The sequence below is a fragment of the Ramlibacter sp. JJN2-2R genome (assembly GCF_057747835.1).
In genome coordinates, this window is record NZ_CM173226.1 from 942930 (window position 1) to 1058272 (window position 115343).

Genomic DNA, 115343 nt, shown 5'->3' on the forward strand with positions numbered 1-115343 from the left:
GTGCGGCGTCGCTGGCCGCCGCGGCCGCGCTGCTGGTCGCCGTGCTCGCCGCTCAGCGCACGTTGCTGGGCTGACCCGCCGCCGGCGCGGGCCGCCGGTACAGGACGCCCAACTCGGTCCGGGCCACGGGCGCGAAGTTCCATTCGGGCAGCTGCGCCAGCAGCGGATCGCCGCTTGCCGCCGCCTTGGGCGTGACGAAGGCCAAGGTCGGCGCGGCGCGCTGCTTCCAGTGCTCGATGGTGAGGGAGCGGTCGACGTCGGGCGCAGCCGGCGGCAGCCACACGGAGTTCGCCGCGATCGGCCGGCCCAGCAGGAGGTAGCCGCCGGGAAATCCGTCGAAGACGAGGGCCCGGTCCTGCGCCGTCACCAGGGGCTGCACGCGCTGGCGGAATTCCTCCAGCTGCCGCAGCTTCGCGGGCGTGGTCGCCAGTCCCCGGTAGGGGCCTTCGGTCACGCGCGCCGTCAGGCTCTTGCGCTGCGTGCCCTCGCCGTAATAGTCCGTGTAGTCCCCGGCGACGAAAACGGCAGCGAGCAGCGCGGGCGCCGCGACCCCGATGGCCCGCGTGACCAGCGCCGGAGCGCGGCCCGCCTCGGCTTCGCCGCGCAACAGCATCTGCAGCAGCAGCAAGCTGCAGATCACGGCGGGCAGGCTGCCGATCGATGCGTTGACCGCGCCGTTGCTGCTGGACCAGGCCGTGATCAGGCCGGCGACGATCGAGGGCCACCACACCGTGCGCATCAGCGCACGCGTTTGCTCGCTGCGCGGCTGGGCGGCGGCGAGTAGCGGGGCGATGCAGGCGACGAGGGTGACGAAGTACAGGCTTGCCGTTCCGTTCGCGAAGTCGTACTGCCTGTACAGCAGGGCCGGGAGCATCAGGCTCGCCGGCACGACGGCGATGGGCTTCGACCGACGCAACGCCAGCAGGATGACCGCGGCCAGCAGCATCGCGCCCAGGCGAGGCGTCTTCGCCACGAAGTCGGCCAGCACCACGCCCAGCTTGCCGACGCCGCCGCCCTGCGCATGGAACGACGCCATGTACCTGCGCAGGAGGCCGACGTTTTCGACGCCGACGGTGAAGACCAGCGCCACGAAAGCGGCCACCACCAGGCACGCGCCCGCGGCGAGCCAGGCGAAGGCCCGGCCCCGGCGCTCCTTGCCGAGCGCCGTCAGGTGGATGGCCAGGAAGGCCAGCACGCCCACGGCCAGCGTCTGGTAGACCAGTGCCGCCAGCGCCAGGCAGACGCCGGCCGCCAGCCAGCACGCGGCGGCCCGACGCTCCTGCAGCCAGGCCCGCAAGGCCAGGAACAGGCCGGCGGCCAGGAAGCCGCAGCCCATGGTGTTGTAGCTCAGGCCGTGGATGTTGAACGGCACGAACGTGATGCACACCGCGGCGGCCACGCAGGCTTCGGCGCGGCCGACGACCGATCGCGCACCGAAGTACACCACCGCGGCCACGCCGACCGTGTACAGCAGGTGCATGTGGCGCATGAAGAGCACGAGGCCCTCGGTGCCGCCGGTGACGGCGAGGAAGCCGCGCATCAAGGGGTAGGTGAGCAGGCCCGCGAACTGTGCGAGGTTGTGCTCGTCGCGCAGGGGCACGTCGCCCAGCGCGAACCGCAGCGGGATCGCCAGGTAGAAGGATTCGTCGGTGAAATCGACGGCCCATGCCAGGCGGGCGCGAACCAACCAGACGACGGCCGCCACGAAGGCGACGGCGAGCGCTGCCCACGCGGCATCCAGGTCGCGCTGCAAGACGCCGCCGGGGGTGGCAGGGTGGGGCGGGCGTTCGGTGGCGGCGGGGGGCATCGAGCTGGCGGACGGCAGCGGGATTATCGGACCTCCTTCACACGGGTCCGCGGCCCCGCGGGCGCACAGGACCCCCTCGGTACAATCGGCAGCTTTTCCGGGACGGTGTCCAGATGGATCGCGCACAACTCACCGCATTGATTCTCGACAAGCTCGAATCCGAGCGGGACAGCATCGTCCGGCAGTGGGCGCAGCCCGAGGGCACGCGCACGCGGCACTTCGTGGTGGACGCGGTGCTGCCCGTGCACGTCGCGCAGATGGTCTACGAAGGCTTTCCGCGCAATGGCCAGGGCTTCCATGACCGCGAGTCGTTCCGCGAGAAGAAGCGCACCTCGGCCGACCTGTCCGAGTACCCCGCCATCCTGGGCGAGATCACCCACGCCTTCCAGTCCCCGGCCGTCGTGGAGAAGGTGTCGCAGCTGACGGGCATGACGAAGCTCGAGCCCGATCCGAGCCTGTACGCCGGTGGCCTGTCGATGATGTTCCCGGGCGACTTCCTCAACCCCCACATCGACAACAGCCACGACGCCAAGCGCGAGCGGTATCGCCGGCTCAACCTGCTGTACTACGTGACGCCCGACTGGGCCCTGGAGAACGGCGGCAACTTCGAGCTGTGGGACGACGACGTCAAGACGCCCAAGACGCTGGTGTCCCACTTCAACCGCCTCGTGGTGATGGAGACGAACAAGACCTCCTGGCATTCGGTGAGCCCGGTGGTCGTCGATCGGCCGCGCTGCTGCGTCTCGAACTACTACTTCTCGACCGTGTCGCCCGACGAGACGGACTACTTCCACGTGACGTCGTTCACCGGCCGCCCCGACGAGTCGGTCAAGCGCGCCGTCGGCGTCATGGACAACGCCTTGCGCAACGTGGTGTCCAAGACGCTGGGCATCGGCCGGGGCAAGAACCTGGCCAACAAGGACTCCTGAGCGGCGCGGCGATCCGCCGCGCGGGTGCGCGGGCTGGATGCACCGTCTCTCGGGGAACGCGCACGCGACTCGCATCCGGACATGAGTGAAGCCAAGCAACACCAGGCGGATCCGGCGGCGCCGGCCGTTCTCCTGAGCGCCTTCGGCATCCACATCGGAGGCGGCCTCGTGCTGCTCCGGGCCCTCGTGCGGGCCCTGGGCCCGCATTTGAAGCGCGCCGCCATCGACGCCAGGTGGCCCGAACAGCTGGCGGGAACGGAGGTCGACCGCGTGCCTGCAAGCGTCGTCGCGCGCCTGGCCAGCCTGCGCCGCCTCACGCGAAGCGCCCGCCCGGGCGACATCCTGCTGTGCTTCAACAGCCTGCCGCCCCTTGCCGCGCCGGCCCCCGGCGTGCGGGTGGTCTGCTACGTGCACGCGCCGCACTTCGTCGGGGCGGACCGCGGGATCGACTACCGCATCCTCGTCCAGGCGCGCCACGTGCTCGACAAGCTGTGGTTCCGCCTGGGGGCGCGCCATTGCCACGAGTTCTGGGTCCAGACGCCGACCATGGCGGCGGCGCTGCAGGCCCGCCTTCCCGATGCGGTGGTCCGCGTCGAGCCCTTCGTGGACGACGACCTGTTCGCGCTCGTGCAGGCCGCGCCCGGCCCAGCGACGCCGACGGCGACGGTCCAGGACGCATCGTTCTTCTATCCGGCCGAACTGGTCGGACACAAGAACCACGGCACGCTGGTGGACGCCTGGTCGCTGCTGGCGCGGGCGGGGTGCACGCCGCGGCTGCAGCTCACGTTGCAGCCGCACGAGTGGGACCGGCTGCGGGCGCAACGGCCCCAGCTGGCGGCCATGGGTCACGTCGTCAACCTCGGGCGGATCCCGCGCGAGGAAGTCCTGCGCACGATGCGTGCCAGCTCGGCACTGCTATTCCCCTCGCGGGCGGAGACGTTCGGACTGCCGCTGCTGGAAGCCGCCGCCTGCGGCGTGCCGGTGCTGGCGGCCGAGCAGGATTTCGTGCGCGACGTCTGCGAGCCGGCCCAGGTGTTCGACCCCACCTCCGCGCGGTCGATCGCCGACGCGGTGCTGCGTTTCCTGGGGCAGGGCGGGGACCGGCGGGTGCACGTGCACTCCGCGGAGCAGCTGGTCCAGCGCCTGCTCGCATGAAGATCCTGATCCTCAGCCAGCATTTCTGGCCGGAGTCGTTCCGTATCAACCAGGTCGCGCAGGATCTCGTGGCGGCGGGCTGCGAAGTCACCGTCCTGACCGGCCAGCCCAACTACCCCGAAGGGGCCGTCTACCAGGGGTATGTGGCAGGCAGCGTGCGGGTGGACGACTACCAGGGCATCCGCGTGCATCGTGTGCCGCTGGTCCCGCGGGGCCGGGGCGGCGCCGTGGGGCTGGCCGCCAACTACCTGTCGTTCCTCGCTTGCGCCTCGCTGCTGGGGCCGTGGGTGCTGCGCGGCCAGCAGTTCGACGTGGTCTTCGTCTACGGCACCTCGCCCATCCTGCAGGCCATCGCGGGCGTGGTCCTGAAGTGGATCAAGCGCGCGCGGCTGGCGGTCTGGGTGCAGGACCTGTGGCCCGAGAGCCTCGAGGTCACGGGCTTCGTGCGCAACAAGCGGGTGCTGGGCCTGGTCGCCCTGGTGGTGCGCTGGATCTACCGCCGCTGCGACCTGCTGCTGGTGCAGTCGCATGCGTTCGAGTCCCCCGTGCGGGCCATGGCGGGCCGCACGCCCGTGGAATACCACCCCAACCCGGGCGAGCCGGCGGAGTCTTCGGCCGCCGACGCACCCGTCGTGCCGCTGGACGAGGGCGCCTTCAACGTGGTGTTCGCCGGCAACCTGGGCACCGTGCAGGCACTCGACACCGTGCTGGCGGCGGCCGAGCGATTGCAGGCCCAGCCGGACATCCGGCTGGTCCTCGTCGGCGCGGGCAGCCGCGCGGCCTGGCTGCAGGACGAGGTGGCGCGCCGCGGGCTCGCCAACGTGCAGCTGCCGGGCAAGTTCCCGCCGGCCTCGATGCCGTCGTTGATGCGGCGCGCGTCCGCGTTGCTGGTGACGCTGGCCGCCCAGCCCATCCTCGCCCAGACCGTCCCGAGTAAAGTGCAGACCTACTTGGCCAGCGGGCGGCCGATCGTCGCCAGCCTGGACGGGGAGGGCGCGGCGATCGTGCGTGAGAGCGGCGCGGGCCTGGTCTGCGCCGCCGAGGATGCAGCCGCGCTGGCGCAGGCCATCGAGCGCCTGCACGCGCTGGATGCATCGGAGCGGGGACGGATGGGAGAGTCAGGGCGCCGCTACTACCTCGAGCACTTCGAGCCGGGGCTGCTGGCGCGGCGAATGGCCGAGCGATTCGCGCAACTGTCGGGTCGGCGATAATCCGAGGTTGCCTGCCTGCCCCAAGTCGGGGCACTCTGGCAAGAAGGGGGAAATCCGAATGAAGGTCTTGGTGCTGGGCGCCACCGGCATGTTGGGCAACGCCGTCCTGCGGCTGCTCAGCGCAGATGCACGTTACGAATTGTACGGCACCGTTCGCTCGGCGGCGTCGATTCGCCAGCTGCCCGAGCAGCTGGCCCCGCGCCTGATCCCTGGCGTGGACGTCGAGAACCAGGACAGCCTGGCCGCCCTGTTCGCGCGCGTGCGCCCGCAGGCCGTGATCAACTGCATCGGCCTGGTCAAGCAGCTGTCCGGCGCTTCGGACCCGCTGGCCGCCATCCCGATCAACGCCATGCTGCCGCACCGGCTGGCGCGCCTGTGCGAGCTGGTGGGCGCGCGCCTGGTGCACGTGAGCACCGATTGCGTGTTCACCGGCCGCAAGGGCATGTACCTGGAAAGCGACGCCCCCGACGCCGAGGACCTGTACGGCCGCTCCAAGCTGCTGGGCGAAGTGGACTACCCGAACGCCGTGACGCTGCGCACCTCGATCATCGGCCACGAGCTGGGCAACAGCGCGCACGGCCTGGTGGGCTGGTTCCTGGCCCAGCAAGGTACGGTCAAGGGCTTCACCCAGGCCATCTTCTCGGGCCTGCCGACGGTGGAACTGGCGGCGGTGATCCGCGACCACGTGCTGCCGGCGCCGCAGCTGCGCGGCGTGTGGCACGTCTCGGCCGCCCCCATCGACAAGTACTCGCTGCTCAAGCTGGTGGGCCAGGCCTACGGCAAGGACACCGAGATCGTCCCCGACGCCCAGCTCGTGATCGACCGCTCGCTCGATTCCACGCGCTTTCGCCAGGCCACCGGCTGGCAACCCGCCGACTGGCCCGAACTCGTGCGGCGCATGGCTGCATTTCGCTGAAGAAACACGGAACAGACATCCATGTTCAAAGACAAGACCCTCCTCATCACCGGCGGCACCGGCTCGTTCGGCAATGCCGTCCTGCACCGGTTCGTCAATTCCGACTTCGCCGAGATCCGCGTGTTCAGCCGCGACGAGAAGAAGCAGGAAGACATGCGCATCCAGCTGCGCAACGACAAGGTCAAGTTCTACATCGGCGACGTGCGCGACTACGACTCCGTGCGCGACGCGATGAAGGGCGTGGACTACGTCTTCCACGCCGCGGCGCTCAAGCAGGTGCCCTCGTGCGAGTTCTACCCGATGGAAGCGGTGCGCACCAACGTGATCGGCGCCGAGAACGTGATGCGCGCCGCCATCGAGAACGGCGTCAGCCGTTGCGTGGTGCTCAGCACCGACAAGGCCGTCTACCCGATCAACGCCATGGGCATGTCCAAGGCGATGATGGAAAAGGTGATGGTCGCCAAGTCGCGCTTGTGCGACCCCACCAAGACCGTGCTGTGCGCCACCCGCTACGGCAACGTCATGGCCTCGCGCGGTTCGGTCATTCCCCTGTTCCTGGAGCAGCTGCGCGCCGGCAAGGAGCTGACCGTCACCGATCCCACCATGACGCGCTTCCTGATGTCGCTGGAAGAGTCGGTCGACCTGGTGCTCTATGCCTTCAGCCACGCGCGCCCCGGCGACATCTTCGTGCAGAAGGCGCCGGCCTCCACCGTCGGCGAGCTGGCGCAGGCGATGAAGGAACTGCTCAAGGCCCCGAACGAGATCAAGGTGATCGGCACGCGCCACGGCGAGAAGCTGTACGAGTCGCTGGTCTCGCGCGAGGAGATGGCCCGCGCCGAGGACCTGGGCGGCTACTACCGCATCCCGGCCGACTCGCGCGACCTGAACTACAACAAGTACTTCGTCGAGGGCGAGACGCAGATCTCGAACCTGGACGACTACACCTCGCACAACACCCGCCGCCTGAGCATCCCCGAGATCAAGGACACGCTCATGAAGCTGGACATCATCCGCGAGGCCGTCAATGGCTGAACGCATGCGGGTGATGACGATCGTCGGGACCCGGCCGGAGATCATCCGGCTGTCGCGCACGATCGCAAAGCTGGACCAGTACTGCGAGCACACGCTCGTGCACACCGGCCAGAACTACGACTACGAGCTCAACGAAGTCTTCTTCAGCGACCTGGGCATCCGCAAGCCGGACGCCTTCATGGAAGCGGCCGGTGCCAACGCCGCCGAGACGATCGGCAAGGTGATCATCGCCGCCGACGCGCAGCTGGAGCGGTACCAGCCCGAAGCCGTGCTGCTGCTGGGCGACACCAACAGCTGCCTGGCCGCCATCGCCGCCAAGCGCCGCAAGATCCCCATCTTCCACATGGAAGCGGGCAACCGCTGCTTCGACTTCCGCGTGCCCGAGGAGATCAACCGCCGCATCGTCGACCACACCAGCGACATCAACCTGACCTACAGCGAGATCGCGCGCGACTACCTGCTGCGCGAGGGCCTGCCGCCGGAGCAGGTGATCTGCACCGGCAGCCCGATGCGCGAGGTGCTCGACCATTACCGGGCGGGCATCGACGGCTCGGACGTGCATGCGCGCCTGGGCCTGGAGCCCGGCCGCTACTTCGTCGTCAGCTCGCACCGCGAGGAGAACGTGGACGCGCCGGAGAACCTGGCGCGGCTGTTCGAGGTGCTCAACACGGTGGCGTCGACGTTCGACCTGCCGGTGGTCGTGTCGGTGCATCCGCGCACGCGCAAGCGCATGGAGGCCGCGGGCCTGCAGGCGCACGCGAACGTGCAGTTCCACAAGCCGTTCGGCTTCCTCGACTACGTGCGGCTGCAGCAGGACGCCCGCGCGGTGCTGTCCGACAGCGGCACCATCACCGAGGAATCCTCGATCCTGAACTTCCCGGCCGTGAACCTGCGCGAGGTGCACGAGCGCCCCGAAGGCTTCCAGGAAGCCGCGGTGATGTTCACCGGCCTCGATCCCAAGCGTGTGCTGCAGGCGCTGGACGTCCTGAAGGACCAGGGCCGCGGCGCGCAGCGCCAGATGCACCTGGTGCGTGACTACGCCGCCGACAACGTGTCGGACAAGGTGCTGCGCATCATCCTGAGCTACACGGACTTCGTGAAGCGGAGGGTCTGGCGCCAATGATCCTCCTGATCTGCGTCAGCGCGTTCGTCAGCGTCCTGCTGGGCCTGATGTTCATCCGCAACGGCAGGGCGCACGCGCGCCGGTATGCGGCCGACATGCCGCAGCGGTTCCACGCCGGCGACGTCCCCCGCATCGGCGGCGTGGCCGTGCTGGGTGGACTGATCGCCGGACTGGTGCTGGCGGCCGTGGGCAACATGATCGGCGACCCGCTGAACGTGAAGATCTCGGTCAAGGACGCCGCGCTGCTGCTGGTGGTGATCATCCCCGCCGCCCTGGGCGGGACGTACGAGGACGTGACGCAGGAACTGGGCGTGCGCTACCGCCTGCTGCTGACGGCCCTGAGCGGCGTGCTGGCCTGCTGGCTGCTCGACCTTCGCGTGAACCGGGTCGACCTGCCCTTCGTCGACACCTGGATCATGGCCTGGACCGTGCCGGGCATGCTGTTCGTGATCCTGGCCATCTGCGGACTGCCGCACGCGTTCAACCTGATCGACGGCTACAACGGCCTGGCCGGCACGGTGGCCGTGCTGGTGTGCCTGGCCATCGCCCACGTCGCGCTGCAGGTCGGTGACCGGCAACTGGCGGCGCTGGTCCTGTGCCTGACCGGCGCCACGGCCGGCTTCCTGCTCTGGAACTACCCGCGGGGCCTGATCTTCGCGGGCGACGGCGGCGCCTACCTGTGGGGCGTGGTCATCGCCATCGCCAGCATCTCGCTCGTGCAGCGCCACCCGCAGGTCTCGCCCTGGTTCCCGGTGCTGCTGCTGATCTACCCGATCTGGGAGGTGGTGTTCTCCATCTACCGCAAGGTGGCGCGCGGCCAGTCGCCCAGCATGGCGGACGCCCTGCACTTCCACCAGCTGATCTACCGGCGCATCGTGCGGGGCGTGTTCCACGACGACGAGACGCGGCGCATGCTGATGCGCAACAACCGCACCTCGCCCTACCTGTGGGGGTTCACGCTGCTGACGGTCATCCCGGCCATCCTGTTCTGGCAGAACTCCACGATGCTCAAGGTGTTGTGCGCCCTGTTCGCGGTGTTCTACATCCACGCCTACGTGAGCATCGTGCGCTTCAAGGTGCCGCGCTGGCTGCGCCAGCGACCGCCGCCCTCATGAGGCGCCGTAGTGGCGCTCGATCCAGTGGCGGTACTCGCCGCTGGTGACAGAGTCCACCCAGGCGCCGTTGGCCAGGTACCAGGCCACGGTGTCGCGCAGGCCCTGCTCGAAGACCACCGCCGGCTTCCAGCCCAGCTCCGACGCGATGCGGCTGTCGTCGATCGCGTAGCGGCGGTCGTGGCCCGGCCGGTCGTCCACGTGGCGGATCAGGTCGGCATACCGCCTGCCGGGCACCGGGCGGAGTTCCTCGAGCGCTTCGCAAACGGCCTGCACCACCTGCAGGTTGGTGCGCTCGGAGCGCCCGCCGATGTTGTAGCTGGCGCCTGGCCGCCCGTGCTCCAGCACCGCCCGCAGCGCCGCGCAGTGGTCGCCGACATGCAGCCAGTCGCGCACCTGCTGGCCGTCGCCGTACACGGGCAAGGGCTTGCCGGCCAGCCCGTTGTGGATCATCAGCGGGATCAGCTTCTCCGGGAACTGCCGCGGCCCGTAGTTGTTGGAGCAGTTGGTCGTGATGACCGGGAGGCCGTAGGTTTCGTGCCAGGCCCGCGCGAAGTGGTCCGCCGCCGCCTTCGATGCGGAGTAGGGGCTGTTGGGCCGGTACGGATGGTCTTCCGTGAAGGCCGCCTCCTGGGGCTGCAGCGAGCCGAAGACCTCGTCGGTGGAGACGTTGACGAAGCGGAACCGCGCACGGTCGGCCGGCGGCAGCGTGTCGAGGTGAGTGCGCGCCGACTGCAGCAGCCGCGTCGTGCCGATCACGTTGGTCTGGATGAAGGCCTCGGGGCCGCGGATCGAGCGGTCCACGTGGCTCTCGGCGGCGAAGTGGACGATGGCGCGCGGCTGGTGCTCCCGCAGCAGGCGGCCCACCAGCTCGAGATCGGCGATGTCGCCGCGCACGAAACGGTAGCCGGGGTGGGCCTCCACGTCGCGCAGGTTGCCGGGGTGGCCGGCGTAGGTGAGCAGGTCGAGGTTGAGCACCGGCTCGTCGCTGCGAGCCAGCCAGTCCAGGATGAACGCGGAGCCGATGAAGCCGCAGCCGCCGGTGACGAGAAGCATGGCCAATGCTAACCCGGCGCGTCTTTGCGGCCCTGGGCGGCGATGTGCCCCGGGGCCGCTTCAGATCACGCGGCGCAGCGGCTTGATCAGGCGCACCGCCGCCACGACGGCCAGGCAGGCGACGAACACGCCGGCGGCGACGGCGGGCGCCGAGATCCACGGGATGCCGGCACTGGGCACCCAGCCGCGCTGCTTGAACAGCGGATCGATCATGAACACGTGCAGGCCGTAGATGCCGAGCGTGGCATCGGACACCACGAGCAGCCAGCGCGGCGCGGGGCCCGCATCGCCCGCCATCACCGCGGAGAACAGGCCGAAGGCGGACAGGATCACCAGAGGCGACAGGTAGACGAAGAAGTACTCGCAGGGCCCGCCGAAGCGGCGCGACAGCCAGTAGCTGGCCGCCATCGTGCCCAATGCCCCGACGGCGAACAGCGCCCAGGAGGTGCGGCGAGGCAGCGGTTTGTCGGTCAGCCAGGCGCCCAGCACCAGGAAGCCCGCGTAGCCGGCGAAGTACTCCAGGTGATAGGTGGCGGTGAGGCCGCCCTTGGCCAGGTTGCCTTCACAGCGGACGTGCTCGAGCAGGTCCCGGGCGGTGGGCAGCAGCGAGGCCACGATCACCCACAGGCCGATGAACCAGAGGCGGTCGTCGCGCGACCCGTGCACGTAGAACTTGCGCAGCACCGGCACGGCGGCATAGACGCCCACCAGGGCATAGAAGTACCAGAGGTGAAACATCGTCGGGCCGCTGAGGATCAGCCACAGCCACGTCCAGTCCGCAGGGATGGCCCCGTTGTACCAAAGCCACCAGAGGTAGAAGACCGACCAGAACAGCAGCGGCGGAAGGATCCGCCAGGCCCGCTTGCGGAAGAAGACGCCCACCGGCTCGTCGCGCCGCAGCAGCGTCGCGCCGGCGATCATGAAGAACAGCGGCACGCACGCGCGTGTCAGCGAGTCATAGACGTTGCCGGCCCACCAGCCGGGGGCGCTCCAGCGCGCATAGAGCTCGGCGGCCACATGGAGTTGCACCACCATGAAGCACGCGAGTATCCGCAACAGGGAAATCCTGCGATCCATCCTCCGCCTCCACCCCTCTTGTCAGGCCGCATTGTGCGGCGTCATTGGCGTGGCGGCGACGTCCTGTCGTTGTCATGTCGGGCTTACCCGGCATCCCTTTTGGCTGTCATGCCGGGCTTGACCCGGCATCCAACGACCGTGCGTGTTCGGCGAGCGGGTCTGGATGGCGGGTCGAGCCCGCCATGACGTCTGCGGGGATTTCCGCCGCAGCCCCTCAGACTCAGCCCCTCAGCCTTCAGCCCCTCAGCCGCGCACTGCCGCCCCTGCGCGCAGGAAGTCCTGGTACGCCAGCGTGAGTCCCTCGGCGAACGCCACTTGCGGTCGCCACCCCAGCGAATTGAGCCGCGCGCTGTCCATCAGCTTGCGCGGCGTGCCATCGGGCTTGGATGGGTCGGTCTCGATGCGGCCCTGGTAGCCAACTGTCCGGGCCACGGCCTGCGCCAGTTCCAGGATGGTCAGGTCGTCGCCGTAGCCCACGTTGATGTGGCTCAGCATGGGCTGCGTGTGCCGCTCGTAGGTGGCCTTGTCCAGGTTCATCACGTGCACGCTGGCCGAGGCCATGTCGTCGACGTACAGGAACTCGCGCCGCGGCGTGCCGCTGCCCCAGATGGTGACGCTGGGCGCGCCGGCCTGCTTGGCCTCGTGGAAGCGGCGCAGCAGCGCGGGGATCACGTGCGAGTTCTCGGGGTGGTAGTTGTCGCCCGGCCCGTACAGGTTGGTCGGCATCACGCTGCGGTAGTCGACGCCGTGGCTGGCGCCGTACTGCCGGTTGAAGCTCTCGCACAGCTTGATGCCGGCGATCTTGGCGATGGCGTAAGGCTCGTTGGTCGATTCCAGCGTGCCGGTGAGCAGCGCATCCTCGGCCATCGGCTGCGGCGCCATCTTGGGATAGATGCAGCTGGAGCCCAGGAACAGCAGCTTCTTCACGCCGGCGCGGAACGCGGCCTCGACGATGTTGGCCTCGATCATCAGGTTGTCCCAGATGAAGTCGGCCGGGTAGGTGTTGTTGGCGTGGATGCCCCCCACGCGCGCCGCGGCCAGGTAGACCTGGTCGGGCCGTTCGGCCTGGAAGAACGCGCGCACCGCGGCCTGGTCCGTGAGGTCCAGCTCCGCGTGGGTGCGGGTGACGATGCGGTCTTGCGGCAGGCCGGCGGCAAGCAGCTGGCGCACGATGGCCGAGCCGACCATGCCGCGATGGCCGGCAACGTAGATCTTGGGACTCATGGAAAACTAATCGTTGCCGAACAGATCGCGCGTGAACACCTTCTCCTGCACGTCCGCCAGGGCTGGGGAATGGCGATTGGCAATGATAACGTCGCAGCCCCGCTTGAATGCCTCGAGGTCGCGCACCACGCGCGAACGGAAGAAGCGTTCTTCCTGCAGCGCCGGCTCGTACACCACCACCTCGATGCCCTTGGCCTTGAGCCGCTTCATCACGCCCTGCACGGAGGACGAGCGCCAGTTGTCCGAGCCGGCCTTCATCACCAGCCGGAAGATGCCCACGATCTTGGGGTCGCGCTTGAGAACACAGTTGGCGATGAAGTCCTTGCGGGTGGAATTCGAATCGACGATCGCGCGAATGAGGTTCTGGGGCACCTGGTCGTAATTGGCCAGCAGCTGCTTGGTGTCCTTCGGAAGGCAGTACCCGCCGTAGCCGAACGACGGGTTGTTGTAGTGCGCCCCGATGCGCGGGTCGAGCCCGACGCCTTCGATGATCTGCCGGGCATCCAGCCCGTGCGTCATCGCATACGTGTCGACCTCGTTGAAGTACGCGACGCGCATGGCCAAGTAGGTGTTCGAGAACAGCTTGACGGCCTCCGCCTCGTGCGAGCTGGTCAGCAGGATGGGGACGTCCTTCTTGACGGCGCCATCGCGAAGCAACTCCGCGAACACGCGTCCTCGTTCCGAGCGTTCCCCCACAACGATCCGGGAAGGGTGCAGGTTGTCATGCAGCGCCTTGCCTTCGCGCAGGAACTCCGGCGAGAAGATGACGTTGCCGCACTCCATCTCCTGCGAGATCCGGGCCGTGTACCCGACCGGGACGGTCGACTTGATGACGATCGTCGCGGCCGGATTGGCGCTCTTGACCGCCCCGACAACGGCTTCAACCGAGCGGGTGTTGAACTTGTGGGTGTCGGGGTCGTAATCCGTGGGCGTGGCGACGATGACGTAATCGGCCCCGGCATACGCCGCCTTCCAATCGGTGGTCGCCTCGAGAGGCCTGCGCGCCTCTGCGAGAAAGCGCTCCACATCCGCATCTTCGATGGGGCTGCGGCGGCGATTGATTCGCGCGACTCGCTCGGCATCGATATCGACGGCAATGACCTCGTTGTGCGGGGCAAGGAGGCAGGCATTGGACAGGCCGACGTATCCCATTCCGGCGATCGCGATTCTCATTGGTACTTCTCCCACGAGATGGGCGTGAGGCACGCCTGTGTTGGCACGTCACGGAATCGATCCTCAGATGCCCGATGGCTTGGCCATCAGCGTCATCCGGTCGACGCCTTGGAGGGTGAGGTTGCGCACGTCCGGCCCCTGCAGCACCGTGAGCGTGATGGCCGCGTCGGGTGCCGGGCGGGCCCAGAGCTTCTTGTAGAACTCCTCCAGCGTCGCGACCCGGCTGCCGTCCACGGCCAGCACCACGTCGCCCGGCCGCACGCCGCCCGCTTCGGCGGGGCTGCCGTCGGTGACGCGCACCACCTGCACGCGGCCCTGCTGTTCACTGGACACCAGCCCGATCCACGGGCGGTGGCTGGTGCGGGTGGTGCCCGTCTGCTGCAGCTCGGCCAGCACGGGCTTGAGCAGGTCCACCGGCACGAACATGTTGCCCGGCACGCGGCCGCCCTGGCCCGTGGCGTCGCCCACGAACAGGCTGCCGATGCCCAGCAACTCGCCGCGCTGGTTGAACACCGCCGCCCCGCTGTGGTTGTCGATCGGCGGGCTGGTGAACAGCGCCGACTCGATGAAGTATTCCCAGTAGCCCGAGAACGGCCGCTTGCCCACCACCTCCGTGGTGGCGATGTCGCCGTCCTCACCGCCGGTGGCGGCCAGCAGCGCATCCCCCTCGTGCACGTCCTTCAGCGAGCCCAGCGGAACCGGCGCGACACCGCGCAACGGCAGCAGGGTGCGCACCAGGCCGAAGCCGGTGGCCTGGTCGTACGCCACCGCCTTGGCAGGAAGGGTGCGGTTGTCCTGCGTGGTGACCTGGATGTTTTCGGCTTCCAGCACCAGGTAGCCGATGGTCAGCACCAGCCCGTCGCGCCCGATCACCACGCCGGAGCCGCTGCGCTGTCGGCCGAGCGTCTCGGCCGAGCGCGAGCCCTCGATGGCCGTCACCTCCACGCCGACCACGGCCGAGTGGGCACGGGTCAGGGCCTGGATGGCGGACTGCTGCTGCGAGGCTTCCTTGGCGGCCCAGGCGGAAGGCGCCAGGCACAGCAGCGCGAGGCAGACCGCGGCCACCAACCCCAGCGCCGGTCGCAGGCGCGCGAAGCGGTGAGGAACACGAAACCAGACGACGATCCGGGCGGCGGTCGGCATGGCAGATCCTGGGGGCGGCGGAATCCACAGCATGCGCGCAAGCGAAAGCCAGTGCAATGCATCGGGCGCGCGCTGCGTCGGCTGAGCTGGCCGCTGCCGCGCTCAAGCCGAACAGTCGAGCCCGGAGCGCGCGAGGAACTCGCGCACCGAGGTGCTGATGCGCTGCTTGAACACATCCTCGCCGAAGGTCCGCGCGTGGCTGCGAATGGCGATGGGCGAGTACGCGTCCTGCTCGCGCTCGAACGCCGTCACGCAGTCCAGCAGCGACTCGGCCGTCTGCTCGGAAAAGAAGCGGCCGGTGCTCGCCTGCGCCCCATCCCCGACCTTCACGGTCTCCAGCGCGCCGCCTCGGCCGAACGCGATGACAGGCACGCCGTGCGCCATGACTTCCAAGGGGATCATTCCGAAGTCTTCCTCCCCCGGGAAGATCAGTGCCTTGGCGCCCTTGATGTGCGAATGGATGTCGCTGTAGGGAAGGCTGCCCGTGAAGGTGATGTTCGACCTGGCCGAGGCCTGGAGCTTGCGCCGCTCGCTCCCCTCGCCGATGACGACGAGCCGCCGGCCGGACCGATTGAACGCATCGACGGCGATGTCGATGCGCTTGTAAGGCGTCAGGGCGCTGAACACGAGGTAGTAGTCGCGGTCCGACGACCTGGTGCGCACCAGGTTGGCTTCGTCGAACAGGTCGAGCGCGATGGGCGGGTAGATCACCTGTGCAGGACGGCGATAGAACCCCAGGATCCGCTTGCGCACGTTGTCCGAGTTGGCGACGTACTGATGGACCCCGTCGACAGTGGTCTCGTCGTAGCGGCGCAGCCGCTCGAACGCGAATTGCGCCACCGGCCGGGCGCTGCGGGGCAGGGTGCGCAGGTACTCGTCGGTGAATCCCCAGCAGTACCGCATGGGCGTGTGCACGTAGCACAGGTGCGGCACCTGCGCCGGATTGGCGATGCCCTTGATGGGCCCCGATTCCGACGACAGCACCAGGTCGTAGCCGCCCTGCAGCTTCAGCGAGGCGACGGCGGCCGGATACAGCGGAAACAGCTTCTGGTAGTTCTGCCGAAGCGGGGCGACGTCGAACCGGGACGTGTAGATGCGATGCCCCTCAAGCGCCGGGCCGCACCTGGCCTTGTCGAAAAAGAGGGTGTAGACGTCCGCCCGGGGGAAGATGTCCAGCAGGGACCGCACGACCCGCTCGCCCCCGCGCCAGGACATGAACCAGTAGTGCGGAATCGCCACCTTCAGATCGGCGAGCCGTTGCATGGGGGCACGTTCTCCTTGGCGGACCGGGGTGGTCGCGGTTGCTGCATTCTTGGAAGGTCCGCGGCCGGCAGGTGAGCCCAGGTGTAACCAGCCGGGCGACGGCGGGCCTGGATGTCGAGAAGACCCGGGTGCGAAACGTCCGCCATGCGACGCAATTCCGTCACAACCCTGCTGCGGGGCGCCCGAGACGGCCTGCTCATCCTTTTGGGTGCCGCGCGGGCTCGGAATTTGCAAGTTGATGCGTTAGCATCCTCTGTCCCCCTCCAGCAGTCCCGACAAGCACAAGAACATGGCCACCAAGATCCAGCCTGTCATCCTCTGCGGCGGCTCGGGCACTCGCCTGTGGCCCCTGTCGCGCAAGGCGTTCCCCAAGCAGTTCGTGCCGCTGATCGAGGGCAAGAGCCTGCTGGCCCTGACGCTGGAGCGCCTGGCCGCGCTGGCCGACCCCGCCACCGGTGTCATGCTGGTGGGCGCCGAGGACCACCGCTTCATGCTGCGCGACGCCCTGCATGGGGCCAAGCTCACGGGCACCATCCTGCTGGAGCCGTGCGCCCGCAACACTGCGGCCGCCATGGCGCTGGCCGCCCTGCAGGCCGCCGACCCGGCGCAGCTGATGCTGTTCTGCCCGTCGGACCACCACATCCCCGACGTCGCAGCCTTCGCCCAGATGGTGCGCGGCGCGGCGTCCTGCGCCAGGCAGGGGGCCATCGTCACCTTCGGCGTGCTGCCCACCTTCCCGAGCACGGGCTACGGCTACATCGAGAAGGGTGGCGCCCGTCCGGACGGCGGCCACCAGGTGGCCCGCTTCATCGAAAAGCCCGACCTCGAAAAGGCGCAGCAACTGCTGCTGGGCGGCCAGGTGCTGTGGAACGCCGGCATCTTCCTGTGCCAGGCCGACACGCTGCTGGCCGCGCTGGAGCGCTACGCCCCCGACATCCTGGCCCAATGCCGTGAGGCCATCGCCGGCGCTGCGCGTGACGGCGACTTCCTGCGCCCCGCCGCGCCCGCGCTGCAGGCCTGCCGGTCCGAGAGCATCGACTACGCCGTGATGGAGCGGCACGACCAGGTGGCCGTGTACCCGTTTGCCAGCCTGTGGAGCGACGTGGGCAGCTGGAACGCCGTGGCCGACATGTCGCCGCAGGACAGCGACGGCAACCGCATCGAAGGCAGCGGCGTGGTGCTGCAGGGCAAGAACAACTACATCCACGCGCCGCACCGACGCGTGGTGGTGCTGGGCGCCGAGGACCTGATCGTCGTCGACACGCCCGACGCCGTGCTGGTGACGCGTCGGGTGGCGGCCGAACAGGTAAAGGCCGTGGTCGCCGAGCTGGAAAAGCTGGGCAGCCCCGAGGCCGACAACCACCGCAAGGTGCAGCGGCCCTGGGGCTCCTACGACAGCATCGAGAGCGGCCCCCGCTTCCAGGTCAAGCGCATCGTGGTCAACCCCGGTGCGTCCCTGAGCCTGCAGAAGCATTACCACCGGGCCGAGCACTGGGTCGTGGTCAAGGGCACGGCGGAAGTCACGCGCGGCCAGGAGGTCTTCCTGGTCACCGAGAACCAGTCCACCTACATCCCCCTGGGTGAAGTGCACCGCCTGCACAACCCCGGCAAGACGCCGCTCGAGATGATCGAAGTGCAGTCGGGCAGCTATCTGGGCGAGGACGACATCGTGCGCATGGACGACCAGTACGGCCGCGTGGTGCCGATCAGCGAAGGCGCCAAGAAGCAGGCTGGCTAAAGCGGCCGTCGGCGGCCGCCAATTCCGTCACGGGCGTGGGCGGAGGCGCGACAACCGTGCCTAAAGCCCCGCAAACTGTAAAAAATTGTTAGCTGACTGGAAGCTGTTGCGCTAGCATCGCACAGCCCGGCTGAGCTCGGTTGAGCATCTTGGCGCGGTGCACAACCCGCGGGCTGTCCGGTGGGCGTGCCGAGGGCGAAAGGCAGCAAAAAGCAAGCGACGGGCGGAGAGAGCGCCTCGGAACTAGAAGTGGGACCAAGAAGATGTATCGCACAGATGCGGCGGGTGCTGGCGAATTGACGCCCAGCCCTCAAAGAGATGGCGACGAGAGTGACGTGATGGTCGGCCTGTCTCTCCGGTCCCGGGCCGTCAAGCGGGCGATCGACGTCGCCGGGGCGATGCTCTTTGGCATCTTGTTCCTGCCGGTCTTCATCGCCCTTGCCATCGGAGTGTGGCTCTCATCGCCCGGCCCGATCATCTACTCCCAGTCCCGTGCAGGCCGCGGGGGGCGCGCCTTCAGGTTCTACAAGTTCCGCTCCATGAAGATGGACTCCGACGAAGTTCTGAGTTCCTTTCTGGACAGCGACCCGGATGCCAAGCTGCGCTGGCAGCAGTACCAGAAGATCGACAACGACCCGCGCATCACCGGGTTCGGTCGGTTCATCCGGCGCACCAGCCTGGACGAACTGCCGCAGTTCTGGAACGTGCTGAAGGGCGACATGAGCCTGGTCGGTCCGCGGCCCTGCATGCTGCAGCAGAAGGAACTCTACGGCCGCCATTGGCGAGCCTATTGCGCGGTCAGGCCGGGCATCACCGGCTTGTGGCAGGTGTCTGGCCGCAACAAGCTGACTTACCGCCAGCGCGTCGCGCTTGATGCGCGGTACGTCGAGGGATGGTCCGTCTGGACCGACCTGAAGATCCTCGGACAGACCGTCGGCGTTGTGCTGCGCGCACACGGCGCCCACTGACGTCACACCGCAGCGGCCATTGGGGCTGTTGAAGCGGCCCGGTCCGGGCCACCATGAGATAAACACAACGTGAGCCAACAAAACCAGAAAGTCGCCCTGATCACGGGCGTGACCGGCCAGGACGGGTCGTACCTTGCCGAATTCCTCCTCGCCAAGGGCTACATCGTGCACGGCATCAAGCGCCGCGCCAGCCTGTTCAACACGCAGCGGGTGGACCACATCTATGAGGATCCGCACGTCAACCACCCGCACTTCGTGCTGCACTATGGCGACCTCACCGACAGCACCAACCTGATCCGCATCGTGCAGCAGACGCAGCCCGACGAGATTTACAACCTGGGTGCGCAAAGCCACGTGGCGGTGAGCTTCGAGTCGCCCGAATACACGGCCGACGTCGACGCCCTGGGCACGCTGCGCCTGCTGGAGGCGATCCGCATCCTGGGATTGGAGAAGAAGACGCGCTTCTACCAGGCCAGCACGTCCGAGCTGTATGGCCTGGTGCAGGAGACCCCGCAGAAGGAGAGCACGCCCTTCTACCCGCGCAGCCCCTACGCCGTGGCCAAGATGTACGCGTACTGGATCACGGTGAACTACCGCGAGTCGTACGGCATGTACGCCTGCAACGGCATCCTTTTCAACCACGAGAGCCCGCGCCGCGGCGAGACCTTCGTCACCCGCAAGGTGACGCGTGGGCTGGCCAACATCGCACAGGGCCTGGACGAATGCCTGTTCATGGGCAACATCGACTCGCTGCGCGACTGGGGCCACGCCAAGGACTACGTGCGCATGCAGTGGATGATGTTGCAGCAGGACCAGCCCGAGGACTTCGTCATCGCCACCGGCGTGCAGGTGAGTGTGCGGGAGTTCATCAAACGCAGCGCGCAACGCCTGGGAATTACGCTCCAGTTCCAAGGGAAGGGCGTTGACGAGATCGGCGTGGTGGCCGCGGTGATCGGCAGCGACGCGCCTGGCGTCGTGCTCGGCCAAGTGGTCGTGCGCATCGACCCGCGTTACTTCCGCCCAGCGGAAGTCGAAACCCTTCTGGGTGACCCGACCAAGGCAAAGGAAAAGCTATGTTGGACGCCGGAGATCGCGCTGGACGAAATGATCGATGAGATGGTGGCAAGCGACTTGGATGCGGCGAAGCGGCACGCGCTATTGAAGACGCACGGGTTCAAAGTGGCGGTGAGCCAAGAGTGACCTGGACGGACGTCTGCTGGGCTGGTTACCTTTTGCAGTATCGGTCTGCATTCCCCTGCGGTGATTTTGACGCACGACTCCGAGTAGTCGACGCTAAAGGTTCTTTTTCTGAAGGTCTTCGACTGCTTCCACTCGCACCCTGCGAGGTCATGAAGAGGCTTTGGCCCTGACTCACATGCACCGACAAATCTCGCTGCTGATCTACTACGCCGCCGCCCAATTCTTCCCCACCCAACCCATGCCCGGTTGGCGTATTGGCTACGTGTTGCGAAGGTTCCTTTGTGCTCAGATTTTCAAGAACTGCGGCAAGGGCATCATCGTCAAGAAACGCGCCTACTTTGGGGTGGGCGACACCATCAGCATCGGAGACCGGACGCAAATCGGTCAGAACGCGAGAATCGGCCCTGGGACTATTCTGGGCAGTGACATTCTCATGGGTCCGGACGTAGTGATCCTAACTGTGGGACATGAGTATGCCGATCCGGACATTCCAATCAATCGCCAGCCGGCTACTGCAGTCAGGCCCGTAATAGTGGGCGACGATGTTTGGATTGGCACGCGCGTGATCATCATGCCGGGGGTCCAGATCGGTAGGGGAGCCGTCATCGCCGCAGGTAGTGTCGTCACTAAGCACGTGCCGCCATACGCCGTCGTTGGAGGGGTGCCCGCGCAGTTGATTAAATGGCGACGTGCGGCCAACTGAAAATGCGACGCTGGGTGATCGGTGCCGGCGCGCAGCTCCTTAGCAGTGCGACAAACTTCTTCTTCCTTTTGTATTTGGTTCGGGTACTCGAACCTGTCCAATTCGGCTACTTCACTCTAGCTAATGCTGTTGTGCTTCTTGGAAGCGCAATTCTCACAGCAATTTTCATACTACCTCTCACAGTGCGCGGTGCGGCCAGCAGTGACCAGGCCTCATTAGGGGTCGCATACTTGAAGACCGCGCTCTGGATCATTGCTGCCGCGATGGCGCTGGCGGCAGTGGCAGATGTAGTGTTCTCGTGGTCGGACAATCACTGGCTAGGTCTGGCTACGACGTTGGGTGTTGGAGGCATGTTCATTCGGGACTTCTACATCCGGCACAGCTACAACTCGGAGCGAGGAGGAGCGGCGCTATTGGTGAACGGTGTTCTTGCGATCACTTTACTCCTTCTGATGTTTATGCTAGGCAGGCGATCTGCTTCTAGCTATTTATTTTGCTTCGGCGCGGCGCACTGTGCCGGCGCGATCGCAGGAGAGCTTCAGATTAAGTTGAGAGCGGCAAGGGCTGTTTACTCGCCGATTGATGTCTTTCGTCAAATCGGATCAAGTGGATTCTGGTCCACGCTGAATACTCTCTGCTACTTTGGAAGAGCGCACTCGTACGTCTGGATGGGGGCAATGCTATTGGGGCCTCTTGCCTTGGCTGCCATGAATGCCCATCGCGTTCTGGTCGCCCCTGCAATGATCCTTATTAGTACAAGTGGGCAGATTCTTCTTCCAAGGTTCGCCACTTTGGCGAAGACGGACAGGCCTATGCTTTTCATAAGGTCCCGCCGTTACATCATGCTCGTAACAGCACTCAGCGGCATTTACAGCCTAGGCTACCTCGTAGTACCGCAGTCTGTGCTTGGTCGTTTTATCCGAGTCGAGTATGCGCAAGAGAGTGGACTGGGGCTGATGTGGTGTGCTTATCTAATGCTGATGGCAGTTCGAAGTGGCCTTGAAATGATGGCAAGCGCGGAAGGAGATTTCCGTCGCGTGGCGTTAGCTTCTGGAGCGACAGCGGCGCTTTCACTTGGGACTGCAGCGATCGGAGCTCTAAGCGTCGGTCCAGCGGGAGCTCTAGGTGGAATGGTCCTTGCCGAAGTAATGTTCTGCCTTGCTTTAATCTACACGTCGCGGAAATGCTGAAGTTTATTTCGCTAGCCTTGTTCGCCGTACTACCTTCCCGATTTAAGATTGCATGGCTGCGGATGCGCGGACATGAGATTGGCCGAGGGGTGCGCATCGGAGTTTCTTATCTAGATGTTGATCGAATCGTACTCTCGGATCGAGTTCGAATAGGCTCATGGAATCTGTTCAGAAACCTACGTCTCCTTGAGATGGGCGAAGGCGCGCGGATCGGCGGTAAATTTAATCACTTTACAGCGTCTCCCAACAATGATGATGGTAATGCCGATTTCGGAGTTTTCAGGATTGGGCGCGGCTCAAACATCACTAGCCGGCATCTGTTCGATGTTCAGGCCTCAATAGAAATCGGTGATGGAACCATCGTCGCAGGGTCGCGGAGTGTCTTCTACACGCATACCTACACGCCATTTGAAGATAACGTCAATCGCTCAATACGTGTTGGTTCCCGATGTTATGTGGGCAGTCACGTCCTTTTTCTGCCTGGAGCACGGATCGGTGAGGGGAACTTTGTCGGTGCTGGAGCGGTCGTTGCCCGAAATTTTGATGCGGTCAACTGCCATCTCATTGCCGGAAATCCTGCACTCGCAGTGAAGGAGTACCCGCGCGATGCTGCTTATTGGACACGACAGCTCGATGGCTTCACTCCGAAGCACTAATGCCCCAGATGCGGCTCAAAGCACTCGTCCCTCTTTCAGTTGGCGCCTGGCTCCGTCCGTGTAGCGGATTGGGCGCTTTGCCCTTAGCGCTGCTCCTTGTCCTCACATCGGGCAAGTTGTTCGAGGAACGCGCTTCGTCTGAGGTGCTCTCAGGGGCAGTCAACGGCCCAATATTTATAAGGGCGGGGCTTCTCGCAATCGCTGTGGGCATCTTCGTCTCGCAGAGCCGCTTTAGCTGGCGGAATCGCCCAGTATCCATGGCGTTAGGCCTATACGCAGCACTGAGCCTACTGTCAACCTTGTGGTCATCCTCTCCTTTGGCAACCCTAGGAAAGTCAGTAGAGCTCTGCTTGGGCGTTCTCGCGCTCACACAGATCCACGCTGTATTGATTAGACGCGAGTCAGACGTCCCGGACGTTCGACTTGGAGACCTCATTTTCTTGTACGTGTACGCACAACTCGTGTTGGTGGGGGTCGGTTACGTTCTCCGCATAGACGGTTTTTTTGAACCAGGTGTAGGCGGTCTGATAGAAATACTTGGGGAGCGCGCTAAGGCGCCGTTTCTGTCTTCGAATTCAGTTGGCTACCTTTCGGCACTCCTTCTTGCATATTTGATGTTGCGAAGTCGTGCGCTATCGATCCGATACCAGTGGGGATCTATTCTATTTGCTGTGGCGATGCTGATCGTCTCGGGCAGTCGCACCGCACTTGCTCTCGTTTGCGTTCAGATTTGTCTTGTTCTGCTTCGCCCGTCAGCCGCGATTTTTCTCATTATCTGCGTCGGGTTGGCTGTAGGCCTCGTAATTCCCGATGAGGTGATTCGATTTTTTCAGGGTGGGGCGGCCGACGAGAACTTCTACTCGCTAAGTGGACGCACTGCTTTGTGGGAGGCTGCATTAGCTTGGGCGAAAGGGCATTGGCTGTTGGGTGCGGGATTCGGCGTCGGTTCGCGCACGGTATTCGCCAGTGCGGGTCTTGAAGGTTTTAGTGAATCGATCTCAACTGCTCACAACGGTTTCTTGGAGGTGCTTACCGGCTTAGGTCTTTTGGGCCTCGGTCCGTGGTTGCTCACCATAGCGTACTTGATCTTTCAATACTTCAGAGCCCTTTCGAGCGTGGAGCGTAACTCTGTGCTGATTCACTTGACTCCTCTCATCTTGGGCTTCACGGTCATGTCCGTTGGTTACGGAGGCGCGTTCAATGAAATCGCTGCTCTGGCTGTCGCCACAATAATTGCACGCAACTGGACGGTTCGACAAAAAGCCGTGGAGACGAATGGGCGGTAACGGGTTCATTCCGAAGCGATTCGCATGGCTGCTGCTGCTTCCGGCGGGGCAAAGGTGGGAAGTGATCGGCTGGCCCAGTGATGAGGCGCAACTTCTCCAAGGGATACTCCAGCGAAGCCCCTCGGCCATTCGGCCGCTCAAGTGCGGCCTTGTCAACGTCGACAGCATATCCACGGAGTTGGTCCGGGACTTTTTGGTGCGGAGTCTGGACGTCGTAGTTTTCTTTGGCGCTGCGCAAGCCATCACCCGTCACGCGAAGGGTTTGCATGACCGTGCGGCGGTTGTTCACGAATTTGGGCTCATCCCACCACGTGACCCCAGAATCGCCATCCCGCTTGCGCCGGGGGGAGCATGTATAGCGGGTGTCCGTGCTCATCGCCCGGGCGGCGTGCTTGCTCGGATCGCGCTCGCCACTGCAACGCTCGCCATTCGACTTGGCTGGCGCTTCATGTTCCGCCGCCGCCTAGTCGTATTCTCACGGAATCGACTCACATCGGCCTTTGAGGGGAGCATCGGCCACCCGGCGCAAGCCGGCGTTGGCACCTTCTACACCCTCTACTTCGGAGACGACGGAGCTGCTCCAAAGGCGACCATCATCCCGTTCGACGCCAGTGGTCGAATTCGCGAGCACGTCTTGAAAGTAGAGCGCGGTCCGGGTGGCGCGGAGAGCTTGGCACGCGAGTACCGCGCATTGCTCCATGTGTCGGGCCTTCCCAAAGCTGTCGCAGATAAGGTCCCCAGCTCGTTCAAGCTGTCTGAGGTCTCGGGCAGAGTGAGCCTCCGGCAGGAGGCGCGTCAACGCCAGTGGGCCTATCCGCGCCGAATGCGGTCGGAAGTGATCGACTTCCTTGCTCGACTGCATCAGGCGACCCGGCGGTCTGTCGATGGCCTATCGCTAAGCTACTGCCACGGGGACTTCGCACCGTGGAACTGTGCGATAGCTGACGGCCGGCTGTTCGTCTTCGATTGGGAATTTGGAGACGAAGGTTTGGCGCTTTCCGACGCGTTTTACTTCATCGTGTCAGAGCACAGGCATGTGCATACAGATATGAAGCCGCAAGTAGTCAAGGCGCGCGCTCTGGAATTCGCTGCACGCGTATTGAAGGCAGCCCAAGATACGAAGGTCGATATGCACGCGCAGTGGGAGCGTTGGATCGAACTCAAGCTCGCGACAGACAGTTTCTACGCAGGCTATCAAGAATGAATCTCCACTTATCGTCGCATGCGGAGCCCGTGACCAAGGCAAACATGTTCCAGGAATTCATCGCCCTCTTGGAGCGAAACAACATCGACTACGTGATCCTCTCGGGATACGAACATTATCCTGAGGTGATCGAGTCAGACGTGGACTTCATGGTCCAGCCCGTCGACTTTTGGCGAGTAGTTGGCCTGTTGCGAAACAGTTCACTTGGCGGTGGAAGTAGACTGATTCAAGCTATTCGGCATGAAGTGGAGGCCTGCTACTTTGTGTACTGCGCGCCCGAGAGTGTTCCGCCAACTTTCCTGCACCCAGATGCAAGTGGTATGTATGTTCGACGGGGAAGATACTTCCTCGACCCAGCTACTGTCCTGCTGGGTAAGCGGAAGTCGACGCAGGGATTCTGGGTGCCAAGCATTTGCGACGAGTTTGCCTACTATCTAATAAAAAGAGTTGATAAAAAGGACTTGCGAACCACACACGCACGCCGGATCGCCCAACTATGGGCCCGAGACCAGGGGGCATGCAGACGCGCGGCGGAGCAGCACTTTGGAACTGCCTGTGCGAGAGAGATCGAGGAAGCACTTGACAGCGGCGACTCCGATTGGCTTCGAAGAAATGTTGCACGCCTGCATCGTGCTCTGGTGTCGGCGCCGCTGAGCGTGTGGGATCGGATCACGGTCGGACTCAGAGAAGTACGGAGGGTCTTCAACCGACTCGTCAAACCGACCGGGCTTGTGATCGCAGTTCTTGGGCCCGACGGCAGTGGTAAGAGCACGGTCCTAGATTTCGTCGAGCAGAACTTCGGCCAAGCGTTCCGACGGGTTCGCAGGTTTCACCTCCGACCGAAGTTTCTGCGGGAGAACTGCTCACGCGCGCCAACTACCGACCCGCATGCGCAGCCGCCTAGAGGTGTTCCGGCTTCCGTTCTGAAAATGCTGCTGTTCATCGTTGACTATTGGATCAGCTGGCCGTTTGTGTGGTGGCAACGCAGGGCATCTACGTTGGTGCTTTTTGATCGATACTTCGATGACTTATTAGTTGATCCGCGGCGTTATAGATTGCCCTGGGTTGGAGTGCGCGCATTCGCGCTCCGAGCTCTTGTCCCTCGTCCGGATCTGGTGATTGTTCTCTGTGCTCCGGGTGCCACTCTGGTGCGCAGGAAGGGCGAACTGACACTCGAGGCCGCAGAGTTCCTGGCTCGTGGCTACGTGCAGCTCGCTGAAGGTGCGACGGCTGGCGAGCGGTTTGTTGTCATCAACAGTGACGCGGAACTCGAGATAACACTTCGCAGTGTGTCGCGCGTGCTTTGCGATGTGCTGCACGACCGGATGGTTAGTCACCTACAGGCGGCCGGATGATCGCCCCACGACGCAAGCAGCGGGTCCTGTTAAGCGCTTACGCATGCGAGCCCGCGCGGGGATCGGAGCCGGGCGTCGGCTGGAACTGGGCCATTCAGATGGCCTCGCTTGGATATGAGGTTCATGTACTCACGCGTGCGAATAATCGAGACCGCATCGATTTGTTCGAGACGCGGGAAGCAGTGGTGTTTCACTATCTTGATCTCGGGCGCCCTTGGCTTGAGTTGAAGAAGCGGGTTCCCTTCGGAGTTCATCTCTACTATTCTGCTTGGCAGCGACGGGCGCTCCGTTTCGCGCGGGACCTCCACGAAGCCATCGGTTTCGACCAAGTGCACCACTTGACGTTCGGTGTTCACCGGCAACCTTCTCACCTCTGGAAACTCGGCCCGCCCCTCACCATCGGGCCGATAGGGGGCGGCGAGCGAACTCCTACTGCACTCCGAGCGCACTTAAGTCGAGTTGAACGTCTTCTGGAATGTTTGCGGGACGTGGCTAGCGCCATCATGTTGCAGTTGCCCGCTGTGCGCGCTACGTATGCCAACGCGGCGAGAGTCTTCTGCAAGACGCCAGACACTCTTCATACTCTCCCTGCCGTGGTTCAGGCCAAAGCCAAGGTACTCTTGGAGGTCGGTCTCACCGATGCGCAGTTGGGCCCTGAGCCGCAATTGCGTCCGCAGGGCACATTGCATGTTCTCTTCGTCGGTCGGTTCGTCTACTGGAAGGGGATGAGCCTTGGCATGCGCGCGCTTAGCCAGGCGGTGCACGCTGGTCTAGATTGCCAGTTGACGCTCATCGGCGCTGGACCCGCTGAGAGGGAGTGGCAGGAGCTAAGCAAGGATCTCGGGATTGAAAGTCGGACCCATTGGATCAGATGGCTTTCGCAGGCCGAGCTTGCCGACCGATACAGGACCGCGGATGTTCTCCTCTTTCCGAGCCTCCATGATTCCAGTGGGAACGTAGTTCTCGAGGCCATGGGCCAAGGGTGCCCAATAATTTGCCTTGATACCGGAGGACCCGCGCAAATTCTTAAGTCCGGTGGTGGAATTGCGGTCAACGCTTCAGGCACGGAGGGCCAAGTAATCGACGCACTGGCGAACGCAATCGATCGAATGAGTAGCCCGCTCGAGCGGCACATGCACGCGAAGCGCGCGTATCAGGTTGCTGCTGGAATGACATGGAACGAGGTCGTGAAGAATGTTTGGCCCGCAGGGGAGGCGGCGTGAAGATCTTGCTTGTCCATAACTTTTATCAACAAGCGGGGGGGGAGGATGCCGTCTTCCGCAATGAGGTAGACCTACTGCGGGCTCATTCGCATGATGTTCATACTTACACGGTGAGTAATGATGCCATCACTGGCAGTTGGAGAAAGCTTGTTGCTGCTGTAGGGGTCGTGTTTTCGATCTCGCAATTATTCCGCACATTGCGCATCATTCGTCGAATTCGGCCGGACGTGGTGCACGTGCACAATTTTTTTCCTCTCATCTCTCCGGCGATCTTCTTCGCGTGCTTTTGGACGCGAACTCCTGTCGTTCATACGCTGCACAACTACCGCATCGTGTGCCCAACCGCGCTGCTATTCTTCGATGGTCAAGTTGAAGAGCAGAGCTTATTGCGTGGACCGTGGTGGGCAATCCGAAGACGGGTCTATCGAGGCTCATTTATTGGCACCGCCATGCTGTCACTGATGATCGTGATTCATCGGCGACTGGGTACTTGGAAGAGAGTCGACACGCTGATTCCACTGACGGCTTTCGCAGCAAACAAATTTCTTGACTGGGGAATCCCAGAGGAGAGATTGCTCATAAAGCCGAACTTCACGGAATGTCCGAGCCTCGATGGTGAGTCTGAACGCGCGGGCTTTCTCTTCGCAGGTAGGTTGAGCGCAGAGAAGGGGGTGACGACACTTGTCGAAGCCGCCCGCCTGATCGACCCTGGCGCCAGAATTTCGATCATCGGGGATGGTCCACTTAGTAGTCTTAGGGCGGCAAGTAGCGCGAACGTCCACTTCGAAGGAAGACTGAGTCAAGCTCAAACTGCCTCAGAGATGAAAAAGGTGTTGGCTGTCGTCCTCCCGAGCCTCTGGTACGAGGGGTTCCCGATGGTATTGGTTGAGGCCTACTCGACAGGGACGCCGGTCGTTGCGAGCAGGCTAGGCTCGCTTGCGGAACTGGTCGTAGACGGGGAAACTGGACTGTTGTTCGATCCAGGCGATCCACGTGACCTCGCCCGGAAGCTCGCCGCACTGGCGGAAAACCCGTCCCTCGCCTTGCAAATGGGCGCGAACGCGCGAGCGTGGTATGAAGCCATGTACAGCCCCGCCGCCAACTATGAGCGGCTGATTGCGATATACGAGCGTTCTATTGAAACGAACAAGAACCGTGTATCTATACGTTCGGTCGCAAGTCCTAACTGAGCGGGAAAGACCCATCGGTCACCACGATCGCACGCCACCCTGCGGCCGAGGCGCCGGCGAAGATGCCTTCCTCGAGCGGGGCGGCACATTTCGTACACATCTGCTTGGCTCACCGCCTCGGCGCACGCTGCTTCAAGCCAGACGCTCCCCGCGCTTAAACTTCATTCCCCCTACTGCTCACTCATAAGGGTCGTTCGAGCCGCTAGGCCTTGTCCAGTCGCGCCATCAGGGCGGCACCATGGCTTTGCGCCAAGAGAAGTCGCCAGCGTACGGCGCACTGCCGTCTCAGTCCCGAAATGAAAAGGCCCCTCGAGAGGGGCCCTTTGCCTGCGAAGCTCGAATCAAGCGCCAGTGACGGAACTCACCTTGGTCACGGTCACTGTGGTGTTGTTAATCGTGACGGTGCCAGCGGGGTCGATCACGACAATCTGGCGCACGGGCGCGGAGGTCACGCTATTCAGCGTCAGGGTGACATCCACCGTCGTCGGCGTGCCGTTGGCCTGCACGCCAGCCGTGTTCAGCGTGATGTTGCACGGGCTGATGGTGGTCTTGCTGCCCACGGCCAGCTTGCTGCCGGCGGGGAAGGTCGATGCCTTCACGGTGAAGATGCACGAGCCGAACGTCAGGTCGCCGCTGGCCGTGGCGCCGCCGGCGGCGACGGCGAACGTCGGGGCCGTGCCGGCGGTGATGGTCAGGTTGGTGGCCGTGCCGGTGGTGCCCAGGTCAGGCACGCCAGATGCGAAGGCAACCGTCTGGGCAGACACTGCCTGGATAGCCGCTGCGCCGGTCGTGGGGTTCACGCTCACCGCCGTCGCACCCGTGGCCACCACGGCCGGCGTGTCGGAACTGCCGCCGCCGCAAGATGCGACCAGAGCCGCCGCCGAAACGACCGCGGCGAATTTCCAAAGACCCTTCATGCCTCTTCCCCAGAGTGGTTGATTCAAGTGCGCGAGCGTACACGTGATGTGACTAATCGTAAATAGGAGAGAGTGCGGCGCTTGGTCAAAGTCGGCAGCGCTGTGCCATGCCGGTAACATCCGGCCCGCCATGCGCGTTGCCACCAAGAACACTTACCTCCTCGCGCTTGGCCTGACGGCCCTGCCTGCCTGGGCCGTCGACTCCACCCTGACGGCGGCCGGCTACTCCGGCCTGGGCATCACGCCCACGGCGGACATTCTCGACTGGGGGCGTCTTGCCGCCAGCTACGAGGACCAACTGGCCGGCAACCGCGCCCGCCTGGCGGGCCACAACGTCGTGGTCGGTTTCGGGCTGCTGCCGAATCTGGAAGTCGCCGGCCGGCTGGCCACCAACACCATCCACAACAGCTGCTTCACCGCCCCGGGCTGTGGCGCGCGCGACCTGTCGGCATCGGGCAAGGTGGGCATCGGGCTGGACGCCGGCAAGCGCTGGCATGTGGCCGTGGGGGCCACCGATATCGGGGGCTCCGTCACCTACTTCCGCACGTACTACGGCGTGCTCACGTACGACAACGGCCCGCTGCAGGCCAGCGCCGGGCTGGCACGGCGCAGCGGCTCGGGCGTGAACGGCTCGCGGTCGCCGCTGGATGGCGGCTTCGCCTCGCTGGCCTGGCAGCCGCTCCCGCTCGTGCGCGGGCATGTGGAATACGCGGACGGCAACGCCTGGGCGGGTGTGCGCCTGTTCGCGCCGCAATCCTGGCTGCCCGAGGGGTGGTCGCTGTCGGCGGGTGCCAACGCGCGTGTGAACAACACCCCGCTGACGCAGCGCACCTGGTGGAACGCGGCCTTGTCCATCCCGCTGTACAAGGTGCCCGCGCTGCCGGGGACCAGCCAGGCGCCGCTGCCGGCGCTGGAGCGGGGCCAATTGCCCCAGCCTTCGTACGAAGCCCGCGTTGCCGCGCCCGCCCAGGCCGCCCCTGCACCCGCGCCCGCGCAGGCCGCCCCTGCACCCGCGCCTGCGCCGGCCGCCCCTGCCACGATCCAGCCGCAGGCAAGTGCGTCGAGCGCGCCACTTCCGAAGGCTGTGACCGCGCCATCCGACCAACAGCTCCAAGGGCTGGCGGACGCCCTGGAAGTCAAGGGCCTGGAAGACATCTGGGTCGGCCGCATGCCGGACGGCACCGTGGCCGTTCGCGTCAACAACGGCAGCTACGAATGGAACGCGCTGGACGCGCTGGGCGCTGCGCTGGGTGCGGTGGCCCGCACGCTGGCCGACAACCGGGCCGGTTACCGGCTGGTCCTCACCCAGCGCCAGGTGCCCCTGGTTGCCGTGACCGGCCAAGCCGATTGCCTGCGCGAGTGGATCGAGCAGCCGGCCAACACCTGCACCGCCGGGCAGCTGTCCACGCCGGGGTCCGCGCCCCTGCGCGAATTGCAGGATGGCGCCGTGTGGGTGGTGCAGCGGCAAGAGCCCGCCTGGCAGACCGTGCGGGTCAACATCAGCCCGGTGCTGCGCACCAACATCGGCACGGAAGTCGGGGCCGTCGACTACGCCCTGGGTGCCAACATCACCACGCAGCTGCCCCTGTGGGCTGGCGCCAGCGTCGACTGGGGCGTGAACGTGCCGGTGGCCAACTCCAACGACTATGAGCGCACCGGCGTCTTCGGCAACCGGCGCATCCGCTCCGGCACCGACCGCTTGACCTTCACCCAAACCACCCGCGTGCCGCTGGAGCGCTGGCTGTCCGGCGGGCAGGGGCTGCGCTGGAGTCCTGGCGCCTTGGCCGCCCAAGTGACGGCCGGGCGCATCGGGACCTTCTATGACGGCGTGCTGGGCGAACTGCGGTGGGAGCCGGGCGAAGGCCGCCACCGCGTGTCCGCGCAGGCGGGCGTGTTCCGCAACAACGAGTACCTGGGCGGATTCGGCCCGCTCGGCGGCATCCGGCGCGCCACGCCCGTGCTGGCCAACTATCGCTACAGCGTGATGGCCACGCGCACCGACCTGGTGGCCACTGGCGGCCGGTTCATGAACAACGACGTGGGCGTGCAGTTCGGCCTGCGCCAGTGGTTCACCGATGTCTCGGTGGGCGTGTACTACAAGCGAACCACCACCAGCGGCAACCCCGCCCGGCAACTGGTTGGGGTGGAGCTGACCGTTCCGATCGGCCCGCGCCGCGACTGGCAGCCGGTGCCGCATCTGCAGGTGGGTGGCACGCCCCGGTTCGCGCATGCGGTCGAGACCTCCATCCGAGAAGGGCGGGGCAACCCGTTGCGCCTGGGGCGCGGCGTGCGACCGCCAACGCCCGACCTGGACGCGGTGTTCAATTCCGACCGCTCCGGCCTGGTGTACTTCGAGGACAACCTGCGCCGCATCCGCGACGCGGCGCGGTAGGCGCGCGCCGTGGGTCGCGGTCACGCGTGCCACGCGGGCACACGCCCGCGAATTTGTGTGCACATTGGCCGCCAGTTGCCGCTGGTTCAGCGCCCGTCCGAGGAAATCCACGGTTGGGTAGGCTAAAGTTCAGCACGTGTGAATTTGTAACAAGAACAGCTACAACAGGATCTCCGGGAATGCTCAAAGCTGCATGGCACGCCGCCAAGGGGCGCGCGGCCCTTCCGCTATTGGTGGTGACGCTGCTGCAGGGGTGCGCCGTGGTCACCGCGCCTGGCTTCGACTACGCCGACCCGAAGTCGCGCACCAGCATCACGCTGGGGCAGTACGTGCCTGGGGACGTGAACAACCCGCCTCAGGGGGTCATCACGCCGATCACGCCGGCGCTGGTGCAGGCGCAGTACCAAGCCAAGCCTCGCGAAGTGCCTCCTGCGATTCGCAGCCTGTTCGGCACACCCAAGCCTTACACGATCGGGCCCAGCGACATCATCGGGGTGATCGTCTATGACCACCCTGAACTGCTCCCCACTGCGGGCGCCGTCATCTCCCAACAAGCCGACCCGACGGGGATCGCGAGTGCTCCTGGTTTCATCGTCGGTGCAGACGGACAAATCGCCTTTCCGTTCGTGGGCCGCCTCAAGGTGGCGGGCCTGACCGAGATCGAAGCCACCGAACTCGTTCGCGACCGTATTGCCAGGTACATCAAGGATCCGCAAGTCACGGTGCGGATCTCGTCCTTCCGCAGCCGCCGGGCCTATGTGGACGGCGAAGTGAAGAACCCGGGCGCCCAGATCTTCACCGACGTGCCGATGACGCTGCCGGAGGCAATCAACCGCGCGGGCGGCATCACTGCCGCAGGCGACCGCTCGGCGGTTGCCTTGACCCGTCGCAACCAGACGACGGTGATCGACCTGCTTCAACTGCAGGACATGGGCCTGAATGCAAATGACATTTTGGTGGAGAGCGGGGATCTCGTCACCGTGCGCAGTCGCGAGGACAGCAAGGTGTTCGTGATGGGTGAAGTGACGAAACCTTCGGCCATCCCGATGCGCAACGGCCGCATGACGCTCAATGAGGCATTGGGCGAGGTTGGAGGGGCCAACCTCAACACGGCCAACACACGTCAGATCTACGTGATCCGCAACACCTCCCCGGGCGCGGCCAGCCCCGCCGTGTTCCATCTCGATGCGGGCTCGCCGACCGCACTGGCGTTGGCCGAGTCATTCAGCCTGAGGCCGCGCGACGTGGTGTACATCGATCCGGTGCCGCTGGTGAACTGGAACCGCATCGTGTCCCTGATCCTTCCGTCGGCCAACGCCGTGAACATCGGCAGCCAGGTCATGACGCGATGATCCAGATTCTGGTTCTGTGCGAAGGGAATATCTGCCGCAGTCCGATGGTCGAGGGCCTCCTGCGTGACGCATTGCCAGACATGCAGATCCGCAGCGCCGGTCTCGGCGCCCTCGTGGGCATGCCCGCCGATCGGACCGCGGTGCGCCTGATGTTGGAGCGCGGCATCGATATTGGCGGCCATCGGGCCACGCAGATCAATCGCCAGATGTGCACCGAGGCGGACGTCATTCTCGTGATGGATGCGGAGCAGCGCGATCGCGTCGGTGCTCTCTACCCCCAGGTGCGTGGCCGCACTTTCAAGGTCGGCGAGTACACCAGGCAAGACATTCCCGATCCGTACCGTCAGCCGGAAGCTGTCTTCCGCGACGCGCTGTCCCGGATCGAGCACGGCGTGGCCGAATGGCTGCAACGCATCAAGAAGCTATGAGAAGAGGAGGCACGACATGAATGCCCCGCACACGCTGCAACAACTGGCCATGAATCCGCCCGCGCCCGCGCCTCTGGAGGACGACGACGAGGTCAACCTCCTCGAGTACTGGGACATCGTCGTCGATCACCGTTGGCTGATTGCCATCGTCACCGCCGCCGCGATGACGATCGGCACGGCCTACGCGCTCCTGGCGACCCCTGTGTACGAATCGAACCTGCTGATCCAGGTGGAAGACTCGGCGAGTTCGGCGAAGAGCTTTTTGGGCGAAGCGGCCAGCCTGTTCGACGTCAAGACGCCCGCCAGTGCCGAGATGGAAATCATCCGCTCGCGGATGGTGATTGGCCGCGCCGTCGACAACTCGTTGCTCTACATCACCGCACGCCCGAAGCGCCTGCCGATCGTGGGCAATTGGCTGGCCCGCCGTGCCACTGAACTGTCGACTCCAGGATTGCTTGGAATGGGAGGCTGGGTCTCAGGGACAGAGTCGATCAAGGTGTCGGCGTTCGACGTGCCGGCTGGACTGGAGAACTCGAAGTTTCTGCTCACCGCGGCGGGCAACGGCAAGTACTTGCTCTCCCACCCGGACCTGGACAAGGCCATTAGCGGAGTCGTGGGAACTCCGATCATCACCCCCGTGGAAGGTGGGACCTTGACACTGGTCGTTACGCGCCTGGAAGGAAAGGCCGGTGCCGAGTTCGAGCTGACACGTCTTTCGCGGTTGGGGACCATCGAGGGTCTGCAAGAGAAGCTCAAGCTGTCGGAAAAGGGCCGCCAGTCGGGTGTGATCGACGCCACGCTGCAGGACAGCGACCGGACCAAGCTGACCACGATCCTGAACGCCATCGGTGAAGAGTACGTGCGCCAGAACGTCGAGCGAAAGGCGGCCGAAGCGCAGAAGACGCTCTCTTTCCTGGACGTGCAGCTGCCGCAGTTCAAGAAGCAACTGGACCAATCCGAAGAGGCCTACAACCGTTACCGCAATCTGAAGGGAACGGTGGCGCTCGACGAGGAGGCCAAGTTGATCCTGGCGCAAAGCGTGGATCTCCAGGCCAAGCTGCTCGAAGCCCAGCAAAAGCGCCGTGAGCTCGTGTCCCGCTTCACGGCCGAACATCCCGCCGTCAAGACCCTCGACGATCAGATCGCGGCCTGGAATCGTGAGATCGCTTCGCTCAATGCGCGGGTGAAGGGCCTGCCTTCCGTGCAGCAGGATGCCGTTCGCCTGGAGCGCGACGTCAAGGTGAACAACGAGCTGTACCAGCAATTGCGCAACAACGCCTTGCAGCTGCAGCTGATTCGCGAAGGCAAGATCGGCAACGTGCGGCTGATCGACCCCGCCGCGATGCCGGAGGAAGCGGTCAAGCCGAAGCGCGCACTCACAATGGCGCTGGCGACGCTGCTCGGCTTGTTGGCTGGAGTCGTCCTCGCGCTCGGCCGTGCGGCCTTCTTCCGTGGAGTGCGTAGCCCTCAGGAAGTGGAGGCGCAGACGGGCCTGAGCGTGTACAGCACCATTCCGCTTAGCGAGGCCCAGCAAGTCATGGCCCGCGACGTGTCGCAGAAGACACCCGGCGTCCACATCCTGGCTCAGTCGGTGCCCAACGATGTCGCGGTGGAGGCATTGCGCAGCCTGCGCACTGCACTTCAATTCGCCATGCTGGAGGCAACGAACAATCGCGTCCTGATCACTGGCGGAACGCCGGGGGTGGGCAAGAGCTTCGTCTCGGCCAACTTCGCGGCCGTGATGGCCAGCGCAGGCAAACGGGTTCTGCTCATCGACGCTGACCTGCGGAAGGGCCATCTGAACCAGTATTTCGGCGTCGGTCGGGACGGGGGCCTCTCCGAGTTGATCGTGGGTTCCATGGCCGAAGACAGGGCCATCCGCCGCGGCGTCGTTCCCAATCTCGACCTGATCACGACCGGCATCCTGCCGCCCAACCCTGCCGAATTGGTTGTGAGCACTGCATTCGCGAAGCTGCTGGAGCGGCTCTCGGTGCAGTACGACCTGGTGATCATCGACAGCGCACCGGTGCTGGTGGCCGCCGACACCCTCTCGATCGCCACGCATGCCGGCACGTTGCTGCTCGTTGCGCGGGCGGGCAAGACCTACATCGGTGACTTGCACGAGAGTGCGCGGCGCCTGGCTCATTCCGGCAAGGCCGCGACGGGCATCTTGTTCAATGCGCTCGACCTGAACCGCCGCCACTACGGAAAGTACGGCTACAAGTACGGCGCCTACGACTACGGCAGCTACCGCTACCGCTATCAGAACAACGACTATTCGCCCGCGGCGGGCAACAAGTGAGTTTTGGCTTGGCGGTCACTTGATCCGGTAGGCACGCGAGGAATTCGATGAAGAACGATCCCAGGACCATGGCTCGAGGCACGGTGATTGGTACGCCGATCACCGTGGGAAGTTTCGAGTCCGCCTTGCACACTGTCGCCGGTTGGGCCGCGGCACGTGAATCTCGTGCGGTGTTCTTCTGCAATGCGCACTCGGTGGCAACTGCGCGTGGGGACGAGGGATTTGCTCGCGTCCTTCGCGCGGCCGACCTTTGCCTGCCTGACGGAGCGCCGGTTGCCTTCTTGCTGAGGAAGTCCGGGTTTCGCGGGCAGCGGCGCGTCAGCGGCCCCGACGTCATGCTGGCGTACTTGACCGGCGCGAACGAGCGCGGCGAAACGATCTTCCTGTACGGCAGCACGCCTGAAACCCTGGAAAAACTGTGCCAGCGGTTGCGCACTGATTTCCCCAGGGTGACGGTCCGCTCCTACTCTCCGCCTTATCGCGATTTGACCGCCGAGGAAGATCGCGAGGTCGTGAACATGATCAATGCTTCGGGCGCGCAGACCGTCTGGGTGGCATTGGGCTGCCCGAAGCAGGAGCGATTCATCGTGGAGCACAAGGGGCAGGTGCATGCCGTGATGCTCGGCGTCGGCGCCGCCTTTGCCTTTCACGCGGGCGTCATCACGAGGGCGCCCGAGTGGGTGCGAAGCATGGGGCTCGAGTGGCTGCACCGCTTGGTCACCGATCCGAAGCGACTGTGGCGTCGCTACCTCACCACCAACACGACCTTCATCTACTACGCGTTGAAGGATGCGATGTTCAGCCGCCGCGCTCGGTCGTGACCGTGGAGGCGCAGAAGTGCGCCTGAGCTAGAAGCTGCGAACCCTTGGTGCCGGAGGCCGGAATCGAACCGGCACGGTGTTGCCACCGGCAGATTTTGAGTCTGCTGCGTCTACCGATTTCGCCACTCCGGCAGCGTTGAGAGCGCAGCCAAAAATTATGGCACAGTGGCCGCATGAAGCCACGCAAGTACCCCACCATCGAAGACGCAGTCGGCCACACGCCGCTGGTGGCGCTGCAGCGGATCGGCGCGGCCGAGAACCAGGCGCGCGGCAATGTCATCCTGGGCAAGCTGGAGGGCAACAACCCGGCGGGCTCGGTGAAGGACCGGCCGGCGCTGTCGATGATCCGGCGCGCCGAGGAGCGCGGCGAGATCAAGCCGGGTGACACGCTGATCGAGGCGACGTCGGGCAACACCGGCATCGCGCTGGCCATGGCCGCCGCCATCAAGGGCTACCGCATGGTGCTGATCATGCCGGAGGACCTGTCGATCGAGCGGGCGCAGACCATGAAGGCGTTCGGCGCCGAGCTGGTGCTCACGCCCAAGAGCGGGGGCATGGAGTACGCGCGCGACCTGGCCGAGAACATGCAGCGCGAAGGCAAGGGCCGGGTGCTCGACCAGTTCGCCAACCCGGACAACCCGCGCATCCATTACGAGACCACGGGCCCCGAGCTGTGGGAGCAGACCGGCGGGCGCATCACCCACTTCGTCAGCGCCATGGGCACCACCGGCACCATCACGGGTGTCTCGCGCTACCTGAAGGAAAAGAACCCCAAGGTGCGCATCATCGGCGCCGAGCCGAAGGAAGGCTCGCGCATCCCGGGCATCCGCAAGTGGCCGCAGGAATACCTGCCCAAGATCTACGAGCCGTCGCGCGTCGACGAACTGGTGCCGGTGAGCCAGGCCGATGCCGAGGAGATGTGCCGCCGCCTCGCGCGCGAGGAGGGCATCTTCGCGGGCATTTCGGCCGCCGGCGCGTGCTGGGTGGCGCAGCAGGTCGCTGCCAAGGTCAACAACGCCACCATCGTGTTCGTGGTGTGCGATCGGGGCGACCGGTACCTGTCGACCGGGGTGTTCCCGGCATGACGTTCAAGTTCTGCCCGGCGTGCGCCACGCCGTTGCAGCCGATGGTGCAGCAGGAGGACGGCGGGCCCAAGGAGCGTTTGCGCTGCCCGGCCTGCGCCTGGACGCACTGGAACAATCCGACGCCCGTGCTCGCGGCCATCATCGAGTACGACGGCAAGATCCTGCTGGCCCGCAACGCGGCCTGGCCGGGCAAGATGTATGCGCTGATCACCGGCTTCATGGAGGCCGGCGAGACGCCGCAGGACGGCATCGCGCGCGAGGTGAAGGAGGAGACGAACCTCGATGTCACGTCGCACCAGCTGGTGGGCGTCTACGACTTCCAGCGCATGAACCAGGTCATCATCGCCTACGCCGTGCAGGCGCAAGGCCAGGTGCGCCTGTCGCCTGAACTGGCCGACTACCGGCTGTACGAGCACGCGCAAGTCAAGTGCTGGCCGGCCGGCACCGGTTATGCGCTGGCCGACTGGCTGCGTGGCAAGGGCTACGCGCCGGAATTCATCGAGTGGGCCAAGCGCGCCGAGTAGCGCCTGCGCTTTGGGCTCCGCGGGCGAGCTCGACGGCAGGTGAGCCTGCTCCTACGCACGCATCGGAAACGGCCGAGCTACGGAAAAGGCTGAGCCTGACGTGCCTGGCTCGGCTGCAGGCGCAAAGTGCACCTGGGGTCGATCTTGGTTGCGGCCCCAGCCATGGAGGTTCTTCGCCCGGCACTCGCCGGGCGTCTTTTTTGGCGCGCCGGCATCCCTTGCCCATCGATGTTTCAGCCGACAGCGATCGTTCTGACAGTCTGAAACCGCGCCGGGCTTCAGTTTCGAAGAACCTGCAGGGTGTGGACGACCGCGAACATTCGCCTGCTCAGCTGAAAAAGTGCGTCGAGCCCGAGCCGCGCGGCGTCATGGCCAGCCCTGCGTTCTGGGCGGCGGTGATCGCCTGCCTGGCGGTGTGGATCGCCTTGGGCGTCTGGCTACTCGGTTGAATTGCTGGCGGGAAGCCGCGGGTGCAACGGCTTTCCAGGAATTCAATTCCAATTCCGACTGGCACCCATGGGGGCGGCTCAGCCCACCAGGAAATCGTCGAGTTTCTTGCCCTTGGCCAGGGCGTCGACCACCCATTGCGGCTTGCGGCCACGGCCGCCGCCCCAGGTTTCGCCATTGGGGCCGCGGTATTTCACCACGCCCTTTTGCTTCTTCGGCGTCCGGCCGGGCCCGGATGCCGAGCCCATCCGCCCACTGAACCCGAGGTCCTGGGCCGTCAGGCCGTAGGCGCGGATCTTCGACTTGATCTCCTCGATCATGTCTTCGGTTTCCTTGGCCTTGAGTTGCTCGGCCTGCGCCAATAGTTTTTCGGCCTGTTCTTTGAGTTCGAGGTAGGTTGCCATCTGTGTTCTCCTTGAGGAGCGCACATTATTGCGCAATGAGCATTGCCGCCGTGGCAATTGAGCGGCTATTTCCCGGGCGCAATTGAAATCGGCCGCACCAATTTGGCGCCAGCAGGCTCGCGTCGACGCATTGAACGGAATTCCTTTGCGCGGCCCGTGGGTCCAGTCCGGTGATTCCTGCGGGCCGTCGCCTTAGCCTGGGCTCCCCGGCTGCAAAGCAACCGCGGGCGACTTGGGAAAGGTGATGGCCACCGCCACCGCCGCCAGTCCGAGCAGCAGCGACCCGGCATACAACCACCCATACGTGCCGGTGCGGTCATACACCCAGCCGCCGAACACCGGTCCCATCGCCATGCCCACGCTGGACAGCATGGTCAGCGCGCCCAGCACGCTGCCCATGATCTGCGCCGGAAAGTGGTCGCGCACCAGCACGGCATACAGCGGCATCACACCGCCGTAGGCCATGCCGAAGATGACGGCCACGGCATAGAAGCCGGCGCGCGTGTCCACCAGGCCATAGATGCCGGCGGCCACGGCCTGGATCAGGAGGCCGGCCACCAGCACGCGCAAGGTGCCCACGCGGTCGGCCAGGCCGCCCAGCAGCACGCGCCCGCCCAGGCCGGCCAGGCCTTCGACGCTGTAGATGGTCACCGCCGTCATGGGCGGAAGGCCGCAACTGATCGCATAGCTCACGGTGTGGAAGATCGGGCCCGCATGCGTGGCGCAGCACAGGAAGAAGGTGGCGCCCAGCACGACGAACGCGGGCGAGCGCCAGTGCTGCGCCAGGCGGGGCGCAGGCTCGCTGCTCGTGGTCCCTTCGTTCGCGAGAGTCGACTGGGGCGGGCGGCGCACGAGGAAGGCCGACGGGATGACCACCGCCGCTGCGAGCAGCCCGATCACCAGCTGGGCATCGCGCCAGTCCATCCGGCTCACCAGCCACGCCGCGAAGGGCGACACCGTCAGCGGCGCCACGCCCACGCCCACGGTGACGAGCGAGATGGCCAGCGCCCGGTGCCGTTCGAACCACTGGCTCACGGCCGATATGGTCGGCGCCATGAAGCTGCCGACGGCCGCCGCCACGACCACGCCATAGGCCACCTGGAACTCCCACAGCTGCTGCGCCTGGCTGGCCCACGCCAGGCCCGCGCCGAGCAGCACCCCGCCGGCCAGCAGGCACGGCTGCGGTCCGATGCGGTCGCTCAGCGCGCCCCAGCCGAACGAGCACGGCCCCATGACCAGGAAGTTGATCGTCATGGCGGTGGAGATGCCGGTGCGCGACCAGCCGGTGGCGTCGGCGATGGGCTGCAGGAAGATCGGCAGCGAGAACGCCGCGCCCGCGCCCACGCAGGTGGCCAGCGCACCGACCGCCACGACGACCCATCCGTAGTTGAAGCGGTGGCCGAGGTTCATGGAGGCATCCTTTCGTGTTGATGGGGCGGCGTCAAGGGCGCCCTGCCTCCACGACGAACGAGCCGGGCGGAAATCGACAACTCAGGCGGCGGCCTGCGGCCGACAGGCCCGAAGGCTGCCCCCGGCTACGCGCTCGCCTCGTCGCGCCCCAGCCGGCGCGAGATCTGGGCCACGCAGCGGCCCAGCGGCTTGGCGACGGCGCCGTCCCAGGCGCTGTCGAAGGTGCCCGACGGGCCCATGACCAGCACGCCGAGCACGATGTGGCCATCGGCATCGAAGACGGGCGCGCACATCGCATCGATGCCGGGAATGGGTTGGCCGAGCGTGCGCGAGATGCCGTGCTTGCGCACCTTGGCCAGTTCCGGCTCCAGCTGCTCGATGGCGTGCGCCGACTTGTGGCCCGCCTCCCGCGACCGGGACAGTTCGTCCTGCAGCAGGCGCTCGACCACCTTCGGCGGCATGTAGGCGGCAAACAGCCGCCCCGTCGCGGTGTTCACGAGCGACATCACCGTGCCCGTGCGCAGGTTGACGTGCAGCGGCTCGACCGGCTCTTCCATCCGCACGATGGTGGGCCCCAGGTTGCCCCAGACCGCCAGCGCGACGCTTTGGCCCGTTTCCTCGGCCAGGGGCTCCAGCAGGTCGGAAGCCTCCTTGACCGGGTCCATGCGCTGCAGCTTGGTCAGGCCCAGCTGCAGTGCGAGCGGCCCCAGTTCGTAATGACCCGCTGCCGTCTGGTTGACGAACCCAACCTTCAGGAAGCTGACCATGTAGGGGTGCGCCTTGCCCGCGCTCATGCCGGCCGCCTTGGCCAGGTCCTTGAGCGCCATCGGCCGGACCTTGCGCGCCAACTCGAGCAGGAGTGCACTCCCGATCTCGATCGACTGGATGCCGCGGCGACTCTTTTCCATGGGGGCGATGGCTGGACCAAGGGGGGCCAGTGTACTCATGGGGTTTTCCCTGATATTGTTGAATCAGCTTCTGTTAGTCGCACGAATCGATAATATCAAACGCGTTGACATTAGTCAGATGATGCCTAGAATGCGCGGCATCCAAGGAGTCAAGTGCAATGACGCAGGAAAGCATCACGGTCGACGTGCTGGTGGTCGGAACCGGAGCTTCGGGAATGGCCACCGCCATCACGGCGGCTTCCAAGGGGCTGGACGTCCTGGTGGTCGAGAAGCAGCCGCAGTTCGGCGGCACCACCGCGCGCTCGGGCGGCTGGCTGTGGATTCCGGGCACGCGCCTGGCCACCGAGCAGGGCATCCACGAGCCCGCGGGCGCTGCCAAGACCTACCTGAAGCACGAGACCACGACCCACTTCGACGAGAAGCGGGTGGACGCCTTCCTGGACAACGGCCCGAAGGCGATCGACTTCTTCACCCGCAACACCTGCGTGCAGTTCGACATGCCCGCCGTGTTCCCGGACTACCACGCCGAGGCGCCCGGCGGCCTGCAGGGCGGCCGGTCGATGGTGACGCGGCCCTTCAACGGTCGTGAACTCGGCCCGCGCATCAAGCAGCTGGCACCGCCGCTGCCGGAGCTGACGGTGTTCGGGATGATGTTGGGCTCGGGGCCCGAGATCAAACACTTCATGCGGGCCTTCAAGTCGCCGGTGTCGTTCTGGTATGTCACCAAGCGCCTGACCAAGCACCTCATCGACGTCATCAGCGCCGGCCGCGGCATGACGCTGACCAACGGCAACGCGCTGGCCGGCCGGCTCGCCAAGGCCGCGATGGACCTGAAGATCCCCGTCTGGCTGTCCTCCCCCGTGAAGGAGCTGGTCGTGGAAGGCGGCGCCGTCACCGGCGCGCTGGTGCAGCACGAGGGTGCGACCGTGCGCGTGACGGCGCGCCGCGGCGTGGTGCTCGCGTGCGGGGGCTTTCCGTACGACGTCGATCGCCGCAAGCAGCTGTTCCCGCACGCGCCCAGCGGCCGCGAGCACTTCTCGCCATCGCCCTCGACCAACACCGGCGACGGGCTGCGGCTGGCCGAAGCGGTGGGCGGCCGGGTGGATCCGACGATCCCGCATGCGGCCGCGTGGGTGCCCACCTCGGTGACGACGCGCCCGGACGGCACCAGCGGTGTCATGCCGCACTTCATCGATCGCGCCAAGCCGGGCGTCATCGCCGTCACGCGCCAGGGCAAGCGCTTCACCAACGAGGGCAACTCGTACCATGACTTCGTGCAGGCCATGGTGAAGGCGTCCGCCGGCCAGGGCGAGGTTTCGGCCTGGCTGCTGTGCGACCACAAGGCCCTGCGCAGCTACGGCCTGGGCTGCGTCGCGCCCGCGCCGCTGCCCATCGGCCGCCACCTGCGCAGCGGCTATCTCAAGCGCGGCGCAACCATCGCGGAACTCGCGCGCCAGATCGGCGTCGATCCCGCGACCCTGGAAGCGACGGTACAGGAATTCAATGCGAACGCTCGCACGGGCGACGATCCGCTGTTCGGCAAGGGCAGCAAGGCCTACAACCGCTACCAGGGCGACGCGCTCGTCACCCCCAACCCGTGCGTGGCGCCGCTGGAGCACGGTCCCTTCTACGCCATCAAGCTCGTGGTCGGCGACATCGGCACCTTCGCGGGCCTGGTCACCGACGAGAAGACGCGCGTGCTCGATGCGTCCGGCGCGCCGATCGCGGGTCTGTACGCGGTGGGCAACGACGCGGCCAGCGTCATGGGCGGCAACTACCCGGGCGCCGGCATCACCCTCGGGCCGGCGCTGACCTTCGGCTACATCGCCGGCAACCAGCTGGCGCAGTCGGCCGCCGCGGACAGCGTGGCGCTGCCGCAGGAACGGCGCGAGGCGCAGACCCTGGCTCAGGCCGCCTGACGACCGGAGCCACCATGACGATGTCCTTCCCCGCGACCATTGCTCCCCAGCTGCTGCAAGGGCGGCTGGCCCTCATCACCGGTGCCGGCCAGGGCAACGGCCGCGCGCTCGCATTGGGCTTGGCCCAGGCCGGCGCGCGCGTGATTGCCACCGACATGAACGCACAGACCGTGGCCGACACCGCGCAACTGGTGCGCGACGCCGGCGGCCAGGCCTGGTCCTTCGTGCTCGACGTGACCTCGGCCGAGGATTGCGAAGCCCTCGCGCGCCGCGTGCAGGGCGAAATCGGCCGCATCGACCTGTTGGTCAACAACGCCGGCATCATCATCCGCGAGAACACCACCAGCCCCCGCGCCGCGGCCAACTGGAAGAAGACCATGGACGTGAACGTCAACGGCACGTTCAACGTGACCATGGCGTTCCTGCCGGCGATCAAGGAGACGCGCGGGGCGATCGTGAACCTGGCGTCGATTGCCGCCTATGCGGGGCAGGGCGCCAGCCTCGGCTACTCGCCCTCCAAGGGCGCGATCAAGATGTTCACCCAGTCGCTGGCGCAGGAACTCGCGCCGCTGGGCGTGCGCGTCAACGCGCTCGCGCCCGGCGTGATCGAGACGCCCATGACCGCGGCCACCCGCGAGGACCCCTCGCGGCTGCAGACGTTCATGACCCGCATTCCCATGGGGCGCGTGGGCCAGACCGAAGACCTGGTCGGGCCGGTGATCTTCCTCGCCTCGGACATGTCGCGCTACGTCACGGGCATCACGCTGCCGGTCGACGGCGGCTTCCTCGCAGTCTGACGGCAGCCCACGCGGCTCCCATTTCCCTTTCCCACACCAAGGAGACAACATGAACTTCAAACGCCTCTGCAGCCTTGCGCTGTCGGCCGTGGCCCTCGCCGCGTCCGCCGCCGCTTCGGCACAGGACATCAAGATCGGCTTCAACGGCGACCTGTCCGCCTCGCCCTCCGCGCAGAGCGGCGCCGCCGCCGTGCAGGGCATGCAGGCCGCGATCGACGACATCAACGCCGCCGGCGGGGTGCTGGGCAAGAAGCTGGTGCTCGTCACCCGCGACGACGGCTCCGCGCCGCCCAAGTCGATCCAGAACATGACCGACCTGATCGACAACGAGAAGGTCGCGGCGGTGTTCGGCCCGACCAACTCCGGCAACGCGATGGCCTGGAAGCACATCCCGAACCAGAAGAAGATCCCCGTGATCGGCAACGTGGGCTCGGGCACCGACATCACCAAGCCGATGGCCGCCGGCGCGGACAACTACATGTTCCGCGTCTCCATGGTGGACCGCCCGCAGGTCGCGGCCCTGATGGCCTACGTCAAGAAGAACCCCGCCTCCAAGACCGTGGGCCTGATGGCCGAGACCACCGGCTACGGCCAGGGCGGCCTCAAGGACATGCAGGAGATCGCCGCCAAGCAGGGCATCAAGGTCGCGGGCGTCGAGCACTTCGCCGTGGGCGACACCGACATGACCTCGCAGCTGAGCAAGCTCAAGGCCGCCGGCGTCGACACCGTGGTCGTGTGGGCGCAGGGCACGCCGATCGCACAGCTGGTGCGCAGCATGGAGAAGATCAACTACTTCCCGCTGCTGCTGACCTCCTGGGCGGCCGACAACATCACCTTCTACGACGCCGCGGGCAAGGCGCTGGCCGACAAGCCGATCTTCATGCGCACGGTGAGCGAGTCGCGCACCCCCGCGCAGGAAAAGCTGTACGGCCGCATCGGCTCCAAGCTGAAGGCACCCAGCTCCTTCTCGTTCGCGCTGCATGGCTATGACTCGGTGCAGATTTACGCCGCCGCGGTCAAGCAGGCCAACACGACCGAAGGCAATGCGGTGCGCCTGGCGCTCGAGGACCTGAAGGCGCCGGTGCAAGGGGTGCTCAAGACCTACGAGCATCCGTTCAGCAAGACGAACCACGAAGCGCTGGGCGCCAAGGACTTCGTCTGGATCCGCTGGAAGGACGGCAAGCTGATGCCCTACAGCGACAACATCGTCAACTCGCTGACGGCCGCCGACTTCAAGGACTGAGCACCCACGGCATCCGCGCGGCGCGGCCGCGCGGATGCGCCGGAGACCCACCATGGCAGAAGCCCTCCTCCAGGCCATCATCAGCGGGCTCGCCGTCGGCGGCGCCTATGCGCTCGTCGCGCTCGGCTTCAGCGTCACCTTCACGACCACCAAGACGCTGAACTTCTCGCATGGGGAGTTCGTGTCCGCCGGTGCGTTCGTCGGCATGAGCGTGCTGTTCCTCGCGCTCGGCCGGCCCATCACGGCCACGAGCTTCGGCGATGCGATCCCGGGCACCGGTGCGCAGTTGCTCGCCCTGGTCGCCGCGCTGGGGGCCATGGGCCTGCTGGGCTGGCTGCTCTACGCGATCGGCGTGCGTCCCTTCGCCGGGCGCCCCGGCATGGCCTGGGTGATGAGCACGCTGGGCTTCGGTGTCGTGCTGCAAAGCATCGGCCTCGCGATCTGGGGCCCCAAACCCGTCGTGGTGCCGGGCCCGGTGGGCGATGCCGTCATTCGCCTGTTCGGCGTCGGCGTGCGGCCGCAGGAGTTGCTCACGCTCGGCGTCGCCGTCGTGATCATGTTCGGTTTCGATCACGTCATGAACCGCACCATGCTGGGCAAGGCGATGCGCGCGGTGGCCGCCAACAAGAGCGTGGCCAGCCTCATGGGCATCAACACCGGCGCCGTCATGGTGCTCGCCTTCGCGGTCAGTTCGGCGCTCGCCGGCCTGTCCGGATTCCTGCTGGCGCCGATTGCGCAGGCGTCGCTCTTCATGGGCCTGACCATCGGGCTCAAGGGCTTTTCCGGCGCCATGATCGGCGGCCTGGACAACCCGCGCGGCTGCGTCATCGGCGGGTTCGCCCTGGGCGTCCTCGAATCGCTGGTGAACCTGTGGCAGGCGCAATGGCGCGATGTCGCGGTGTTCGTCCTGGTGATCATGGTGCTGGCGTTCCGGCCGACCGGCCTGTTCGGCCGCCGCCTGGTGGAGAAGGTATGAAGGGCCTGCCGCATTTCATCGGCGTGGCAGCCGCCACGGCCCTCGTGGCGGCCGCGGTCGCATTCCTGAGCAACGACTACTACCTGCGCATCCTCTTCATGATGGGGGTGTACTACCTGTGCGCCGCCGGCATGAACGTGCTGGTGGGCTACGCCGGGCAGAAGTCGCTGGGCCAGGCGGGCCTGTTCGCCGCCGGCGCCTACGCGGTGGCACTGCTGACGGCGCAAACCGAGATCAATCCCTGGCTGGCGCTCGTCGTGGCCGCCGTCGTGTCCGGGCTGTGCGGCGTGCTGATCGCGCTGCCTTCCCTGCGCGTGAAGGGGCCGTACCTGGCGATGGTGACGCTGGCCTTCGGCATCGTGGTCGAGAAACTGGTGAGCGAGTGGACGGCCGTCTTCGGCGGCGCGCAGGGCATCTACGGCATCCGGCCGCCGGACTGGCGCGGCCAGCCGCTCACGCTGCAGCAGTGGGTCTGGTTCACGCTGGCCCTGTGCGCGGTGACGCACCTGCTGCTTCGCAACCTGCTGCAGGGCCGCTTCGGCCGCGCGCTGCTGTCGCTGCAGGCCGACGAGATGGCCGCCTCCTCGGTCGGCGTGCGCGTCTACCGCGCCAAGGTGGTGGCCTTCGTCATCGCCGCCGTCACCTGCGGCATCGCCGGCGCGCTGGTGGCGCAGCAGAACCAGTACATCAACTCCGACTTCATCACCTTCAACCTGTCGATCTTCATCCTGCTGCTGGTGCTGCTCGGTGGGGCCGGCAACCAGTACGGACCGCTCGTGGGGGCGGTGATCCTGACCCTGGCCGACGCGTTCCTGGCCCGCTGGCCGGCCGCCCAGCACTTCATCTACGGCTTGCTGCTGCTCTTCGCGCTGTACGTGATGCCCAACGGCGTGATGGGCTTCCTGTCCAAGGCCTGGCGGCGCGCGCCCACCCCGCAGGCGACGCCGCGCGTCGCGGACGAGCCGCCGCGGGAAACCGCCGCCGGCGAAGGCGAGCTGCTCGCGGTGCGCAACGTGTCCAAGTCGTTCGGTGGCGTCAAGCCGGCCCACGACGTGTCCTTCCAGCTGCGCCGCGGCCACATCCACGCGCTGATCGGCCCGAACGGCGCCGGCAAGAGCACGATGCTCAACATGCTGACCGGCGTGATCGATCCGAGCGAGGGGGCCATCAGCTTCCTCGGCCGCGAGATCGCCGGCCAGCCGGTGCATGCGATCTGCCACCTGGGCATGGGCCGCACGTTCCAGAACCTGCGCCTGTTCGCGGACCTGTCGGTCCTGGACAACGTCATGCTGGGCCACCACACCCGCATGGCCAACGGGTTCTTCAGCTCGCTGCTCGCGCTGCCGCGGGCGCGCCGCGAGGAGGCCCGCACGCGCGACCGTGCATTGCAGTTGCTGCAACTGGTGGGCCTGCTGCACCTGGCCGACCAGCCCGCCGGCAGCCTGCCGTACGGCCTGCAGCGCCGCGTGGAGCTGGCGCGCGCGCTCGCCACCGAGCCGCAGCTGCTGCTCCTGGACGAGCCTGCCGCCGGCCTGAACCCGCAGGAGACCGCCGAGCTGGGGCAGCTGCTGCTGCGCATCGGCCGCTGCGGCATCACGATCCTGATGGTGGAGCACCACATGGACCTGGTGATGTCGATCTCCGACCACGTGATCGTGCTCGACTACGGCATGAAGATCGCCGAGGGCAAGCCGGCCGAGGTGCAGGGCAACCCCCGCGTGATCGAGGCCTATCTCGGCATCGACGAACCCGCGCCGGACGAGGCGGTCGCCGCCGCGGTCGCGGCCTGAATTCCACACCCATGCTGAAACTCGAATCGGTCCAGGTCTCCTACGGCGCCATCCAGGCCGTCAAGGGCGTGAGCCTGGAAGTGCGCGCCGGCGAGGTCGTCACCATCATCGGTGCCAACGGCGCCGGCAAGAGCACGCTGCTCAAGTGCATCGCCGGCCTCGAGCCGGTGACGGCCGGGCGCATCCTGTTGCACGGCCAGGACTGCACCCGCGTCGCGGCGCACCAGCGGGTGGGCCTGGGCGTGGCCATGTCGCCCGAGGGCCGCGGCGTGTTCGCGGACCAGACGGTGCGCGAGAACCTGCTGCTGGGCGCCTTCTCGCGCCGCAAGGACGCCGCCCTGGTCGACCGGGCGATCGAGCGCGAGTTCGACCGCTTTCCGCGCCTGCGCGAGCGGGCCGACCAGATGGCCGGAACGCTGTCGGGGGGCGAGCAGCAGATGCTCGCCATCTCGCGCGCGCTCATGAGCGAGCCGCGACTGCTGTTGCTGGACGAGCCCTCGCTGGGCCTGGCGCCCCTGGTGATCAAGGGCATCTTCGATGCCATCCGGCAGCTGCGCGACTCGGGGCTCACCATCCTGCTGGTGGAGCAGATGGCCAAGCAGGCACTGGCCGTGGCCGACCGTGCCTACGTGCTGGAGACCGGGCTGATCACGCTCGAAGGCTCCGGCACCGAACTCCTCAACGATCCCAAGGTCAGGGCCGCGTATCTCGGCGCCCACTGACCACCCGCAGTACCAAGGACAGACTCCCATGACGCCGCAGAAGACCTTCGCCAGCCAGGCCGACCTCGAAGAAAAGAATGTCACGTTCAGCCAGATCTCGGAACATGCCTGGGCCTACACGGCCGAAGGCGACCCGAACACCGGCATCGTGATCGGTGACGAGGCCGTGCTCGTGGCCGACACCCAGGCCACGCCGGCGATGGCGGCCGACGTGATCCGGCGCATCCGCGAAGTCACCGACAAGCCGATCAAGTACGTGGTCCTCACGCACTACCACGCGGTGCGCGTGTTCGGCGCCAGCGCCTATGGGCCGCAGCAGATCCTTGCCAGCCAGGACACCTACGACCTGATCGTCGAGCGCGGCGAGCAGGACAAGGCCAGCGAGATCGGGCGCTTCCCGCGCCTGTTCCGCAACGTCGAGTCGGTGCCGGCGGGGCTCACCTGGCCGACGATGACCTTCACCGGCAAGATGACCGTGTGGCTCGGCAAGCTCGAGGTGCAGCTGCTGCAGCTCGGGCGCGGGCACACCAAGGGCGACACCGTCGTGTGGCTGCCCCAGGAGCGCACGCTCTTCTCCGGCGACCTGGTGGAATTCGACGCCACGCCGTACGCGGGCGATGCCTACTTCAAGGACTGGCCCAGGACGCTGGACAACGTCGCGGCGCTCGCGCCGAAGGCGCTGGTGCCCGGTCGGGGCGCCGCGCTGACCACGCCCGACGACGTGGCCAAGGGCCTGGCCGGCACGCGCGACTTCATCGCCGACGTGTACGCCAGCGTCTCCGAGGGCGCGCGCGCCGGCAAGGACCTCAACACGGTGTACCGGGAGACGTACGCGCGCCTGAAGCCGAAGTACGGCCACTGGGTGATCTTCGACCACTGCATGCCGTTCGACGTGACGCGCTGCTACGACGAGGCGACGCAGTACCCGGATCCGCGCATCTGGACGGCCGAGCGCGATCGCCAGATGTGGCTGGCCCTGGAAGGGCAGCAGGCCTGAGCGGGGCTGGCGTTGGCCGCCCGCGATGAGACGCACGATCCGGCACGGCCTTGACGGTCGACCGCCGGCGGATGCCATGAAGTCCAAGGACGAAGCCGACGCGCACCGGCAGGCGTTGCGCGTCCAGGCGACGCTGCTGGTCGCGATGGTGATCTGGGGCCTGAACGTGCCGGCGGTGAAGGTGCTGGTCCGCTGGTTCGATCCGCTGCTGCTCGCCTCGGTGCGGATGGTCGTGGCGAGCCTCGTCCTGACCGCCATCGTGCTGTGGAAGCGCTGCAGCCTGCGCGCGATCTCCGGCCGCGCCTGGGTGGCGCTGGCGGCCTGCGGCGTGCTGATGGTCTACTTCAACCAGATCCTGTTCGCCGAGGGCCTGCTGCGCTCCACGGCGACCAACGCTTCCCTGATCATGGCGCTGAGTCCGCTGGTGTCGGCCCTGATCGCCGCGCTGGCGTTCCGCGAGGCCCTCACGGCGCAGCGGATCGGCGGCGTCCTGCTCGGCCTGGCGGGGGTGGGGGCGGTGGTCCTGAGCCACCCGGGCGCGGGCCTCTCGCGCGCCAGCCTGGGCGACCTGATGCTGGCCGGCGGGGTGGTGAGCTTCGCCGCTGGCGGCGCCATCGTGCAACGCCTGGCGCAACGCGTGCATCCGCTCGCGATCAGCTGGGCCATCTATGTGATCGGCACCGTGCTGCTCGTGCTGCACCGGGCGGGCAGCAACGCGCCGCTGAGCGTCGCCATCGTCTTCCCGGGCTGGCACCCGTGGACCCTGGTCCTGTTCTCCGGTGTGATGGCCACGGCCGTGTCCAACCTCGTGTGGAATGGCGCCATCGCCCGCATCGGCGTCGCGCGCACGGCGGTGTTCCTCTACTGGGTACCCGTGTTCGGTGTCGCGTTCGCGGGCCTGTTCCTCGGCGAGCAGTTGACCGCGTGGCACCTCGTCGGCTTCGCCGCCGTGATGGGTGGCACCTACCTGGGTACGCGCCGGCCGAAGGCGCCGGCAACGCGACCCGCCGACTGGAGCAAGGCGTGAAGCCGGCAACCCCTGTCCTGTTCCAGCCGCTGCAGTTGCGCGGACTCGAGCTGAAGAACCGCATCGTCATCTCGCCCATGTGCCAGCACGCGGCGCAAGGCGGGCAGGCGACCCCCTGGCACCTGGTGCACCTGGGCAAGTTCGCCCTCGGTGGCGCGGGCCTGATCCTCACCGAGAGCACGGCGGTCGACCCGCGCGGGCGCATCGGCAGCGCCGACCTGGGGCTGTGGAACGACAGCCACGTGCAGCCGCTCAAGGACGTGGTCGATTTCGTGCATGCCAACGGCGCGGCGATCGGCGTGCAGCTGGCCCATGCCGGCCGCAAGAGCGGCAGCCAGCCACTGTGGGAGGGCGGCGCCGCGCTGGGTGCCGCGGACATGGCCGCCGATGCGCAGCCGTGGGAGCGGCTGGGCCCGAGCGCGTTGCCCGCCGGGCCCGGGTGGAGTACGCCGGCCGTACTGGACGAGGCGGGCATCGACCGGGTGATCCAGGCGTTCGTCGCGGCGACCCGGCGCGCGGACCGCGCGGGCTTCGACGTGGTGGAACTCCACTTCGGCCACGGCTACCTTGTGGCGAGTTTCCTGTCGCCGAACTCCAACCATCGGCAGGACCGCTGGGGCGGCGATCGCGCGGGGCGCATGCGGCTGGCGCTCGAGATCGCGGAGCGCGTTCGCACCGCATGGCCCGCGCACAAGCCGCTGTTCTGCCGCCTGTCCGCCGTCGACGGCAGCGAGGGCGGATGGGACCTGGAGGACTCGGTCGTGCTCGCGCGCGAGCTGGGGCAGCGCGGTGTGGACGTGATCGACTGCTCCTCCGGCGGCCTGACCGAGGAAACGCGCGCCCTGCCGGTGCCGCGCGGACTGGGCTTCCAGGTGCCCTTCGCCGACCGCATCCGGCGCGAGGCGGGCGTCAGGACGCAGGCGGTGGGAATGATCGTGGACGCGGAGCAGGCCGAGCGGATCCTGGCCGAGGGCCGTGCCGACCTCGTCGCCCTGGGGCGCGAGGCGCTGCTTGATCCGTACTGGGCCCTGCACGCGGCCCGCGCGTTGGGCATCGATCCGGCGTTCGAGCGTTGGCCGCAGCGGCACGGCGCCTGGCTCGCGAAGCGCGAGCCCGGGCTCGCGAAAGCCCGCGCAGCCGCCAGTGCGCCCATGTCGACCGAACAGCGAAAGGAGACCCGATGAACGTGAGGATGGGGCTGATCCGCAGGAAGGCGGAGTGGAGCGACGAGGACTTCCGCGCCTACTGGCGCGACCACCACGGACCGCTGGCCGCGCGCGCCCCGGCGCTGCGGTCCTATTGGCAGAACGCGGTGACGGATCGCCTGCAGCGCGGCATCGCCTACGCCCGTGGCCCCTGGGATGTCGACGGCTTCTCGCAGCTGAGGTTCGACGATCGGACCCAGGCGGACCAGGCGTTCAACAGCGGCGAGCTCGCGGCCGCGCTCGTGGCGGACGAGAACTTCTTCCTCGGCAACCTCCATATCGTGACGGCCCGGCAGGACGTCGTGATCCCGGTGCCGGACCAACCCGAGCGAGGGCGCCTTCTCAAGCGGATGTCGATCCTCAAGCGCCGCCCCGACCTGAGCGAGGACGACTTCCGGCGCGAATGGAAGATCCACGGCGACCACGTGCGCCAGATGCCTGGCGTCGCGGGATACCGGCAGAACGTGGTGGTCGCGCGCGAGCGGGTGAAAGGACGGCCGTGCGGCTACGACGAGTTGCCGATCGACGGCATCGTGGAGCTGTGGTTCGAGAACGCCGCGATCCTCGAAGCGGCGTTCTCCTCGCCTGCAGGCGTGCGCACCATGGAGCACGCCAAGACGTTCCTGGCGGAGATCACGGTCTTCGCGGTGGCCGAGCACCAGGTGCTTTGATCACGCCCCCTCGACGTCCACCGGGGCGCCACGTGCAGCTTGGGCAACGCCTTCTTCTTAAGGTGTAACGACGCTGCGCAGTGGGCGTCGGATTGGTAGCATGCTACCCACGTTCACCTATGGTTCTCCCTCTGGCGCGGCATGCTTGGTCTTCCTCTTCCCGACGACATCGAGTCGCAATACAACCCCCGCAAGTCGGTTCCCGATGTCGCCATGTTCGCGACTCGCGCGGCTGATCTGAGCGCCGCCACGCGCCAACGCCGCACCGATGCCCGACTCGACCTGCGCTACGGGGAAGGGCGGCTGGCCACACTGGACGTCTTCCCCGCCGCGGCGGCCGATGCGCCGGTCCACGTGTTCCTGCACGGCGGCTACTGGCGCGGCCGCGACAAGAGCGACTACAGCTTCGTTGCCGACGCCCTGGCGCCGCTGGGCATCGCCACGGTGGTCATGAACTACGACCTGTGCCCCGCGGTGGAACTGCCCGCCATCGTGCAGCAGGTGCGCGAGGGCTTCCAGTGGATCCACGCCCATGCGAGTGAGTGGGGCGGCGACCCGGCCTCGATGACGGCCTCGGGCCATTCCGCTGGCGCCCATCTGATCGCAGCGGCGTTGCCCCGAGCCGGCGAAGCGCTGCCGGCCTGGGTCCCGCGCGCGGCCGTCCTGGTGAGCGGCATCTACGAACTGGCGCCGGTGCTCTCCGTCAGCGTGAACGGCGAGATCCGGCTGCGACCGGAGCAGGTGGACGACCTGAGCCCGATGCGCCATCCGCCCACCCCCGCGGTTCCGCTCGTCCTCGTCGCCGGCGGCGCCGAGCCGACGTCCTGGGTGAAGCAGTCGCACGATTTCGCCAAGGTGTGCACCGCGGCGGGCGGCAGCGCCGCCTACGTGGAACTGCCCGGAACGCACCACTACTCCGTCATGAACGCGCTCGAATCCGCCGACGGCCTGCTGGCCCGGCTGATCGCAGCGTACGCGCGCCCGCAAGCGCAGGCCTGACCCCTTTCTCCCGCAACTGGTACCACCGTGATGTCCAACAAGATCTCTTTCCGCCGGCGCGACCTGCTGGCGACCGCCTCGGCCCTGGCCGTGGGTGGTCTCGCCGCCGCGCCCGTGTTCGCCCAGGCCGGCTACCCCAACAAGCCGATCCGCCTGGTGGTTCCCTTCGCGCCGGGCGGCGTGACCGACACCGCGGGCCGCGCGATCGCCGACGCCCTGAGCAAGCGGCTGGGCCAGCAGGTGGTGCCGGACAATCGTCCGGGCGCCTCCGGCAACATCGGCAGCCAGCAGGCGGCCACCGCCGAGCCGGATGGCTACACGCTGCTGGTCGTGCTGGACGGCACCTTCGTGATCAATCCGCACCTGTACGAGAAGGTGGGTTTCGATCCGGTGCATGACTTCGCGCCGGTGGGCAAGATCGGCGACTCCACCATCATCCTGGTGGCCAACCCGGGCGTGAAGGCGCGCTCGCTGTCGGAGGTGATCGCGCTGTCGAAGTCGCAGCCGGGCGGACTGCCTTTCGGCACCTCCGGCAACGGCAGCATCACCCACATCGCAGGCGAGCTGCTCAAGCAGCGCACCGGCGCCAACCTCACCCACGTTCCCTACAAGGGCGGCGGCCCCGCGGTCGCCGACGTGCTGGCGGGCCACATCCCGCTGGCGTTCGCTTCCGCCGCCTCGATCCATGGCCACCTCAAGTCGGGCCGGCTCGTGCCCATCGGCGTGCCCAGCGCGAAACGCTCGCCCCAATATCCCGAGATCCCGACATTTGCCGAAAGCGGCGCGCCCGGTTTCGACCTCAATTCCTGGGTCGGCATCGTGGCCCCAGCCAAGACCCCCAGGCCCATCCTGGAGCGCCTGAACCGCGAACTCAACGCAGCCCTGAACGATCCGGCCGTGCGCGAGAAGCTGGCTGGCTCGGGCATCGGCGCGGCGCCGGGCACGCCGGAGAGCTTCGGCACCGTGATCCGCACGGAGCTCGCCGCTTACGGCTCGGTGGTGAAGGCCGCCGGCATCAAGCTCGAGTAAACGCCGCCCCTGACTGCGGCCGCAGTCGCGGCCTGGTCGACCCCACGAATGCTGCGCGGGCTTTGGAAGGAGCCCGCGGCGCGGCCATGCTCAGGTCAGCCGCGACTCCACGGGCGCCAGCGCCGGCGGCAGCTCGGTCTCCCCCAGCGCTTCGCGCAGGTGAATCTCGACCTCGCGGCACAGGGCATCCAGCGGCAGGTGGTTCTCGGCCAGGCCGAATGGCTCCTCGATCTCGTCGCCCAGCGCGTCCAGGCCGAAGAAGGTGTAGGCCACGATCAGCACGACGAAGGGCGTCATGTAGCCCACCGTGTCCACCAGGCCGAACGGCAGCAGGAAACAGTACAGCCACGCGGTGCGGTGCAGCAGCAGCGTGTACGGGAAGGGCAGAGGCGTGTTCTGGATGCGCTCGCAGCCGGCGGCCGCGGCGGCCAGGCCGGAGAGCGACTGGTCGAGGTCGGCGGCCACCGGCGCATCGAGCCGGCCAGTGCGCAGCAGCGCGCCGAGGGCGTCGCCATTGCGCCGCAGCAGGAAATCGATGCCGCTGCGCGCCGCCGCGAAGCCTGCGGCATCGTCGCTCGAGAGCAGCCGCAGCATGTCGGGCCGTGCATCGCTGCCGCGCAGCTGGTGGCGCAGCGCCGAGGCGAAGGCGATCGTGCGCATGATGAGGCCGTGGCGCGGATCGCCCCGGTCCGCCGGCCCGGCCGGCTCGTCGAACCGCAGCAGCGTCTGCACCTGGCGCGCGAAGCTGCGGGCGCGGAACACCACGTCGGCCCACAGCTTGCGGCCCTCCCAGTACCGGTCGTAGGCAGCGTTGTTGCGAAAGCCCAGGAAGATGGCCAGGGCCAGCCCGATCAGCGAGAACGGCACCGCCGTCAGGGTGATCTTCCACTGGTACACGAACCCGTGGGTCAGCGTCACCAGCAGGGCCACGCCGGTGCAGATGGACAGCTCCCAGGCGATGTGCGGCAGGACCGAGCCGCGCAGGATGTAGAGCAGCTAGGCCCCGTGCGGGCGGTCGCGCACGATCACGGCAGATGAACCTCCAGGATGGCGCGACGCCGGCAGGACGCCCTGGCGACGCGAGGATGAATGGGGCCGTCATCCTACGATGCGCCGAGAGCGCGCGTGCGGCGACGCGGCGAACTCGTCCAATCTGGGGTTCCGTGACGGGGCGCGGTGGCTAACCTGTTTCGCACCCCTGCTTCCCGGTGCGCGTGCCCATGCCAGCTCCGTCCCTCTTTCGCCAACAGGCGGTCGATGCCGCGTCGATCCGGGCCTACGGCCAGGTCATCCTTCGCAACCCCGTGCGGCAGGCGCTGGTGACCGGCGCGTTTGCCGCGCTCGTGCTGGCCATCCTGGCCTTCATCGCCCTGGCGGGCTTCACCCGCAAGGCCAACGTGGCGGGCGTGCTCCTTCCGGCCCAAGGCCTGATCCGCCTGATCCCTGCGCACGCGGGCGTCGTGCTTCGCCGCGACGTGCAGGAGGGCCAGGGCGTCCGCGCGGGTGACGTCCTGTTCGTCATCGGCAGCGAGCGCACCGATGCGGGCAACGCGAGCGTCGAGGGACACATTTCCGATTTGTTGCGGCGGCGGCAAGACAGCCTGGCGGCGGAGCAGCAAGCCCTGGCCCGCCAGGCCGCGCAGAAGGTGCAGGCGCTTCGCGACCGCGCCCAGGCGCTGGGCGCCGATCTCGAGCGCCTGGGCGGCCAGCAGGCGCTGCAGCAGCGGCGGGTGGCCCTGGCCGAAGGGGCGCTGCGCCGCTACGAACGGCTTGCGGCCGCGGACTTCGTCTCCGGTGCCCAGGTGCACGACAAGCAGGCCGACCTGCTCGACCAGCAGCAGCGGCTGGCGGACCTGCAGCGCCTGCGCGGCAACATGCAGCGCGACCTGCTCGCCGTGCAGGCGGACGTCCGCGACGCGCAGGCGCAGTCCCGGCGGGAGGAACAGGCCAACGTTCGCGCCCTGGCGGCCCTGCAGCAGGACCTGGTGGAAAACGAGGCGCGGCGGGAACTGGTGGTGCGCGCGCCGCAGGACGGCACCATCGCGGCCATCACCGCCGAGCCGGGGCAGACCGTCGGCGCCAACCAGTCGCTCGGCTCGCTGCTGCCCGCCGGCTCGGACCTGGAGGCGGAGCTGTACGCACCTTCGCGTGCCGCGGGCTTCGTCAAGCCCGGCATGGCCGTGCTGCTGCGCTACCAGGCCTTCGCGTACCAGAAGTTCGGCCAGGCGCACGGCACGGTGCGGGAGGTCGCGACCACCGCCGTGCGGCCCGACGAGGTGCCGCTGCCCGGCGCGGCCGGGCCCGCGGGCGGCGAGCCGTTGTACCGCGTGCGCGTGCGGCTCGAGCGCCAGGCGATGCCGGTCTATGGCGCGGAGCGGCCCCTGCGCAGCGGCGCCCTGGTCGAGGCCAGCATCCTGCTGGAGCGCCGGCGCCTGTACGAATGGCTGCTGGATCCGCTGTATTCGGCCACGGGCCGCGTCTCATGATCGCCGAGGCCGCGCTGGCGCTTCGGTTCCTCGGTGGCCGCCGGTTGCCGGCGCTGCGGCAGTCGGAGGCGGCGGAATGCGGCCTGGTCTGCCTGGCGATGGTGGCCAGCTACTGGGGCCACCGGATCGATCCGTCCACGCTGCGGCAGCGGTTCCCGGTGTCGATCAAGGGCACCACCTTGAACACGCTGCTATCCATGGCGCAGCGGCTGCAACTCCAGGCGCGGCCCCTGAAGCTGGACCTGGACGATCTGCGCCAATTGAAAGCGCCGTGCATCCTGCACTGGGACATGCAGCATTTCGTGGTGCTGAAGGAGGTGAGGGCGGGCGCCGTCGTCATCCACGACCCTGCGGCGGGCGAGCGTCGCATCCGGATGGACGAGGTCGCGCGCCGGTTCACCGGCGTGGCGCTGGAGCTCACACCGGCCACGGGGTTCGAGCGGCGCGACGAGCGCCAGCGGATCCGCTTGCGCGACCTGGTCGGCCGTGTCGTCGGCCTCAAGCGCGGCCTGGCGCAGGTGCTCGTGCTGGCCATCGCGCTGCAGCTGTGTGCGCTGCTCGGCCCGTTCTACCTGCAATGGGTGATCGACGAGGCGCTGGTGTCGGGCGACCGGGACCTGGTCACCGTGCTGGGCGTCGGCTTCCTGCTGCTGATGCTGCTGCAGGCGAGCGTGGGAGCGGTGCGCTCCTGGCTCGGCACCGTGCTGACCACGAGCTTCAACTTCCAGTGGCTCGGCAACGCGTTCGCCCACCTGATGCGGCTGCCGCTGGCGTACTTCGAGAAGCGGCATGTCGGCGACATCGTGTCGCGGTTCGGATCCATCCAGGCCATCCAGCGCAGCCTCACCACGCAGGGCGTGGAGGCCGCCCTCGATGGCCTGCTGGTGGCCAGCACGCTGACGGTGATGCTGCAGTACAGCGCGCAGCTCACGGCGGTGTCGATCGGGGTCGTGGCCGCCTACGTGGCGCTGCGTTGCGCGCTGTATGGCAGCCTGCGCGCCGGTGCGGCCGACCAGATCCTTGCATCGGCGCGGCAGCAGACGCACTTCCTCGAGTCCGTGCGGGGGGCGCAGGCCGTGCGCCTGTTCAACCGGGGCGAGATCCGGCGCGCGGGCTGGACCAACCTGCTGGCCGAGCAGTTCAACGCCGAACTGCGCGTCTCGCGCGTCACCATCTCGCACCAGACGGCCCAGGCGCTTCTCTTCGGCGCCGAGCGGGTGGTGGTCATCTGGCTGGCGGCCCTGGCCGTCCTGGATGCCCGCTTCACGGTCGGCATGCTGTTCGCATTCATCGGGTTCAAGGACCAGTTCACGCAGCGTGTTGCCGCGTTGGTCGATCGGCTCTTCGAGTTCCGGATGCTGCACCTGCACGCCGACCGGATCGCGGACCTGCTGCTCGCCGCGCCGGAAGCGCATGCCGATCACCTGCCGGTGCCTGCCGCCGCCGCACCGGCGCTGGAGCTGCGCCATGTGTCCTTCCGGTATGCCGAGGGCGAGCCGGACATCCTGCGCGATGTGTCCCTGCGCATCGAGGCCGGCGAGTGCATCGCCATCACGGGGGCTTCCGGCTGCGGCAAGACGACGCTGGTCAAGATCCTGCTGGGGCTGCTGGAGCCGACCGGGGGCGAGGTGCTCGTCGACGGCCGGCCGTTGCGGCGTGTCGGGCTCGCCAACCACCGCGAAGGCGTGGGCACCGTGATGCAGGACGACCAGCTGTTCACCGGGTCGATCGCCGACAACGTCTGCTTCTTCGATCCCACGCCCGACCAGCAGCGCATCGAGGCCTGCGCCCAGCTGGCCGCCGTCCACCGCGACATCGCGGCGATGCCCATGGCCTACGCCACGCTCGTCGGCGACAGCGGCACGGGGCTGTCGGGCGGGCAGAAGCAGCGCATCCTGCTGGCGCGCGCCCTGTACAAGCAGCCCAGGATCCTCGTGCTCGACGAGGCCACCAGCCACCTGGACATCGCGCACGAGCAGCTGGTGAACGCCGCCATCCGGCAGATCCCCCTCACCCGCATCCTCGTCGCCCATCGCCCCGACACGATCGCGATGGCCCAGCGCGTCATCGTGCTGGAGCAGGGAAGGGTGGTGCGGGATTTCGAGCAGCGCGGGCGGGGCGCGGAGGACCGCGCGGTGGACGGACGCGCTACAGACGAGTGCGCGGCGAAGCGCGCACCGTAGACGAGCGCGCAGTGGAAAGACGCGCAGCAGAGACACGCGCAGTGGAAGAACGCGCAGTGGAAGGGTCGTCATGCCGGGCTTGACCCGGCATCCAGTCAGTCTCCTCACCTTGTACCTGGCTCTCGTTCGAAGCGGGGATGCAAGACGGGTGGGCGCCAAAGACGATTGCATTGTCTGCAGCCGAGCTGCGGACTACGATGGCGAGGCTCTCGCAGAACCTCGCTGACCTGAACCTTACATTAGGAGATATTCATGAAAGAGTTGACCCAGGTTGAGTGCGGCGCAGTCAGCGGCGCGGGCGCGATCTTGGACGCCTACGAGGACATCAAGACGATCGTGATGGATCTCCCGGACCTCCAGCAGACCCTCATCGACACGATCGTCGATGTGGCCTGCACGGCGACCACCAACTGCTAAGGACCATCGCCGCGGCTCGCAGCCGCGGCGTTTTTCCATGAACCGTTCCCAACGACCTCAAGCGATCATGGCAATTTGCTTTGTGCTGATTGTCTATCTGTGTGCTAGCTTTGTGCGAGGGAGCGTGACCAAGTATGCGAGTTCTGATTGGGGAGAGCTCTCGGCGAAGGTCTGCTACTTGCTCTTCGGGCTCTTGGTTTTTATCACTTGTCCGATTCTCACGAACGACGCGCGTAAGAGTCCTATCCGAAAGGCAGACTACGCGAGGGGATTCGCATTAATTGCTTCATACGTATGCGGCAGCTGCTTCGTCCTACTATGGCAAGCAGGTCCTATACAGGCGGATCAACCTGTTCTGAGCAGTACTACCGAACACATACTCGTAAGTACTCTGATTGCGCCCGCAGGGGAAGAGTTGATGTTCACGGCTTTCCTGTACAGCGCTCTTCGCAGTCGCGTGAGTCCCGTTTTGGCGGCGGTCCTCGTTGCGATCCTCTTCACCTTGTTGCACTGGCCCTCCAATGTGATTTCGGTGCTCGCTAGGTTGTTGTTCATGCTGTCGAGTTGCGCCATCTTCGAGCGTCTCCGTAGGATTGGAATCAACATCTTTTTCCATGTACTCACGGATGCGACCCTGTTGGCAACGGTATATCTGTATGCCGGCCGCCGGGTGCCTTCGTGGTTGGTGTCCGGCGTTTCATATGTTGCCGCCACTGCAATTGCGTCTGCAGTCGTTCTTTGCATTGTTCTACTGCTCGGTTGGCGGAACGATCAGGAGGGGGCACCTGCTCGGCGGCCCTCGGGAACTGCCAGCTAAGAGCTTCGGGGGAGCCTCGGGCTTCGGCGAGCTACCGCCTCACGCAGCCAGCTGCAGCAAGTACTGTCGCCAGTGCTCCTCAGCTTCGAGGATGTGGCGGGGTGATCTCCCCTCTAAGCTCAGCCCAAGGTTTTATCGAGGAGGCTGACATGACGCAATTCGCACCTGACGAAGCTCAGGCCGTCCGCTGTGGGTGCCTCCCGCGAGCCGACAACGATGGTTTCTCCGTAGCGCCGGCCGTGCCCGCCGGGATGGAGGGCCAGAGCCAATGAGCGCCTCAGCGTTGCTCGCGCGCTGCTGGCACCGCACGCCTCCCGCACTGGGTCCCGGACTGGCCCTGCTGCTGGCCCTCGCCATCGCGTGGCTGGCCTCGACGGGGGCTTCGGCCGCCGCCGTGCGCGGCTGGGACGCCTTGGCCCTGCTCGGGCCGGACGCGATGTTCCTCGTGGCGGGCCTGCTGCTGGCGGACGCTGCCACCTTGCGCCCTGGGACGGTTCGCGCGGCCGGCGCGGCGGCGTGGGTCTGGGCCGGCGGCATCGCGCTGCTGGGCGGGGCGACGTCCGCCGCGTTCCTGCTCATGCAACCGCAGCAGCAGCTGGCCGCCGGCGCGGCGCCCGGAAGTTGGTTCCACGCCGTCCACGTGCTGCTCCTGGCGCCACTGGCCGCGCAGGTGTTCGGCGCCGGCGTGTTGTACCGGGCTTGGCGCTCCCGCTACAGCGTGCTCACTTCGGCCGCGGTGGTGGCCCTGCTGGTGGGCCTGGCCCACCACGATCGCGGACCGGTCCGGTCGGGCACGCAGGCCGTCGCGCTCATGGCGGCGTGCCTGCTGGTCGAGCGCTATCGCTCGTTGCCGCTTGCCTTCGCGCTGCAGGTGGGCGTCACGGCCGTGCCGCTGCTGGCTGCCGCGTGGTGGCCGGTCGGGTGGGCGGCGCCTTGGTCGGGCCTGCTGCCCCTGATCGCCCTGCTGTGCTGGTTGCTGGCGGCGCTGGCGATGTTCCGGCTCGCGCATGCCCCACGCTTGCAGGTGCCTGCCGCGCGCTGACCCACTTTGGAAGTCGATCGCGGTGCCGCGATCCAGGCCTGCGGAAAGCGCCTCAGTGGTCCACCGAAAACGGCGCCGGCGCCGTCTTGTCGTGGCCCGACCTGCGCTGGCGCAGGATGGGCGGCAGGGCCGAGTCGTCGTGGCGTGACGGTGCCACGCTCTGCGTGCTGGGGCCGTCGTCGTGGTCGTCGCCGGGCACGCTGGCAATCGGCGCGGCGCGCTTGGGGTTGGAGGTGATGGCGCCCACCAGGTACAGCGCGGCCAGGTCATGGGCCATCTGCACGGTGGGGATGCCGGTGCGCTCGTGCAGTTCCGCAAAGGTGCCCGGTGCCGTGGCCAGCTCGCGCAGCAGCAGCAGGTGCGAATCCTTCAGCGCGTTCTGCGGCAGCCGCGGCGGGCGGCGGAAGTACAGCATGTCGGCGTGGTACCGCCTGGGCAGCACGTCGCGCGTGGTGCGCATGGCGTACTCCCACATCAGCCGCGACAGGCTGCAACGGAAGAAGTGCCCCGGAATCTGGTCGGGCCGGCGGTGCTGCGGCGTCCACATGGCGTTGTCGAAGTCCAGGGCCGAGGCGCTGGTCAGCACGCCGATGTCGCCGCGCAGGTCCACCACGGCGATCAGCGTGCCGTCGATGCGCTCGACGCTGTAGACGCCCGAACCCAGTGCGCTCTCCTGTTCCAGGATCTGCGAGGCCAGGCAGAACTGCGCGATCGACGGCTGCAGCAGGTCCTCGAAGCGGCGCAGCACGTCGGACACGCTCTGCGGCTCGATCTCGAACACCAGTGCCGGCTCGAACTGGCGCGGCAGCGGCAGGGCGAAGGCCGCGGGCCGGTTCAGGGTCTCGGGGTCGATCTGGATCGATCGCTCGTTCGGCACGCCCGAGGCCACGCGCAGCAGGCCGTCGGGCAGCAGCTGCGTGCGGCCGCCGTTGAGCCAGAACGCGTCGGCATCTTGCAGGTGGGCGAATTCCCAGGACTGGCGCGTGGCGGTGTCCTGCTGCACCAGCTGGCGCAAGGCTTCCTGCTGGGGCAGCGAGAAGCCGACGAGGCCGATGCGGAGGGTGGGGATTTCCAGGGCCATGCGTTGCTCGGTGTCGACCCCGGTTGTGCCAGGGTGTCTGCGAGACGCACGACTGTAGCGGAGCTCCTCCGCATCGTAAAGATTTGTGTCGGCTACACCTTCACCGGCGCCGCCGCGTGTCGACCGCGCGCGACAGGACGTCCAGCAGCTCCACCGATTCGGGCCAGCCCAGGCAGGCATCGGTGATGCTCTTGCCGTACTCCAAACGTGTCGCGTCGTCCTTGCCGGGCGTGAACTTTTGTGCGCCTGGCTGCAGGTGGCTCTCCACCATCACGCCGAAGACGCTGCGCGAACCGCCGGCGATCTGCTCGCCCACGTCGCGTGCCACGGCCAGCTGCTTGTCATGCTGCTTGCTGCTGTTGGCGTGGCTGCAGTCCACCATCAGGCGCGGGGGCAGGTTGGCGGCCTCGAGCTCCTTGCAGGCGGCGGCCACGCTCGCGGCGTCGTAGTTGGGCGCCTTGCCGCCGCGCAGGATCACGTGGCAGTCCTTGTTGCCGTTGGTCTGCACGATGGCCACCTGGCCGTTCTTGTGCACGGACAGGAAGTGGTGTCCGCGCGCCGCGGCCTGGATGGCATCGGTGGCGATGCGGATGTTGCCGTCGGTGCCGTTCTTGAACCCGATCGGCGCCGACAGCCCCGAGGCCAGCTCGCGGTGCACCTGGCTCTCGGTGGTGCGCGCGCCGATGGCGCCCCAGGCGATCAGGTCGCCGATGTACTGCGGCGAGATCACGTCCAGGAACTCGCTGCCCGCGGGCAGGCCCAGCCGGTTGATCTCGATCAGCAGCTGGCGCGCGATGCGCAGGCCCTCGTCGATGCGGAAGGTCTCGTCCAGGTACGGGTCGTTGATCAGGCCCTTCCAGCCGACGGTGGTGCGGGGCTTCTCGAAGTACACGCGCATCACGATCTCGAGCGTGTCGGCGTACTTGGCACGCACGTCCTTCAGGCGGCGGGCGTACTCCAGCGCGGCGCCCGGGTCGTGGATCGAGCAGGGGCCGATCACCACCAGCAGCCGGTCATCCTGCCCGGCCATGATGTCGTGGATGCGGCGGCGCGTGTCGGTGATCAGCCGCTCCACGGCCGTGCCGCGGATGGGAAAGAACCGGATCAGGTGTTCGGGCGGGGGAAGCACGGTGATGTCCTTGATGCGTTCGTCGTCGGTCTCGCTGGTCTTGTCGAGCGGACGCGCATACCAGGCCTCGGTGGCGGTGGTGGTCGGGACAGTCATCGGTGTTCTCCGTGGTGCCAAAGTGGTTCGGGAATAAAAAAACCGCCGGGGGTTGCCCGGCGGTTCCTTGGAGTCTTGGTGCGTTTGCTTCGCGTGCGCCTATGACTCTCGACCGCCGGGGCCAGAGAACCAAAAGTAGCCGTAAAAGAAAACGCTTTGCTTGCGCATGGGTGGAATGCTAGCACAGGGATCGACGTCGCCATGCCAGGGGCGGCATCCAGGCCGCCGCTGGCAGGGGGACCGGATTGCGGGTCGAGCCCGCAATGACAACCTTCTGTCGTCATTCCGGCGCAGGCCGGAATCCAGTTCGGTGGGGCGGCAAGCAGCGGGACTGGATTGCGGTTCAAGCCCGCAATGACGGCGCCGCTGCGGCCTCAGGCCGTTCCGCCCACCGTCAGCCCGTCGATCCGCAGCGTCGGCTGGCCCACGCCCACGGGCACGCTCTGGCCTTCCTTGCCGCAGGTGCCCACGCCCGAGTCGAGCTGCATGTCGTTGCCGATCATGGAGACGCGGGTCAGCGCGTCGGGGCCGTTGCCGACGATGGTGGCGCCCTTGACGGGGTACTGGATCTTGCCGTTCTCCACCCAGTAGGCCTCGCTGGCGGAGAACACGAACTTGCCGGACGTGATGTCGACCTGGCCGCCGCCGAAGTTGGTGGCGTACAGGCCCTTCTTGATGCTGGCCACGATCTCGTCGGGGGCCTTGTCGCCGCCCAGCATGTAGGTGTTGGTCATGCGCGGCATCGGGATGTGCGCGTAGCTCTCGCGGCGGCCGTTGCCGGTGGGCGCCACGCCCATCAGGCGCGCGTTGAGCGCGTCCTGGATGTAGCCGCGCAGGATGCCGTCCTCGATCAGCACGGTGCGCTGGCTCGGGTTGCCCTCGTCGTCGACGTTGAGCGAGCCGCGCCGGTCGGCGATGGTGCCGTCGTCCAGCACCGTTACGCCCTTGGCCGCCACGCGCTGGCCCACGCGGCCGGAGAACGCGCTCGAGCCCTTGCGATTGAAGTCGCCCTCCAGGCCGTGGCCGATCGCTTCGTGCAGCAGGATGCCGGGCCAGCCGGGGCCGAGCACCACGGTCATCTCGCCGGCGGGGGCAGGGCGCGACTCCAGGTTCGTCAGCGCGGCCTTGACGGCATCGTCGACGTACTCCTCGATGCGGGCGTCGTCGAAGTAGGCCAGGCCGAAGCGGCCGCCGCCGCCGCCATTGCCCACTTCGCGCCGGCCGTTGTGCTCGGCGATCACGGTGACCGAGAGGCGCACCAGGGGCCGCACGTCGGCGGCCAGCGTGCCGTCGGCGCGCGCCACCATCACCACGTCCCACTCGCTGGCCAGCCCGGCCATGACCTGCACGATGCGCGGGTCCTTGGAGCGGGCGAGCTTCTCGGCCTTCTCCAGCAGCTGGACCTTGGCCGTGCTGTCGAGCGTGGCGATCGGGTCCAGGGCCGGATAGAGCGACCGGCTGGACGCCACCTTGCGCGGCACGACCTTGGTCTTGCCCGAGCGGGAGGCGGACGAGATCGCCCGCACGGTGCGCGCCGCGTCCAGCAGCGATGCCTCGGAGATGTCGTCGGAGTAGGCGAAGGCGGTCTTCTCGCCGCTCACGGCCCGCACGCCGACGCCCTGGTCGATGCTGAAGCTGCCGGTCTTGACGATGCCTTCTTCCAGGCTCCAGCCTTCGCTGCGCGTGTACTGGAAGTACAGGTCGGCGTCGTCCACGCGGTGCGCGGTGATCTCGGCCAGCGCGCGCGACAGGTGGGTTTCGTCGAGGCCGAAGGGTTCGAGCAGGAGCTGCTGGGCCGTCGCCAGCCGCTCGATGGTGGGTTCGCGGGAGATCATCGGAGCATTCTAGGGCGCGCCCCTTGCCCCCGCGGATGGGCCGGCTGGGCGGCTCGGCGGCTCAGCGGCCCGCAGGCGCCAGGGTCCGCAAGAGCTGCCGCTGGCCGAGCTCGGCCAGCAGGACGGCCGCGCTGGAAAAGCGCTCCTGCGGGTCCTTGGCCATCAGGTGGTCCAGCACGGGCTGCAGCGCGGCGTGCTCGGCCGGCAGGCGCGGCACCGGTGCGTTCAGGTGCAGGGCCAGCAGGGCCTCCAGCGAGTCGGCGCGGTACGGCCGCTCGCCGGTGAGCAGCTCGTACAGCAGCACGCCCAGGCTGTAGAGGTCCGAGGCCGGCGTGATGGCGTGGCCCGCGGCCTGTTCCGGGCTGAGGTAGTAGGGCGTGCCCAGGATGTCGCCGTGCTGCGTCTGCGTGAGCGCGAAGTGGCCGGCGCGCAGCAGCGACTTGGCGATGCCGAAGTCCGCCAGCGCCACGCTGCCGTCTGCGCGCCGCATGATGTTCTCCGGCTTGAGGTCGCGATGCACCACGCCCAGCGCATGGATGGCCTGCAGCGCCAGGGCGACCTGCTCCAGCACCTCGAGCACGCGCTCCTGCGGCATGCCGGCCGCCAGTTCGGCGCGCAGGTCGCCGCCGGGGAAGTACTCCATCGCGATGTACGCGTGGTCGTCGGTGAAGCCCTGGTCGTGGATGCGCACCACGTGCGGATGCTCGATCTGCGACAGCAGCGCGTATTCCTGGATGAAGCGCGTGAGGTGCTCGCCGGCGGACTTGCCGCTCGCATCCAGCACCTTCAGCACGACCTGCAGGCCATCGCCGTCGCCATGGCCGTCGCGCTCGGCCAGGTACACGTCGGTCATGCCGCCGGCGCCGATCTTGCGCGTCAGGCGATAGCCGCGCAGGCGCAGCGGCTCCTCGCCGGGGGCGAAGCGGTGCCCCTTGAACGTGGCCAGGCGCGACTGCAGCGCGCCCTTGACCGCGCGTGCCGTGATCTCGGAGTTGGCCTGCAGCGCGGCGGCCAGCGCGTCGCCACGCCCGGCCAGCGTCGCGGCGCCGGCAACGGCGGTGCCGCCTTGGAGGCCCGTGACCTCGGCGGCATCGACATAGCCGCCCGGCCGAACCTCCAGCGAGGTCATCGCGCGGGTGGCCACGCCTGGCCCGGCGAGCTGCAGCACGTCGACGCTGGCCGCCACGGTCCAGCCCAGTTCCTTGCTCGCGCCCTCCAGGCGCGCGGCGATGTTGACCGTCTCCCCGACCGCCAGGCTCTCGCCGCCCGGGGACGCGGGGCTCGCGCGGCACAGCGTGACGGCGCCGGTGTGCAGGCCGACGCCGATGGCGAACGGGGGCAGGGCCCGGTCGGGAAAGCGCTGCTGCACCCAGGCGCGCACCTCGTGCGCGGCCAGCGCCATGCCCAGCGCGGCGCCGATGGCGTGGCGGGCGCCGCTCGCCTCCGGCGGGCCGCCGGGGGCGTCCGGGAAGATCGCCATCAGCCCGTCGCCCAGGAACTTCAGCTGCGTGCCGCCATGCTGCAGCACCTGCAGGCTGATGCGCTCGAAATAGGCGGTGAGGAGTTCGGAGACTTCCCCCGCCCCCAGCTTCTCGGCCAGGCCGGTGAAGTCGCGGATGTCCGCGAACAGCACCGTCGCGTGCACGGTCGCCTCGGCCACCGCGCCGGGCGGCATGTCCAGCCCGAAGCGGCCGGCGGGCTTGCGGCCGGCCAGGCTTTCCGCGAACGCCTGGCGCAGCCCGGCCTCGTGCGCGGTCACGGCCAGCTCGATGGTCTGGGCGATCCGGTCCTTCTTCTTCAGCAGGCCGGCCAGCGCCTCGACCAGTTCCTCCCGGGTGAAGGGCTTGGCCAGGTAGTCGTCGGCGCCGGCCGTCATGCCGCGGCGCATGCTGGCGCGGTCGTCCAGCGCGGTCAGCAGCATCACGGGCGTGGCCGCCAGCGAGTCGTCGCAGCGGATCGCTTCCAGCAGGGCGAAGCCATCCATCCGCGGCATGCCGATGTCGGAGATCACGACATCGGGCCGCATCTCGCGCAAGCGCTCCAGCCCCGCCAGGCCGTCGACGGCGGGCACGACGTCGTAGCCCTCGAGCTTGAGCAGGCGCGTGATGTTGTTGCGGATGGCGTCGTCGTCCTCGACGACCAGGATGGTGCTCACGGCGCGCGGGTGAGCAGTTGCAGGAGCGCCCCGTCGTCCAGGTCCGCCAGGCCGGCGGCCGCCGCCTGCGCGAACACGTCGCGCGCCGCGGCGCCGAGCGGGCCGTGGAAGCCTGCCTGCGCAGCGGCCTCGACCGCGAGGCGGGTGTCCTTCTGCAGCAGCGTGATGTGCGCCCGGGGCTCGAAGTCGCCGGCGATGGCCCGCCGCATGCGGTCCGAGCCGATCCAGCTCTGGCCGCTGGACTGTTCGATGACGTCGAGCGTGCGCGCCGCATCCAGCCCGAGCCGCTGCGCCATCGCGATCGCCTCGGCCGCGCCCACCAGGTTGATGCCGGCCAGCAGGTTGTTCACCAGCTTCGTGCGGGCGCCGTCGCCGCAGCGGGTGCCGACGCGGAACACCTTGTCGCTGAGGGCGCGCACGAGCGGTTCGGCGCGCGTGAACGTCGCGTCCGGGCAGGCGACCATCAGGCTCATGCTGCCGTCGCGCGCGCGGGCGGGGCCGCCGGACATCGGCGCGTCCACCGGCAGCAGGCCCGCGGCCTCCAGCCGGGCCGCCAGTCGTTCGACATCGGCGGGCGCGATCGTCGGGCACAGCAGCACCGGGGCGCCGGCTGGCAGCGCCGGCGCGGCACCCTGCGGGCCGAACAGCACGGCCTCGGCCTGGGCCGCATCGACGACACAGACGATGAAGGCGCCGGCACCCTGGGCCGCCTGGGCGGGGCTGGCTGCGGCAGTGGCGCCGCGGGCCGCGAGCGCCTGCACCTTGCTGTCGACCAGGTCGTGGGCACGGACGGCCCAGCCCAGGTCCAGCAGGCGGCCGGCCATGCCGCCGCCCATGTTGCCGACACCGACGATGCCGACAAGGGCATGGCCCCCACGCTCGCCCACTTGGTGTGGTTCGCTGCCCCCCGAGGGGGCGTTCGCACCTCGGGGCGGCCCGTCGGTGCCCGGTGTCATGTCTGCACGAGCCGCTTGGCCTTGGCGATGGACATCAGGATGCCCAGGCCCATGCCCAGCGTCACCATGGCGGTGCCGCCGTAGCTGATGAAGGGAAGGGGAACGCCCACCACCGGCAGGATGCCGCTGACCATGCCCATGTTCACGAAGGCATAGGTGAAGAAGATCATCGTCACCGAGCCGGCCAGCAGGCGCGAGAACAGGGTGGGCGCCTCCAGCGCGATCGCCAGCCCGCGAAGGACCAGGAAGATGAAGCCGGCGATGAGCAGCAGGTTGCCCACCAGGCCGAATTCCTCCGAGAACGCCGCGAAGATGAAGTCGGTGGTGCGCTCGGGGATGAACTCCAGGTGCGTCTGCGTGCCCTGCATGAAGCCCTTGCCGGTCAGGCCGCCCGAGCCGATGGCGATCATCCCCTGGATGATGTGGAAGCCCTTGCCGAGGGGGTCCTTGCTCGGATCGAGCAGGGTGCAGATGCGCTGCTGCTGGTAGTCGTGCAGCACCGGCCAGCGCACGCCGGTCGCGCACAGCTGCGACTCGAAGATGATGACCAGCACCAGGCAGACCAGGCCGACCACCACCGGCGGGATGATCAATTTCCACGACAGTCCCGCGAAGAAGATCACGGCCGCTCCGGCGGCCAGCACCAGCAGCGACGTGCCCAGGTCGGGCTGTTTCATGATCAATGCGACCGGCACCAGCAGGATCAGCCCCGCCATCGCGTAGTCGACCGGGCGCAGCTGGCCCTCGCGCTTCTGGAACCACCAGGACAGCATCAGCGGCATCGCGATCTTGAGGATCTCGCTGGGCTGGATGACCACGCCGACGTTCAGCCAGCGCCTGGCGCCCTTCTTGGTGATGCCGAACACCGCCACCGCGATCAGCAGCCCCACGCCGAGCGTGTACAGCGGCACCGCCAGGCTCATGAGCCGCTGCGGCGGCACCTGGGCCACCACGAACATGATGAAGCCGGCCAGCAGCATGTTGCGGCCGTGGTCGACGAAGCGGGTGCCGTGGTCGAAACCGGACGAATACATGGTGAGCAGCCCGGCGCACGCCAGCAGGAAGACGGCAAAGGCGAGCGGGCCGTCGAACCCGTGGAGCATGGGTGCCGCGCGCTGCCACAGCGGCGGCTTCTCGAAGACTGCGGACATGGGCGCCATTATCGGGCGAGCCGTCGCGCGCCCCTGAGGAATATCACCGCTCGCCCGGGGTCGGCCAAAGGAGGGAATCGTGCGGCCCCGCCCTGCGCTTAAGATGCCAGCGCACTCCCGGGCAGCATTGATGAAGATCCTAGTCGTCGACGACCATCCCCTGTACCGCAGCGGCGTGGTCCACACGCTCCACGCGACGGTTCCCGACCTCGAAGTCGCCGAGTGCGGCAGCGTGCCGGCCGCCCTGGAGCGGCTGGACGCCGGCCTGGAGCCGCAGTTGATCATCCTGGACCTGAACATGCCGGGCTTCCAGGGGCCGGATTCGCTGCGCACCATCCGCGCGCGTCGCCCGGACATCCCGGTGCTGGTGATGTCGGCCAATGAGGATCCGCGCATCGTGCGCGAATGCGTCGACCTGGGCGCCTATGGCTTCGTTCCCAAGTCCGCCCCCAGCGAGATGCTGCCGTCGGCGCTGGAACTGGTGCTCTCGGGCGGCGTGTTCCTGCCGCCCAGCAGCCTGAGCGTCGACGTGCCCCCCAACCCCGCGCAGCAGGACGCCTGGTCCAAGCTGGGCGCGCGCCTCACCGAGCGCCAGCGCCAGGTGCTGCTGGGCATCGTGCAGGGCAAGCCGAACAAGGTGATCGCCCGCGACCTGAACCTGTCGGACGCGACGATCAAGACGCACGTGTCGCACATCTTCGACGCGCTGGTCGTCTCCAGCCGCACCGAGGCGGTCTACGCGCTCGCGCGGGCCGGCATCGGCATCCGCGACCTCGAACTGCCCGCCGCCGTCAAGGCTTGAGCCGGGGCCGCGGCTGCGCGGCCTGGCTGGCTTGCGGTTCGTCCGGCGTCCGGCCGGGCACCGGCAACTCGATGCTGCAGGCGTGCTCGGCGCCACGGCCCAGCTCCCAGACCCACAGCCGGCGGCGGTACGTCAGCTCGAAGCCCGTGGGAACCGCCCGCGCGCCGACCACGCCCAGGCCCGAGCCACGTTCCATGCCGCCGCCCTCGGGCACGTCCATGTGCAGCGTGCGGCCGCCGGCCAGCGCGATGCGCTCCTGCACGAACACCGACTCGGGTGTGCTGTTGGCGTAGAGCAGGGGCGCATACAGCGGCGGCGCCACCACGGCCGCGCCGACCAGCTGGCCGTCCAGCAGCAGGCGCACGGCGCCGCTCACGTGGTAGTCGCCCGAGAGCAGCAGGAACCGGCCCGGCACCAGGTCGACCAGCAGCTCCAGCAGTTCGCGGCGCTGGGCGTTCGCGTACTGCCAGGTGTCCAGCACGCCGGGGTTGGCCGGGTCGGCGTTGGGCCGCAGTCCGGGCAGGATCACCGAGCCGCACGCGATGACGTTGAGCGCGTGCCGCGCTTGCGGCCGTCGCAGCCAGGTCGCCAGCGGGGCGAGCTCGGGCACGATCCGCGGCGCGTTGCGCTCGCGGGCGGAGCGCGAGTCGATGACGAACAAGCGCGTGCAGCCGTGGTCGAACGCGTAGCTGGTCGCGCCCGTGGCACCCGCCGGTGACTGCAGCCGCTGGAATGTCGTGACAGCCGCGCTCGCCTGGCGGAAGGCGCGGCGTTCGGCGGTGCCGAACGGCCCGCCGCGACCGCTCCACTGCGGCCAGGGCTGTTTGGCGATCGGGGCGCCCAGCGGATAGTTGTCGATCCACTCGTGGTCGTCGGGCGTCATGTACACGGGCATGGCGGCCAGCAGGTCGCCCAGCGCGCCGCGCGCGAAGGCCTTCTCGTGCCGCTCGTAGTAGCGCTCCACCGGGCTGAGCGGGTCGATGAGGCCGGCGGTCGAATCGGCGTAGATCTGGTCGCCCAGCAGCGTGGTGAACGCCACCTGGTCGGCCCGCCCGTCGTTCAGGAACGCCTTGACGGCCGTGTCGACGCGGTCGCGGTCCATCCCGAGGCCCGGGTGCCGGCAGCTGCCGACGCCGAACGCCACGGACTGGCCCGCGGGCAGGGCCTGCCACGTCGCCGCCGGGACGCTGAACGTGGCCCGCGTGAAGTCCCAGCGGGTGTCGGCCAGCGGCGGCACCACCGGCTCGGGGCGCGGCGCACTGGCCCGGCGGATCGCGTCCGAGATGGCCGCATCGTCGGCATCCAGGCCGCCGGGCAGCGGCTCCTCGCCCCAGCACTCGCGCAGGAGCAGCAGTTGCCAGCGTTCGGCCGGCGCCTGGCCGGCCGGGATGCGGATATCGCCCCAGGCGAAACGGTACGGGCCGGCGTGCTCGTGCCAGCGGACCGGGGGGCCGTCCCAGGTCACGAACCGCCTGCCGTCCCAGTGGCGCAACCGCACGCGGCCGGGGCCCAGGTCCCAGCCGCGCCGCCGGTCGTCGACCATGAAGCTCACGCGCACGACGAGATCGCCCGCCTCCTGCCGCACCCAGCCGACGAAGGGGCCGAGGTGCGGCGGCCGCACGACCCAGCCCTCGCACCGGCCCGGCGCGGCGCGGTGGTCCGCATCCGCGTGCACGCGCTGGAAGAACTCGACGATGCGCGGGTAGACGTCGCGATGGGCCCGCTGGCCGATCAGCACGTCCAGGTGGCCATAGCGCGGCACGCGCAGGAAGTCCGTGCGCTCGCCGTCGAAGCTGCGGCAGTACCTGGCTTGCCACTGCGGATGCAGCTGGGCGAGCTTGCGGAACGTCTGCTCCGCCCCGGCGATGTCGAACAACTGGTTCTCCTGGCCGTGCAGCAACTGCACCGGGAAGGCGAGGTGGCGTTCGATGCGCTCCTGCGTCACGTAGCGGTTCAGGCCGTCCTCGTCGACGAGCAGTCCGCGCTCGACGAACCGGCGCGCGTGGCCGAACAGGCGCAGGTTCGAGTCGCCGAACAGCCGGTTCATGATGCCCAGCGTGGCGGCGTTGACGTGCTCGTGCCGGAACAGCTGCGCGTCGATGTGGCGGATGCGGCGGCAGGTCGCCGCCGCGTCGTCGTTGCCGTCGGGCCGCCGGGTCTCGGCCGCCGGCGCCGGCAGGCTGGCGAACAGTCGGTCCAGCAGCGGCAGCACGATGCCCTGCTGCGCGCCCCGCACCGCGAACGGCACGCTGCCGCCGCTCCACACCTTCTGCAGCAGCGCCGGCACCCAGGTCTTGGCCTGCGGGATGCGGCCGCCCACCACCCACGGATGCAGCTGGCTGAACATCGCGTGCGAAAGCATCGAGAGCCGCGCGCCGCTGGCCTGGGCAGGCACGTCACGGTGCGCGAGGCGGCCGGACAGCAGCGCCATCCAGAGCGACGCCGACCCGATGCAGTGGGCGAACGCCGCGATCTGCAGCTTGCGCCCGGGCGCCGCCTGCTCCCCCAGCTCGCCTTGCAGGTGCGCCAGGATGTGGCGCACGGCATGGGGAATGTCGTGCCGGGCGAGCTGGTCGACCGTCGAGGGCTGCTCGGTCAGGCCGCTGCGCGTGGACATGCGCAGGTCCAGCACCCAGACCTCGTACCCGGCGTCGTAGAAGTGCTCCGCCAGGTTCTGCGTCGTCGTGCCGAAGGTGAAGGTCAGGCCCGACTGGCCGAAGGCGTGCAGCAGCAGGACGGACCTGGCGCGGGCGACCGGCACGTCCATCCACTCGCCGGCCACGACCGCAGGCCGGCCCCGCTCCGCCGCGTCGTCCGGGCGCCGATAGCGCATCAGCGGCAGCCGCAGCGGCGCGGCCGATTCCGCGCCGGTGTCGCTGCTGGACCGGCCCCGGGCCACCCCGCGGACCCAGTGCAGTTCGGGGGTGACGCTGCCCTTGTTCGTGCGCAGCGTTGCCTCCTGCCGGTCGAGGGTGTCCCGCACCGGCCGGCCCGAATAGTTCGGCAGCCGGAAGTCGAGCATGCGCGTCTTCAGCCCGAAGCGCAGGAACAGCAGCGGGTAGCCGGCGGCGGCCAGCATGCCGGTCGTGGTGTCGCCGCGGCTGCCGAGCGTGATCGGGCCGCGCAGGCCGCCGGCCGCGCCCGCCTGGTCCCCGACGGCGATCAGGTTCTCGAAGCCCATGCGGAACGTGCCATGGCCATGCACGCGCCACCGGCCGAGCAGGCCGGTGCCCCGCAGCCGCACGTGCGCGTCCATCACCTGCTCCCAGAACGTGGCGCGGATCGGCGCGCGCTCGGTGGTGCCGTCGCTGCTGGTGCGCGTTTTGTGCACCAGCCAGCGCAGCAGCTCGAGCAGGCTGGCGCGGTGCGCCACGCGCTTGCTCGCGACGAACGCCATCTCGCCCGGCCACTGCGGGTGGGCGGCGGGATCGCGCAACACGAGGCGCAGCCGGTAGCGCATGACGCGCTTCTCGCTGGCGTGCACCATCTGCTTGAACAGCGACGCGATCCAGCGCAAGGTGTGCAGGGACAGCACGTCCGCCCCGGCGAAGTTCTCGCGCAAGTCACGCGAGCCGCGCAGCACCCACCACGTGCCGACCGAGCGCCAGAAGGGCAGCAGCGGCATCGCCGCGATGACCCCGGCGACGACCAACGCCGCCTCGGTCTTGGGCAGCCGATCGACGGTGAGCAGCAGCGGGCTGACCACGGCGCCGAGGCCGTACACGAACTGCGCCGCCGATCCCACGAACGCCGTCGCCCCGCTGCTGGTCCAGCCCGCGGGCAGGAGTTCGAACTCGCTGCCGGCGTCCACCCGGTACTCGACGGGCGCGTTGCCGGCGCCGGCGTCCACCCGGTACTCGACGGGCGCGTTGCCGGCGCCGGCATCCGCCGGCCCGATCAGCAGCCGCCCTTCGACCGGAAAGCGGTGGCGGGCCCGCGTCAGGACCTGGGGCAGGTTGGCGGCGCGGAACGTGGCTTCGAGCTTGGCCGCGATCGCCTCGCGGCCGAACGTGGCGGCGAGGTGGGGCGGGAGCACCAGGTCGCGCGAGAGCAGGGTCTCGTGCAGGCCGGCGTCCAGGTCGAGGTCGGCGGACGGGAAGGGCACGGGAACACGCTCTTGCGACCGTGCGGGTGGCTGGCCGGCCCGGGTGTCCTTGCGGGGCAGCGCGTCGAGCGCCCGCTCGGCCAGGGCGGTGATGGTCAGCAGCGGATTGCAGCCGAGCGAGGTGGGCACGATGGAGCCATCGAGCACGAACAGGCCGCGGTAGCGATGCGGGCGGTTGCCCGCGCCGCGCCGTGGCTCGCCGTCGCCGGCCGGCTCGATGGCCGCGCGCGGGATGGCCGGCGCACCGGGATCGCGCACCCACACGCGGCCGAGGTGGTCGACCACGGAGCTGTCGGGCGCGTCGCCCATGACGCAGCCGCCCAGCGGGTGGACGGTCGTGACCGAGGGGGTGGGCATCTCGCCGTGCATCAGCTCGGTCGCCGTGCGCGGCAGCGGGCGCCACAGCGGGTTGTGCACGTGCCGCTTGCCGAGCCGGTCGAAGGCGCGCTGCTGGGCCTGGTAGGTGGGCAGGGTGTCGGGCTGCGTCAGGTAGCCGGCCGTGCGGTCGCTGTCGTCCAGCCAGACCAGCCGCGCCGGCGAGCCGTCGTGGCCCATCGTGAGCAGGACCTGGGCCTGCTGCGCCATGGCCGCGCTGGCGGAGAGCGGGTCTTCGGCCGCGGCCCCGCGATGGCCGAGCTTGCGGAACCACCAGTCGTCCAGCTGCCGCAGCGTGTGGCCGGTGGCGAGCAGTTCGCGCGCCACCTGCGCGATCGCGCGCGGCACGGCGCCGTCCTCGATCAACAGGCGTTCGGTGAGCGGACGCGAGGGGTCGCGCAGGTCGACGGCGGCCGTGATGGTCGGTCCGGCGATGCGTGCCGCCGTGAACGGCTGGCCCTGCCTGGCCTTGCGCCACTCGTCGAGCCCGGCCTGGCCGCGCCCGACCGAGCCGACCGGCTGCGGTTCGTCCACCACCCAGCTGAGGCTGTCGCCGTTGCCCGAGACGCGCGTGCCGAGCGCGGCCGAGAACGAGAGGGCGCCGTCCGAGCGCGCCTGCGATCGCTGCAGCAGCTGCGTGCTGCCGAACGTGCCGGCGCACACGAACAGCAGCGGCGCGCGCAGCACGCGGTGGGTGGCCGCCGGCTCGGTTTCGGCGAACAGGTGCTGAGTCGCCAAGAACTGCTGCTGGGCGTCGGTCGAGAACGCGTGCACCTCCCAGGCGAAGTCGCCCTCACCGGCGGCGGGGGCGAAGCGGTAGACCTCGGCCTGGGTGACGATCTGCAGCAGGCCGCTGTCCAGCGCCTCCTGCAGGTAGGTGCGGCCCAGCGTCTGCTTGGCGCCCGGGACATTGCAGCCCGAGGCGCAGTCGCCGCAGCGCAGGCAGGCCTCGCCGTCGATGGTGAGTTCGAGCGAGCGGGTGCGGCCCTGCAGCCGCTGCCCGAGACGCTCCAGGGCCGCCGTCTTGCGCAGCTTGCCGCCGTCGGGCAGCCGCGAGGACCACGGGCGCGCCCGCAACTGTTCGCGCGCGCGTTCGACGTGGGGACCGAGGCCGCCGTCCAGTTCGGCGCGGATCGCCGCGGGCCACGCGTCCTGCAGGAACACATCGGGGTCCGGCTCGATGGCCACGCCGGCGTTGATCAGGCTGCCGCCGCCCAGGCCGTTGCCGGTGACGGCGACCAGGCCCTGGCCGAGGTGGAATTCCACCAGGCCGCTCGCGCGGCCGCGTGGCTGCGGCTGCGTGGGCACGTTGATCCGCAGGTACTTGGGGACCAGCGAGAAGTCGTTCGGGAATTCGCCCGGCAGGTACTCGCTGCCGCGCTCGAGCAGCAGCGTGCGATAGCCCTTGCCGACCAGCCGCAGGGCGGCCACGCTGCCGCCGTAGCCCGAGCCGATGACGATGGCATCGAAGCCGGGGCCGCCGGCCGGGCCCCAGGCGTCGGAGGCGATCCATTCGCGCCAGGTGGCCGACAGCGGGCGGCCGGCCTCGTCGGCCATCAGGCGGCTTCCACCGGGCTCGTGCCGGGCAGCAGGCGGTGCAGGTGCTGCAGCAGCGTCTCGGGCGCCACCGGCTTTTGCAGGCACGGCACGCCCAGGCCCTTGTCCTGCAGGTCCGGCTCGCCGGAGACGATGAGGGCCGGCACGTGCCCGTGCTGCGCGCGCAAGGCAGCGATGGCGTCCATGCCGTTGCCGCGCGCGAGGCGGTAGTCCGCGATGATGCAATGCAGCCGGCCGGGGTTTTGCGCCAGCGCCTGCTGCACCTGCTCGAGATCACTGCCGGTGGCGACGGTGGCGCCGGCTTCCTGCAGCCAGGCCGTGAGCGCCTCGCGTGCCAGCCGGTCGTTCTCGATCAGCGCGATCAGCCGGCCCTGCAGCGCCAGCGCCTGCACCTCCTGCGGGCGCCGCGCCGCCGGCGTGGGTTCCTCGTGGATCGGCAGCAGGATCGACGCGCAGGTGCCCTGGCCCGGCGCCGAGCGCAGCGCGAGTTCCGCCCCCATCAGGTCGGCCATGTGCCGGCAGATCGCCAGTCCCAGCCCGATGCCCTCCGCCTCGGCCAGGCTCGCCGAGCGCCCGCGCTGGAAGGCATTCCAGACCACGCCCAGGTCATCCTGGTCCATCCCGACGCCCTGGTCCTCGACCTGCACCTCCAGCCGGTTGCCGGCCGGCAGCACCCGAAGGACGATGGCGCCGCGCAGCGAGTACTTGGAAGCGTTGTCCAGGAAGTTGCGCAGCAGCCGCTCCAGCAGGACGGGGTCGGCGGTGACGGGGCCATCGGCGCCCAGCTCGAGCCGGAACTGCAACCCCTTGGCGGCGCACTTCTCGGCGAACCCGGACACCGTCGCCTGCACCAGGCGGCCGACCTGCACCGGCTGCAGGTTCGCCTTCATGGTGCCGGCGTCGATCTGCGCGAAATCGACGAGGTGGCGGAACATGTTGTCGATCGACTGGCCGGTGCGCACGATCTGCTGGGCGATGGTTTCGCGCCGGGCCGTGTCGCCCGAGCGGCGGAAGATGTCGGACAGGAACAGCAGCGCCTGCACCGGCTGGCGCAGGTCGTGGCTCGCCGCGCCCAGGAAGCGCGAGCGCGCGCGCTGGATGTCCTGCTGCCGCTCGAGCGATGCACGCAACTGCTCCACCAGCTGCGCGTTGTGGGTGCCGATCTCGACGTTCTCGCGCAGCTGCCGCCAGTAGGTCTCGACGGCGCGCTGCAGGATGGGAGCGGCCAGCACCATCGCCGTGCCGATGATGAGGTGCTCGGAGCGGTCGGCCTTCCACGCCCAGCCCATGTAGACCGTGGCGAGGCTGGTCACCATGTAGCCGGCATAGACGCGCGGGCAGACGCCGAGCACGGCGACGGCGGCGGACAGCGTGCCGAGGGTGAAGACGGTCAGCACCCCGATCGCGGCCAGCGTGAGCGAGTGGCCGAACAGCGGCACGGCCGACGACGGGAACCAGCCGGTGATGGCCGCCACGATCGCGATGCGAAGCAGGGTCTTCTCGGTGGGGCCGTCGGTCGCCACCAGCCGGCGGAAGTAGGCCTGCCGGACGGCGAGGGCGGTGACCAGCACGGCATACCAGGCGAGGTAGGCCGCCCAGCCGACCGCCGGCACCAGCAGCACGCCGTACAGCATGCACAGCAGGACCAGCGCCCTGGCGCCGGCGGGCGTCTGCCGCAGCAGGATGTCCACGCTGCGCTCAGTCACCTCCCGCGCCAGGGCGGCCTTGTCCGCCTTCGATCCCGCCTCGCTCTCCATCTTCTTGTTCCTTCGGCGCACGGGACCGCTGGGTCGGTCCCGTCCCTGGGCGCCACCCCGCAGTGTGCGGCAGGAGCGGCCACTTGCATCCGTCGCGCGAGCGGCTCGTCGCTTGGCGCCAACACAGGCCCGTCGCCGCGAGTCGCCGCTCGCCCATTTGGCCGATCTGCCGCCGCACCGTCCTGGCTTACCTTCGCGGCTCCGGAGGAGGGAGAAAGAGGGAAGCTCCAGCGACCGAGGGCAGCCGCCCACGGTTCACGGCCCGGGTGGGTCGGCACACCTGCCTGGCCGTTGCGCCCCGCTGGCATCGCCGGCGGGGCTTCTTTTTTTTCTGCCACCATCGCGCGGTGACCGCCACCACGCACCTGCTGTACCTCCACGGGTTCCGCTCCTCGCCGCAGTCGGCCAAGGCCCGCCAGGTGGCCGCCCGGGTCGCGCGCGACCACCCGGGCGTGACGTGGTGGTGCCCGCAGCTGCCGGCGTCGCCCGCGCAGGCCATGCGCGAGGTGCTGGCCGGCATCGCCGGCTGGCCGTCCGATGCGATGGCGGTGATCGGCTCCTCGCTGGGCGGCTTCTACGCCACGCACGTGGCGCAGCAAAGGGGCTGCAAGGCCGTCGTGCTCAACCCCGCCGTGCATGCCGCGCGCGACCTGGCGCGCCACATCGGCGAGCACGCGGCCTGGCACGATCCGTCGCAGCGGTTCTTCTTCGAGCCGCGCTACGTCGACGAGCTGCGCGCGCTGGAGACCGGCCCGCTGCGCGATCCTGGCCGCTTTTTCGCCGTCATCGCCAAGGGCGACGAGGTGCTCGACTGGCGCGAGATGGCCGCGCGCTACGCCGGCGCGCGCATCCGGCTGCTGGAGGGCGGTGACCACGCGTTGTCGGATTTCGACGACCACCTCGGCGAGGTGCTGGACTTCCTGCAGCTGTCGCGCTGAGGTCGCGTGGGAAAATCCCACCGATGTATGCATTGTTCGAAGAGGCCGGCAAGTTCCAGGCCGGTCGGGTGCTGGCCGACGCCGAGGCGTCGGCGCAGGTGGAGCTGGAGTCCGGCAAGCGGGTCAAGGTCAAGGCGGCCAACATCCTGTTGCGGTTCGAGAAGCCCCAGCCGGCGGAGCTGATTGCCGCCGCCCAGGCCCAGGCCCGGGAGATCGAGCTGGACCTCGCCTGGGAATTCGCGCCCGAGGAGGAATTCGGCTTCGCCGACCTGGCGCGTGACTATTTCAGCGACAAGGCGCCCCTGGAGCAGCAGGCGGCGATGCTGTTCCGCCTGTTCGAGGCGCCGCACTACTTCCGCCGCGCGGGCAAGGGCCGGTTCCGCAAGGCGCCGGCCGAGATCGTGCAACAGGCCCTGGCGGCGATCGAGAAGAAGAAGCTGGTGCAGCAGCAGATCACCGACTGGGCCGCCGAACTGGCCGCCGGCCGGTGCCCGGCGCCGATCCGCGAGCAGCTGTTCCGCATCCTGTTCAAGCCGGACAAGAACGCGCCGGAGTACAAGGCCGTCGTCGAGGCGTCGCGCCACACGCATACCGCGCCGCTGGCGCTGCTGCAGCATGCCGGCGCCATCGACTCGCCCTACCAGTTCCACTGGAAGCGGTTCCTGTTCGAGTACTTCCCCAAGGGCACCGGCTTTCCGCCGCTCACCGCGCCCGCCATCGCGGGCGACCTGCCCGTCTCGTCGGCCCAGGCCTTTTCGATCGACGACTCGCACACCACCGAGATCGACGACGCGCTGTCGGTGCAGGGGCTGGGCAGCGGCACGGTGACGCTGGGCATCCACATCGCGGCCCCGGGGCTGGCGCTGCAGCCCGGCTCGGCCGTCGACCAGGTGGCGCGCCAGCGCCTGTCGACGGTCTACATGCCCGGCCACAAGATCACGATGCTGCCGGACGACGTGGTGCAGGCCTACACGCTGCAGGAAGGGCGCGACTGCCCGGCCGTGTCGCTCTACGTGGCGCTGGACGAGGCGACGCTCGAGATCCGCGAGACCAGCACGCGGCTGGAGCGGGTGCCGATCGTGGCCAACCTGCGGCACGACCGGCTCGATGCCTTCATCACGCAGGAGTGGCTCGAGGGCGGCACCGCCGATGGCGTGCCGGAGCCCGCGGCCTCGCTGCAGGCGCCGCTGTCGTTCATCTGGCGCTTCGCGCAGAAGCTCAAGGCGCAGCGCGAGGTCGTGCGCGGCAAGCCCGAGACCTTCAACCGGCCGGACTACACGTTCCGGCTGGTCGGCCACGACGGCAGCGAGCCGGGCGGCGCCGAGCAGGTGGAGATCACCGTGCGCCGGCGCGGCGCCCCGCTCGACCTGATGGTGGCCGAGGCGATGATCCTGGCCAACAGCACCTGGGGCCAGTGGCTGGCCGAGCTGGGCGTGCCCGGCATCTACCGCAGCCAGTCGAGCCTGGCGCCCGGGGTCAAGGTGCGCATGGGGACCAAGGCGGGGCCGCACGCGGGCATCGGCGTCAAGTGCTACGCGTGGAGCACCTCGCCGCTGCGCCGCTACACCGACCTGGTGAACCAGTGGCAGATCATCGCGGCGGCCCGGCACGGCCGCACCGCCGCCCTGGCCGCGCCCTTCAAGCCCAAGGACGCCGACCTGTTCTCCGTCATCTCGAGCTTCGACTCGGCGTACACCGCCTACAACGGCTACCAGGCGGCGATGGAGCGCTTCTGGACGCTGCGCTACCTGCGCCAGCACGACGTGCAGGAACTGGTGGGCAGTGTGTTCCGCGAGGGACTGGTGCGCGCGGACAACCTGCCGCTGGTGCTGCCGGTGCTGGGGACCGAGGGACTGCCGCGCGGCAGACAGGTGCGGGTGCGGCTGGGCGAGATCGACGACATCACGCTCGAAGTGTCCGGCACGGTCGTCGAACGGCTGGATGGAACGCCCGGGGTGTCGGCGGAAGACGACACCGGCGAGGACGAAGAGCCCGTGGCGGGCCCGATCGCCATCGCCGTCGACGTCACGGAAGGCGGCGAACCCGACAATGCGGCGGATAATCCGCCGTCGTGAACCTGAAGTCCCTCAGCACCCTGCAGATCGCATTGGGCGTCTCGGTCGCGGTGCATGCCGCGCTGCTGACCGTCCGGCTGGTCGACCCCGAGGGCTTCAACCGCGTCTTCCAGGACACCCCGCTCGAAGTGGTGCTGGTCAACGCCCGCAGCACCGAGCGGCCGGACAAGGCCCAGGCCATCGCGCAGGCGTCGCTGGCCGGCGGCGGTGAGGCCGCCAAGGGGCGCGCCACCTCGCCGCTGCCGCCGTCGGCGCTGACGGCGGTGGGCGACGAAGCGGAGGACTCGCAGCGCCGGATCGAGGCGATGCAGGACCAGCAGATGCTGATGCTGGCGCAGGTGCGGCAGATGCTCGCCGCCATGCCGCCGCCCGACCCGAGCCGCCCGAGCAACAGCCCCGAGTCGCAGCAGCGCGAGCAGAAGCGCCGCCAGCTGGTGCGCCTGCTGGCCGAGATCGAGCGCCGCATCAACGAGGAGAACGCGCGCCCGAAGAAGCGCTACATCAGCCCCGCCACGCGCGAGGAGGTGTATGCGGTCTACTACGACGCGCTGCGCCGCAGGATCGAGGACCGCGGCACGCAGAATTTCCCCGAACTCGCCGGCCGCAAGCTGTACGGCGAGCTCACCATGATCGTGACCGTCAATTTCGACGGCCGCATCCTGGACACCGAAGTCGTGGAGAGCTCCGGCAACCCCACCCTGGACCGGCGGGCGCAGACGATTGCGCGCGCCTCCGGACCGTTCGGCCGCTTCAGCGACGCGATGCGCCGGCGCGCCGACCAGATCGTGGTGGTGTCCCGGTTCAAGTTCACCCGCGACGAGACGCTCGAGACCAAGCTCACCAGCCGATGACGGACGACCGCTATTGCGTCGTGGGCCACCCGGTCGAACACAGCCGGTCGCCGTGGATCCATGCCCGCTTCGCCGAACTCACGGGCCAGGCCCTGCGCTACGAGCGGCTGCTCGCGCCGCTGGACGGCTTTGCCGACGCGGTCCGCGGCTTCCGTGACGCCGGCGGGCGTGGCTGCAATGTCACGCTGCCCTTCAAGTTCGAGGCGGCATCGCTCGCCGACACGCTGAGCGAACGCGCGCGGCTGGCGGGCGCGTGCAACACGCTGCGCTTCGACGGGCCGCGGATCTTCGGCGACAACACCGACGGCGTGGGGCTGGTGCGCGACATCGAGGCCAATGCGGCGGTTGCACTGGCGGGCCGGCGCGTGCTGCTGGTCGGCGCGGGCGGCGCGGGCGCGGGCGTGCTCGGCCCGCTGCTCGAGGCGGGCGTGGCCGAGGTGGTGGTGGCCAACCGCACGCTGGACAAGGCACGCGCGCTGGTCGAGCGCCATGCCGCCACGGCGCAGGCGAATGCCGTGCGCCTGGCGCCCGTGGCGCTGGACGGCGTGCACTCGCCGTTCGATGTCGTCGTCAATGCGACGGCGGCGAGTCTCGCCGGCGGCCAGGTGCCGGTGCCCGAGAGCGCGGTGGGGCCGGGCACGCTGGCCTACGACATGATGTACGGCGCCGCGGCCGAACCGTTCCTCGCCTGGGCGGCCGCGCGCGGTGCGCAGGGGCGCGACGGGCTGGGCATGCTGGTGGAGCAGGCGGCCGAATCCTTCCGGGTCTGGCGCGGCGTGCGACCGCCCGCGGCCCGGGTGCTGGCTGAACTGAGGGCCCACCTGGCGGGAGCGGCAGCTTGAGGGCCGTGCTGCGCTGGCTGCTGCTTCTCGTGCTGGCAGGCCTGGCGCTGGAGCTGTTCTTCGTCCTTCGCATCGCCACGGCGGCGGTGGTCGATCCGCAGTCCACGAGCTTCCAGCGCTCCGAGGCGTTTCGCATCGCCACCGAGAAGGGGCGGCTGCGGTGGCGCCAGGAGTGGGTGCCCTACGACCGGATCTCGGACAACCTCAAGCGCGCGGTGATCGCCTCCGAGGACGACGACTTCGTCAACCACGACGGCATCGACTGGGAGGCGATCGAGAAGGCGTGGGAGAAGAACGCCAAGGCGCAGGAGCTGGCCGCGCGCCGCGCGCACTTCCGCCCCGATGCCCGGGCGCCCAAGATCGTGGGCGGCTCCACCATCACGCAGCAGCTGGCCAAGAACCTGCTGCTGTCGGGCGAGCGCACGCTGCTGCGCAAGGGGCAGGAGGTCGTGCTCACGTTCACGCTCGAGCGCATGCTGTCCAAGCAGCGCATCCTGGAGATCTACCTGAACAGCGTGGAGTGGGGCGAGGGCGTCTTCGGCGCCGAGGCCGCTGCGCAGCACTACTGGCGCAAGCACGCCAGCCAGCTGACGGCCTACGAGGCGGCGCGGCTGGCGGTGATGCTGCCGCGCCCACGCTACTTCGAGAAGGTGCCCAATTCCGGGTACCTGGCCCACCGGTCGCAGACCATCGTGGCGCGGATGCGCAACGCCGAACTGCCCTGATCGTTCAGCGCGGCCGCCCGAATTCCTGCGCCCAGTAGATCCCGCCTTCGCTCGTCCTGTCGACCACGAAGGCGACGCCCATCTGGGTGAAGCGCGGCTCCATGATGTTGGCGCAGTGCTCGGGGCTGGACAGCCAGTCCCGCACCACCAGGTCCGGCGACGTCTGGCCCATCGCGATGTTCTCGCCGACGCTGCGCCAGTCGTAGCCGGCCCGCGTGGCGCGCTGCGCGGGCGTGCTGCCGTCGCGCCCCTCGTGCTCCAGGTAGCTACCGCGGGCCATGGATTCGGCGTGCGTGGCCGCCGCGCGCGTGAGCCGGGCATCGAGGGTGAGCGGACCAGCGGCGGCGAACGGCCGGCCGCCGCACCGGCGCGGCTGTGCCCGGGCGCGGTTCACCAGGGCGAGCAACTGCGCCGCGACGTCCTGGGCGTCGGCCTGCGGTGGCGGATCGAACGGCGCCGCCGCGACGATCCACCAGGAGCTGCCGCTGCGATGCACGCCCGCCTCCACCAGGTCGGCGCCGCCGAGTTCGCGGCAGTGGCCGCGCACCAGCGCCTGCGTCACCTCCCGGGGCGACCGGTAGCCCGACAGGCGCCACTCGACGCCGCGCTTGGCACGGTACCCGCTCGCCTGCAGCGCCGGCGCGAGCGCCGTGCCACGCGCCAGGCGGGACGCTGCTTCGGCCAGTTGCGGATGCGGCCGCAGCGGCGGCGCCGAGGCCGCGCAATGCCGCCGGGCTTGCGCGACGGCGTCGAACGCGTCGTCGGCGGCCGCCGGGAGGGTCACCAGGGCGGCGGCGAGCGCGGCCGCCGTCGCCGGCAGTCGGAATCGGCGCATCGGCACAGCATAGGCAGCCGCCGCGTCCGCAGGGGTGGCCGCACGCATCAGCCGCAAGCAGTTGTGGCCGCCCTGGCCCAGCGGTGGCCTATCATCGCCCGCATGCTGGCCAAGGCGATGAGCCTGTTTCTGCTGGGGCTCGTGCGGGTGCTGACCGGCGCCCAGGCCCGCTGGTACGGATGCCCGCCGAAGGCGGAGCAGCGGATCTACTTCGCCAACCACCAGAGCCACGCCGACCTGGTGATGATCTGGGCGGCCCTGCCGAGCGAATTGCGCAGCATCACGCGGCCGATCGCCGCCCGGGACTACTGGACGCGTTCGCGGTTTCGCGAATGGATCACCACCGCGGTCTTCAACGCGGTGTACGTGGACCGGGCCCGTACGGGCGAGCAGGACCCGCTGGAGCCGCTGGCGCAGGCGCTGCAGAACGGCGACTCGATCATCCTGTTCCCGGAGGGCACCCGCGGCCACGCCGAGGAGCCGCAGCCGTTCAAGGCCGGCCTGTACAACCTGGCGGTGCGGTTCCCGCACGTGGTGCTGGTGCCCGCGTGGATCGACAACGTGCAGCGCGTCATGCCCAAGGGCGAAGTCGTGCCGGTGCCGATCCTCTGTTCGGTCACCTTCGGCGCGCCGATCGCCCTGCAACCGGGCGAGGACCGGCATGCCTTCCTGCAGCGCGCCCGCGAAGCGGTGATCGCGCTGCGCCATGTGTGACCGCCGGCCATGAACGAGACCCTGCGCAACCTCACGCCCACCCAGCAGGTGGCGGCGCTGTTCTTCCTGGTCTTCGGCCTGCTGGTGGTGATCAGCGTCACCGCCTTCCTGCTGACGTTCCGCACGCGTGGCCGCGCGCAGGACCCCGCGTGGCACGAGGAGCTGCGCGATTTCCGCCAGCTGCTGGGCACCTCGTGGGTGATGGTCGCGACCTTCTGGATCGCCTGGGTCGCGGGCGACACGGTGGCGACCGTGCTGTTCGCGGTGATCGCGTTCTTCGCCCTGCGCGAGTTCATCACCCTGTCGCCCACGCGCCGCGCCGACCACCGCAGCCTGGTGCTGGCGTTCTTCGTCGTGCTGCCGGTGCAGTTCTGGCTGGCCGCGACGCGGCACTTCGACCTGTTCACCGTCTTCATCCCGGTGTACGTGTTCCTGGCCCTGCCGCTGGCAAGCGCGCTGGGCGGCGACACGCAGCGGTTCCTGGAGCGCAACGCCAAGCTGCAGTGGGGCATCGTGGTGTGCATCTACGGCATGAGCCACGTGCCCGCCCTGATGCTGCTGGACTTCAGCCACCGCAACTTCACCGGCAAGAGCGCATTCCTCGTGTTCTTCCTGGTGTTCGTGGTGCAGACCTGCATGGTGGTGCAGCACGTGCTCACGCGCCGCCTGAAACGCCCGCCCAGCGTCCCCGAGGTGAGCCGCAGCTTCAACTGGTATTGCTGGTCGCTGGGCATGGCGGTGGGCAGCCTGGTGGGCGGGGCGCTGTCCTTCATCACGCCCTTCGAGCCGGAGCAGGCGGTGGCGATGGCGTTCATCGCCTGCGGCGCGGGCTCGCTGGGCCACCTGGTGATGAAGGCGCTCAAGCGCGATCGCGGCGTGCCCGCCTGGGGGCACCGGGCGTCGGTCACGGGCGCCAACGGCCTGCTCGACCGGGTCGATGCGCTGTGCTTCGCCGCACCGATCTTCTTCCACTCGGTGCGCTGGTACTTCGGCGTCTAGCGCGCCCCGGCCTCCAGGGCCTGCAGCAGGCGGGCGTGGATGCCGCCGAAGCCGCCGTTGCTCATGCAGACCACGTGGTCGCCGGGCCGCGCTGCCGCGGCCACCTGCCGCACGGCGTCGTCGATCGTGTCGGCCACCTGCGCCTTCGCGCCCAGCGGCGCCAGCGCCTCGTGCGCGTCCCAGCCCAGGCCGCCTGCGTGGCAGATGGCCAGGTCCGCCTGCTCCAGGCTCCAGGGCAGCTGTGCCTTCATCGCGCCCAGCTTCATCGTGTTGCTGCGCGGCTCGAACACCGCCAGGATGCGGCCGCCGTCCGCGCCCAGCTTGCGCCGCAGCCCGTCCAGCGTGGTGCGGATCGCGGTGGGATGGTGGGCGAAGTCGTCGTACACCTGCACGCCGCCGGCCTGGCCGCGCAGCTCCATGCGGCGCTTGACGTTCTGGAAGGACGCCAGTGCCTGGCCGGCCTGTTCGCCGCTGACGCCCAGGTGGTCGGCGGCGGCGATGGCCGCCAGCGCATTGAGCTGGTTGTGGGTGCCGCTGAGGTCCCACGCCACGCGGCCCACGTGCCGGCCGCGCAGCAGCACGTCGAACGCACCCGGGTCGCCCTCGGCCGTGTAGTCGCTCACCGCCGCGCCGAAGGAGCGCACCTCGCTCCAGCAGCCCTGGTGCAGCACCCGGGCCAGGCTTTCCTCCAGGCCGTTGACCACGACGCGGCCGGTCGACGGCACCGTGCGCACCAGGTGGTGGAACTGGCGCTCGATGGCCGCCAGGTCGTCGAAGATGTCCGCGTGGTCGAACTCGAGGTTGTTCAGCACCGCGGTGCGCGGGCGGTAATGGACGAACTTGCTGCGCTTGTCGAAGAACGCCGTGTCGTACTCGTCCGCTTCGATCACGAAGCACGAGCCCGTGCCCAGGCGGGCCGAGCGGCCGAAGTTCAGCGGCACGCCGCCCACGAGGAAGCCCGGGGCCAGGCCGGCCTGCTCCAGGATCCACGCCAGCATCGACGTGGTCGTCGTCTTGCCGTGGGTGCCCGCGACGGCCAGCACATGGCGGCCCTGCAGCACGTTCTCGGCCAGCCATTGCGGCCCGCTGGTGTAGCGGGCGCCGGCGTCCAGGATCGCTTCCATCAGCGGGTAGCGGGGCGAGCCGTCCGGCTGGCGGGCCCGCGAGACGACGTTGCCGACGACCCAGACGTCCGGCCGCAGGCCCATCTGGTCGGCGCCGTAGCCTTCCACGAGCTCGATGCCGAGGCTGCGCAGCTGGTCGCTCATCGGGGGATACACGCCGGCGTCGCAGCCGGTGACGGTATGCCCGGCTTCCCGGGCCAGGGCCGCGACACCTCCCATGAAGGTGCCGCAGATCCCCAGGATGTGGATGTGCATCGGCCGATTATCCGTGCCGGCCCCGGTGGCCAGCCGGCGCCGGCAGGGGCGGCGCGTCCGCAGGTGCACAATCGCGGCCCCATGGACAGTGCCCAGACCGAGATCGCCGCGGCGGCCGCGCGGATGGTGGTGGAGGAGGGCCTCGAGTACGGCCCGGCCAAGCGGCGCGCCGTCAAGCAGCTGGGCCTGCCGGCGCGCGCGGCCCTGCCGGACAACGAGGCGGTCGAGGCAGCCGTGCGCGAGTACATCGACCTGTTCTGCGCGGACACCCAGCCGGCCGAGCTGGCCGCGCTGCGCCGGCACGCGCTCACCTGGATGGAGCGCCTGGCCGAATTCCGGCCCCACCTGGCGGGCGCCGTCTGGCACGGCACCGCCACGCGGTTGTCCGACATCTACCTGCAGCTGTTCTGCGACGATCCGAAGTCGGCCGAGATCATGCTGATCGACAAGGGCGTGGATTACGAGCCGCGCACCGTCACCGGTTTCCAGGGCCAGCCGGTGGAGGCGCTGAGCATCTCCAGCTTCTGTCCCGGCCTGGGCGAGCAGGTGGGGGTGCACCTGCTGATCCACGACCACGACGACCTTCGTGGCGCACTCAAGCCCGATGCCCGGGGCCGCACGCCGCGCGGCGACGCCGCCGCGGTGGCGGCGCTGCTTGCGGCGCAAGCATGATCGAGAGACGATGACCGAAACGACGACAAAGGAAGCCACTTCGCGCCGGCGGCTGCTGACCCTGGGCGTGGGGGCGGCGGCGGGCCTCGCCGGCATGGGCGCCGCCTGGTGGATGCTGCGGCCGTCGGACGCCGATCCGGCGGCGTTGCGGGGGTTCTGGGACCTGCGGTTCGCTACGCCGTCGGGCACCGAGCTGGCCATGGCCAGCCTCCGCGGCAAACCGCTGCTGGTGAATTTCTGGGCCACGTGGTGTCCACCTTGCGTGGAAGAGATGCCTCTTCTGGACGCGTTCGCGCGCCAACATGCGGCCAATGGCTGGCAAGTCGTCGGCCTCGCCATCGATCAACCCAGTGCCGTGCAGCGCTTCCTGGCGCGCACCCCGGTCAGTTATCCGATCGGCCTGGCGGGCCTGGAGGGCACGGAATTGAGCAAGTCGCTCGGCAATGCCGGTGGGGGACTGCCATTCACGGTGGTCCTGCGGGCCGACGGCAGCCTGCGGGAGCGTAGAATGGGTCGGTTGACGACGGCCGACCTGCAGGGGTGGGCGTCGCCGGCCTGAGGCCGTCTCCGCAGGCTCCGCCTGCCGCGCTTCGATCGCGAATTCGAAGTAGTTGCCCGCAGAAAATTACATTTAGCGTCTTTTTGCGGTACATTCGCGAACTTTGTCACAGGACGCTGGAGCCTTCATGGACTTGCGCAAACTCAAGACGCTGATCGACCTGGTGTCGGAATCGAACGTCTCCGAACTCGAAATCACCGAAGCCGAAGGCAAGGTCCGGATCGTCAAGGGCGGCGTGCCGATGGTGCAGCAGCTGGCGCCGGCTCCGGCGACCCTGGTGGCGCCGGCCCCCGCCGCCGGCGTGCCCACCGCGGCGCCTGTCGCCGCAGCGGCGCCCGAGGCGCCGGTTGGCCACGCCGTCAAATCGCCCATGGTCGGCACGTTCTACCGCGCGTCCAGTCCTGGGGCCAAGCCGTTCGTGGAGATCGGCACCCAGGTCAAGGAAGGCGAGACGGTCTGCATCATCGAGGCGATGAAGATCCTCAACGAGATCGAGGCCGACAAGAGCGGCACGATCAGCAAGATCCTGTGCGAGAACGGCCAGGCGGTGGAGTACGGCCAACCGCTGTTCATCATCGAGTGACGATCCGGTAAGCGCTCACTCATGTTCAAGAAGATCCTGATCGCCAACCGCGGCGAGATCGCCCTCCGTGTCCAGCGCGCCTGCCGCGAGCTCGGCATCAAGGCCGTGATGGTCTATTCCGAGGCGGACCGCGAGGCCAAGTACGTCAAGCTGGCGGAGGAAGCGGTGTGCATCGGGCCCGCCCCGTCGCCGCAGAGCTACCTCAACATGCCGGCCATCATCTCGGCGGCCGAAGTGACCGACGCCGAGGCGATCCATCCCGGCTACGGCTTCCTGTCCGAGAACGCCGACTTCGCCGAGCGGGTGGAAAAGAGCGGCTTCCAGTTCATCGGCCCCACGCCCGAGTCGATCCGCATCATGGGCGACAAGGTCTCGGCCAAGCAGGCCATGATCAAGGCGGGCGTGCCGTGCGTGCCCGGCTCCGAGGGCGAGTTGCCCGACGACCCGGCGATGATCCGGCGCACCGCGCGCGCCGTCGGCTACCCGGTGATCATCAAGGCCGCCGGCGGCGGCGGCGGCCGCGGCATGCGGGTGGTGCACACCGAGGCGGCCCTGATCAATGCCGTGCAGATGACCAAGGCCGAGGCCGGCGCCGCCTTCGGCAATCCGGCGGTGTACATGGAGAAGTTCCTCCAGAACCCGCGCCACATCGAGATCCAGATCCTCGCCGACAAGCACCGCAACGCGGTCTACCTGGGCGAGCGCGACTGCTCCATGCAGCGGCGCCACCAGAAGATCATCGAGGAAGCGCCGGCGCCGGGCATTCCGCGCAAGCTGATCGAGCGCATCGGCGAGCGCTGCGCCGCCGCCTGCAAGAAGATCGGCTACCGCGGCGCCGGCACGTTCGAGTTCCTCTACGAGGACGGCGAGTTCTATTTCATCGAGATGAACACGCGCGTGCAGGTCGAGCATCCGGTCACGGAACTGGTCACCGGCATCGACATCGTCAAGACGCAAATCCTGGTGGCGGCCGGCGAGAAGCTGCCGTTCACGCAGCGCGACATCCAGCTGCGCGGCCATGCCATCGAGTGCCGGATCAACGCCGAGGACCCGTACAAGTTCGTTCCCTCGCCGGGGCGCATCACGCTGTGGCACGCGCCCGGCGGCCCGGGGGTGCGCGTGGACTCGCACGTCTACAACAACTACTTCGTGCCGCCCAACTACGACTCGATGATCGGCAAGATCATCGTGCACGGCGACACGCGCGAACAGGCGCTGGCCCGCATGCGCACCGCGCTGCTGGAGACGGTGGTCGAAGGCATCAACACCAACATCCCGCTGCACCGCGAGCTGATGGTGGACGCCAAGTTCATGGACGGCGGCACCAACATCCACTACCTCGAGCAGTGGCTGTCGCAGCACAAGCGCTGAAAACCCTGCGGCATGTTCGAGTTGCGCCTGCTGGTCGCCGAGGACCAGGTCGAAACCGTCGGTGAGGCGCTCGAAGCCCTGGACGCGCTGAGCGTGTCGGTGGAGGACGCCGACGCACAGACCGACGCCGAGCAGGCGCTCTTCGGCGAGCCCGGCCTGCCCCCGCCCAAGGAAGGCTGGCAGCGCTCGCGCGTGCTGGCGCTGTTCATGCAGCGCGAAGCGGCGGCCGAGGCCGCCACGCTGCTGCAGGCGCAGGACTTCTTCGCCGGCGGGCAGGTGCTCGGGATCGAGCAGGTGCCCGACCAGGACTGGGTGCGCCTGACGCAGTCGCAGTTCGCGCCGGTGGAGGTCACGCCCGAGTTCTGGATCGTGCCGACCTGGCACGAGCCGCCGGCGCAGGCCCGCCAGGTGATCCGGCTGGATCCCGGGCTCGCCTTCGGCACCGGCACGCACCCCACCACCCGCATGTGCCTGCGCTGGATCGCCACCCATGGCCTGGCCGGCCAGCGGGTGCTCGACTACGGATGCGGCTCCGGCATCCTGGCCATCGGTGCGGCCAAGTACGGCGCGGCCACCGTGGACGCCGTCGACATCGACGAGGCCGCCGTGCGGGCCACGCGGGACAACGCCGCCGCCAATGGCGTTGCCCTGCAAGCCGGCCTGCCGGAGCTCGCGCGGGGCGAGTACCAGACCGTGCTGGCCAACATCCTGGCGACGCCCCTGAAGGTGCTCGCCCCGCTGCTTTGCGCGCATGTCGCGTCGGGCGGCCACCTCGTGCTGGCCGGCATCCTGGAGCGCCAGGCCGCCGAGTTGCAGGAGGCCTATGCGCCGTTCGTGCGCCTGGACATCAGCGACCGCGAGGACGGCTGGATCCTGATGACGGCGACGCGCTGAGGCGCGCCTTCTACAATCCCGGGCCCATGAGCATGATCACCGGGTGCCCGGCCTGCGGCACCCTGTTCAGGGTGGTGCCCGACCAGCTGAAGATCTCCGACGGCTGGGTGCGGTGCGGCCACTGCTCGGAAGTCTTCGACGCGGCCTCGCACCTGCAAGCCGGAAACGCGCTCGATGCACCGGAGGGCGCATCCCCGCTGGCCGAGCCGCAGCCGTCCGCGGCGCCGCAGGCCGAACCGCCGCTGTCGGCGCCGCCGACCACCGTCCCCCAGGACCAGCCCGAATCCGAGCCGGACGTCGAAGCGTCGGCGCCGGGGCAGGGGGCACTGGCGGAGCCGCCGCTGTCGATGCTGCTGCGCCGCGAGGAACCCGCCTCGGTTCCCGCCCCGGCGCCGGCCGCCCCCGAGGTGGACCTGGACGACCTGCTCTCCTATCCATCCCCCGTCGATTCGGTGCGCTCGGAAGTGGCCGCCTCGCGGCCGCCCCGGTTCGACGACGACGACGATGACGACGACGACGACGACGGACCGCTGCGCCTGGACGCTCCGGAGCTGGACGATGTGACGTTCGTGCGCGAGGCGCGCCGCAAGGCGCTCTGGCGCCGGCCGCTGGTGCGCGTCGCGCTGCTGCTGCTGGTCATCGGGCTGGCCGCCCTGCTGGCCGCGCAGGTCGCGGTGCACGACCGGGACCGGCTCGCGGCACTGCACCCCGAATGGCGGCCGGCGCTGCAACGCCTGTGCGCGCCGCTCGGTTGCCAGCTCGGCGCGCCGCGCCGCATCGAGGCGATCGTCATCGACAGCAGCGGCTTCACGCGCCTGCGTCAGGACACCTACCGCCTGACGCTTACCTTGAAGAACCAGGCGCCGCAACCGGTCGCGGTGCCGGCCGTGGAGCTCACGCTCACCGACGCGCAGGACCAGCCGGTGCTGCGGCGCGTGATCCTGCCGCGCGAACTCGGCGCCACCGCCGAAACCATCCCGGCCACGAGCGACTGGTCCGCGTCACTGGCGCTGGCCGTCAATGCCGGCGCCACCCCGGGCCGCGTGGCGGGCTACCGCCTGCTGGCCTTCTATCCCTGACTTCACCCATTCCAAGACCATGGCAGCCGTCATCTGCGGATCCCTCGCGTTCGACACCATCATGAATTTCGAGGGCCGCTTCGCGCAGCAGATCCTGCCCGACCAGCTCCACATCCTGAACGTGTCGTTCCTGGTGCCGGGGCTGCGCCGCGACTTCGGCGGCTGCGCGGGCAACATCGCGTACGCGCTCAAGCTGCTGGGCGGCGAGCCGCTGCCGATGGCCACGCTGGGCACCGACGGCACCAGCTACCTGGAGCGGATGGGCAGCCTGGGCATCAGCACCGAGTTCGTCCGCCAGGTCGAGGACAGCTACACGGCGCAGGCGATGATCATGACGGACCGGGACAACAACCAGATCACCGCCTTCCATCCGGGCGCGATGATGCAGGCGCACGTCACGCGCATTGAGCCGCGCAGCGACATCAAGCTGGGGATCATCTCGCCGGACGGCCGCGACGCCATGCTGCAGCACGCCGAGCAGTTCCATGCCGCGGGCATCCCGTTCGTCTTCGATCCCGGCCAGGGCCTGCCGATGTTCGACGGCCGCGAGCTGGCCGCCTTCGTCGAGCAGTCGACCTGGGTCACGGTCAACGACTACGAGGGCAAGATGCTCACCGAGCGCACCGGCTGGTCCGCGGCCGAGATCTCGCGCAAGGTGCGTGGGCTGGTGGTCACGCTCGGTGCCGAGGGCTGCGAGGTGTGGACCGACGGCGAGAAGACGCACGTGCCCGCGGTGCAGGCCGCCGCGGTGGTCGACCCCACCGGGTGCGGCGACGCCTGGCGCGGCGCGCTGCTCCATGGCCTGGAGCAGGGGTGGCCGCTCGCCCGCTGCGCCGAGCTCGGTAACCGCGTCGGTGCCGCCAAGATCGCCAGTCGCGGTCCGCAGAACTGGACGCTCTGACCGCGGGACGACGGGTCGGATCGCGAATCCCCAGTCACGCCGCCCGATTTCATGCCCTTTCGGGGGCTGGTTTCACCATGCGGTGACACCAACGGTCGTGGTCGCAACCCAGCGTAACAGCAGCTCTGCGGTGCATGCGCCGACTGTCCAGCTAGCGCGGCGGAATCCGGTCCTGCCCGGCCATTCCTGACTCAACAACAGCTTACAGATCAGTAGCCCGATAGCTCATCGGCTACCTACCATCCGGGCCTCGACGGCTGAGCTCGATTGCAGCTCAGCCTCTCCACCCCCCCAACCCGGATCGGTATGAACAGAGCGCAACAGACATTTCTCGCAGGCCTGATGGCGATGGCCGTGACGACGCAGGCCTCGGCCTTCGACTACGGCATCAACAACCACCGCGGCAGTGCAGCCAATGCCCAGGTCGCCGGCATCATGAAGAGCCGCAACTTCAAGACCGTCCGGCTGGACATGATCTACACGGACGACCAGACCATGCTGCGCGACCAGATCAGCAAGGTCAAGGCCAACGGCGGCTATGCCGAGCTCGTGTTGCAGAACTCCTACCAGTGGGACAACTCCTGCAACCCGAACCTGTCGTTCGTGGAGACCGACGCCTACAACCAGACGCTGGCGATGGTCAACAAGATGCGTGACCTCGTCACCGACTTCGAGATCCTGAACGAAACCCAGCTGCGGCCGGAGACCCTCAGGGAAGTGCCGTTCAACAGCGCCGGCACCAGCACGACGCCGTACCAGAACAAGCCCTGCTACGCCACCCTGGCGGCGATCCTGCGCGGCATGTCGAACGCGGTGCATGCCGCCAACGGCCGCGTGATCCTGGGTGGCGTCGGCCGTGACTTCGGCTTCTTCTCCTTCATGCAGCAGCAAGGCGTGAAGTGGGACGTGACCGGCTACCACATCTACCCGAGCGTGACCAACGGCAGCCTGCTCAACGACACGTGGTACGGCACGGGTGGCCCGCTGTACCAGCTGTCCCTGTTCGGCCGTCCGCTGCACCTGAACGAGTTCAACTGCGGCGAGATGTATGCCGGCGGCTACGTCAACACGACCGGCTCGACGACGAGCGAGAACTGCCTGAAGGCGCTCACCAGGCACCTGAAGGACCTGCGCAGCCAGACGATCATCAACATGGAGACGCTGCACTTCTACGAGCTGCAGGACGAGCCCAGCAAGGCGGCGCCCGAGAACATGTTCGGCCTGATGTACGACCTGAACACGCCGAAGGTCCAGCTCTACCTCGTGACGGCGTTCACCGGCGGCACCCTGACCGCGGCCGAGCGCTACGAGATCACCAAGCGCGGCCTGCTGACCGACGCGGAGATCACGGCGATGCAGTCGCCGACGACCAGCACCAGCACCGGGACGACCAGCGGCACGACCAGTGGCACCACCTCGGGCACGACCAGCGGCACCACCAGCGGCACCACGAGCGGAACGACCACGGGAACCGGCACCACGGCCGACACCCAGGCGCCGGCCGTCACCATCACCAGCCCCGCCAACGGGTCCACGTTCGCCCGCCGCTCCACCATCACCGTGAGCGCGAGCGCCACCGACAACGTCGCCGTCAAGCAGGTGAGCTTCTACCTGAACACCAACCTGGCGTGCACGACGAACCAGGCGCCGTACCAGTGCCAGATCCAGCTGCCGGCCGGCCGCCGCTGGAGCGGCGCGGTGAACGTGCAGGCCACGGACGCGGCAGGCAATGTCGGACGCGCTTCGGTGAACGTCTCCACGCAATAAGAAGAGACAAGTGACCCGGGGGCCGGCGCGCCGGCCCCGAACTCGTCGACTCCATCCGGAGCCGCCCTCCACGCAGCGTGGAGGGCGGCTCCTGTCGCTTCTGGCGCCGCAAACGGCGCCGGCGCGCATCGCCACCGACGAGCGCACGCCTTTCCGACGTGTCCTAGGACAGCAGGCCCAGGCGATGGCTGCGGCGCGCCAGCGATCCGTGGGAGCAACCTGCTATTGCCAGCGTTGAGTCGCCAGCAAGAATGAACCCGACGAACAACAAGGCGGAAGGTTCACTCAATGCAATCCGAGGTGCACGAAGCGCGCTTCAGCATGGCGATGACGGCGGACCCACCACGGATGGCGTTGTCGCTGGCCGATCCATTCGTCGTGATCCTCAGCTATGTCGCGGTGCTCATGGCGCTGGGGCACCCGGTGCAGGAGCGCGACCTGATCGTGATCCTCGTCGTCGCGTTGCTGGCCTTCCCGGGCACCGTGCCGTTCCGCACCTTCGGCGTGGAAGTCGTGCTGCGCCTCGTGCTGCGTTGGGCGTTCATCATGACTTTCCTGGTCGCGCTCGGCACGGTGGCAGGCCGCGTGCTGTACCGCGCCGGTCCGCTGTTCGATCCGCTGGTCATCGCGATCTGGACGGTCACTGCGTTGACGGCCCTGCTGGCGGTGCATCGCCTGTCGGCCTGGGCGGCGCCACGCATCGCGCGACTGTATCGGCGGCAGGGCGCCGTGATCGTGGGCGTCAATGCCGTCGCGCTGCGCCTCGGCACGATCCTCGAATCCGCCGAGGGCGAGAAAGAGGGCCAGCAGCTGCTCGGCTATTTCGACGACCGTGCGCCCGCGCGCGGCGCCCCGCTGGCGCGCAACGTCAGGCTCCTGGGCCGCTTCTGCGACCTGGGGGAGTTCGCCAAGCGCAACCGGATCTCGGTGATCTACATCTCGCTGCCGATGTCGCCGCAGCCGCGCGTGCTGGGGCTGCTGCGCGAGCTGCAGGACACCACGGCGTCCGTCTGCTTCGTGCCCGACATCTTCCTGGCCGACGTCATCCAGGGCAGCGTCCGCCTCGTCGGCGGCGTGCCGACGCTGGCGGTGTGCGATACGCCGCTGCACGGCGTCTCCAGCTTCCTCAAGCGCTTGCTCGACGTGCTGCTGACCGCGGCCGCGCTCCCGCTGCTGCTGCCGCTGATGGTCGTGATCGCGTTGCTGATCCGCGTGAGCTCGCGCGGGCCGGCCATTTTCAAGCAGCGGCGGTTCGGCCTGGATGGCCGCGAGATCTGGGTCTGGAAGTTCCGCACGATGCGCGTCACCGAGGACGGCGACCGCAACTACCGGCAGGTCACGCGCGGCGACGACCGCGTCACCCCGCTCGGCCGGTTCCTGCGCAAGACCTCGCTGGACGAGTTGCCGCAATTCCTGAACGTGCTGGCCGGCACGATGAGCATCGTGGGTCCGCGGCCGCATCCGCTCGCGGTCAACGAGCAGTTCCGCAAGCTCATCCCCGGCTACATGGTCCGCCACAAGGTCAAGCCGGGGATCACGGGCTGGGCGCAGATCAATGGCCACCGGGGCGGCGACGACCTCGACGCCATGCGCAAGCGCACCGAGTTCGACCTCCAGTACCTGAAGTCCTGGAGCATCGCCCTGGACCTGCTGATCATCTGGAAGACGGCCGTCCTGCTGCTGATCGGTGATCGCAGGGCGTTTTGACATGGGCATGGTGCATGCCGGGGCGGTCCCCTTCCGGGCCCGCGCGGCCAGGGCAGGAGACTGAGATGCAGGTGCGATGGCTGTTGCAGGTGCTGCGGGCGCGTTGGCGTCTGGGCACCCTCGTGTGGGTCGCCGTCGTGGGCGCCATCCTGGCGGCGACCACGCTCGGTGGCTGGAAGTACAGCGCCAGCAGCACGCTGCTGGTGGACGCCAAGCCGCAGGACACCAGCGCCGGTCTGGTGGCGCAACCGCTCAATCCGCTGCCCACCGAGATCGAGGTGATCCGCAGCGAGCGGGTCGCGCGGCGCGCCATCCAGCTGCTCCGGCTGGATGAGCAGGCTGGCTGGCGCGACCTGTGGCAGCGCAAGACCAAGGGCAGCGGCGACTTCCTGGTCTGGCTCTCCGAGCAGCTCCTCGCCCAGCTGGACATCCGCTCCGCGCGGGACGCCAATGTGCTCACGCTGTCGTACACGTCGGCCTATCCGAGCACCGCCGCCGCGGTCGCGAACGCCTTCGCGCAGGCGTACCTGGACGTCTCCCTGGAGCTGCGGCAGGAACCGGCCAGGGAGTACGCCAACTCGTTCTCCGACACGGCCCGGAAGCTGCGCGCCAACCTGGAAGCGGCGCAGCAGAAGCGGGCCAGGTTCCAGCAGCAGAACAGCCTGGTGGCCAGCGGCAGCCTCGACACCGAGATGCTGCACCTGGCGGAGCTCAATTCGCAGGTGGTCGCGCTGGAGGCGATGTCGGCCTCGGCCTCGAGCCGCCAGCGGCAATCGCGCAGCGGCCAGGCCGGCATGGAGGAGGTGCTGCGGGACCCCGTCGTCGCCGCGCTCACCTCGGAGCTGTCGCGGCAGAAGACGCGGCTGGCCGAGTTGCAGACGCGCTACGGCGACCAGCATCCGTTCGTGATCGAGCTGCGTGACGGCATCGCGGAGCAGCAGTCGCGCATCGGTGCCGCCGCCGGGCGGGTCAAGGCGACGGTCGCCACCGAGGACCGCGTCGCCGGCGAACGGCTGGCGCAGGCGAAGTCGGCACTGAACCAGCAGCGCGCCCGCGTGCTGGCCATCACCTCGCTGCGCGACCAGGCCGGCGTGCTCGAGCGCGAGGTCGAGAGCGCGCAGCGCGCGTACGACGCCGTCCTCACGCGCTCGAGCCAGGCCGCGCTCGAAAGCGGCGGAACCCGCCGCAACATCTCCATCCTCAAGGCCGCGGCCAGGCCGCTGCTGCCCAGCTGGCCCAAGCTGCCGCTGATCGGCGCGGCCGCCGCAGTGATCGGCTTCGTGCTGGCCCTGTTCTCGATCTTCGTGCGGGAACGCCTGGACATGCGCCTGCGCTCCGGGCAGGACCTGACGACGCTGCTGGGCGTGGCGCCCGTCGCCGTGCTCGGCAACACACGGCTTCCCGGTCGCCGTCCCCCCCTGCTCGCGGCGCCCTGACGCCCTTTCCGGAACCCGCTCATGTACCACGACGAATACGCCACCGAAGGATCCCGCCGGGCCGCCGAGGAAGGGGGCGCGATCGGTCCCGTGCGGGCGGAGCAGTTGCCCGAGCGGCTGCGGCACAGCCTGCAGGTGCAGTCCACGATCATGGGCCGCATCGTCGCCTGCGACGAGCTCGTCGCGGCCGTCGAACCCTATGGGGAGCAGTCGGAGACGCTGCGCGAGCTGCAGAACGAGTTGCGCGAGGCCTTCCCGTCGCGCGTGATCGATCGCGCGATCACCATCGTGAGCCCGGATGCGGGCGACGGCCGCAGCTACCTGGCCGCCAACCTGGCCATCAGCTTCGCCCAGTCGGGCCGCGCCCTGCTGATCGACGCCAACCTGCGCGGCCCGCGCCTGCACACCATGTTCGGCATGGACCGCGGACCAGGCCTCGCCGAACTGCTCGCCGGGGATTTCCAGTGCGGGGCCATCCATCCGGTGGCCGAGCTGCCGGGCCTGCATGTGGTCAGCGCGGGCGCCGCGCACGCCAATCCGCTGGAGCTCCTGCACGGCCCCAATTTCGGGATCTTCCTGCAGGAAGTCGCGCGCAAGTTCGATGCGGTGATCCTGGACACGCCGGCCGATTCGCACGGGCCGGATGCACGCGTGATCGCCGCCAGGTCCGGCGCGGCACTCCTGATGGGCAGGCACGGACGCAGCCGCATCTCGGCGCTGAAGGCGCTCACGGCACGCCTGCAGCGCTCGCGGGCGACCATCGCCGGCATGGTGATCAATGCGCATTGATCCCGCGCACCCGGCGCTGCCACGGCCTGCCACGCAGCGGGCCTTGGCGCTCCCGGGTGACCGCCTGCTGCTGTGGCTGTTCGTGATCTACCTGGGGACGCTGCTGGGGGAGGGGCCCCTGCGCTACGGGCTGGCGCTCAGCGGCTTGCCCAATGCGCTGTACCTGCGCGACGCGATCCCGATCGGCACGGTGCTGTTCCTGTTCGCGCGGCGGCTGTGGATCGACGGTGCCGTGGACGCCGGCATCGCCGTTCCGCTGGGCATCCTGCTGGCGCATGCCTGCATCGGCGTCATCAACGGCCTGTCGCCGTTCGCGATCGGCTTCGGCCTGAAGATCTTCGTCGTCCTGTGGTACGGCATCGCCATGTGGCCGCTGGTGGAGCCGCGCTTGCGCGCGGCGCTCACGGTGGCGGCCTGGATGTTCTGGATCAGCGCCATCGGCATCCTGATCAACTCCATCGTCGGCCGCATGCCGTGGGAGGCGTTCGAGTACGACACGGCGTTCGGCGTGATGTCCACCACCCGGATGTGGTGGATCCCCGGTGGCATCTCGCGCCTGCCCGGCTTCACCCGGACCTCGTTCGACGCGGCGATGATCCTCGGCGTGACCGGCCTGCTGGCCATGCTGCGGCTGCGGGGCAGGTGGCCCCGTGCCTTCGTGGCCGTGGTCGCCCTGGCGGCCATCGTCGCGACGACGAGCAAGGGCATGATCATCGCGTTTCCCGTGGCCGCGGCGTGGGCCCTGGCCAGCCGCGACGGCGGCCGCCCGACGGCCGGCATGGTGCTGGTGGCGGCCCTGGGTGTCTTTGCGCTGGCCCTGCCCACCGCGATGGGCACGCTCGGCACGAATGTCTCGTCCGCCGGATTCCCGCCGCTCATCATCTCGGTCTGGGAACGCTTCGCCGAGGGCTGGCCGGGTGCCTTCGACATCCTGGCCCGCGCGCACCTTCCCCTGGTCGGCACGGGCATCGGCGGCATCGGGACGCCGCAACTGTTCGGCCGTGCCCCGCACGAGTTCAATCCCGCGGACAGCCTGGCCCTGTACCTGATCGTCAACTTCGGCGTGCTCGGCGTCCTCTACTACGTCGCGCCGCTGCTCGCGCTGGGGGGCATCCTGCGGCGGCACGAGCGCGCGGCGCAGCGCGTCTACATCGGGCTGCTCCTCATCGCCTACGGCTACGGCTTTTCGATCAACATGATCGAGGAGACGTTCTTCTCCGCCGTCATCGGGATGGTCCTGGGAATGGTCTTCGTCTCGCCTGGCACCGAGCGGCGGACGTCACCGGCCTCGGCGGCAGGGCGTCCCGCCACCCGCGCCGGCCGCATGACCGCCGCGTGACCACCATGCATGTCCTGGTCGTCAGCGATTTCGCCCACGTCAACGGCGGCGCCGCGCAGGTGGCGGTGCAAAGCGCCGCGGGACTGGCCGATGCCGGTCATTCCGTGACGCTGTTCGCCGCCGAGCCGGGTGCCGCGGTCGCGCCGCGCCGCCCACGCCTGGAGGTGGTCTGCACCGGCCAGCACGAGATCGCGGGCGACCCTTGCCGCGCCCGCGCCTTCATGCAGGGACTGTGGAACGTGCGGGCGGCCGGCACCATGCGGACGTTGCTGGCCCAGCTCGATCCGCAGGACGCCGTCGTGCACGTCCACGGCTGGACCAAGGCGCTGTCCTCCAGCGTCATCCGCGAAGCGCTGGCGGGCGGCTTCGAGGTGGTCGCCACGATGCACGACTACTTCGCGGCGTGCCCGAACGGCGCCTTCTTCAACCATCCGAAACAGGAGCGCTGCTTGCTCACGCCGCTGAGCGCGGCTTGCGTCGGCACGCAGTGCGACTCGCGCGGCTATGGCCAGAAGCTCTGGCGCGTGGGACGCCAGTACGTGCAGCAGCACGCCGGCTGGTTCCCGGGGCGGCTGCGCCACTTCATCACCATCTCCGACCTGAGCGAGCGGGTGCTGCGCCCCTTCCTGCCCGCGCAGGCCGTGTTCCACCGCGTGCGCAACCCGATCGAGGCGGCGCTCGAGCGGCCCGCCGATGTCGCCGCCGGCAGGGGATTCGTCTATGTCGGGCGCCTGTCGCCCGAGAAAGGCCCCGTGCTGCTGGCGCGTGCCATGCGCGGCGTCCCGGCGCCGTTGACCTTCGTGGGCGATGGGCCGATGGCGGCGGCAGTGCGCCAGGCGCATCCCGCCGCCGTGCTGGCCGGCTGGCAGGCGGCCGCCGCGGTGCGCGCGCACATCCGGCGCTCGCGGGCGCTGGTCCTGCCGTCGCTCTGGTACGAGACGCAGGGACTGGTCGTCAACGAGGCGGCCGCCCTGGGCGTGCCGTCGATCGTGCCCGACGAATGCGCCGCGCGCGAGTCGCTGGTCGACGGCGTCACCGGGCTGTGCTTTCGCAGCGGCGACGAGGAGGACCTGCGCAGGAAGATCGCCTTGCTGGACACGCGTCCTGACTACGCGGCGGCGCTGGGCGCCGCCGCGTACAGGAGGTTCTGGAGCGACCCGCCGACCCTGGAGCGGCACGTCGAGGGGCTCGAAGGCGTGTACGGGGCCGTGCTGGCGAAGCCGGCCATGGAGCACGCCGCATGAAGACCCTGGTGCTCAGCGAGCTGTACCACCCCCACCAGGTGGGCGGGGCCGAGAAGGTCGCGCGCATCGTGGCTGAAGGCCTGTGCGCGGCCGGTCACGAGACGGTCGTCGCGGCGACGGTCCCCGGGCCGGCCAGCGGCCGCCGGGAGTGGAATGGGGTGCGCGTCCACGACGTGGCACTGCGCAACATCTACTGGCCGTACGGCAGCGGCAAGCGCGCGCTGCTCAAGCCCGTGTGGCACTTCCTGGACAGCCACAACCCGATGATGGAACAGGCCGTGGGCCGGATCATCGACGAGGAACGGCCCGACGTCGTGAACACGCACCGGCTGACCGGCTTCTCCTCCGCTGCCTGGCGGGCGGCCAACGCCAGGGGGGTGCCGGTGGCCCATGTCCTGCACGACTACTCGCTGATGTGCCCGAAGAGCACCATGTACAGCAACGGCTGCAACTGCGAGCGCCAATGCAGGTTGTGCGCGCTCTACTCGGCGCCCAACCGCGTCAACTCGCGCCTGGTCGACTACGTGGTCGGCGTCAGCGCATTCGTCCTCCAGCGGCACCTGCAGGCGGGTTACTTCAGCCGGGCGGTCCGCAAGACCGTCATCCACAACGCGGTCGCGCCGGCAACGCCCGCCGCCGCCCAGCGGCGACCGGGCGAGCCGCTGCGGCTGGGATACGTGGGACAGTTGCTGCCGATCAAGGGGATCGAGCAGCTGGTGCGCGTGATGGCCCGTTGGCGCGCGGACGAGTGCACGCTCGTGGTGGCGGGCAAGGGGCCGGCGGATGTCGAATCGGCGCTGCGCGGCGCAGCGCCCGCCAACGTGACCTTCCTCGGCTTCGTCGATCCGGCCGAGGTGTACCGCAACATCGACGTGCTGGTGGTTCCCTCGCTCTGGCACGAGCCCTTCGGCCTGATCGTGCTGGAGGCGTACGTGCACGGCGTCCCCGTGATCGCGTCCGACCAGGGCGGCCTGCCCGAGATCGTCCAGCCCATGAAGACCGGCCTGGTCTACGCGACGCAGGACCCCGACGGCCTGTCGGCAGCGATCACCCGCTTCCTGGCCGACCCGGGCCTGGCGCGCCGCATGGCGCCGCAGGTGCTGGCCTGGGCCGAGCGGTTCGGGATCGATCGGATGCGGCGCGACTACGTGCGGCTGCTGCAGGAGGCTGCCGGCGGTCCACGCGCAGGCGACCTGTTGCGCGCCACGCTCCCTGCGGATGCCTCGCCATCGTGAAGCGGCTGCGCACGCTCCTGGACAACTGGCGGGGTCCGATGTCGCTGGTGGGCAGCCACGTCGGCCAGATCGCGCTGCAGGCGCTGCTGTTCTTCCTCCTGACGCGCGGCCTGGGTGCGCACGAGTTCGGACGGGTCGCGACGATCGTGGCCATCTCGTCGGCGCTGCTTCCCTTTTCCAGCCTGGGCCTGGGCAACGTCGCGATCATGCGGCTGGCGCGCCGAGAGGGCGTGGCGGCCACTTACGTCGGCAACGCCGTCGCCGTGACGACCGTGACGGGGCTCGGCGCCGCGGCGATCGCCACCGTCATCGCGGTCCTGTTCGTCCCCGACCCGGAGGTGCTGGCGCTCGCCTTGCTGTTCTCCTGCTCCGAGATCCTGCTGACCAAGTACGTGGATGTGCTGGCGCATGTCTTCCTCGGCCTCGACGAGCACCGCTGGCCGATCGCGTTCTATTACTGCCTGACCGGATTGCGCGTCCTGTGCGCCGCCGGGCTGGCCTGGTTCGCTGCCGCTCCGACCGCCCTGCAGTGGGCCATGCTGCACATCGCATCGGGGGCCGTCGCGGCACTGTTCGTGTTCATCGTCTGCGTTCGCCGGCTGGGCGCGCCGCGGCTGGACTGGCGGCAGGCCTGGCGCGATGCCAAGCTGGGATTGACGTTCTCGGTCTCCCTGTCCGCCCGCAGCGTGTACACCGATGGCGACAAGGCCGTGCTGGGGCGCTTCGGCGCGATGGCGGAGGTGGGGGCGTACACCGCCGCGTTCCGCGTGATGTACATGGCCTTCGCGCCCATCGTCGCGTTCCTCGTCGGCATGCAGTCCCGGATGTACCGGGCCGGCGGCGAGAGCGGGTTCCATGGCGTGCGCAGCAGGTTCCTGGGTCCCGCCGCCGCGTGCGCCGGCTACAGCACGGTGCTGGCGGTCGGACTCTACGTCGCGGCACCCATGGTCCCCCTGCTGCTGGGGCCGCAGTTCGGCCCTTCGGTGGAGGTCCTGCGCGACCTCGCCTTCCTGCCCGTGCTGCTGACGTGCCAGGCGGTCGGCTCGGAGGCGCTCGTGGCGGCCGACCGCCAGCGCACGGTCGCCGCGCTGCAGGCCGGCGCCGGTGCTGTCTCCATCGGACTGAACCTGCTGCTGGTGCCCGCCTATGGCTGGAAGGGATGCGTCATGGCGGCATACATCACGCAAGGCCTGCTGCTCGCTGCCGTGCTGGCGGCCATCCGGATCGCCGGCGCGCATGCGGCCAGGCTGGCCGAGAGCGCCCGGACGCCCAAGCTGAACGCCTTGTGAGCGCCTGGCCATGCGACTTCTGCATCTGTTGGCCCGCGCGCCAGCCGCCCCGCTGCGGTGCGGACCGTGGAGGCATGGTCCTTGTCGCATGTCATGGGCCGGCAACTGGTTGGTTCCTGCTATTGCGTGGACCCCACCGACCACAAGAATGGGTTGGACGTGCCATCCGGCCTTCCAGAACCGCAACCTCCCATGAACATGCCCACCATCGCCGACCTCAGGCCGAGCCGCGGCGTCCACCGCCGCCTGGGCTGCCTCGCTCCGTCGGCGGCCCGCCACCCATCGAGCAGGCGGCAGCGCGCATGAGGATCCTGGCCACGCTCCTTGGGGTCTGCGTCCTGGCGCTGTCGCCGGCGGCTGCGGCGGCTTTCGATCTGGGGATCAACACCCACCGCGGCGGCGCCTGGAACGCCCAGGTGGCCGACCTCATGAAGCAGCGCAACTTCAAGAGCGCCCGCATGGACCTGTTCTGGGACCAGGACCCGGCCGCGCTTCGTGACCAGGCGGTGCGCATCCGCGACCAGGGCGGCAACGTGCAGGTCTCGGTCCAGATCTCCTACCAGTGGGACAACAGCTGCAATCCGGACCTCGCCTTCGCCGAGCGGGATGCCTACGGCCAGACGGTGGCCGTGGTCAACGGCGTCAAGGACGTCGTCCAGGACTTCGAACTGCTGAACGAGACCCAGCTGCGACCGGAAATCACGAAGGAGGTGCCGTGGAACACGGCCGGCATCGCCGTCGGGCCTTACCAGGGCAAGCCCTGCGTGGCGACACTGGCGGCCGTCCTGCGCGGGATGTCGCGGGCCGTCCACGACGTCGGCACGAGCTCGGGCCTGCCGCTGCGCGTGATCCTCGGGGCGGTCGGGCGCGACTTCGGCTTCCTGACCTTCATGCAACAAAGCGGCGTGCAGTTCGACGTCGTGGGATACCACATCTATCCACGCCTGGAATCGAGGAGCCTGCTGGCGGACGCGTGGTATGGCGCGGGAGGGCCGCTCGCGCAGCTGGCCTCGTTCGGCAAGCCGGTCCACATCAACGAGTTCAACTGCGGCGAGATCTGGGACGCGGGCTACGACAACCGGGAGGGCAGCGCCACGGCCGAGGCCTGCCTCAAGAGCCTGGCCAGGCACCTCAAGGACCTGCGCCGGCAGAAGTTGGCCACGCTGGAGTCCGTCCACTTCTACGAGCTGGTCGACGAGCCGGGCAAGGCGCCTCCGGAAAACCACTTCGGCTTGATGCAGGACATCGCGACGGCGAAGCCGCACCTGGCGCTCGCCACGGCCTTTGCCGGCGGCACCCTGTCTTCGCAGGAGCGGTCGGCGATCACCAGCCGCGGCCTGCTCACCGACGAGGAGATCGCGGAACTGCGGGCCGCCCACGGTGCGGCGACCACGACGCACCTGGAAACGCGGGGGCGCCGGATCCTGGCCTGGCTGTCCTCGAAGGCCAGGCAGGTGGCCGGCCTCCAGCCGGTCGTGCCCACGAGGAACTAGCGGCGAGCCGGGCATGCCAAGCGCACTTCATCACCGATCCGTGCCGGCAGCGATGGATCACCACCTCGGCCCGCGGGCCTGCTTCAATGCTTGAAGGGAGAAAGAGACATGAGGAACTACGACTTGTCCAAGCGCGTCCTCGTCACCGGCGGGGCGGGCTTCCTGGGCAGCCATCTGTGCGACAGGCTCATCAACGATGGGCATGAAGTCGTCTGCGTCGACAACTTCTTCACCGGCACGCGCGCCAACATCGGCCACCTGCTGGGACACCCGCGCTTCGAGCTGATTCGCCACGACGTGACCTTTCCCCTCTATGTCGAGGTGGACGAGATCTACAACCTGGCCTGCCCCGCCTCGCCGGTCCACTACCAGCACGACCCCGTGCAGACGACCAAGACCAGCGTTCACGGCGCGATCAACATGCTGGGGCTGGCCAAGCGCGTGGGGGCCAGGATCCTGCAGGCGTCCACCAGCGAGGTCTACGGCGACCCCGACGTGCACCCGCAACCGGAAAGCTACTGGGGCAAGGTCAACCCGATCGGCCTGCGGTCCTGCTACGACGAAGGCAAGCGCTGCGCCGAGACCTTGTTCTTCGACTACCACCGGCAGCACCGGCTCCAGGTCAAGGTCGTGCGCATCTTCAACACCTACGGGCCCCGGATGCACCCCAACGACGGCCGGGTGGTCTCCAACTTCATCATGCAGGCCTTGCGCGGGGAGCCCCTGACCATCTACGGCGACGGGTCGCAGACACGCAGCTTCTGCTACGTGGACGACCTGATCGAGGCGATGGTCCGCACGATGGCGACCGGCGATGAATTCACCGGGCCCGTCAACATCGGCAACCCCGGCGAGTTCTCGATGCTCGAACTGGCCGAGCGGGTGATCTCCGCCACCCAGTCGGGCAGCAGGATCGTGCACCAGCCGTTGCCGGCCGATGACCCGAAGCAGAGGCGGCCCGACATCTCGCTCGCCAACGCCATGCTCGGCGGGTGGAAGCCGAAGGTGGGGCTGGCCGAAGGCCTGCTGAAGACGATCGACTATTTCCGGGCCCACTTTCCCGTGGCCGCGAGCATCCCCATGGCCGTCGCGCCCATCCCCATCGCTGCCCCGCCCGCAGCCAGAGGCAACCGCCGCGAGAGCGTGCTGGCGGCCAGCGTTCAGTAGGCCGGATGCTGGTGCCACGCCCAGGCGTGGCCCAGGATCGTCTCAAGGTCGGCATACCGCGGCGACCAACCCAGGACGGTGCGCGCCTTGCCGGCATTGGCGAACAGGGCGGCCGGGTCGCCGGGGCGCCGGTCCCGGATCCGGAACGGGACCCGGATGCCGGTCACCCGCGATGCCGCCTCGATCACCTGCAGCACCGAGAAGCCCTGGCCGTTGCCGAGATTGAATGCGGTGCATCCGTCGTGCCCGGCCAGGTGCTCGAGGCCGAGGAGATGGGCGTCGGCCAGATCGCACACATGCACGTAGTCGCGCACGCAACTGCCATCGGGCGTGTCGTAGTCGTTTCCGAAGACCGAGACCTCGGGCAATCGGCCCGCCGCCGCCGCCAGCACCAGGGGAACCAGGTGCGGCTCCGGGTCATGGGATTCGCCGATCGGCTCCGACGGATGCGCGCCCGCCGCATTGAAGTAGCGCAGCAGCACCGCGCGAAAGCCGTAGGCCGCGCAGAAGTCCGCGATCATGCGCTCGCAGAACAGCTTGCTCGCTCCGTAGGGGCTGATCGGGGCCTGGGGCGTGGTCTCGGCGACTTCCGTCGTCGGCGGCAGCCCGTACGTCGCGCAGCTGCTGGAGAAGATCAGCCGCCGGATCCCGGCGTCGTGCGCGGCCTCGAGCAGCCGCAACGTGCCGCCCACGTTGTTGCGGTAGTACGTCTGCGGATCGGCAACGGACTCGCCCACGTACGCCTTGGCGGCGAAGTGCATCAAGGCGACGGGGCGGTGGCGCCGCATCACCTCCAGCACGCGCTCGCCGTCTCCGATCTCGCCGATCTCCAGCGGACCCCACCGCACCGCTTCGGCGTGGCCGGTGCTGAGGTTGTCGTACGTCACCGGCCGATACCCGGCTGCCGCGAGCGCGCAGCAGGCATGGCTGCCGATGTAGCCGGCGCCTCCCGTCACGAGAACCGTGCGGTCTGGCGTCATGGAGCGCCGTCCTTGCGCAGCGCGCAGCGAAGCGCGCGGGCGACTCGGTTCGCGAGGACGGGGCGCCTCATTCCAGTCCGACCTGGGGCCGCAGCGACGCACCGCCTGTGCGTCGGGGAGCCGGCGGCACCTGCGGGCGGCGGCGCGCCGTCACGCGCTTCAGCAAGCCGGTGAGCTCCCTGATCGCGGTCTCGGCGTTGCCGGGCCTGGACAGGGTGTGGTCGGCATGCTGGATGGACGCCATGTGGAAATGGGGCGTGCCCCGCAGCCGCTGGCCCGATCCGCCGAAGTGGTATTCGACGTAGCCGCGGCCCTCGTCCGCATCCCCGACCAGCAGCAGGACCTCGGTGCCGTCCCGACAGAGTTTCCTGATCACGTTGCGCACGCCGTGCCGTTGGCCGGCGAGCCACGCCGAGCATTCCCTCCACCGCTCGCCGACCAGGACGGAGATCCTGTGGGCGATCCAGCCGAAGTTGAATTCGCGCCGCGCCAGGCGGCCCCAGTTGTGGCGCCTGAAGACGGCGCGCGCATAGGAGCGCAGCGAGCGCACGTGCAGCTGCGGCGCACGCTGCCAGTCGCCCACCTCGTCGGGCGAGCTCCAGTGCAGCAGGCGCGTGTTGATCAGCGCGAGGCCCTCGACGCGGCGGTCGCGCATGGCCGTCTGGAACGCGACATACGACCCCGAGCAGATGCCGCCCAGCACGAACCGGCGGCAGCCGCGCTGCGACAGCGCGTCCATGGCGGCCACCGCGTCGTGGACCGACGCCGGGTCGTAGAGTCGGGCCTGCCCGTCCACGGACGGGCTGTCGCCCATGCCGGCCAGGTCGAGCCGGACGACGGCGTACCCCTCGGCGGCCAGCGCGCGGGCGAGCCGGACGTAGATGCGGTTCGGCCCCACACGGTAGTTCTCGCCGACGTTGAACAGGAGCACCGTGGGAGCGTCCGCATCGTGCCGCGCGGTGGGTTCGGTGAGGACGCCGCAGAGCGCGCCGGGGCCGAGCTGGAGCACGGTCTCGCGCCACGGGCCCGTCGCCCAGGCGGCCGGTCGCGGCGCCGCCGCCGGTGGCGCATCGGATGGGGCAGGGCAGGCACTGGCCAGCCAGTCGGTGATCGACCGCAGCGACTGCTCGCCGAGCATGCCGGCGGTGCCCCCTCGCATCATGGCCGCATAGCCGGGCAGGACGCGCGCATCCACCTGCGCGGCGCCCAACCTGGCGGCGAGCGCGGCGCCTTGCGCAGGCAGGTCGTCCCGTTGCGCGACCAGGACGGGCAGGCCGGCGCGCAGCGTGAGCCGGCCCGCGTCCAGCGCGGCCAGCTCATGCAGCGTCTGCGCCGAGTACCGGTAGCCGAACGCGAGCAGCGAGCCGTCTTCGCCGGTGACTCCGGCGGCCTTGAGCTCGCGCGCCCAGGCCTTGCCGCTGGCCGGCGCGGCCCAGGCGAGCACGGCATCGACCGCGTGCGCCAGCCGCGCGGCAGCGTCGAGCGCCAGCACGCCGCCCAACCGCACGCCGAGCAGGCAGACCTGCCGCGCGCCCGACAGGCGGCGCGCCTCCGCGACGGCGGCATCGAGGCTTGCTTTCCACGCACCGACCTGGTCGGGTTCGTCCCCATCACCCTCCGAGTCGCCGGTGCCCTGGTAGTCGAAGCGCAGCACCGGCCAGCCCGCGTCGGCCAGGGCGCGAGCCAGCTGGACCACGGTCGGATAACTCAGGACCGCCTCGTGCCCGAGCGGAGGACAGATCACGACCGTGGCGTCGAAGCGGCGCTGCGGGGGCGCGTGGTACCACGCGAGACAGGTCCCGGCCGGCGCCGGCAAGGCCAACGGTTGCGCCGGTGCGCAGGCGGCGGCCGCGGCTGGCTCTTCGATCAACGACATGGCTTCGTCACCCGGATCCCTCCTGCCTCGCTGCGTCGGCGCGCGGCAACTCATCGCAAGGGGCCGGTCATGCATTCATTCACGTACCCCTCGAGCATTGTGAGAAGCGCCGCTGCCGCGCCGAATAGGACTCTTCTCCCAATCTCGACCTGGGCCAGGGCCAGGCCAACTGAGCTTTTCCAGTTTCCGCAAACGATGCAAGTTTCTGCAAGAACCGGTGCGGTCCGTGCTCCCCGGACTAGCATGGGTCAACCAACAACAACACTCCTTTGTGACCGACATGGACATCGTCCAGGAGAGCACGATTCGCGTTTTCGTCGCAGCGCAGCCGGTGTTCCGCTGGGGGTTGGTGCGGTTGATCGAATCCGCCGCGCCGGGGTTGCGGCTCGTGGGCGTGGGCCTGACGCTCGACGACGTGGAAGCCGCGGCGCTGTCCGTCCTGGACGTGGTGCTGATGGATGCCGACCAGGAACCCGCCCTGCGCCAGCGCGTGGCGCTGATGCGCCGGCTGCCCACCATCGCACTGACGTCCTCGGACTCGTCCGCGCTGGACTGGGCGCTGGCCTGCGGCCTGCGCGGTGTGGTGCGCAAGACCGACCAGCCCGAAACCCTGCTCAAGGCGATCCGCAAGGTGCATGAAGGCGAGATCTGGGCCGACCGGCAGGCGACGACGCGCATCCTGTCGGGCCTGTGGCGCCGCGCGGTGCTGCCCGTGAGCGACAAGGAGCGCGAACGGATCGCCACGCTCACGCGCCGGGAGATCGAGACGATCAGCGCGCTCGCGCGCGATGCGGCCGCGCCCTGCAAGGTGATCGCGGACCGCCTGAGCATCAGCGAGAACACGCTGCGCAACCACCTCACCTCGATCTACGCGAAGCTCAAGGTCCACAGCCGCGTGGACCTGTACGCGTTCGCGTCCAAGGCGGGGCTGCAGGACACGGACCAGCACCCGGACGCGGGCTGGTCGGTCAATGGCTTCGGGCCGGCCTCGCGCCGCCGCAACGGCGTGGACCGGGCGCCGTTCGGCGACCTGGACGGCTAGCTAGCCGCGGGCGTGCGTGACGCCGCCATCGACGACGATCGTCTCGCCGACCACGTAGTCGCCCGAGCGGGCGGCCAGGAAGATGGCCGCGCCGGCCATGTCCTCGTCGTTGCCGATGCGCCCGATGGGCACGCGCCGCGCCACCTCCTCCGCATGGTCGCGCGCCTGCTTGTTCATCTCGGAGGCGAACGGCCCCGGCGCGATGCCGCTGACCACGATGTTGTCCTGCGCGAGCCGCAGTGCCATGCGCCGGGTGAGGTGGATCAGGCCCGCCTTGCTCGCCGCATAGGAATACGTCTCCCACGGATTGACCGAGATGCCGTCGATCGAGGCGATGTTGATCACCTTGGCCGGTCGGCCGGCGGCGGCCGTGCGCAGCTGCGGGTACAGCGCCTGGGTGAGGAAGAAGGGCGTCTTCATGTTCAGGTCGACGACCTTGTCCCAGCCCTTCTCGGGAAAACTCTCGAACGGCTCGCCCCAGGCGGCGCCGGCGTTGTTCACGAGGATGTCGAGCGCGGGCTCCCGGCTCGCGATCTCGGCGGCCAAGGCATGCGCGCCTTCGACCGTCGAGACGTCGGCTGGCAGCGAGATGCACGTGCCCAGCGTGGCGAGCTCCGCCGCGGTGTCGTCGCAGGCCTGGGCCTTGCGCGCCGAGATGTAGACCTTGGCGCCGTGGCGCAGGAAGCCGGCGGCGATCATGCGGCCGATGCCGCGCGAGCCGCCGGTCACGAGGGCCACGCGGCCCTTGAGCGAGAAGAGATCGTCCATGGCTGTCTCCTGTGGGTGGACCGCAAGGCTAGGGCAACGCCCGCCCGCGGCCAATCACCTGGAGGACAGCCGCGGGGGTCAGGCGCGGCGCTGGCGGCGCCGGTCGCGCCAGGCGAGCAGTTCGCCGACCACACCCTTGCGGAAGGCGAGCACGCAGACGACGAAGATCACGCCGATGATCACGTTGACCCACGCCCCGACCTTGTCGGCCAGCAGGTCCTGCAGCGCGACCACCACGCCGGCGCCGAAGACCGGGCCGAAGAAGGTGCCGACGCCGCCGAGCAGGCTCATGAGGATGACCTCGCCGGACATCGACCAGTGCACGTCGGTGAGCGAGGCAAAGCCCATCACCAGGGTCTTGAGCGATCCCGCCAGCCCGGCCAGCGAGGCCGACAGCACGAAGGCCAGCAGCTTGTAGCGGTCGACCTCGTAGCCGAGCGAGACGGCGCGGGGCTCGTTCTCGCGGATCATCTTCAGCACCTGGCCGAAGGGCGACGTCACGACACGCAGGATGCCGATGAAGCAGGCGACGAAGATGGCCAGCACCACGTAGTAGGTGGTGGTGTCGGAAGCCAGCGACAGCACGCCGAACAGCTGGCCGCGGGGCACGCCCTGCATGCCGTCCTCGCCGCCGGTGAACGGCGCCTGCAGGGCGACGAAGAACACCATCTGGGCGAGCGCCAGCGTGATCATGGCGAAGTAGATGCCCTGGCGGCGGATCGCGATCAGGCCGACGAGGAGGCCGAGGAAGGCGCCCGTGGCCGCGCCGGTGAGCAGGCCCAGCTCCGGCGTCCAGCCCAGGGCCTTGATGACCCAGCCGCCCACGTAGGCCGCGCCGCCGAAGAACGCCGCGTGGCCGAACGACAGCAGGCCCGTGAAGCCCAGCAGCAGGTTGAACGCGCAGGCGAACAGGGCGAAGCACAGGAGCTTCATCACGAACACCGGGTACAGCCCGAGCAACGGCGCCGCCAGCGCCAGCGCCAGCAGCGCCAGGTAGGTGACGCGCACTCCCCGCCCCAGGTGGGTGGTGGTGCTGGCCGTCGCGTCGGCTGCGGAGGCGTCGCCGGGGGCCGTGGTCGCCGCGGTGGTGGTGGTGGAGGTGGACATGTCAGGCCTCCTTCCCGAACAGGCCGGCGGGGCGCAGCATCAGCACGATGGCCATGATGACGAAGACGACCACGTTGGAGGCTTCCGGATAGAAGACGCGCGTCAGGCCCTCGACGACGCCCAGGCCCAGGCCGGTGACGACCGAGCCGAGGATCGAGCCCATGCCGCCGATCACGACGACGGCGAACACGACGATGATGAGGTTGGACCCCATCAGCGGGGTGACCTGGATGACGGGGGCGGCCAGCACGCCGGCCAGGGCGGCGAGGGCGGCGCCGGCGCCGTAGGTGAGCATGACCATCAGCGGCACGTTGACGCCGAACGCCTGCACCAGCTTGGCGTTCTCGGTGCCGGCGCGCAGGTAGGCGCCCAGCCGCGTGCGCTCGATGAGGAACCAGGTGCCCAGGCAGACGGTGATGGAGGCGAGCACCACCCACGCGCGGTAATTGGGCAGGACCATGAAGCCCAGGTTGGTGGCGCCCGACAGGGCTTCCGGCACCTGGTAGGACTGGCCCGAGACGCCGTACTGGTCGCGGAAGATGCCTTCCAGGATCAGCGACAGGCCGAATGTGAGGAGCAGCCCGTACAGGGGATCGAGCCCGTAGAGCCGCTTGAGGAAGGCGCGTTCGATGACCACGCCGAGCGCGCCCACCATCAGGGGCGCGAGCACGAGGGCGAACCAGTAGCTCACCCCCCATTTCTCCAGCATGATCCAGGCGGCGAACGCGCCCACCATGTACAGCGCGCCGTGCGCGAAGTTCACGATGTCGAGCAGGCCGAAGATCACTGCCAGGCCCAGGCTGAGCATGGCGTAGAAGGCGCCGTTGACCAGGCCGAGCATGAGCTGGCCGAGGAACGCCTGGAGGGGGATGCCGAAGATTTCTGTCACGGGGATCGGGCAGGCCCTTGCGGGCCGCCCTTGTGGGTTGCGTTCAGCTTACTTCCAGAGCGCGCACTTGCTCTCGGCCTTGGTCGTCCAGGCTTCCTCGCCCTTGAAGACCTGCTTGACCTCGTAGTAGTCCCACGGCTCGGTGGACTTGTCCGGCGACTTGACCTGCATCAGGTACATGTCGTGGATCACGCGGCCGTCGGCGCGCACGTAGCCGCCCTTCATGAAGATGTCGTTGAACTTGGCCTTCTTCATGTGGGCCAGCACCTTCTCCGGGTCGTCGCTGTTCACGGCCTTGACCGCGGCCAGGTACTGCTGCGTGGCCGAGTAGTCGGCGGCCTGGATCGACGAGGGCATGCGCTTGACCTTGTCGAAGAACTTGCGCGACCAGGCGCGGGTCTCGGCGTTCTGGTTCCAGTACCAGCTGTCGGTCAGGTACATGCCCTGCGTGGTCTTCAGGCCCAGCGAGTGGATGTCGTTGATGAACACCAGCAGGCCGGCGAGCTTCATCGTCTTGGTGATGCCGAACTCGTTGGCGGCCTTGATCGAGTTGAT

The 115343-nt window shown here is 68.5% G+C and carries 97 protein-coding genes, 1 tRNA gene and 2 pseudogenes (2 of these 100 cut by a window edge); 71 read left to right on the forward strand and 29 right to left on the reverse strand.

Annotated elements, in window-relative coordinates; translation table 11 throughout:
- A protein-coding gene (locus AC3ANR_RS04615) for an oligosaccharide flippase family protein (RefSeq protein ID WP_488290704.1) crosses the window boundary here: on the forward strand, window positions 1-74 show its 3' portion. 1276 nt of this gene lie to the left of the window's left edge; 74 of the gene's 1350 nt are visible here — the last part of the coding sequence; its start codon lies off the left edge, out of view; it ends in the stop codon at window positions 72-74.
- On the opposite strand, the gene AC3ANR_RS04620 is transcribed toward AC3ANR_RS04615, so the two are convergent.
- Window positions 53-1753: a hypothetical protein gene (locus tag AC3ANR_RS04620; RefSeq protein WP_488290705.1), complete on the reverse strand. Its 1701-nt coding sequence runs from the start codon at window positions 1751-1753 to the stop codon at window positions 53-55. The genes AC3ANR_RS04615 and AC3ANR_RS04620 overlap by 22 nt on opposite strands.
- Before the next feature lie 167 nt (window positions 1754-1920).
- Between AC3ANR_RS04620 and AC3ANR_RS04625 the strand changes: the two genes are divergently transcribed.
- The 7 genes from AC3ANR_RS04625 to AC3ANR_RS04655 all read left to right on the forward strand — a co-directional run bounded on the left by AC3ANR_RS04625 (window position 1921) and on the right by AC3ANR_RS04655 (window position 9288).
- A complete protein-coding gene (locus AC3ANR_RS04625) occupies window positions 1921-2736 on the forward strand; it encodes a 2OG-Fe(II) oxygenase (RefSeq protein WP_488290706.1) in 816 nt (271 codons plus the stop codon).
- An 81-nt stretch (window positions 2737-2817) separates the two neighbouring features.
- Complete coding sequence (locus AC3ANR_RS04630) at window positions 2818-3891, forward strand: glycosyltransferase (RefSeq protein WP_488290707.1); 1074 nt, start codon at window positions 2818-2820, stop codon at window positions 3889-3891.
- Window positions 3888-5102 carry a glycosyltransferase family 4 protein gene (locus AC3ANR_RS04635; RefSeq protein ID WP_488290708.1) on the forward strand — a complete coding sequence of 405 codons (1215 nt, stop codon included), beginning with the start codon at window positions 3888-3890 and terminating at the stop codon, window positions 5100-5102. Before AC3ANR_RS04630 ends, AC3ANR_RS04635 begins: the two co-directional genes overlap by 4 nt.
- Before the next feature lie 58 nt (window positions 5103-5160).
- Window positions 5161-6018: a dTDP-4-dehydrorhamnose reductase family protein gene (locus AC3ANR_RS04640; RefSeq protein ID WP_488290709.1), complete on the forward strand. Its 858-nt coding sequence runs from the start codon at window positions 5161-5163 to the stop codon at window positions 6016-6018.
- Window positions 6019-6039: 21 nt separating this feature from the next.
- A complete protein-coding gene (locus AC3ANR_RS04645; RefSeq protein ID WP_488290710.1) occupies window positions 6040-7050 on the forward strand; it encodes a polysaccharide biosynthesis protein in 1011 nt (336 codons plus the stop codon).
- On the forward strand, window positions 7043-8173 hold the full coding sequence (gene wecB / locus AC3ANR_RS04650; protein ID WP_488290711.1) for a non-hydrolyzing UDP-N-acetylglucosamine 2-epimerase: 1131 nt from the start codon (window positions 7043-7045) through the stop codon (window positions 8171-8173). The genes AC3ANR_RS04645 and wecB overlap by 8 nt, the downstream gene beginning before the upstream one ends.
- Window positions 8170-9288: an MraY family glycosyltransferase gene (locus tag AC3ANR_RS04655; RefSeq protein WP_488290712.1), complete on the forward strand. Its 1119-nt coding sequence runs from the start codon at window positions 8170-8172 to the stop codon at window positions 9286-9288. The genes wecB and AC3ANR_RS04655 overlap by 4 nt, the downstream gene beginning before the upstream one ends.
- Here AC3ANR_RS04655 and rfbB read toward each other — a convergent pair.
- The 6 genes from rfbB to AC3ANR_RS04685 all read right to left on the reverse strand — a co-directional run bounded on the left by rfbB (window position 9283) and on the right by AC3ANR_RS04685 (window position 16221).
- Window positions 9283-10341: a dTDP-glucose 4,6-dehydratase gene (rfbB, locus tag AC3ANR_RS04660; RefSeq protein WP_488290713.1), complete on the reverse strand. Its 1059-nt coding sequence runs from the start codon at window positions 10339-10341 to the stop codon at window positions 9283-9285. The genes AC3ANR_RS04655 and rfbB overlap by 6 nt on opposite strands.
- A gap of 60 nt (window positions 10342-10401) precedes the next feature.
- The gene (locus tag AC3ANR_RS04665) at window positions 10402-11376 is read right to left on the reverse strand and encodes an acyltransferase (RefSeq protein WP_488290714.1); all 975 of its coding nucleotides are present in this window, start codon (window positions 11374-11376) and stop codon (window positions 10402-10404) included.
- A 285-nt stretch (window positions 11377-11661) separates the two neighbouring features.
- Window positions 11662-12642, reverse strand: a complete 981-nt coding sequence (gene fcl / locus AC3ANR_RS04670) for a GDP-L-fucose synthase (RefSeq protein ID WP_488290715.1) — start codon at window positions 12640-12642, stop codon at window positions 11662-11664.
- 6 nt (window positions 12643-12648) lie between these two features.
- Window positions 12649-13815, reverse strand: a complete 1167-nt coding sequence (locus AC3ANR_RS04675) for a nucleotide sugar dehydrogenase (RefSeq protein ID WP_488290716.1) — start codon at window positions 13813-13815, stop codon at window positions 12649-12651.
- Window positions 13816-13878: 63 nt separating this feature from the next.
- Entirely contained in the window at window positions 13879-14958 is a 1080-nt protein-coding gene (locus AC3ANR_RS04680; protein WP_488290717.1) for a S1C family serine protease, read from the reverse strand.
- A gap of 102 nt (window positions 14959-15060) precedes the next feature.
- A complete protein-coding gene (locus AC3ANR_RS04685; RefSeq protein ID WP_488290718.1) occupies window positions 15061-16221 on the reverse strand; it encodes a glycosyltransferase in 1161 nt (386 codons plus the stop codon).
- Between the two features lie 289 nt (window positions 16222-16510).
- Between AC3ANR_RS04685 and AC3ANR_RS04690 the strand changes: the two genes are divergently transcribed.
- From AC3ANR_RS04690 to AC3ANR_RS04745, 12 genes and pseudogenes are all read left to right on the forward strand, one after another.
- Window positions 16511-17959, forward strand: coding sequence for a mannose-1-phosphate guanylyltransferase/mannose-6-phosphate isomerase (locus AC3ANR_RS04690; protein WP_488290719.1), 1449 nt, complete (start codon window positions 16511-16513; stop codon window positions 17957-17959).
- 338 nt (window positions 17960-18297) lie between these two features.
- Window positions 18298-18927, forward strand: a complete 630-nt coding sequence (locus AC3ANR_RS04695; protein ID WP_488291750.1) for a sugar transferase — start codon at window positions 18298-18300, stop codon at window positions 18925-18927.
- 69 nt (window positions 18928-18996) lie between these two features.
- The gene (gmd, locus tag AC3ANR_RS04700) at window positions 18997-20127 is read left to right on the forward strand and encodes a GDP-mannose 4,6-dehydratase (RefSeq protein WP_488290720.1); all 1131 of its coding nucleotides are present in this window, start codon (window positions 18997-18999) and stop codon (window positions 20125-20127) included.
- Window positions 20128-20365: 238 nt separating this feature from the next.
- Window positions 20366-20527, forward strand: a pseudogene (locus AC3ANR_RS04705) (hypothetical protein); the annotation flags it as partial.
- Window positions 20528-20656: 129 nt separating this feature from the next.
- Window positions 20657-20830, forward strand: a pseudogene (locus AC3ANR_RS04710) (DapH/DapD/GlmU-related protein); the annotation flags it as partial.
- Window positions 20831-21060: 230 nt separating this feature from the next.
- On the forward strand, window positions 21061-22020 hold the full coding sequence (locus tag AC3ANR_RS04715; RefSeq protein WP_488290721.1) for a polysaccharide biosynthesis protein: 960 nt from the start codon (window positions 21061-21063) through the stop codon (window positions 22018-22020).
- Window positions 22014-22676 (forward strand): acyltransferase, encoded by a 663-nt coding sequence (locus AC3ANR_RS04720; protein WP_488290722.1) that lies wholly within the window; start codon window positions 22014-22016, stop codon window positions 22674-22676. The genes AC3ANR_RS04715 and AC3ANR_RS04720 overlap by 7 nt, the downstream gene beginning before the upstream one ends.
- Window positions 22677-23122: 446 nt before the next feature.
- On the forward strand, window positions 23123-23962 hold the full coding sequence (locus tag AC3ANR_RS04725) for an O-antigen ligase family protein (protein ID WP_488290723.1): 840 nt from the start codon (window positions 23123-23125) through the stop codon (window positions 23960-23962).
- Window positions 23952-25166 (forward strand): phosphotransferase, encoded by a 1215-nt coding sequence (locus tag AC3ANR_RS04730; protein WP_488290724.1) that lies wholly within the window; start codon window positions 23952-23954, stop codon window positions 25164-25166. Before AC3ANR_RS04725 ends, AC3ANR_RS04730 begins: the two co-directional genes overlap by 11 nt.
- A 44-nt stretch (window positions 25167-25210) precedes the next feature.
- The gene (locus AC3ANR_RS04735; protein ID WP_488290725.1) at window positions 25211-26521 is read left to right on the forward strand and encodes a hypothetical protein; all 1311 of its coding nucleotides are present in this window, start codon (window positions 25211-25213) and stop codon (window positions 26519-26521) included.
- Window positions 26518-27744, forward strand: a complete 1227-nt coding sequence (locus tag AC3ANR_RS04740; RefSeq protein WP_488290726.1) for a glycosyltransferase family 4 protein — start codon at window positions 26518-26520, stop codon at window positions 27742-27744. The genes AC3ANR_RS04735 and AC3ANR_RS04740 overlap by 4 nt, the downstream gene beginning before the upstream one ends.
- Window positions 27741-28934, forward strand: a complete 1194-nt coding sequence (locus AC3ANR_RS04745; protein WP_488290727.1) for a glycosyltransferase family 4 protein — start codon at window positions 27741-27743, stop codon at window positions 28932-28934. The genes AC3ANR_RS04740 and AC3ANR_RS04745 overlap by 4 nt, the downstream gene beginning before the upstream one ends.
- Window positions 28935-29275: 341 nt before the next feature.
- On the opposite strand, the gene AC3ANR_RS04750 is transcribed toward AC3ANR_RS04745, so the two are convergent.
- Window positions 29276-29878, reverse strand: a complete 603-nt coding sequence (locus AC3ANR_RS04750; RefSeq protein ID WP_488290728.1) for a hypothetical protein — start codon at window positions 29876-29878, stop codon at window positions 29276-29278.
- Window positions 29879-29981: 103 nt separating this feature from the next.
- Here AC3ANR_RS04750 and AC3ANR_RS04755 point away from each other — a divergent pair, with 103 nt between their 5' ends.
- The 5 genes from AC3ANR_RS04755 (at window position 29982) to AC3ANR_RS04775 (ending at window position 37146) form a co-directional block, all read left to right on the forward strand.
- Window positions 29982-32243, forward strand: coding sequence for a YjbH domain-containing protein (locus AC3ANR_RS04755; RefSeq protein WP_488290729.1), 2262 nt, complete (start codon window positions 29982-29984; stop codon window positions 32241-32243).
- Between the two features lie 179 nt (window positions 32244-32422).
- Window positions 32423-33595, forward strand: a complete 1173-nt coding sequence (locus AC3ANR_RS04760; protein WP_488290730.1) for a polysaccharide biosynthesis/export family protein — start codon at window positions 32423-32425, stop codon at window positions 33593-33595.
- Window positions 33592-34023: a low molecular weight protein-tyrosine-phosphatase gene (locus AC3ANR_RS04765; protein ID WP_488290731.1), complete on the forward strand. Its 432-nt coding sequence runs from the start codon at window positions 33592-33594 to the stop codon at window positions 34021-34023. The genes AC3ANR_RS04760 and AC3ANR_RS04765 overlap by 4 nt, the downstream gene beginning before the upstream one ends.
- 16 nt (window positions 34024-34039) lie before the next feature.
- Window positions 34040-36325: a polysaccharide biosynthesis tyrosine autokinase gene (locus AC3ANR_RS04770; RefSeq protein ID WP_488290732.1), complete on the forward strand. Its 2286-nt coding sequence runs from the start codon at window positions 34040-34042 to the stop codon at window positions 36323-36325.
- A 47-nt stretch (window positions 36326-36372) separates the two neighbouring features.
- Window positions 36373-37146 (forward strand): WecB/TagA/CpsF family glycosyltransferase, encoded by a 774-nt coding sequence (locus AC3ANR_RS04775; RefSeq protein WP_488290733.1) that lies wholly within the window; start codon window positions 36373-36375, stop codon window positions 37144-37146.
- Window positions 37147-37191: 45 nt separating this feature from the next.
- On the opposite strand, the gene AC3ANR_RS04780 is transcribed toward AC3ANR_RS04775, so the two are convergent.
- Window positions 37192-37278: transfer RNA gene (locus AC3ANR_RS04780), tRNA-Leu, on the reverse strand.
- Between the two features lie 41 nt (window positions 37279-37319).
- Here AC3ANR_RS04780 and cysM point away from each other — a divergent pair.
- The 3 genes from cysM (at window position 37320) to AC3ANR_RS04795 (ending at window position 39204) form a co-directional block, all read left to right on the forward strand.
- Window positions 37320-38231 (forward strand): cysteine synthase CysM, encoded by a 912-nt coding sequence (gene cysM, locus AC3ANR_RS04785; protein ID WP_488290734.1) that lies wholly within the window; start codon window positions 37320-37322, stop codon window positions 38229-38231.
- A complete protein-coding gene (locus tag AC3ANR_RS04790; protein ID WP_488290735.1) occupies window positions 38228-38755 on the forward strand; it encodes an NUDIX domain-containing protein in 528 nt (175 codons plus the stop codon). The genes cysM and AC3ANR_RS04790 overlap by 4 nt, the downstream gene beginning before the upstream one ends.
- A 218-nt stretch (window positions 38756-38973) precedes the next feature.
- The gene (locus AC3ANR_RS04795) at window positions 38974-39204 is read left to right on the forward strand and encodes a hypothetical protein (RefSeq protein WP_488290736.1); all 231 of its coding nucleotides are present in this window, start codon (window positions 38974-38976) and stop codon (window positions 39202-39204) included.
- A gap of 78 nt (window positions 39205-39282) precedes the next feature.
- On the opposite strand, the gene AC3ANR_RS04800 is transcribed toward AC3ANR_RS04795, so the two are convergent.
- The 3 genes from AC3ANR_RS04800 to AC3ANR_RS04810 all read right to left on the reverse strand — a co-directional run bounded on the left by AC3ANR_RS04800 (window position 39283) and on the right by AC3ANR_RS04810 (window position 41924).
- Window positions 39283-39606 carry an H-NS histone family protein gene (locus AC3ANR_RS04800; protein WP_488290737.1) on the reverse strand — a complete coding sequence of 108 codons (324 nt, stop codon included), beginning with the start codon at window positions 39604-39606 and terminating at the stop codon, window positions 39283-39285.
- 192 nt (window positions 39607-39798) lie between these two features.
- Window positions 39799-41016, reverse strand: coding sequence for an MFS transporter (locus AC3ANR_RS04805; RefSeq protein ID WP_488290738.1), 1218 nt, complete (start codon window positions 41014-41016; stop codon window positions 39799-39801).
- Window positions 41017-41141: 125 nt separating this feature from the next.
- The gene (locus AC3ANR_RS04810; RefSeq protein WP_488290739.1) at window positions 41142-41924 is read right to left on the reverse strand and encodes an IclR family transcriptional regulator; all 783 of its coding nucleotides are present in this window, start codon (window positions 41922-41924) and stop codon (window positions 41142-41144) included.
- A gap of 158 nt (window positions 41925-42082) precedes the next feature.
- On the opposite strand from AC3ANR_RS04810, the gene AC3ANR_RS04815 reads away from it, so the two are divergent.
- The 12 genes from AC3ANR_RS04815 (at window position 42083) to AC3ANR_RS04870 (ending at window position 55299) form a co-directional block, all read left to right on the forward strand.
- Complete coding sequence (locus AC3ANR_RS04815) at window positions 42083-43843, forward strand: FAD-dependent oxidoreductase (RefSeq protein WP_488290740.1); 1761 nt, start codon at window positions 42083-42085, stop codon at window positions 43841-43843.
- A gap of 20 nt (window positions 43844-43863) precedes the next feature.
- Complete coding sequence (locus tag AC3ANR_RS04820; protein WP_488291751.1) at window positions 43864-44640, forward strand: SDR family NAD(P)-dependent oxidoreductase; 777 nt, start codon at window positions 43864-43866, stop codon at window positions 44638-44640.
- A 49-nt stretch (window positions 44641-44689) separates the two neighbouring features.
- Entirely contained in the window at window positions 44690-45883 is a 1194-nt protein-coding gene (locus AC3ANR_RS04825; protein WP_488290741.1) for an ABC transporter substrate-binding protein, read from the forward strand.
- 52 nt (window positions 45884-45935) lie between these two features.
- On the forward strand, window positions 45936-46859 hold the full coding sequence (locus AC3ANR_RS04830; RefSeq protein WP_488290742.1) for a branched-chain amino acid ABC transporter permease: 924 nt from the start codon (window positions 45936-45938) through the stop codon (window positions 46857-46859).
- Complete coding sequence (locus AC3ANR_RS04835) at window positions 46856-48649, forward strand: branched-chain amino acid ABC transporter ATP-binding protein/permease (protein ID WP_488290743.1); 1794 nt, start codon at window positions 46856-46858, stop codon at window positions 48647-48649. The genes AC3ANR_RS04830 and AC3ANR_RS04835 overlap by 4 nt, the downstream gene beginning before the upstream one ends.
- Window positions 48650-48660: 11 nt before the next feature.
- A complete protein-coding gene (locus AC3ANR_RS04840; RefSeq protein ID WP_488290744.1) occupies window positions 48661-49371 on the forward strand; it encodes an ABC transporter ATP-binding protein in 711 nt (236 codons plus the stop codon).
- A 28-nt stretch (window positions 49372-49399) separates the two neighbouring features.
- On the forward strand, window positions 49400-50368 hold the full coding sequence (locus AC3ANR_RS04845; protein ID WP_488290745.1) for an MBL fold metallo-hydrolase: 969 nt from the start codon (window positions 49400-49402) through the stop codon (window positions 50366-50368).
- A gap of 76 nt (window positions 50369-50444) precedes the next feature.
- A complete protein-coding gene (locus AC3ANR_RS04850) occupies window positions 50445-51395 on the forward strand; it encodes a DMT family transporter (RefSeq protein ID WP_488290746.1) in 951 nt (316 codons plus the stop codon).
- Entirely contained in the window at window positions 51392-52579 is a 1188-nt protein-coding gene (locus AC3ANR_RS04855) for an NADH:flavin oxidoreductase/NADH oxidase (protein ID WP_488290747.1), read from the forward strand. Before AC3ANR_RS04850 ends, AC3ANR_RS04855 begins: the two co-directional genes overlap by 4 nt.
- Window positions 52576-53271, forward strand: a complete 696-nt coding sequence (locus AC3ANR_RS04860) for an EthD domain-containing protein (RefSeq protein ID WP_488290748.1) — start codon at window positions 52576-52578, stop codon at window positions 53269-53271. Before AC3ANR_RS04855 ends, AC3ANR_RS04860 begins: the two co-directional genes overlap by 4 nt.
- A gap of 213 nt (window positions 53272-53484) precedes the next feature.
- Window positions 53485-54270 (forward strand): alpha/beta hydrolase, encoded by a 786-nt coding sequence (locus AC3ANR_RS04865; protein ID WP_488290749.1) that lies wholly within the window; start codon window positions 53485-53487, stop codon window positions 54268-54270.
- 30 nt (window positions 54271-54300) lie between these two features.
- The gene (locus AC3ANR_RS04870) at window positions 54301-55299 is read left to right on the forward strand and encodes a Bug family tripartite tricarboxylate transporter substrate binding protein (RefSeq protein WP_488290750.1); all 999 of its coding nucleotides are present in this window, start codon (window positions 54301-54303) and stop codon (window positions 55297-55299) included.
- A 90-nt stretch (window positions 55300-55389) separates the two neighbouring features.
- Here AC3ANR_RS04870 and AC3ANR_RS04875 read toward each other — a convergent pair whose 3' ends face one another.
- The gene (locus tag AC3ANR_RS04875) at window positions 55390-56295 is read right to left on the reverse strand and encodes a bestrophin family protein (protein ID WP_488291752.1); all 906 of its coding nucleotides are present in this window, start codon (window positions 56293-56295) and stop codon (window positions 55390-55392) included.
- A 224-nt stretch (window positions 56296-56519) separates the two neighbouring features.
- On the opposite strand from AC3ANR_RS04875, the gene AC3ANR_RS04880 reads away from it, so the two are divergent.
- The 5 genes from AC3ANR_RS04880 to AC3ANR_RS04900 all read left to right on the forward strand — a co-directional run bounded on the left by AC3ANR_RS04880 (window position 56520) and on the right by AC3ANR_RS04900 (window position 62244).
- The gene (locus AC3ANR_RS04880; RefSeq protein ID WP_488290751.1) at window positions 56520-57785 is read left to right on the forward strand and encodes an HlyD family secretion protein; all 1266 of its coding nucleotides are present in this window, start codon (window positions 56520-56522) and stop codon (window positions 57783-57785) included.
- Entirely contained in the window at window positions 57782-59968 is a 2187-nt protein-coding gene (locus AC3ANR_RS04885; RefSeq protein ID WP_488290752.1) for a peptidase domain-containing ABC transporter, read from the forward strand. Before AC3ANR_RS04880 ends, AC3ANR_RS04885 begins: the two co-directional genes overlap by 4 nt.
- A gap of 252 nt (window positions 59969-60220) precedes the next feature.
- Entirely contained in the window at window positions 60221-60385 is a 165-nt protein-coding gene (locus tag AC3ANR_RS04890) for a hypothetical protein (RefSeq protein ID WP_488290753.1), read from the forward strand.
- Between the two features lie 418 nt (window positions 60386-60803).
- The gene (locus AC3ANR_RS04895) at window positions 60804-61202 is read left to right on the forward strand and encodes a CPBP family intramembrane glutamic endopeptidase (protein WP_488290754.1); all 399 of its coding nucleotides are present in this window, start codon (window positions 60804-60806) and stop codon (window positions 61200-61202) included.
- Between the two features lie 268 nt (window positions 61203-61470).
- The gene (locus AC3ANR_RS04900; protein WP_488290755.1) at window positions 61471-62244 is read left to right on the forward strand and encodes a hypothetical protein; all 774 of its coding nucleotides are present in this window, start codon (window positions 61471-61473) and stop codon (window positions 62242-62244) included.
- A 52-nt stretch (window positions 62245-62296) separates the two neighbouring features.
- Here AC3ANR_RS04900 and AC3ANR_RS04905 read toward each other — a convergent pair whose 3' ends face one another.
- The 6 genes from AC3ANR_RS04905 to rodA form a co-directional block, all read right to left on the reverse strand.
- Window positions 62297-63325, reverse strand: coding sequence for a hypothetical protein (locus AC3ANR_RS04905; RefSeq protein WP_488290756.1), 1029 nt, complete (start codon window positions 63323-63325; stop codon window positions 62297-62299).
- A gap of 100 nt (window positions 63326-63425) precedes the next feature.
- Window positions 63426-64550 carry a 3-deoxy-7-phosphoheptulonate synthase gene (locus tag AC3ANR_RS04910; RefSeq protein WP_488290757.1) on the reverse strand — a complete coding sequence of 375 codons (1125 nt, stop codon included), beginning with the start codon at window positions 64548-64550 and terminating at the stop codon, window positions 63426-63428.
- A gap of 374 nt (window positions 64551-64924) precedes the next feature.
- Window positions 64925-66385, reverse strand: a complete 1461-nt coding sequence (gene tldD / locus AC3ANR_RS04915) for a metalloprotease TldD (protein WP_488290758.1) — start codon at window positions 66383-66385, stop codon at window positions 64925-64927.
- A gap of 61 nt (window positions 66386-66446) precedes the next feature.
- Window positions 66447-68540 carry a protein kinase domain-containing protein gene (locus tag AC3ANR_RS04920; RefSeq protein WP_488290759.1) on the reverse strand — a complete coding sequence of 698 codons (2094 nt, stop codon included), beginning with the start codon at window positions 68538-68540 and terminating at the stop codon, window positions 66447-66449.
- Window positions 68537-69364, reverse strand: coding sequence for an NAD(P)-dependent oxidoreductase (locus AC3ANR_RS04925; RefSeq protein WP_488290760.1), 828 nt, complete (start codon window positions 69362-69364; stop codon window positions 68537-68539). The genes AC3ANR_RS04920 and AC3ANR_RS04925 overlap by 4 nt, the downstream gene beginning before the upstream one ends.
- Before the next feature lie 128 nt (window positions 69365-69492).
- Window positions 69493-70647: a rod shape-determining protein RodA gene (rodA, locus tag AC3ANR_RS04930; RefSeq protein ID WP_488290761.1), complete on the reverse strand. Its 1155-nt coding sequence runs from the start codon at window positions 70645-70647 to the stop codon at window positions 69493-69495.
- A 130-nt stretch (window positions 70648-70777) separates the two neighbouring features.
- On the opposite strand from rodA, the gene AC3ANR_RS04935 reads away from it, so the two are divergent.
- On the forward strand, window positions 70778-71449 hold the full coding sequence (locus tag AC3ANR_RS04935) for a response regulator (RefSeq protein WP_488290762.1): 672 nt from the start codon (window positions 70778-70780) through the stop codon (window positions 71447-71449).
- Here AC3ANR_RS04935 and AC3ANR_RS04940 read toward each other — a convergent pair.
- Together AC3ANR_RS04940 and AC3ANR_RS04945 are read right to left on the reverse strand one after the other, a co-directional pair.
- Window positions 71439-77486: an alkaline phosphatase D family protein gene (locus tag AC3ANR_RS04940; protein WP_488290763.1), complete on the reverse strand. Its 6048-nt coding sequence runs from the start codon at window positions 77484-77486 to the stop codon at window positions 71439-71441. The genes AC3ANR_RS04935 and AC3ANR_RS04940 overlap by 11 nt on opposite strands.
- Window positions 77486-79264 carry a hybrid sensor histidine kinase/response regulator gene (locus AC3ANR_RS04945; protein WP_488290764.1) on the reverse strand — a complete coding sequence of 593 codons (1779 nt, stop codon included), beginning with the start codon at window positions 79262-79264 and terminating at the stop codon, window positions 77486-77488. Before AC3ANR_RS04945 ends, AC3ANR_RS04940 begins: the two co-directional genes overlap by 1 nt.
- A 326-nt stretch (window positions 79265-79590) precedes the next feature.
- On the opposite strand from AC3ANR_RS04945, the gene AC3ANR_RS04950 reads away from it, so the two are divergent.
- Genes AC3ANR_RS04950 through mtgA form a run of 5 tightly spaced genes read left to right on the forward strand, consistent with a single transcriptional unit; the run spans window position 79591 to window position 84674 of the window.
- Window positions 79591-80181: a YqiA/YcfP family alpha/beta fold hydrolase gene (locus AC3ANR_RS04950; RefSeq protein WP_488290765.1), complete on the forward strand. Its 591-nt coding sequence runs from the start codon at window positions 79591-79593 to the stop codon at window positions 80179-80181.
- 23 nt (window positions 80182-80204) lie between these two features.
- Complete coding sequence (locus tag AC3ANR_RS04955) at window positions 80205-82256, forward strand: ribonuclease catalytic domain-containing protein (protein WP_488290766.1); 2052 nt, start codon at window positions 80205-80207, stop codon at window positions 82254-82256.
- Between the two features lie 2 nt (window positions 82257-82258).
- Window positions 82259-83107: an energy transducer TonB gene (locus AC3ANR_RS04960; protein WP_488291753.1), complete on the forward strand. Its 849-nt coding sequence runs from the start codon at window positions 82259-82261 to the stop codon at window positions 83105-83107.
- A complete protein-coding gene (aroE, locus tag AC3ANR_RS04965; protein WP_488290767.1) occupies window positions 83104-83949 on the forward strand; it encodes a shikimate dehydrogenase in 846 nt (281 codons plus the stop codon). Before AC3ANR_RS04960 ends, aroE begins: the two co-directional genes overlap by 4 nt.
- On the forward strand, window positions 83946-84674 hold the full coding sequence (mtgA, locus tag AC3ANR_RS04970) for a monofunctional biosynthetic peptidoglycan transglycosylase (RefSeq protein ID WP_488290768.1): 729 nt from the start codon (window positions 83946-83948) through the stop codon (window positions 84672-84674). The genes aroE and mtgA overlap by 4 nt, the downstream gene beginning before the upstream one ends.
- Before the next feature lie 4 nt (window positions 84675-84678).
- Here the strand turns inward: mtgA and AC3ANR_RS04975 are convergent, their stop codons facing one another.
- Window positions 84679-85509 carry a CAP domain-containing protein gene (locus tag AC3ANR_RS04975; RefSeq protein ID WP_488290769.1) on the reverse strand — a complete coding sequence of 277 codons (831 nt, stop codon included), beginning with the start codon at window positions 85507-85509 and terminating at the stop codon, window positions 84679-84681.
- Window positions 85510-85611: 102 nt separating this feature from the next.
- Here AC3ANR_RS04975 and AC3ANR_RS04980 point away from each other — a divergent pair, with 102 nt between their 5' ends.
- Window positions 85612-86223, forward strand: coding sequence for a lysophospholipid acyltransferase family protein (locus AC3ANR_RS04980; RefSeq protein WP_488290770.1), 612 nt, complete (start codon window positions 85612-85614; stop codon window positions 86221-86223).
- 9 nt (window positions 86224-86232) lie between these two features.
- A complete protein-coding gene (locus AC3ANR_RS04985) occupies window positions 86233-87222 on the forward strand; it encodes a phosphatidate cytidylyltransferase (protein WP_488290771.1) in 990 nt (329 codons plus the stop codon).
- Here AC3ANR_RS04985 and mpl read toward each other — a convergent pair.
- Window positions 87219-88601: a UDP-N-acetylmuramate:L-alanyl-gamma-D-glutamyl-meso-diaminopimelate ligase gene (gene mpl, locus AC3ANR_RS04990; RefSeq protein WP_488290772.1), complete on the reverse strand. Its 1383-nt coding sequence runs from the start codon at window positions 88599-88601 to the stop codon at window positions 87219-87221. The two genes, AC3ANR_RS04985 and mpl, sit on opposite strands and share 4 nt — an antisense overlap.
- Window positions 88602-88682: 81 nt before the next feature.
- Between mpl and AC3ANR_RS04995 the strand changes: the two genes are divergently transcribed.
- From AC3ANR_RS04995 to AC3ANR_RS05075, 17 genes are all read left to right on the forward strand, one after another.
- On the forward strand, window positions 88683-89273 hold the full coding sequence (locus tag AC3ANR_RS04995; protein ID WP_488290773.1) for a hypothetical protein: 591 nt from the start codon (window positions 88683-88685) through the stop codon (window positions 89271-89273).
- A gap of 10 nt (window positions 89274-89283) precedes the next feature.
- Entirely contained in the window at window positions 89284-89832 is a 549-nt protein-coding gene (locus tag AC3ANR_RS05000; RefSeq protein WP_488290774.1) for a TlpA disulfide reductase family protein, read from the forward strand.
- A gap of 127 nt (window positions 89833-89959) precedes the next feature.
- Window positions 89960-90415, forward strand: coding sequence for an acetyl-CoA carboxylase biotin carboxyl carrier protein (accB, locus tag AC3ANR_RS05005; RefSeq protein ID WP_488290775.1), 456 nt, complete (start codon window positions 89960-89962; stop codon window positions 90413-90415).
- A gap of 21 nt (window positions 90416-90436) precedes the next feature.
- Window positions 90437-91786 carry an acetyl-CoA carboxylase biotin carboxylase subunit gene (accC, locus tag AC3ANR_RS05010; RefSeq protein ID WP_488290776.1) on the forward strand — a complete coding sequence of 450 codons (1350 nt, stop codon included), beginning with the start codon at window positions 90437-90439 and terminating at the stop codon, window positions 91784-91786.
- Window positions 91787-91798: 12 nt separating this feature from the next.
- Complete coding sequence (gene prmA, locus AC3ANR_RS05015) at window positions 91799-92680, forward strand: 50S ribosomal protein L11 methyltransferase (protein WP_488290777.1); 882 nt, start codon at window positions 91799-91801, stop codon at window positions 92678-92680.
- Window positions 92681-92706: 26 nt separating this feature from the next.
- On the forward strand, window positions 92707-93759 hold the full coding sequence (locus tag AC3ANR_RS05020; RefSeq protein WP_488290778.1) for a DUF3426 domain-containing protein: 1053 nt from the start codon (window positions 92707-92709) through the stop codon (window positions 93757-93759).
- A gap of 19 nt (window positions 93760-93778) precedes the next feature.
- On the forward strand, window positions 93779-94660 hold the full coding sequence (locus AC3ANR_RS05025; RefSeq protein ID WP_488290779.1) for a carbohydrate kinase family protein: 882 nt from the start codon (window positions 93779-93781) through the stop codon (window positions 94658-94660).
- 306 nt (window positions 94661-94966) lie between these two features.
- On the forward strand, window positions 94967-96427 hold the full coding sequence (locus tag AC3ANR_RS05030; protein ID WP_488290780.1) for an Ig-like domain-containing protein: 1461 nt from the start codon (window positions 94967-94969) through the stop codon (window positions 96425-96427).
- A gap of 288 nt (window positions 96428-96715) precedes the next feature.
- On the forward strand, window positions 96716-98134 hold the full coding sequence (locus AC3ANR_RS05035) for an undecaprenyl-phosphate glucose phosphotransferase (protein WP_488290781.1): 1419 nt from the start codon (window positions 96716-96718) through the stop codon (window positions 98132-98134).
- Between the two features lie 65 nt (window positions 98135-98199).
- On the forward strand, window positions 98200-99570 hold the full coding sequence (locus AC3ANR_RS05040) for a GNVR domain-containing protein (RefSeq protein ID WP_488290782.1): 1371 nt from the start codon (window positions 98200-98202) through the stop codon (window positions 99568-99570).
- A 21-nt stretch (window positions 99571-99591) separates the two neighbouring features.
- Entirely contained in the window at window positions 99592-100359 is a 768-nt protein-coding gene (locus tag AC3ANR_RS05045) for a tyrosine-protein kinase family protein (RefSeq protein ID WP_488290783.1), read from the forward strand.
- Window positions 100360-100402: 43 nt separating this feature from the next.
- Window positions 100403-101698 (forward strand): hypothetical protein, encoded by a 1296-nt coding sequence (locus AC3ANR_RS05050; protein ID WP_488290784.1) that lies wholly within the window; start codon window positions 100403-100405, stop codon window positions 101696-101698.
- 5 nt (window positions 101699-101703) lie between these two features.
- Window positions 101704-102942, forward strand: coding sequence for a glycosyltransferase family 4 protein (locus AC3ANR_RS05055; RefSeq protein WP_488291754.1), 1239 nt, complete (start codon window positions 101704-101706; stop codon window positions 102940-102942).
- Entirely contained in the window at window positions 102939-104177 is a 1239-nt protein-coding gene (locus AC3ANR_RS05060; protein ID WP_488290785.1) for a glycosyltransferase family 4 protein, read from the forward strand. Before AC3ANR_RS05055 ends, AC3ANR_RS05060 begins: the two co-directional genes overlap by 4 nt.
- The gene (locus AC3ANR_RS05065; RefSeq protein ID WP_488290786.1) at window positions 104174-105466 is read left to right on the forward strand and encodes a lipopolysaccharide biosynthesis protein; all 1293 of its coding nucleotides are present in this window, start codon (window positions 104174-104176) and stop codon (window positions 105464-105466) included. The genes AC3ANR_RS05060 and AC3ANR_RS05065 overlap by 4 nt, the downstream gene beginning before the upstream one ends.
- A gap of 302 nt (window positions 105467-105768) precedes the next feature.
- Complete coding sequence (locus tag AC3ANR_RS05070; protein WP_488290787.1) at window positions 105769-106959, forward strand: hypothetical protein; 1191 nt, start codon at window positions 105769-105771, stop codon at window positions 106957-106959.
- A 108-nt stretch (window positions 106960-107067) separates the two neighbouring features.
- Window positions 107068-108126: a UDP-glucuronic acid decarboxylase family protein gene (locus tag AC3ANR_RS05075; RefSeq protein ID WP_488290788.1), complete on the forward strand. Its 1059-nt coding sequence runs from the start codon at window positions 107068-107070 to the stop codon at window positions 108124-108126.
- Here AC3ANR_RS05075 and galE read toward each other — a convergent pair.
- Window positions 108120-109106, reverse strand: coding sequence for a UDP-glucose 4-epimerase GalE (gene galE, locus AC3ANR_RS05080; protein ID WP_488290789.1), 987 nt, complete (start codon window positions 109104-109106; stop codon window positions 108120-108122). The two genes, AC3ANR_RS05075 and galE, sit on opposite strands and share 7 nt — an antisense overlap.
- Window positions 109107-109173: 67 nt before the next feature.
- Window positions 109174-111057, reverse strand: coding sequence for an alpha/beta fold hydrolase (locus tag AC3ANR_RS05085; protein WP_488290790.1), 1884 nt, complete (start codon window positions 111055-111057; stop codon window positions 109174-109176).
- 205 nt (window positions 111058-111262) lie between these two features.
- Between AC3ANR_RS05085 and AC3ANR_RS05090 the strand changes: the two genes are divergently transcribed.
- A complete protein-coding gene (locus AC3ANR_RS05090) occupies window positions 111263-112024 on the forward strand; it encodes a response regulator transcription factor (protein WP_488290791.1) in 762 nt (253 codons plus the stop codon).
- On the opposite strand, the gene AC3ANR_RS05095 is transcribed toward AC3ANR_RS05090, so the two are convergent.
- The 4 genes from AC3ANR_RS05095 to AC3ANR_RS05110 all read right to left on the reverse strand — a co-directional run.
- Entirely contained in the window at window positions 112025-112792 is a 768-nt protein-coding gene (locus tag AC3ANR_RS05095) for an SDR family oxidoreductase (RefSeq protein ID WP_488290792.1), read from the reverse strand.
- Window positions 112793-112870: 78 nt separating this feature from the next.
- Window positions 112871-113899, reverse strand: a complete 1029-nt coding sequence (locus tag AC3ANR_RS05100) for a branched-chain amino acid ABC transporter permease (protein ID WP_488290793.1) — start codon at window positions 113897-113899, stop codon at window positions 112871-112873.
- Between the two features lies 1 nt (window position 113900).
- Window positions 113901-114788, reverse strand: a complete 888-nt coding sequence (locus tag AC3ANR_RS05105) for a branched-chain amino acid ABC transporter permease (RefSeq protein ID WP_488290794.1) — start codon at window positions 114786-114788, stop codon at window positions 113901-113903.
- 48 nt (window positions 114789-114836) lie between these two features.
- Window positions 114837-115343, reverse strand: the end of a protein-coding gene (locus AC3ANR_RS05110) for an ABC transporter substrate-binding protein (protein WP_488290795.1). Its footprint extends 708 nt past the window's final position; the window shows 507 of its 1215 coding nt (coding positions 709-1215); its start codon lies off the right edge, out of view — the gene reads right to left on this strand; its stop codon occupies window positions 114837-114839.

Coding starts and splice junctions, on each gene's coding strand:
- AC3ANR_RS04985 (WP_488290771.1), top strand. CDS start 86,233: ATGAACGAGACCCTGCGCAACCTCACGCCCACCCAGCAGGTGGCGGCG.
- rodA (WP_488290761.1), bottom strand. CDS start 70,647: ATGTCCGCAGTCTTCGAGAAGCCGCCGCTGTGGCAGCGCGCGGCACCC.
- AC3ANR_RS04850 (WP_488290746.1), top strand. CDS start 50,445: ATGAAGTCCAAGGACGAAGCCGACGCGCACCGGCAGGCGTTGCGCGTC.
- prmA (WP_488290777.1), top strand. CDS start 91,799: ATGTTCGAGTTGCGCCTGCTGGTCGCCGAGGACCAGGTCGAAACCGTC.
- AC3ANR_RS04655 (WP_488290712.1), top strand. CDS start 8,170: ATGATCCTCCTGATCTGCGTCAGCGCGTTCGTCAGCGTCCTGCTGGGC.
- AC3ANR_RS05040 (WP_488290782.1), top strand. CDS start 98,200: ATGCAGGTGCGATGGCTGTTGCAGGTGCTGCGGGCGCGTTGGCGTCTG.
- AC3ANR_RS04755 (WP_488290729.1), top strand. CDS start 29,982: ATGCGCGTTGCCACCAAGAACACTTACCTCCTCGCGCTTGGCCTGACG.
- rfbB (WP_488290713.1), bottom strand. CDS start 10,341: ATGCTTCTCGTCACCGGCGGCTGCGGCTTCATCGGCTCCGCGTTCATC.
- AC3ANR_RS05075 (WP_488290788.1), top strand. CDS start 107,068: ATGAGGAACTACGACTTGTCCAAGCGCGTCCTCGTCACCGGCGGGGCG.
- AC3ANR_RS04740 (WP_488290726.1), top strand. CDS start 26,518: ATGATCGCCCCACGACGCAAGCAGCGGGTCCTGTTAAGCGCTTACGCA.
- AC3ANR_RS04830 (WP_488290742.1), top strand. CDS start 45,936: ATGGCAGAAGCCCTCCTCCAGGCCATCATCAGCGGGCTCGCCGTCGGC.
- AC3ANR_RS05035 (WP_488290781.1), top strand. CDS start 96,716: ATGCAATCCGAGGTGCACGAAGCGCGCTTCAGCATGGCGATGACGGCG.
- AC3ANR_RS05020 (WP_488290778.1), top strand. CDS start 92,707: ATGAGCATGATCACCGGGTGCCCGGCCTGCGGCACCCTGTTCAGGGTG.
- AC3ANR_RS04800 (WP_488290737.1), bottom strand. CDS start 39,606: ATGGCAACCTACCTCGAACTCAAAGAACAGGCCGAAAAACTATTGGCG.
- AC3ANR_RS04880 (WP_488290751.1), top strand. CDS start 56,520: ATGCCAGCTCCGTCCCTCTTTCGCCAACAGGCGGTCGATGCCGCGTCG.
- AC3ANR_RS05045 (WP_488290783.1), top strand. CDS start 99,592: ATGTACCACGACGAATACGCCACCGAAGGATCCCGCCGGGCCGCCGAG.
- AC3ANR_RS04690 (WP_488290719.1), top strand. CDS start 16,511: ATGGCCACCAAGATCCAGCCTGTCATCCTCTGCGGCGGCTCGGGCACT.
- galE (WP_488290789.1), bottom strand. CDS start 109,106: ATGACGCCAGACCGCACGGTTCTCGTGACGGGAGGCGCCGGCTACATC.
- AC3ANR_RS05100 (WP_488290793.1), bottom strand. CDS start 113,899: ATGTCCACCTCCACCACCACCACCGCGGCGACCACGGCCCCCGGCGAC.
- AC3ANR_RS04625 (WP_488290706.1), top strand. CDS start 1,921: ATGGATCGCGCACAACTCACCGCATTGATTCTCGACAAGCTCGAATCC.
- AC3ANR_RS05085 (WP_488290790.1), bottom strand. CDS start 111,057: ATGCATGACCGGCCCCTTGCGATGAGTTGCCGCGCGCCGACGCAGCGA.
- AC3ANR_RS05025 (WP_488290779.1), top strand. CDS start 93,779: ATGGCAGCCGTCATCTGCGGATCCCTCGCGTTCGACACCATCATGAAT.
- AC3ANR_RS04720 (WP_488290722.1), top strand. CDS start 22,014: ATGCTGAAGTTTATTTCGCTAGCCTTGTTCGCCGTACTACCTTCCCGA.
- AC3ANR_RS04775 (WP_488290733.1), top strand. CDS start 36,373: ATGAAGAACGATCCCAGGACCATGGCTCGAGGCACGGTGATTGGTACG.
- AC3ANR_RS04630 (WP_488290707.1), top strand. CDS start 2,818: ATGAGTGAAGCCAAGCAACACCAGGCGGATCCGGCGGCGCCGGCCGTT.
- AC3ANR_RS04910 (WP_488290757.1), bottom strand. CDS start 64,550: ATGACTGTCCCGACCACCACCGCCACCGAGGCCTGGTATGCGCGTCCG.
- aroE (WP_488290767.1), top strand. CDS start 83,104: ATGACGGACGACCGCTATTGCGTCGTGGGCCACCCGGTCGAACACAGC.
- AC3ANR_RS04845 (WP_488290745.1), top strand. CDS start 49,400: ATGACGCCGCAGAAGACCTTCGCCAGCCAGGCCGACCTCGAAGAAAAG.
- AC3ANR_RS04820 (WP_488291751.1), top strand. CDS start 43,864: ATGTCCTTCCCCGCGACCATTGCTCCCCAGCTGCTGCAAGGGCGGCTG.
- AC3ANR_RS04935 (WP_488290762.1), top strand. CDS start 70,778: ATGAAGATCCTAGTCGTCGACGACCATCCCCTGTACCGCAGCGGCGTG.
- AC3ANR_RS04810 (WP_488290739.1), bottom strand. CDS start 41,924: ATGGAAAAGAGTCGCCGCGGCATCCAGTCGATCGAGATCGGGAGTGCA.
- AC3ANR_RS04885 (WP_488290752.1), top strand. CDS start 57,782: ATGATCGCCGAGGCCGCGCTGGCGCTTCGGTTCCTCGGTGGCCGCCGG.
- AC3ANR_RS04805 (WP_488290738.1), bottom strand. CDS start 41,016: ATGAACCTCGGCCACCGCTTCAACTACGGATGGGTCGTCGTGGCGGTC.
- AC3ANR_RS04890 (WP_488290753.1), top strand. CDS start 60,221: ATGAAAGAGTTGACCCAGGTTGAGTGCGGCGCAGTCAGCGGCGCGGGC.
- AC3ANR_RS05095 (WP_488290792.1), bottom strand. CDS start 112,792: ATGGACGATCTCTTCTCGCTCAAGGGCCGCGTGGCCCTCGTGACCGGC.
- AC3ANR_RS05055 (WP_488291754.1), top strand. CDS start 101,704: ATGCATGTCCTGGTCGTCAGCGATTTCGCCCACGTCAACGGCGGCGCC.
- AC3ANR_RS04860 (WP_488290748.1), top strand. CDS start 52,576: ATGAACGTGAGGATGGGGCTGATCCGCAGGAAGGCGGAGTGGAGCGAC.
- AC3ANR_RS05030 (WP_488290780.1), top strand. CDS start 94,967: ATGAACAGAGCGCAACAGACATTTCTCGCAGGCCTGATGGCGATGGCC.
- wecB (WP_488290711.1), top strand. CDS start 7,043: ATGGCTGAACGCATGCGGGTGATGACGATCGTCGGGACCCGGCCGGAG.
- AC3ANR_RS04955 (WP_488290766.1), top strand. CDS start 80,205: ATGTATGCATTGTTCGAAGAGGCCGGCAAGTTCCAGGCCGGTCGGGTG.
- AC3ANR_RS05060 (WP_488290785.1), top strand. CDS start 102,939: ATGAAGACCCTGGTGCTCAGCGAGCTGTACCACCCCCACCAGGTGGGC.
- AC3ANR_RS04735 (WP_488290725.1), top strand. CDS start 25,211: ATGTTCCAGGAATTCATCGCCCTCTTGGAGCGAAACAACATCGACTAC.
- AC3ANR_RS04835 (WP_488290743.1), top strand. CDS start 46,856: ATGAAGGGCCTGCCGCATTTCATCGGCGTGGCAGCCGCCACGGCCCTC.
- cysM (WP_488290734.1), top strand. CDS start 37,320: ATGAAGCCACGCAAGTACCCCACCATCGAAGACGCAGTCGGCCACACG.
- AC3ANR_RS04900 (WP_488290755.1), top strand. CDS start 61,471: ATGAGCGCCTCAGCGTTGCTCGCGCGCTGCTGGCACCGCACGCCTCCC.
- accB (WP_488290775.1), top strand. CDS start 89,960: ATGGACTTGCGCAAACTCAAGACGCTGATCGACCTGGTGTCGGAATCG.
- AC3ANR_RS04975 (WP_488290769.1), bottom strand. CDS start 85,509: ATGCGCCGATTCCGACTGCCGGCGACGGCGGCCGCGCTCGCCGCCGCC.
- AC3ANR_RS04730 (WP_488290724.1), top strand. CDS start 23,952: ATGGGCGGTAACGGGTTCATTCCGAAGCGATTCGCATGGCTGCTGCTG.
- AC3ANR_RS04765 (WP_488290731.1), top strand. CDS start 33,592: ATGATCCAGATTCTGGTTCTGTGCGAAGGGAATATCTGCCGCAGTCCG.
- AC3ANR_RS04680 (WP_488290717.1), bottom strand. CDS start 14,958: ATGCCGACCGCCGCCCGGATCGTCGTCTGGTTTCGTGTTCCTCACCGC.
- AC3ANR_RS04815 (WP_488290740.1), top strand. CDS start 42,083: ATGACGCAGGAAAGCATCACGGTCGACGTGCTGGTGGTCGGAACCGGA.
- AC3ANR_RS04995 (WP_488290773.1), top strand. CDS start 88,683: ATGGACAGTGCCCAGACCGAGATCGCCGCGGCGGCCGCGCGGATGGTG.
- AC3ANR_RS04865 (WP_488290749.1), top strand. CDS start 53,485: ATGTTCGCGACTCGCGCGGCTGATCTGAGCGCCGCCACGCGCCAACGC.
- AC3ANR_RS04980 (WP_488290770.1), top strand. CDS start 85,612: ATGCTGGCCAAGGCGATGAGCCTGTTTCTGCTGGGGCTCGTGCGGGTG.
- AC3ANR_RS04790 (WP_488290735.1), top strand. CDS start 38,228: ATGACGTTCAAGTTCTGCCCGGCGTGCGCCACGCCGTTGCAGCCGATG.
- AC3ANR_RS05070 (WP_488290787.1), top strand. CDS start 105,769: ATGAGGATCCTGGCCACGCTCCTTGGGGTCTGCGTCCTGGCGCTGTCG.
- AC3ANR_RS05000 (WP_488290774.1), top strand. CDS start 89,284: ATGACCGAAACGACGACAAAGGAAGCCACTTCGCGCCGGCGGCTGCTG.
- AC3ANR_RS04905 (WP_488290756.1), bottom strand. CDS start 63,325: ATGGCCCTGGAAATCCCCACCCTCCGCATCGGCCTCGTCGGCTTCTCG.
- fcl (WP_488290715.1), bottom strand. CDS start 12,642: ATGAGTCCCAAGATCTACGTTGCCGGCCATCGCGGCATGGTCGGCTCG.
- tldD (WP_488290758.1), bottom strand. CDS start 66,385: ATGATCTCCCGCGAACCCACCATCGAGCGGCTGGCGACGGCCCAGCAG.
- accC (WP_488290776.1), top strand. CDS start 90,437: ATGTTCAAGAAGATCCTGATCGCCAACCGCGGCGAGATCGCCCTCCGT.
- AC3ANR_RS04635 (WP_488290708.1), top strand. CDS start 3,888: ATGAAGATCCTGATCCTCAGCCAGCATTTCTGGCCGGAGTCGTTCCGT.
- AC3ANR_RS04645 (WP_488290710.1), top strand. CDS start 6,040: ATGTTCAAAGACAAGACCCTCCTCATCACCGGCGGCACCGGCTCGTTC.
- AC3ANR_RS04825 (WP_488290741.1), top strand. CDS start 44,690: ATGAACTTCAAACGCCTCTGCAGCCTTGCGCTGTCGGCCGTGGCCCTC.
- AC3ANR_RS04685 (WP_488290718.1), bottom strand. CDS start 16,221: ATGCAACGGCTCGCCGATCTGAAGGTGGCGATTCCGCACTACTGGTTC.
- AC3ANR_RS04640 (WP_488290709.1), top strand. CDS start 5,161: ATGAAGGTCTTGGTGCTGGGCGCCACCGGCATGTTGGGCAACGCCGTC.
- AC3ANR_RS04770 (WP_488290732.1), top strand. CDS start 34,040: ATGAATGCCCCGCACACGCTGCAACAACTGGCCATGAATCCGCCCGCG.
- AC3ANR_RS04695 (WP_488291750.1), top strand. CDS start 18,298: ATGGTCGGCCTGTCTCTCCGGTCCCGGGCCGTCAAGCGGGCGATCGAC.
- AC3ANR_RS04675 (WP_488290716.1), bottom strand. CDS start 13,815: ATGAGAATCGCGATCGCCGGAATGGGATACGTCGGCCTGTCCAATGCC.
- AC3ANR_RS04760 (WP_488290730.1), top strand. CDS start 32,423: ATGCTCAAAGCTGCATGGCACGCCGCCAAGGGGCGCGCGGCCCTTCCG.
- AC3ANR_RS04925 (WP_488290760.1), bottom strand. CDS start 69,364: ATGGCCGGCCGCCTGCTGGACCTGGGCTGGGCCGTCCGTGCCCACGAC.
- AC3ANR_RS04870 (WP_488290750.1), top strand. CDS start 54,301: ATGTCCAACAAGATCTCTTTCCGCCGGCGCGACCTGCTGGCGACCGCC.
- AC3ANR_RS04940 (WP_488290763.1), bottom strand. CDS start 77,486: ATGGCCGACGAGGCCGGCCGCCCGCTGTCGGCCACCTGGCGCGAATGG.
- AC3ANR_RS05090 (WP_488290791.1), top strand. CDS start 111,263: ATGGACATCGTCCAGGAGAGCACGATTCGCGTTTTCGTCGCAGCGCAG.
- AC3ANR_RS04895 (WP_488290754.1), top strand. CDS start 60,804: ATGTTCACGGCTTTCCTGTACAGCGCTCTTCGCAGTCGCGTGAGTCCC.
- AC3ANR_RS04840 (WP_488290744.1), top strand. CDS start 48,661: ATGCTGAAACTCGAATCGGTCCAGGTCTCCTACGGCGCCATCCAGGCC.
- mpl (WP_488290772.1), bottom strand. CDS start 88,601: ATGCACATCCACATCCTGGGGATCTGCGGCACCTTCATGGGAGGTGTC.
- AC3ANR_RS04665 (WP_488290714.1), bottom strand. CDS start 11,376: ATGGTGGTGCAACTCCATGTGGCCGCCGAGCTCTATGCGCGCTGGAGC.